The 108,128-nt window shown below is 38.4% G+C and carries 103 protein-coding genes; 38 read left to right on the top strand and 65 right to left on the bottom strand.

The annotated features are described in order from the left end of the window. Window positions 1–51 precede the first annotated feature (51 nt). Window positions 52–351 carry an MscL family protein gene (locus tag V4596_08735; protein ID MES2769218.1) on the bottom strand — a complete coding sequence of 100 codons (300 nt, stop codon included), beginning with the start codon at window positions 349–351 and terminating at the stop codon, window positions 52–54. Window positions 352–372: 21 nt separating this feature from the next. Beyond that, the gene (locus V4596_08730) at window positions 373–1,275 is read right to left on the bottom strand and encodes a DUF6607 family protein (GenBank protein ID MES2769217.1); all 903 of its coding nucleotides are present in this window, start codon (window positions 1,273–1,275) and stop codon (window positions 373–375) included. A 203-nt stretch (window positions 1,276–1,478) separates the two neighbouring features. On the opposite strand from V4596_08730, the gene V4596_08725 reads away from it, so the two are divergent. After that, window positions 1,479–2,225, top strand: a complete 747-nt coding sequence (locus tag V4596_08725) for a DUF481 domain-containing protein (GenBank protein MES2769216.1) — start codon at window positions 1,479–1,481, stop codon at window positions 2,223–2,225. A gap of 10 nt (window positions 2,226–2,235) precedes the next feature. On the opposite strand, the gene V4596_08720 is transcribed toward V4596_08725, so the two are convergent. Next, a complete protein-coding gene (locus V4596_08720; protein MES2769215.1) occupies window positions 2,236–3,399 on the bottom strand; it encodes an RsmD family RNA methyltransferase in 1,164 nt (387 codons plus the stop codon). 25 nt (window positions 3,400–3,424) lie between these two features. On the opposite strand from V4596_08720, the gene cobB reads away from it, so the two are divergent. Then, a complete protein-coding gene (gene cobB / locus V4596_08715; GenBank protein MES2769214.1) occupies window positions 3,425–4,129 on the top strand; it encodes a Sir2 family NAD+-dependent deacetylase in 705 nt (234 codons plus the stop codon). 5 nt (window positions 4,130–4,134) lie between these two features. Here the strand turns inward: cobB and V4596_08710 are convergent, their stop codons facing one another. The 6 genes from V4596_08710 to V4596_08685 all read right to left on the bottom strand — a co-directional run bounded on the left by V4596_08710 (window position 4,135) and on the right by V4596_08685 (window position 10,496). Then, window positions 4,135–4,710, bottom strand: coding sequence for a hypothetical protein (locus V4596_08710; GenBank protein MES2769213.1), 576 nt, complete (start codon window positions 4,708–4,710; stop codon window positions 4,135–4,137). Between the two features lie 8 nt (window positions 4,711–4,718). Continuing rightward, window positions 4,719–5,981: a hypothetical protein gene (locus V4596_08705; GenBank protein MES2769212.1), complete on the bottom strand. Its 1,263-nt coding sequence runs from the start codon at window positions 5,979–5,981 to the stop codon at window positions 4,719–4,721. Between the two features lie 68 nt (window positions 5,982–6,049). Next, complete coding sequence (locus V4596_08700) at window positions 6,050–6,592, bottom strand: hypothetical protein (GenBank protein ID MES2769211.1); 543 nt, start codon at window positions 6,590–6,592, stop codon at window positions 6,050–6,052. Window positions 6,593–6,603: 11 nt separating this feature from the next. Next, entirely contained in the window at window positions 6,604–7,872 is a 1,269-nt protein-coding gene (locus V4596_08695) for a hypothetical protein (protein ID MES2769210.1), read from the bottom strand. Window positions 7,873–7,933: 61 nt separating this feature from the next. After that, complete coding sequence (locus V4596_08690) at window positions 7,934–9,961, bottom strand: M3 family metallopeptidase (GenBank protein MES2769209.1); 2,028 nt, start codon at window positions 9,959–9,961, stop codon at window positions 7,934–7,936. Between the two features lies 1 nt (window position 9,962). Beyond that, the gene (locus V4596_08685; GenBank protein MES2769208.1) at window positions 9,963–10,496 is read right to left on the bottom strand and encodes a peroxiredoxin; all 534 of its coding nucleotides are present in this window, start codon (window positions 10,494–10,496) and stop codon (window positions 9,963–9,965) included. A 69-nt stretch (window positions 10,497–10,565) separates the two neighbouring features. Between V4596_08685 and V4596_08680 the strand changes: the two genes are divergently transcribed. Next, the gene (locus V4596_08680) at window positions 10,566–10,907 is read left to right on the top strand and encodes a DMT family protein (protein ID MES2769207.1); all 342 of its coding nucleotides are present in this window, start codon (window positions 10,566–10,568) and stop codon (window positions 10,905–10,907) included. Between the two features lie 3 nt (window positions 10,908–10,910). Here the strand turns inward: V4596_08680 and V4596_08675 are convergent, their stop codons facing one another. From V4596_08675 to V4596_08655, 5 genes are all read right to left on the bottom strand, one after another. Beyond that, window positions 10,911–12,782, bottom strand: a complete 1,872-nt coding sequence (locus tag V4596_08675) for an ABC transporter ATP-binding protein (GenBank protein MES2769206.1) — start codon at window positions 12,780–12,782, stop codon at window positions 10,911–10,913. A gap of 18 nt (window positions 12,783–12,800) precedes the next feature. Beyond that, a complete protein-coding gene (locus tag V4596_08670) occupies window positions 12,801–13,394 on the bottom strand; it encodes a thioredoxin family protein (GenBank protein ID MES2769205.1) in 594 nt (197 codons plus the stop codon). Window positions 13,395–13,461: 67 nt separating this feature from the next. After that, complete coding sequence (locus V4596_08665; GenBank protein ID MES2769204.1) at window positions 13,462–15,321, bottom strand: thioredoxin family protein; 1,860 nt, start codon at window positions 15,319–15,321, stop codon at window positions 13,462–13,464. Between the two features lie 31 nt (window positions 15,322–15,352). After that, on the bottom strand, window positions 15,353–17,008 hold the full coding sequence (locus tag V4596_08660) for an AMP-binding protein (GenBank protein ID MES2769203.1): 1,656 nt from the start codon (window positions 17,006–17,008) through the stop codon (window positions 15,353–15,355). Between the two features lie 132 nt (window positions 17,009–17,140). Further along, window positions 17,141–17,335, bottom strand: coding sequence for a hypothetical protein (locus tag V4596_08655; protein ID MES2769202.1), 195 nt, complete (start codon window positions 17,333–17,335; stop codon window positions 17,141–17,143). A gap of 181 nt (window positions 17,336–17,516) precedes the next feature. Here V4596_08655 and V4596_08650 point away from each other — a divergent pair, with 181 nt between their 5' ends. Next, window positions 17,517–18,626, top strand: coding sequence for a DUF2914 domain-containing protein (locus V4596_08650; protein ID MES2769201.1), 1,110 nt, complete (start codon window positions 17,517–17,519; stop codon window positions 18,624–18,626). Further along, window positions 18,592–19,725, top strand: a complete 1,134-nt coding sequence (locus tag V4596_08645; GenBank protein MES2769200.1) for an ATP-grasp domain-containing protein — start codon at window positions 18,592–18,594, stop codon at window positions 19,723–19,725. Before V4596_08650 ends, V4596_08645 begins: the two co-directional genes overlap by 35 nt. A gap of 7 nt (window positions 19,726–19,732) precedes the next feature. On the opposite strand, the gene V4596_08640 is transcribed toward V4596_08645, so the two are convergent. Further along, a complete protein-coding gene (locus tag V4596_08640) occupies window positions 19,733–20,593 on the bottom strand; it encodes a LysR family transcriptional regulator (GenBank protein MES2769199.1) in 861 nt (286 codons plus the stop codon). A 212-nt stretch (window positions 20,594–20,805) separates the two neighbouring features. Between V4596_08640 and V4596_08635 the strand changes: the two genes are divergently transcribed. The 5 genes from V4596_08635 to V4596_08615 all read left to right on the top strand — a co-directional run bounded on the left by V4596_08635 (window position 20,806) and on the right by V4596_08615 (window position 26,946). Beyond that, complete coding sequence (locus V4596_08635) at window positions 20,806–21,483, top strand: hypothetical protein (protein ID MES2769198.1); 678 nt, start codon at window positions 20,806–20,808, stop codon at window positions 21,481–21,483. Window positions 21,484–21,546: 63 nt separating this feature from the next. Then, window positions 21,547–22,128 carry a hypothetical protein gene (locus V4596_08630; GenBank protein MES2769197.1) on the top strand — a complete coding sequence of 194 codons (582 nt, stop codon included), beginning with the start codon at window positions 21,547–21,549 and terminating at the stop codon, window positions 22,126–22,128. 171 nt (window positions 22,129–22,299) lie between these two features. Beyond that, window positions 22,300–23,820 carry a microtubule-binding protein gene (locus V4596_08625; protein MES2769196.1) on the top strand — a complete coding sequence of 507 codons (1,521 nt, stop codon included), beginning with the start codon at window positions 22,300–22,302 and terminating at the stop codon, window positions 23,818–23,820. Window positions 23,821–23,880: 60 nt separating this feature from the next. Continuing rightward, window positions 23,881–24,810 (top strand): hypothetical protein, encoded by a 930-nt coding sequence (locus tag V4596_08620; protein ID MES2769195.1) that lies wholly within the window; start codon window positions 23,881–23,883, stop codon window positions 24,808–24,810. A 12-nt stretch (window positions 24,811–24,822) separates the two neighbouring features. Next, window positions 24,823–26,946, top strand: a complete 2,124-nt coding sequence (locus V4596_08615) for an FHA domain-containing protein (protein MES2769194.1) — start codon at window positions 24,823–24,825, stop codon at window positions 26,944–26,946. Window positions 26,947–27,281: 335 nt separating this feature from the next. Here V4596_08615 and V4596_08610 read toward each other — a convergent pair whose 3' ends face one another. Next, window positions 27,282–28,061 carry a hypothetical protein gene (locus V4596_08610; GenBank protein ID MES2769193.1) on the bottom strand — a complete coding sequence of 260 codons (780 nt, stop codon included), beginning with the start codon at window positions 28,059–28,061 and terminating at the stop codon, window positions 27,282–27,284. 104 nt (window positions 28,062–28,165) lie between these two features. On the opposite strand from V4596_08610, the gene V4596_08605 reads away from it, so the two are divergent. Then, window positions 28,166–28,597: a PPC domain-containing DNA-binding protein gene (locus V4596_08605; protein ID MES2769192.1), complete on the top strand. Its 432-nt coding sequence runs from the start codon at window positions 28,166–28,168 to the stop codon at window positions 28,595–28,597. Between the two features lie 4 nt (window positions 28,598–28,601). Next, window positions 28,602–29,888, top strand: a complete 1,287-nt coding sequence (locus V4596_08600) for a flavohemoglobin expression-modulating QEGLA motif protein (protein MES2769191.1) — start codon at window positions 28,602–28,604, stop codon at window positions 29,886–29,888. Between the two features lies 1 nt (window position 29,889). Here the strand turns inward: V4596_08600 and V4596_08595 are convergent, their stop codons facing one another. The 5 genes from V4596_08595 to V4596_08575 form a co-directional block, all read right to left on the bottom strand. Beyond that, complete coding sequence (locus V4596_08595) at window positions 29,890–30,834, bottom strand: DMT family transporter (GenBank protein MES2769190.1); 945 nt, start codon at window positions 30,832–30,834, stop codon at window positions 29,890–29,892. A gap of 87 nt (window positions 30,835–30,921) precedes the next feature. Beyond that, window positions 30,922–31,599: a hypothetical protein gene (locus V4596_08590; protein ID MES2769189.1), complete on the bottom strand. Its 678-nt coding sequence runs from the start codon at window positions 31,597–31,599 to the stop codon at window positions 30,922–30,924. Between the two features lie 322 nt (window positions 31,600–31,921). After that, window positions 31,922–32,209 carry a hypothetical protein gene (locus V4596_08585; GenBank protein MES2769188.1) on the bottom strand — a complete coding sequence of 96 codons (288 nt, stop codon included), beginning with the start codon at window positions 32,207–32,209 and terminating at the stop codon, window positions 31,922–31,924. A gap of 19 nt (window positions 32,210–32,228) precedes the next feature. Continuing rightward, window positions 32,229–32,489 carry a type II toxin-antitoxin system RelE/ParE family toxin gene (locus V4596_08580; GenBank protein ID MES2769187.1) on the bottom strand — a complete coding sequence of 87 codons (261 nt, stop codon included), beginning with the start codon at window positions 32,487–32,489 and terminating at the stop codon, window positions 32,229–32,231. Further along, on the bottom strand, window positions 32,476–32,700 hold the full coding sequence (locus V4596_08575; GenBank protein MES2769186.1) for a hypothetical protein: 225 nt from the start codon (window positions 32,698–32,700) through the stop codon (window positions 32,476–32,478). Before V4596_08575 ends, V4596_08580 begins: the two co-directional genes overlap by 14 nt. Window positions 32,701–32,827: 127 nt before the next feature. On the opposite strand from V4596_08575, the gene ettA reads away from it, so the two are divergent. Both ettA and V4596_08565 read left to right on the top strand, forming a co-directional pair. Then, window positions 32,828–34,498: an energy-dependent translational throttle protein EttA gene (gene ettA, locus V4596_08570; GenBank protein ID MES2769185.1), complete on the top strand. Its 1,671-nt coding sequence runs from the start codon at window positions 32,828–32,830 to the stop codon at window positions 34,496–34,498. 108 nt (window positions 34,499–34,606) lie between these two features. Next, window positions 34,607–35,350, top strand: coding sequence for a tyrosine-protein phosphatase (locus tag V4596_08565; GenBank protein ID MES2769184.1), 744 nt, complete (start codon window positions 34,607–34,609; stop codon window positions 35,348–35,350). A gap of 79 nt (window positions 35,351–35,429) precedes the next feature. Here the strand turns inward: V4596_08565 and V4596_08560 are convergent, their stop codons facing one another. The 13 genes from V4596_08560 to V4596_08500 form a co-directional block, all read right to left on the bottom strand. After that, window positions 35,430–36,560: a hypothetical protein gene (locus V4596_08560; protein ID MES2769183.1), complete on the bottom strand. Its 1,131-nt coding sequence runs from the start codon at window positions 36,558–36,560 to the stop codon at window positions 35,430–35,432. 311 nt (window positions 36,561–36,871) lie between these two features. Further along, window positions 36,872–38,206 (bottom strand): M14 family zinc carboxypeptidase, encoded by a 1,335-nt coding sequence (locus V4596_08555; GenBank protein MES2769182.1) that lies wholly within the window; start codon window positions 38,204–38,206, stop codon window positions 36,872–36,874. A gap of 43 nt (window positions 38,207–38,249) precedes the next feature. Next, window positions 38,250–39,446 (bottom strand): DUF1343 domain-containing protein, encoded by a 1,197-nt coding sequence (locus V4596_08550; protein ID MES2769181.1) that lies wholly within the window; start codon window positions 39,444–39,446, stop codon window positions 38,250–38,252. Continuing rightward, window positions 39,431–39,967 (bottom strand): hypothetical protein, encoded by a 537-nt coding sequence (locus V4596_08545; GenBank protein ID MES2769180.1) that lies wholly within the window; start codon window positions 39,965–39,967, stop codon window positions 39,431–39,433. The genes V4596_08550 and V4596_08545 overlap by 16 nt, the downstream gene beginning before the upstream one ends. Before the next feature lie 7 nt (window positions 39,968–39,974). Further along, the gene (locus V4596_08540) at window positions 39,975–40,370 is read right to left on the bottom strand and encodes a TM2 domain-containing protein (protein ID MES2769179.1); all 396 of its coding nucleotides are present in this window, start codon (window positions 40,368–40,370) and stop codon (window positions 39,975–39,977) included. Between the two features lie 11 nt (window positions 40,371–40,381). Beyond that, window positions 40,382–42,013, bottom strand: a complete 1,632-nt coding sequence (locus tag V4596_08535) for a M64 family metallopeptidase (protein MES2769178.1) — start codon at window positions 42,011–42,013, stop codon at window positions 40,382–40,384. A gap of 46 nt (window positions 42,014–42,059) precedes the next feature. Beyond that, window positions 42,060–42,848: a DUF1295 domain-containing protein gene (locus tag V4596_08530; protein ID MES2769177.1), complete on the bottom strand. Its 789-nt coding sequence runs from the start codon at window positions 42,846–42,848 to the stop codon at window positions 42,060–42,062. A 2-nt stretch (window positions 42,849–42,850) separates the two neighbouring features. Next, the gene (locus V4596_08525; protein ID MES2769176.1) at window positions 42,851–43,276 is read right to left on the bottom strand and encodes a nuclear transport factor 2 family protein; all 426 of its coding nucleotides are present in this window, start codon (window positions 43,274–43,276) and stop codon (window positions 42,851–42,853) included. A gap of 235 nt (window positions 43,277–43,511) precedes the next feature. Beyond that, window positions 43,512–44,249 (bottom strand): hypothetical protein, encoded by a 738-nt coding sequence (locus V4596_08520; protein ID MES2769175.1) that lies wholly within the window; start codon window positions 44,247–44,249, stop codon window positions 43,512–43,514. 104 nt (window positions 44,250–44,353) lie between these two features. Beyond that, on the bottom strand, window positions 44,354–46,225 hold the full coding sequence (gene typA / locus V4596_08515) for a translational GTPase TypA (GenBank protein MES2769174.1): 1,872 nt from the start codon (window positions 46,223–46,225) through the stop codon (window positions 44,354–44,356). A 52-nt stretch (window positions 46,226–46,277) separates the two neighbouring features. Further along, window positions 46,278–47,351 (bottom strand): mechanosensitive ion channel family protein, encoded by a 1,074-nt coding sequence (locus V4596_08510; protein MES2769173.1) that lies wholly within the window; start codon window positions 47,349–47,351, stop codon window positions 46,278–46,280. A 94-nt stretch (window positions 47,352–47,445) separates the two neighbouring features. Beyond that, entirely contained in the window at window positions 47,446–47,859 is a 414-nt protein-coding gene (locus tag V4596_08505; GenBank protein MES2769172.1) for a hypothetical protein, read from the bottom strand. Between the two features lie 106 nt (window positions 47,860–47,965). Then, window positions 47,966–48,961, bottom strand: coding sequence for a deoxyhypusine synthase family protein (locus V4596_08500; protein ID MES2769171.1), 996 nt, complete (start codon window positions 48,959–48,961; stop codon window positions 47,966–47,968). A 258-nt stretch (window positions 48,962–49,219) separates the two neighbouring features. On the opposite strand from V4596_08500, the gene V4596_08495 reads away from it, so the two are divergent. The 6 genes from V4596_08495 (at window position 49,220) to V4596_08470 (ending at window position 56,074) form a co-directional block, all read left to right on the top strand. Then, window positions 49,220–50,911 (top strand): S41 family peptidase, encoded by a 1,692-nt coding sequence (locus tag V4596_08495; protein ID MES2769170.1) that lies wholly within the window; start codon window positions 49,220–49,222, stop codon window positions 50,909–50,911. Between the two features lie 185 nt (window positions 50,912–51,096). Next, a complete protein-coding gene (locus V4596_08490; protein ID MES2769169.1) occupies window positions 51,097–52,866 on the top strand; it encodes a S41 family peptidase in 1,770 nt (589 codons plus the stop codon). Between the two features lie 85 nt (window positions 52,867–52,951). Beyond that, entirely contained in the window at window positions 52,952–53,779 is an 828-nt protein-coding gene (locus tag V4596_08485) for a GNAT family N-acyltransferase (GenBank protein ID MES2769168.1), read from the top strand. Next, complete coding sequence (locus V4596_08480) at window positions 53,779–54,558, top strand: 1-acyl-sn-glycerol-3-phosphate acyltransferase (protein MES2769167.1); 780 nt, start codon at window positions 53,779–53,781, stop codon at window positions 54,556–54,558. The genes V4596_08485 and V4596_08480 overlap by 1 nt, the downstream gene beginning before the upstream one ends. Before the next feature lie 33 nt (window positions 54,559–54,591). Then, window positions 54,592–55,584 (top strand): nitronate monooxygenase, encoded by a 993-nt coding sequence (locus V4596_08475; protein MES2769166.1) that lies wholly within the window; start codon window positions 54,592–54,594, stop codon window positions 55,582–55,584. Next, the gene (locus tag V4596_08470) at window positions 55,574–56,074 is read left to right on the top strand and encodes a DUF4442 domain-containing protein (protein ID MES2769165.1); all 501 of its coding nucleotides are present in this window, start codon (window positions 55,574–55,576) and stop codon (window positions 56,072–56,074) included. The genes V4596_08475 and V4596_08470 overlap by 11 nt, the downstream gene beginning before the upstream one ends. Here the strand turns inward: V4596_08470 and V4596_08465 are convergent. From V4596_08465 to V4596_08450, 4 genes are read right to left on the bottom strand one after another with little or no spacing between them, the layout of a single operon-like run. Next, window positions 56,071–56,733 carry a hypothetical protein gene (locus V4596_08465; GenBank protein MES2769164.1) on the bottom strand — a complete coding sequence of 221 codons (663 nt, stop codon included), beginning with the start codon at window positions 56,731–56,733 and terminating at the stop codon, window positions 56,071–56,073. The genes V4596_08470 and V4596_08465 overlap by 4 nt on opposite strands. Next, window positions 56,733–57,476 carry an alpha/beta hydrolase gene (locus V4596_08460; protein ID MES2769163.1) on the bottom strand — a complete coding sequence of 248 codons (744 nt, stop codon included), beginning with the start codon at window positions 57,474–57,476 and terminating at the stop codon, window positions 56,733–56,735. The genes V4596_08465 and V4596_08460 overlap by 1 nt, the downstream gene beginning before the upstream one ends. A 24-nt stretch (window positions 57,477–57,500) precedes the next feature. Next, a complete protein-coding gene (locus V4596_08455; protein ID MES2769162.1) occupies window positions 57,501–58,454 on the bottom strand; it encodes a DUF2817 domain-containing protein in 954 nt (317 codons plus the stop codon). A 45-nt stretch (window positions 58,455–58,499) separates the two neighbouring features. After that, window positions 58,500–59,870 carry a TIGR01777 family oxidoreductase gene (locus V4596_08450; protein MES2769161.1) on the bottom strand — a complete coding sequence of 457 codons (1,371 nt, stop codon included), beginning with the start codon at window positions 59,868–59,870 and terminating at the stop codon, window positions 58,500–58,502. Between the two features lie 68 nt (window positions 59,871–59,938). On the opposite strand from V4596_08450, the gene V4596_08445 reads away from it, so the two are divergent. Beyond that, window positions 59,939–61,264, top strand: coding sequence for an AarF/ABC1/UbiB kinase family protein (locus tag V4596_08445; GenBank protein ID MES2769160.1), 1,326 nt, complete (start codon window positions 59,939–59,941; stop codon window positions 61,262–61,264). Here the strand turns inward: V4596_08445 and V4596_08440 are convergent. Then, window positions 61,236–61,943 (bottom strand): hypothetical protein, encoded by a 708-nt coding sequence (locus V4596_08440; protein ID MES2769159.1) that lies wholly within the window; start codon window positions 61,941–61,943, stop codon window positions 61,236–61,238. The genes V4596_08445 and V4596_08440 overlap by 29 nt on opposite strands. A 166-nt stretch (window positions 61,944–62,109) precedes the next feature. On the opposite strand from V4596_08440, the gene bcp reads away from it, so the two are divergent. Then, window positions 62,110–62,580: a thioredoxin-dependent thiol peroxidase gene (gene bcp / locus V4596_08435; GenBank protein ID MES2769158.1), complete on the top strand. Its 471-nt coding sequence runs from the start codon at window positions 62,110–62,112 to the stop codon at window positions 62,578–62,580. Next, window positions 62,580–63,497: a hypothetical protein gene (locus V4596_08430; GenBank protein MES2769157.1), complete on the top strand. Its 918-nt coding sequence runs from the start codon at window positions 62,580–62,582 to the stop codon at window positions 63,495–63,497. Before bcp ends, V4596_08430 begins: the two co-directional genes overlap by 1 nt. Here V4596_08430 and V4596_08425 read toward each other — a convergent pair. Continuing rightward, entirely contained in the window at window positions 63,487–63,960 is a 474-nt protein-coding gene (locus tag V4596_08425; protein MES2769156.1) for a histidine phosphatase family protein, read from the bottom strand. The two genes, V4596_08430 and V4596_08425, sit on opposite strands and share 11 nt — an antisense overlap. Beyond that, window positions 63,957–66,071 (bottom strand): polyphosphate kinase 1, encoded by a 2,115-nt coding sequence (ppk1, locus tag V4596_08420; protein ID MES2769155.1) that lies wholly within the window; start codon window positions 66,069–66,071, stop codon window positions 63,957–63,959. Before ppk1 ends, V4596_08425 begins: the two co-directional genes overlap by 4 nt. 209 nt (window positions 66,072–66,280) lie before the next feature. Here ppk1 and V4596_08415 point away from each other — a divergent pair, with 209 nt between their 5' ends. From V4596_08415 to hemG, 7 genes are read left to right on the top strand one after another with little or no spacing between them, the layout of a single operon-like run. After that, window positions 66,281–67,477, top strand: coding sequence for a hypothetical protein (locus tag V4596_08415; protein ID MES2769154.1), 1,197 nt, complete (start codon window positions 66,281–66,283; stop codon window positions 67,475–67,477). Then, window positions 67,440–69,038 (top strand): hydroxymethylbilane synthase, encoded by a 1,599-nt coding sequence (hemC, locus tag V4596_08410; protein ID MES2769153.1) that lies wholly within the window; start codon window positions 67,440–67,442, stop codon window positions 69,036–69,038. Before V4596_08415 ends, hemC begins: the two co-directional genes overlap by 38 nt. Window positions 69,039–69,074: 36 nt before the next feature. After that, entirely contained in the window at window positions 69,075–70,352 is a 1,278-nt protein-coding gene (gene hemL / locus V4596_08405) for a glutamate-1-semialdehyde 2,1-aminomutase (GenBank protein MES2769152.1), read from the top strand. Window position 70,353: 1 nt separating this feature from the next. Continuing rightward, entirely contained in the window at window positions 70,354–71,274 is a 921-nt protein-coding gene (locus V4596_08400) for a HAMP domain-containing sensor histidine kinase (protein MES2769151.1), read from the top strand. A 10-nt stretch (window positions 71,275–71,284) separates the two neighbouring features. Beyond that, window positions 71,285–71,983 carry a response regulator transcription factor gene (locus tag V4596_08395; GenBank protein MES2769150.1) on the top strand — a complete coding sequence of 233 codons (699 nt, stop codon included), beginning with the start codon at window positions 71,285–71,287 and terminating at the stop codon, window positions 71,981–71,983. Beyond that, window positions 71,976–73,013, top strand: coding sequence for a uroporphyrinogen decarboxylase (gene hemE / locus V4596_08390; GenBank protein ID MES2769149.1), 1,038 nt, complete (start codon window positions 71,976–71,978; stop codon window positions 73,011–73,013). Before V4596_08395 ends, hemE begins: the two co-directional genes overlap by 8 nt. Before the next feature lie 10 nt (window positions 73,014–73,023). Then, on the top strand, window positions 73,024–74,358 hold the full coding sequence (gene hemG / locus V4596_08385) for a protoporphyrinogen oxidase (protein MES2769148.1): 1,335 nt from the start codon (window positions 73,024–73,026) through the stop codon (window positions 74,356–74,358). 152 nt (window positions 74,359–74,510) lie between these two features. On the opposite strand, the gene V4596_08380 is transcribed toward hemG, so the two are convergent. Together V4596_08380 and V4596_08375 are read right to left on the bottom strand one after the other, a co-directional pair. Further along, the gene (locus V4596_08380; GenBank protein MES2769147.1) at window positions 74,511–75,419 is read right to left on the bottom strand and encodes a hypothetical protein; all 909 of its coding nucleotides are present in this window, start codon (window positions 75,417–75,419) and stop codon (window positions 74,511–74,513) included. Window positions 75,420–75,433: 14 nt separating this feature from the next. Next, entirely contained in the window at window positions 75,434–76,222 is a 789-nt protein-coding gene (locus V4596_08375) for a TIGR02147 family protein (protein ID MES2769146.1), read from the bottom strand. Between the two features lie 472 nt (window positions 76,223–76,694). Between V4596_08375 and V4596_08370 the strand changes: the two genes are divergently transcribed. Continuing rightward, complete coding sequence (locus tag V4596_08370) at window positions 76,695–78,128, top strand: DUF349 domain-containing protein (protein MES2769145.1); 1,434 nt, start codon at window positions 76,695–76,697, stop codon at window positions 78,126–78,128. A 77-nt stretch (window positions 78,129–78,205) separates the two neighbouring features. Continuing rightward, window positions 78,206–78,640, top strand: coding sequence for a hypothetical protein (locus V4596_08365; GenBank protein ID MES2769144.1), 435 nt, complete (start codon window positions 78,206–78,208; stop codon window positions 78,638–78,640). A gap of 8 nt (window positions 78,641–78,648) precedes the next feature. On the opposite strand, the gene V4596_08360 is transcribed toward V4596_08365, so the two are convergent. The 6 genes from V4596_08360 to V4596_08335 form a co-directional block, all read right to left on the bottom strand. After that, a complete protein-coding gene (locus V4596_08360) occupies window positions 78,649–80,169 on the bottom strand; it encodes a leucyl aminopeptidase family protein (protein MES2769143.1) in 1,521 nt (506 codons plus the stop codon). Window positions 80,170–80,211: 42 nt separating this feature from the next. Beyond that, entirely contained in the window at window positions 80,212–80,685 is a 474-nt protein-coding gene (locus V4596_08355; protein MES2769142.1) for a hypothetical protein, read from the bottom strand. Next, a complete protein-coding gene (locus tag V4596_08350) occupies window positions 80,682–81,290 on the bottom strand; it encodes a hypothetical protein (GenBank protein ID MES2769141.1) in 609 nt (202 codons plus the stop codon). The genes V4596_08355 and V4596_08350 overlap by 4 nt, the downstream gene beginning before the upstream one ends. A gap of 58 nt (window positions 81,291–81,348) precedes the next feature. Continuing rightward, the gene (gene secA, locus V4596_08345) at window positions 81,349–84,066 is read right to left on the bottom strand and encodes a preprotein translocase subunit SecA (GenBank protein ID MES2769140.1); all 2,718 of its coding nucleotides are present in this window, start codon (window positions 84,064–84,066) and stop codon (window positions 81,349–81,351) included. Between the two features lie 80 nt (window positions 84,067–84,146). After that, window positions 84,147–84,599 (bottom strand): tRNA (cytidine(34)-2'-O)-methyltransferase, encoded by a 453-nt coding sequence (locus V4596_08340; protein ID MES2769139.1) that lies wholly within the window; start codon window positions 84,597–84,599, stop codon window positions 84,147–84,149. 10 nt (window positions 84,600–84,609) lie between these two features. Then, window positions 84,610–85,236 (bottom strand): gamma-glutamylcyclotransferase family protein, encoded by a 627-nt coding sequence (locus V4596_08335; protein MES2769138.1) that lies wholly within the window; start codon window positions 85,234–85,236, stop codon window positions 84,610–84,612. A gap of 181 nt (window positions 85,237–85,417) precedes the next feature. Here V4596_08335 and V4596_08330 point away from each other — a divergent pair, with 181 nt between their 5' ends. Further along, window positions 85,418–85,774 carry a glycine cleavage system protein H gene (locus V4596_08330; GenBank protein ID MES2769137.1) on the top strand — a complete coding sequence of 119 codons (357 nt, stop codon included), beginning with the start codon at window positions 85,418–85,420 and terminating at the stop codon, window positions 85,772–85,774. Window positions 85,775–85,863: 89 nt separating this feature from the next. On the opposite strand, the gene V4596_08325 is transcribed toward V4596_08330, so the two are convergent. The 11 genes from V4596_08325 to V4596_08275 form a co-directional block, all read right to left on the bottom strand. Further along, a complete protein-coding gene (locus V4596_08325; protein ID MES2769136.1) occupies window positions 85,864–86,166 on the bottom strand; it encodes a nucleoside triphosphate pyrophosphohydrolase in 303 nt (100 codons plus the stop codon). A 55-nt stretch (window positions 86,167–86,221) separates the two neighbouring features. Beyond that, entirely contained in the window at window positions 86,222–87,106 is an 885-nt protein-coding gene (locus V4596_08320; protein MES2769135.1) for a hypothetical protein, read from the bottom strand. Then, the gene (locus V4596_08315) at window positions 87,107–88,261 is read right to left on the bottom strand and encodes an aminotransferase class V-fold PLP-dependent enzyme (protein MES2769134.1); all 1,155 of its coding nucleotides are present in this window, start codon (window positions 88,259–88,261) and stop codon (window positions 87,107–87,109) included. It lies immediately after the preceding gene. Beyond that, on the bottom strand, window positions 88,258–88,857 hold the full coding sequence (locus tag V4596_08310; protein MES2769133.1) for an HIT domain-containing protein: 600 nt from the start codon (window positions 88,855–88,857) through the stop codon (window positions 88,258–88,260). The genes V4596_08315 and V4596_08310 overlap by 4 nt, the downstream gene beginning before the upstream one ends. A 189-nt stretch (window positions 88,858–89,046) precedes the next feature. Then, window positions 89,047–90,231, bottom strand: a complete 1,185-nt coding sequence (locus V4596_08305) for a hypothetical protein (protein MES2769132.1) — start codon at window positions 90,229–90,231, stop codon at window positions 89,047–89,049. 2 nt (window positions 90,232–90,233) lie between these two features. Further along, window positions 90,234–91,745: a SpoVR family protein gene (locus V4596_08300; protein MES2769131.1), complete on the bottom strand. Its 1,512-nt coding sequence runs from the start codon at window positions 91,743–91,745 to the stop codon at window positions 90,234–90,236. Further along, window positions 91,746–92,852: a DUF444 family protein gene (locus V4596_08295; GenBank protein ID MES2769130.1), complete on the bottom strand. Its 1,107-nt coding sequence runs from the start codon at window positions 92,850–92,852 to the stop codon at window positions 91,746–91,748. Between the two features lie 43 nt (window positions 92,853–92,895). Beyond that, window positions 92,896–94,962, bottom strand: a complete 2,067-nt coding sequence (locus tag V4596_08290; protein MES2769129.1) for a serine protein kinase — start codon at window positions 94,960–94,962, stop codon at window positions 92,896–92,898. A 124-nt stretch (window positions 94,963–95,086) separates the two neighbouring features. Beyond that, on the bottom strand, window positions 95,087–95,614 hold the full coding sequence (locus V4596_08285) for a DUF4292 domain-containing protein (GenBank protein MES2769128.1): 528 nt from the start codon (window positions 95,612–95,614) through the stop codon (window positions 95,087–95,089). Between the two features lie 40 nt (window positions 95,615–95,654). Then, the gene (locus tag V4596_08280; protein MES2769127.1) at window positions 95,655–97,505 is read right to left on the bottom strand and encodes a tetratricopeptide repeat protein; all 1,851 of its coding nucleotides are present in this window, start codon (window positions 97,503–97,505) and stop codon (window positions 95,655–95,657) included. A gap of 155 nt (window positions 97,506–97,660) precedes the next feature. Further along, complete coding sequence (locus V4596_08275; protein MES2769126.1) at window positions 97,661–97,927, bottom strand: hypothetical protein; 267 nt, start codon at window positions 97,925–97,927, stop codon at window positions 97,661–97,663. A 530-nt stretch (window positions 97,928–98,457) separates the two neighbouring features. Here V4596_08275 and V4596_08270 point away from each other — a divergent pair. From V4596_08270 to V4596_08250, 5 genes are all read left to right on the top strand, one after another. Continuing rightward, window positions 98,458–98,982 carry a polyhydroxyalkanoate synthesis regulator DNA-binding domain-containing protein gene (locus V4596_08270; protein MES2769125.1) on the top strand — a complete coding sequence of 175 codons (525 nt, stop codon included), beginning with the start codon at window positions 98,458–98,460 and terminating at the stop codon, window positions 98,980–98,982. A 135-nt stretch (window positions 98,983–99,117) separates the two neighbouring features. Then, complete coding sequence (locus V4596_08265; GenBank protein MES2769124.1) at window positions 99,118–99,654, top strand: outer membrane beta-barrel protein; 537 nt, start codon at window positions 99,118–99,120, stop codon at window positions 99,652–99,654. Window positions 99,655–99,991: 337 nt separating this feature from the next. Continuing rightward, window positions 99,992–101,920: a hypothetical protein gene (locus V4596_08260; GenBank protein MES2769123.1), complete on the top strand. Its 1,929-nt coding sequence runs from the start codon at window positions 99,992–99,994 to the stop codon at window positions 101,918–101,920. A gap of 14 nt (window positions 101,921–101,934) precedes the next feature. Beyond that, window positions 101,935–102,729 carry a TIGR02757 family protein gene (locus V4596_08255; GenBank protein ID MES2769122.1) on the top strand — a complete coding sequence of 265 codons (795 nt, stop codon included), beginning with the start codon at window positions 101,935–101,937 and terminating at the stop codon, window positions 102,727–102,729. Between the two features lie 72 nt (window positions 102,730–102,801). Then, window positions 102,802–103,848 (top strand): hemolysin family protein, encoded by a 1,047-nt coding sequence (locus V4596_08250; GenBank protein ID MES2769121.1) that lies wholly within the window; start codon window positions 102,802–102,804, stop codon window positions 103,846–103,848. 65 nt (window positions 103,849–103,913) lie between these two features. Here V4596_08250 and V4596_08245 read toward each other — a convergent pair whose 3' ends face one another. The 5 genes from V4596_08245 to V4596_08225 form a co-directional block, all read right to left on the bottom strand. Beyond that, entirely contained in the window at window positions 103,914–104,798 is an 885-nt protein-coding gene (locus V4596_08245) for a COX15/CtaA family protein (protein ID MES2769120.1), read from the bottom strand. Further along, window positions 104,799–105,698 carry a heme o synthase gene (gene cyoE, locus V4596_08240; GenBank protein ID MES2769119.1) on the bottom strand — a complete coding sequence of 300 codons (900 nt, stop codon included), beginning with the start codon at window positions 105,696–105,698 and terminating at the stop codon, window positions 104,799–104,801. A gap of 6 nt (window positions 105,699–105,704) precedes the next feature. Then, on the bottom strand, window positions 105,705–106,133 hold the full coding sequence (locus tag V4596_08235) for a cytochrome C oxidase subunit IV family protein (protein ID MES2769118.1): 429 nt from the start codon (window positions 106,131–106,133) through the stop codon (window positions 105,705–105,707). A 12-nt stretch (window positions 106,134–106,145) separates the two neighbouring features. Further along, the gene (locus tag V4596_08230; protein MES2769117.1) at window positions 106,146–106,805 is read right to left on the bottom strand and encodes a cytochrome c oxidase subunit 3 family protein; all 660 of its coding nucleotides are present in this window, start codon (window positions 106,803–106,805) and stop codon (window positions 106,146–106,148) included. Continuing rightward, window positions 106,792–108,128 (bottom strand): cbb3-type cytochrome c oxidase subunit I (locus tag V4596_08225; GenBank protein MES2769116.1); only part of this gene is annotated, 1,337 nt, incomplete at its 5' end. The genes V4596_08230 and V4596_08225, both read right to left, overlap by 14 nt.

The following is a 108,128-nucleotide window of genomic DNA, read 5'->3' as shown; positions in this document are numbered from 1 at the left end:
TGACGCAAATCTTTGGAAAAGGTGCGGCTCACCATTATTTTTAGCTCACCATTATTTTTTTACTACTTTTTCTTCTTTGAATAAGTACTTTGCGATCAAGAAAACCACCAGGGCAACGATGCCGAAATCGAGCAAGGCTCCTAGGAATTTTCCGTATAAAATGCCGTTGTAGTTGAGGAGTCTGATGTTATCTACGTTTGCGGCTCTTAGTGCAGGAGCAAAAATTAATGGCATTAAAAGATCATTCACAAATGATCCTACTAATTCATTTAATTTTCCGCCAATAATCACAGCGATTGCAAGTCCGATAATTCCGTAGGTTTTTAGAAATTCAATAAATTCTTTAGCCATTTTTTACTCCTATTTTCTTATTTAATTTTTATGACCATCCATAAAATTATGGATCACATCGTGCGCTTCTTTTTGAAGTACTTTTGAGTCATATTCTGTTTTTTTAGCATATGCATCTGCCAATTCAAAGAGGTGCATCCAAAGAACTTTGCCATCAATTTGTGATTTGAGTTTTAAATCTGGATGATGAGTGTATATATCTTTCCAAGTAGCTTGGATATCATGCCAAATTTGCTTGTTCTCTTTCCAGTATGTCTTTGCAGCGGCACATTCACTGTCGTCGATTTTTTCGTACTTATTTGCGCCTTTTTCTTTTGCAATAATTTCTGTTTTCTCTGGAGTCGTTAAAACTTTGTCGTTCTTTTGGTGGTGCACCCAACCTTTTGTATTAAGAACTACAAGATTTCCTCGGTCCAAAATATTATAATCATTTCTTTGTGAAAACTCTCTACGTGGAAGCGGGCTCCACGCCTTGCAATACCATGAAGAATTCTCTGCAGAGATATTCCAAGGAGCAGCGCACTCGTATCTTGGAGAATCATCCACTTGATAAACTTTTTGAAGCCACAGATTTTCAATCGGCTTTGAGATTGGACCCGTCGTCCAAGTGTTGTTCCCAGCAAATGACATCATTTGCGTTGGATTTCGCTGCCACTCTTGTCTCCAATGCTTCAATGGTCCTTGCGGCGTTACGAGGATGTGCTGAAGATGAACTTCGTTTTCAGAAAAATAATCTAATTCTACCCACTCAATTCCCCACTCATGATAGGGCTTTGATGAAATCGGATAATTTGGATCGGTTTTTTCAGTTTCTTCAAAATTGAAATCTACTTTGTAGCAACCGGATTGTGCTTTGATGGCATCGGTCTCTGGACTTGCGTGAACATTTAGAACCAGCAACAACGCTGTAATGAATGAAATCATATTTTTCTCCCGGAAATGCACTGCTTTTGCAATGTGATTATTTGGTGTTGTATTGGTTATGTTTCTATCAATTAAGAGGGAAATCAATACATAAAAAGACCTTCTAATAAACGCGGCTCAGCGTTAATTTTTTCTAGGTAAAATTGACTTTATTCTGGCTTTTAAGCTTAATACTTTCCATTCACACATATAGGAGCATTACTATGAAAAACATTATTCTCATCGCGCTTTCACTTTTCATTTTTTCGGTTGGAGCTTACGCGCAAGACGCAGCAGCACCCGTGGACGAAAAACCTTGGAAGGCTGAAGCTGAAGCCGGTATCGTTTCATCCAACGGCAACACAAGATCGTCCTCTTACCTAATTAAAAATATCACTTCATACAAATTCGATGCTTACTTAGCAAAATTAAATGGTTCGTATCTCAGTAACGAATCTAGAGACAATGCTACCAACACTACAACTTCCTATGAAAAATGGGATGTAGGCTTAAGAATTGAAAGAGACCTCTCCGAAAAACTTGGAATCTTCCTTGGTCAAAATATTGAAAGTGACAAGAAAGCCGGAATCGATAGAAGATTCAATTCCGATCTAGGTGCGAAATATTATGTTGCGAAAAAAGAAGACTATTACACATTCACGGAACTCGGCTATAGATATACTACAGAAGAATATATCACTGGAGTTGATAAAAATTTTGATTTTATCAGAGCGTATATCGAATCCGAGAAAAAATGGACTCCCACATTTAGCTCTAAACTCTGGGTAGAGTATCTTCCCAACTTGGATGAAACAGATGACTACAATGTGAACGGTGAAGCTTCCATCAACGCCTCTCTAGATAGTACTTTTTCAATTAAGACAGCTTATCTTGTGAAGTACGACAATATGCCTGCGGCGGCACACAAGACAGATTCGTTATTCTCAACGGCGTTGATAGCAAAATTTTAATCTTCTAATTTTAAAGCGAAATCCTAGTGAGGTAACTTAGGATCTCAATATGTGGAGTTTGTGGAAATTGGTCGAGAGGCTGGATTTCTACAAGCTCAAACATCTGCCCTCTTAATTTCTTCACATCATTTGCATAAGTACTTAGATCACAAGACACATAAATAATATGCTCGATGGATTTGAATTCTTTTAAGAAAGAATGAATCTCTGAAAATCCTTCTCTTGGCGGATCTAAGAATAGAATTTTGGGCTCTGGCATCATTTTCTTAAGTCTCTTCCATGACTGGGGCTTGTAGAGATCTTCTTTGATTGCTTCGACGTTTGCTAAATTTTTAGATTTTAATTCTTGGATAGAATCTTCGCTCATTTCCGTGGCCAAGATTTTTTTAAATCCGCTTTGCGATAATGCTTCGGTGAAATTTCCAGAACCACAAAAGAGTTCCAATACGTTTTGGCTTTTATCCAAATTTTTTAAAATATTTCTGAACCAAATCTTCATATTTTCATTTTGTTCATCGTTGGCTTGCTTGAAAGGTTTTCTTTTGTTTAAAATAGCTTCTTCGGAAGACTCATTCACATCTATGAAATTCCAATTCCATTTTTTGTCTGGAATCCATTCTTTATTGGGAAGTTTTGCGCGAATGTTTTTCAATGAAGCTCGGTTCTTATCAGATAAGACTAAACAATCTTCGATGGGAGCAAGTTCGCTTGTTTGTGATGATACATATCCGACAACATTTCCATCTGTTTTAAACTGCGCACGATTTCGATATGAAAATTCTTTTGGTGAACCTATAATTGGTTTTATTTTTGTTTTGTCTGTAAGAACCGAAGCTCTTTCCAGGAGATATTCTACCAAATGATCTTTTTCTTTGAGCTGCGCTGGATACGTGGCAATCATCCAAGGACATCCTCCGCACTTGCCCGCTTCGAAACCCAGATGTGGACACGGTACTTCTCTTCTGTGTTCTGATTTCTTAGTGAGCTCTACGATCTTTGCATATCCGTAGGTTTTTTCCAGAGACTCGACTTCAAATAATCCTTCATCGCCTGGCCAAGCACCGCGCACAAAGAACACTTGTCCATTAGGGTGGGAAACAACTCCTAAACCCTTGAATGTCAGTCCTTTCACGAAGGATTCAAATCTCTCAGCCATATTTTTTTGTTTTAACATAAATAGAAAATGTTAGAATGATTTTATGAAGAACATTGTAGTCCTTACAGGCGCGGGGATATCAGCAGAGAGCGGGATCAAAACCTTTAGAGATAGTAATGGCTTATGGGAAAACCATCGGATTGAAGACGTGGCCTCCTCAGAGGGCTTTTATCGAAACCCAAAGCTTGTTTACGAATTTTATAATTTGAGACGCCGGCAACTTAAAGAGCCTCAACTCAAACCCAATAGCGCCCATGAAGCTTTAAAAAAATTAGAAGATCACTTTGGTGCAAATTTTCTATTGGTTACTCAGAACGTTGATAATCTTCACGACCGCATAGGACATAAAAATCTTATTCATATGCATGGAGAACTTCAGAAAGTCAGTTGTCAGAAAGATCAAAGCGTTTACGAATGGCCGGAGGATCTTGATAGCGAATCTCTATGTCCCGACTGTAAAGAGCCCAACCTCTTGCGACCTCACATCGTTTGGTTTGGTGAGATGCCGCTTTACATGGAGCAGATCTACGAAGCCTTATCTTTGTGTGATATCTTTATATCCATAGGAACTTCGGGTCACGTTTACCCAGCAGCGGGCTTTGTTGCACAGACACCATCAAACTGTCTAAGAATTGAAATCAATAATCAAGGAACAAATATTTCACAGGAATTTGATAAACACTTTATTGGGCCCGCAAGTACCGAGGTCCCAAAGGTTGTGGATTTGATTTTGAGTGGGGAGCTTTAGAAAGATTATTTTTTGGGTACATCTTTTTGGTAAGTTGCGGAGCATTTTAAAACTTCTGGTTCTGTATCATTTAAAATACTGCTTACTGTATAAGAAATTTTATCTTTCTCCAAAACAAGCGTAGTTGTAACTACTGTTTTTTCTTTCGCACAAACTTCTTCACTGACTTCCTCGATAATATTTCCCGTGTATTTACTTCTAAACGTTCTTTTACAATCCGAGTATTTTTCTTCGACTTTATCTTTTCCAATTCCGACAATAATTGAGCTGCCCGCGTAGAACAAATCCAAATCATCTCCGTAATCAATTATTTTAAGATTGCCCGAATCGCATTCATCTGAATTCGCATCAGCAGTGTATTCTCCTGTTACGATTCCAGTGGCTTCGACAAATTGTTTTTGCAACTTCGAAGGTTTTAATACTTCTTTGCGTACAGTATCCACTTGTCTAGTTTCATTATTAGATACAGGCATCGCTACCTTGGCTTTAACTGCCGGCTTAGCCATAGGTTTTTTCTTAGTTTCCTGAGCGTGAACCGATAAACTCAACATCAATGTAAACAAAATAAATACGTTTTTCATAGTTACTCCTAACGACACCCTGGAAATTGACTTATATATTTTGAAATTCTTCCACCTTCTCCGCCAAGGCCTCTTAACTTTTGCCAATATTGGTTGGCACTGCCCCAAAGCGGTCGGCCTTCATCATATCTCGTATCCTGAATTATAGAGGCTGCACACCTAAATTGGAAGCGTGGAGTATAAAGTGATTCCTTTGCTTTCGGCTGGCACTCATGCCCACGACCCCTTCTTCTTCTACTTGATTCTTCTAATTGAAGTATTCCTACTGCGTATTCTTGATGGCCTCTCACTTTCGTACCCTTGACTCGAACTTGCACTCTGCAGGTCGATTCTGGATAAGCCATTGATGCCAATGTCCAAGCCCAAAAGTATTCTTTTTGTGTTTGAGAGAAATTTTTGAACTTTGGGCAAATATCTTTAACATCGATACTCTTCTCACCAAAGAAACACTCATTGCATACTTTTTTAAATTCTTCAACGCCCGCTTTTCCCCACGCGCCAAGATTGCCCTCTTTATTAATAAATCCTTCGCAAACTTTTCCATAAGGTTGTCTATTAAATGCCTGTCCAATTTTCTCGCGATCAAATGAATAGTCTATGACTTCTGGCTCAGGAGTCGCTTCAGGCGTTGGTACATTTTTAAATCCATCTGTCATACAGATTAAATTATCCAGCTCACTCATGCCTTCACATTTATTTGTCTCTGTCGGACAATCTACGCCGGGTGCGCACACTCCAGCGTTCATGCCCTGAGGATCTTGTGCCGTTCCGGGTGTTGGTTGTGCCGCTGGTTCAAAAGTTTTTTGTTTCCATCTTCCCCACGAACGCTTAACCAATAAAACTTCTTTATCTGGCAGCGTTCCGCTGAATCCACCGTTAGCATCAATTATCCCGGTAACCATCATAAAATTCTTTTTAGAAACATCTTCAATAGTACCATCTGCTTTTTTAATATTTTTAAGATTACAGATCTGAACTTGAGTCCCTAGAATCCCACCACTTTGATAACTGTAAGAACAGCCCACTTCCGAGCCTGTCGGTAAACACATTGTTCCCGAACATGTTTGCTTGGTATTGTAACCGTAAGATTTTCTATAGTAATCTTTTGGAGCTTGAAGAGTAATAGTTGCTGGCTCTGGATAAGAAGGGGTTGCCTTGGGCGGTGCCGCAACTTCTACACTCGGACTACCTTCAACAGAAGCCTCTTGAGCCATAACATTTGACGAAACTACTAGACCTAAAATGATGATGTACAACTGTTTGAATTTCACGATAAATTTATCGGTTTATGGGCTGGATTAATGACTAGACCAATGGAGAGGAAATGGATAATTCTGGTCTAGAAATTTTGTTGTTCTGCGGGCACGTCTAATCTTAGATCACACTCGAATTCATTAGTGATTTTGCCATTTTTTTTGATGATCGTAGAGTATGATAGCTTATCGCCAGAAAACTTGACGTTGGTCTTTAATACCATCTTCTCTTTTTTGCAAATTTTTTCTCTAGTTTCATTGATCTCTGTCTCAGTATAAGTCGTATCAAACGTCATTGTGCAATCACGCTCTTTTTCTTCGTATTTCTTTTTCCCAAGAGATTGAGCTATCGGTTTTGACCCTAACATAAGCGTTACTCTGTCTGTAAGATCAATCACCGCCAATTCACCTTGAAGGCAACTTGGGTCCGAATTTTCAATTTGTACATATTTACCCAACTTAATGCCGGTGGTCTTTAAGAAATCTTTTTTTACTTTAGAAGGTTCCGCCGGGTCTGGAGAAAGCTCAGAGTCTGTGTTTGGAGTTTGATAAAACTCAAACTTCATTTCTTCTTTGGCAAAAAGATTTTGTGCGTTCAAAAATAAAGATAAGATTAAAATGTATTTCATAAAATTTTCTCTCATTTAGCCTTCGGCTTTGGTTTAGCTAGCACTGGTGTTTTAGGAGCTGATTTTGGTTTCGTAGCTCCACATCCAGGGAAGTCCATTATATGCCAAGATATCTCTGGCACAACTGTATGTTTTTTTCCAGTTTTTTTTCGTGTCCATGTCCACACATTTGTTCCTCGTAATTTATCCCAATATCCACTTCTATATGTCAAACCTCTGTTCTGCTTTGCATTGATATCTTTTAATATAGAAGCTGTGCATTCCATTTGAAAAGTAATGTCTTTTGAATCAATACCTGTATGCGGGCAAAATTTAGGATTTCTACCTGCAGCTTTTCTTTGCTGAGCACTGAACTCCATCTGGAATAAACCATCTGCGATATCATTGGCACCTTTTGCGCTTTCATTCGGATTACACGAAGACTCTTCTTGTGCCATGGAAGCTCCGAACCAAGCTTGCAAATATTCTTTTTTTGCATTGCTAAAATTTTTATAGTTAGGGCACACCGAAGAATAATCTATCGATAAAGGGCCCCCATCAAAATATTGCCAACCCACCTTCTTCATCGCTTGAATGAATTTCTTCCCGAGAGGTCCTAATTCACCATTTTTTTGAATGAAGGCAGAGCACATAGCATTGAATCCACCTTTGTACTGGAGTTTCGCTGCCATTCTATCACCAATCTGTTTTTTTTCAGCTGCGGACAATTCCGGTCCCTGAGGTATCCTTATGGAAGGTTTTTGCAATAATCTATCTGCTATCTCTCTCACAATATTTATGCCCGAAAGCACACCATCTGCTTTAGGCTCGGGTTTCAGCACCGGCCCACAATTGTCAGCACATTCGCTGGGTATCGGAATTTTTTTTCTAAAAACTCTATTGCTTGGGAGTCCCGGTATATATCTCTTAAATTTCCCATTTTCATCCAGTTCAATATATCCCGTAGCAACTAGCAAATTGTTACCAGCTTTTCGCGCTTTGCCGCTGGGTTCTTCAATCCTATTTATGTGACAAAATTGAATTTTTCCACTCGAGCCATAATCTATGTATGAATATTTAGAACAAGTGATCTTTGTTTGAGGCTTTAAACATCTAGGCCCCTTACACTCTTGTTCAGTGTTAAAACCATACTCACCAATATAGTAGTCTTTAGCTCTTTTATATATCCATTCTTTGTCAGGGCTAAGCTCATAACGTGCATAATCACTAGGCGGCGCACCCCAAGAATTGAGGCTGAAAAAAGACAATAACAATACGAGCTGTAACTTGTTGAATTCCACAAATTTAATTGTAGTGAAATCTCAAAGTTTTGTCACTGGACCAACGATCTAAATTTCGAATTTAAATCAGTCCATCTCTGCGTAATAATGCCTTTGGATCAGGCTCTCTTCCGCGGAATTTTTTGTACAGCTCCATCGGGTGCTCAGTCCCACCTCGAGATAAAATATTTTCCTTAAAAGCTCGCGAAACGTCTGGGTTAAAAAGGCCTTTTTCTTTGAAAAACTCAAAGGCATCTGCATCCAAAACTTCCGCCCATTTGTAAGAGTAATAACCTGCAGAATATCCGCCCGCAAAAATATGCGAAAAACTGCAAGAAAAATTTATTCCCGGCGTGGAATCAAAGAGTCTTGTTTCCGCTGTTGCTTCGTTTTCAAACTTTATAACATCAAGTCCATCTGTATTCTCAAGCGTATACCAGTTCATATCTAAGAGCGCAAAATTCAATTGTCTTAAACAGAAATAACCTGCCTGGAACTTCGAAGTTTTTTTAAGTTTTTCAATAAGATCCACAGGAATCTTTTCACCTGTTTTATAGTGAACAGCAAAAAGATCTAACACTTCTTTTTCTAAAAGGAAATTTTCCATAAATTGAGAAGGCAATTCTACAAAATCCCAATACACGTTTGTTCCAGAAAGAGACTTGTATGTGCACTTCGACAATAGCGCGTGCAAGGCATGACCAAATTCATGGAACAGAGTCGCTACTTCATCAAAAGTTAAAAGTGATGGCTCATCCTTTGAAGGTTTTGTAAAATTACAAACGATGCTCACATGCGGAACATCCATTTTGCCTTGAGGATTTAAACCTTGTTTCTTATAGTCTGTCATCCAGGCACCAGATTTTTTTGTTGGTCGCGGAAAGAAGTCGCAATAGAAAAGACCAATATAATCATTGGTCCTTGAATCATGAACTTCATAAACCTTCACATCGGGATGATAAACAGAAACATTTGTATTTGGTGTAAACTTCAATTGATAGAGTTTTGAAGCTACATCAAATACACCTTGAATGGTTTTATCAATAGAAAAAAATGGTTTTAATAATTGCTCATCAAAATCATATTTTTCTTTTTGCAATTGCTCCGAGTAATAAGAAAAATCCCAAGGCTTTAGGTCGTTAAGTTTATCCTTGGTAGCAGCAAATTCTTTTACTTCATCAAGATCTCTTAAGGCTGCGGGCTTTGAAGCCAACAGGAGATCCTCGAGGAATTGAATCACTTTTTTAGGTTTTTGTGCCATTCTTTCTTCAAGAACGTAATCCGCATAAGTATTAAAACCCAAAAGCTTTGATCTTTTCATTTTAAGTTCAAGTGTACTCTTGATCACTTCTTTATTGCTGTATTGATCCTCTACGCAGCGAGAACCGTAGGCTTTCCACATCAACTCTCTTCCCGCTCTGTCTTTTGCATATTTCATGTAAGGAATAAAGCTAGGAGCATCCAGCGTAAATAGCCAAGTGTTAGATAATTTTTTTTCTTCCGCTGCTTCTTTGGCAGCGGTTCTTACTGGAGCCGGCAAACCTTCTAGTTTTGATTCATCAGTAATTTGGAACTGGAAACTATTCGTTGATTTTAAAACATTGTCCGAAAATTTTGGACTGAGCTGTGATAGCTCCTCGTCTATTTTCCTTAAAGTTTCCTTCTGAGATTGATCCAATAGCGCACCGTTACGCACAAAAGATTTGTATGTGTTTTCTAAAAGTTTCTTTTGTTCGGCATCTAGATTTTCTTTTGATTCGTAAACGACTTTTACTTGCTTGAAGAGATCTGGATCCAAAAATATATCACTGCTAAAATTCGAACATAATGCCGAAACTTCAGGAGCCAGATCAGCAAGTTCGGTTTTTGCCTCGGAGCCATGAAGATTAAAGTATACCGTAGAAACCGTGTCCAATAACTCCGAAACATTTTCTAAGGCAAAAATGGTGTTTTGGAAATTAGGTTTTTTTTCTTCTTTAATTTTTTTAAGATTTATATGACCCTCTTCGATTCCTTTCTTTAGAGCAGGAATAAAGTGTTCGATTTGAATTTTATCAAATGGGATTGAGTTGAAAGGACCGACTTCTCTATTGATGAATGGATTTGACATATTATTTCTCGCTCTCACCTGATTCATTTTTCAGGAATTTTAAAATATCATCTGCTTGTTCCTTAGTGGATGCATTCTTATCTAACCAAGCCACTTTGCCTTCTTTGATGAGGAAAGCCTGTCTCTTGGCAAATCCCATCGTCGTTGGCACACCAAAAGCGTTGATGACTGTTTTTTTGTCATCGGCAATCAAATCAAAGGGCAGCTTGTATTTCTTTTGGAAATCTTTTTGAATTGCCACTTCATCCGCACTGACCCCAAAAATTGCCATTCCTTTTTTATCATGAAGTGCTTCGTAAGCATCTCTTAGTGAATTGGCCTGAGCCGTACATCCTGGTGTATCTGCCTTTGGGTAGAAGTATACGAGAACATACTTGTTGGTTTTATAGGCTTTGGCAAAATCAACAGATTTCCCATCTTGATTGATTCCCATAACGATGGGGGCTGGAGCTCCAACTTTTAATTCTTCAGCCTGAACGTCGAAAGAAAATAGCGAGAGCGAGAGCGAGAAAGTGATGTATTTTAAGAATTTCATTTTGATTTTCCTTATTTATTCTTTACGATTGAGTAATCATTCACTTCGTGAAAAGGACAATGTTATTTTATGATAAAGACCATAGGTTTACTACTGATTTCAAACTTGTTTATGACCTTTGCTTGGTATGGTCATTTAAAGAATTTAAAAGAAAAGCCACTCTATATTGCAATCCTTGTGAGCTGGTTAATTGCATTTGCTGAATACGTCTTTCAAGTCCCGGCCAATAGAACAGGTATAAACTACTTCACTTTACCTCAACTTAAAGTAATTCAAGAAATCATCACAATGATTGTGTTTGCAGGCTTTGCGGTACTTTATATGAAAACGCCTATATCAAAGAATTTTATGTATGCTTCACTGTGTTTGGCAGGTGCAGCGTATTTTATCTTTAAAGACACCGCTGCATAGCATCTAACCCATCAGCGGCGCTTCTTCCTTATCATCAGATTCTTTTTCTTCATCAAAACTGGACGGCAAGAAGCCCCCCGCTTGCATATTCCACATCTTCGAGTAGTGACCACCGAGTGCAATGAGCTCATCATGATTTCCATCTTCAATGATTTTACCTTCGTGAAAAACAATAATTCTATCAAGTTGCGAAATTGTCGAGAGCCTATGTGCAATCACAAGTACCGTTCGATTTTTCATTAATTTTTTTAAACTCACTTGAATTAATTTTTCAGTAAAGGAATCCAGTGATGATGTTGCCTCATCCATTAAAAGTATAGGAGCATTCTTTAAAAATGCTCTAGCAATCGCGATTCTTTGTCTTTGTCCGCCAGAGAGCTTAATCCCTCTCTCACCAACTAGAGATTTATATTGTAGGGGCTTTTCTACAATAAAATCATGAGCGTGAGCATCTTTTGAAGCCTTGATCACTTCTTCGTCGGTAGCTTTGATTCTACCATAACGAATATTCTCCATCAGTGATCTGTGAAATAACATTGGTTCCTGCGGAATCACGCTCACATCTGCTCTCAAAGAATCCTGAGTCACCTTGCTGATATTCTGATTATCAATAAGGATTTCACCTTTATTGATTTCATAAAATCTTAAAATTAAATTTAAAAAAGTAGACTTTCCGGATCCTGAAAATCCGACTAAGCCCACTTTCTGTCCCGCGGGAATTTTTACGCTGAGATCTTCAAATACTTTTTTCCCTTCAGAATATTCAAAACCTACGTTTTTGAATTCGATTTGACCATCTGGCACCTTAATTACTGTCGCATTGTCGCTGTCCACAATATCATGTGAAACAATCATAATTCTCACGCCGTCTGTGACGTTCCCAATGTATTCAAAAAATTCCAGGAATCTACGGCTTAATCCTCTAGCATCGTTAATGATCAAAAGTGAGAGCGAGGCAATCATCGAAAACTCACCTACCGTGATTTCACTTTTTTGCCATACTGTTAGACTGTAAAGGATCATTGCAACTTGTAGAACAAGCGTTGAGACAAACTGAAACCATCTCATCTTTTCCATAAACCAAAAAGTTTTTCTTGCTAGGTCGACTTCGTTGTTTAAATGATTTCCAAGATGATTTCTTTCAAAATCAAGTTGCGTAAAGAGCTTCGTGTTCATGATGTTGGTGACAGCATCCACAATCTTTCCACTGACTGTACTGCGAGCTTCTGCATAGTTCTTGGCGTACTCACGGCATTTACGAGCCAAGAAATACGACACCGTGATGTAGAATAAAATCCATCCACCCAAAAACATTCCCAATCCCACGTGCGCATTCAACAATAAGTAAAGCGAGAAGGAGAAGGTAACGATGATTGGCCAGAAATCAAAAAGAATTGTCCATGTCGAGTGATTCACACTCATCGATACTTCGTTGATACGATTTGATAGTGACCCCGAAAAATGCGAAGAGAAAAATCTTTGAGAATGATATTGAAGATAGTGATAAAGATTCACTTTTACACGCCTTCTCAGGGTAGGCCCAATTATCACCAGCATTGCGCCGCTGGCTCTGCTGAAAATTAAAATTCCTAAACTTAAACAAACAAAAAGAATCAGAGGATCTTTGTACTGAACAAAGATTGACCCATTGGGATCTAAATTTTGAAGTGTATGCACATCGATTAGTTTTTTGATGGCGTAAGGAATCATGATTTGGCAAGCAGCTTGTCCCATTTCTAACAAGAACATGAGAGCGAGACTCCATTTATAAAAACTAAGAAAATGAAGAACGAATTTTACAGGTTTATTGGGTAACGCCGGCGCGTCTTTAGAATTTTGCAATACGTCCGGCGTATTAGAAGCTCCAGATTTCATAAGCTACGATAATATAACTTAAAACTTAACTCCACAACCATAAGGCTTAGAAGTTGAAACTTTAACAGGTTTTCCTGCAAGAGATTCTTTAAGGGCTAGATCTACATAGTTTGTAGATTTAGGAATATCCGCAGCGTCTGAAGAATCATTGTCATCAATAGCTCCGTTGTAAACCAGAACACCCTCTGGATTGATAACGAACATGTGCGGAGTAACTTTTGCTCCGTAAGCCTTGCCCATTTTAGCGCCCTCATCCAGTAGAATTGCAGTTGGAGCCATATTCCACTCTTTTGCTTTCGTTTGAGCTTGCTCTGGAGTCCAGTGACCTTGTTTGCCTTTTTGTGAAGAAGCAACTGTCAGCCACGCAACATTTTTGCCAGTGTATTCTTTCTGAAGCTTTTGCATATTGTTTGATTCATAATGTTTTTTAACAAAAGGACAGCCTTCGTTCATCCACTCAAGAACTACGAATTTTCCTTTGAAATCTGCCAACTGAACAGTCTTACCGTTCATATCTGAAACTTTAAAGTCTGGAGCCTTTTCTCCAACCTTTGCTGCAAACGATACAGTAGCCATAAATAGCGATAATAGCAGTGCGCTTAATTTGATCATAATAATGTCTCCTTCTATTTGTGTAAAATTCTAGAGTTGCTTATGGTAAAGATCAATCCCAGATTTGTTAAAGTTTCTTGAGACTATTTAGCACAATATCATCTGTAAGAATCTCGGGCAGGACAAGGGGCTTATCATCCTTGTTTTTTGTATATAAAATGTAAAGAGGAACACTGTTTCTATCAAATGCTGCCAAAGCCTTTGTGATTACAGGATCTTGATTGGTCCAGTCCGCTTTCATAAGCACAACGCCTGCCTCTTTGAAAGCCAATTGAATTTTGTCAGTATTAAGAACAACTTTCTTGTTCACCTGGCAAGTTATGCACCACGCCGCAGTGAAATCCACAAATACAGGAGCCCCTTCATCCCGTAACTTTTGAAGTTCAGTTTCAGAATAAGAAATCCAGGCTCCTTCATTTTTTATGTTTTCCGGGCTCTGAAGTTGCAGTGACAGCACCCACCCCAGCCACACCACCGTCAATAACATTGGTATTGCTAAGATTTTTTTGAATGTGATCATCCACGGACCTGGCTTAGGAAGTTTTCGAATCCAAGAAGGAAAGTAACTCAATATTAAATATGGGACCGCCATTCCAAATCCCAACATCAAAAAAATAAATACGGATTGAATTGGCGGAAGTGTAATTGCAAATCCAAGTGCCGAACCCATAAAAGGAGCCGTACACGGAGTTGCAACAAGTGTCGCAAGAATTCCTGTAAAGAAGGAACCTCCATAGCCTTTTTGTCTGGAAACTTTGTTCCCAACGCCCGCTAGGTTTTCCCCAATTTCAAACACTCCCCAGAGATTAAGAGCAATAAGAAAAAATAAAACCATCATGAAAATTACAAAATATGGCGATTGCAATTGGAATCCCCAGCCTAGACTTTGTCCGAGTGATCTTAAAATTAAAAGAGCACCACTCAAAATCAAAAACGAAAGCAGAACTCCTGCAGTATAAGCCCACCCGTGATTAGAAATTTCTGTATTCGTTTTTTGACTTGAATCTACAAAACCTAAAATTTTAATAGAGATCACCGGAAATACACACGGCATAAGGTTTAAAATCAATCCTCCTAAGAAGGCAAATGCCAGAGCCATCCAAAGAGAGAGACCTGCTCCTTTAGCTTCACTAGAAACTTCAAAAGATAGTCTTGGTTCACCTTTTTTCTCTAATGCTAAAACTCCATCAATGAATTCAGGATTTTCTGTCAGTGAATCACTCTTTTTGATAGTGAGCTCAATGTGGTTTTTATCAGTGGACATTTCCTGTGGAGCTGCGTGGGCAATGTATGTCCCATCATTAGGAAAAAAATAAGCTTTTTCGAAAGACTTTAAATCCATGTCTTCAGAGGAGAATTTTAATTTGAATGTCGAGGCATCTTGATCAAGCGAAAGCTTGATGTCATTGGTAGCGATGGCTTTTAACGAAAGATATTTTTCGATTTCTTTTGAGTCAGAAAAAGATATCTCCTCTTCGCCCACTGGAATTGTGAGTTTCAGCTGTGCTTTTCCGGGAATGCATTCAATCTTACAAACCAACCACGAAGCCTCACCTGCAAGTTGAAAATTATTTCCAGAAAACTTAACCTCCATTGGAAAAATAACTTCTTTTTCATAACCGTAGTTTGCCAGAGGCTCGATGTGAAATATATGTGGGGTCGGCCAGCTGAAGCTGGAAATTTGGACTTTAGATTGTTCCCATTTAATTTTGGGGGCTGTACCTGAGTCCCCAGGATTTTTCCAATAAATGTGCCAGCCCTTTTCGATAATGAATTTTAAGCCAACTTTAAAGTCTTGATTGGAAGAAATTTGATCGTGATCAGCAATCAAAGACACGATCACATGATCGCGTCTTTGCATCTCAGACTCTGCAGCAAAGAGATTCATAGTACAAAACAGAATGAGTACAATAACTGAGAGCTTCATGAAATCCTGTTCGATTAAGAAAGAGGCAAGATTATCCTCTAAGTTCTCTTCTTAAAATCTTACCTACATTTGTTTTTGGCAATTCTTTGCGCCATTCAATAGATTTTGGACGCTTGTAATTTGTAAGCTTATCTTTACAGAAATCCAAAACATCTTGTTCTTTTAGATTTGGATCTTTCTTCACGATAAAAAGTTTTACGGCTTCACCAGAATGTTCATCTGGAATTCCAACAGCCGCGACCTCCAGAACTCCTGGATGACTTGCCACTACATCTTCGATCTCATTTGGATAAACATTAAATCCAGAAACAAGAATCATATCTTTTTTGCGATCTACAATTTTAAAGAACCCGGAAGAATCAGAAACTGCAATATCGCCCGTGTGCAACCAGCCATTTTTGATCACTTTATCAGTTTCATCCGGACGATTCCAATAACCTTGCATCACTTGCGGACCTTTTACACAAAGCTCTCCTGGCTCGCCCTCTTTAACTTCTTTCCCGTCATCATCCAAAAGCTTTACTTCCGTTGATGGGACTGGCATTCCGATGGTTCCTATTTGGTCGCCACCTCCAACAGGGTTGCAACACACAATTGGAGATGCCTCAGTTAATCCATAACCTTCTATAACAGTAGTTCCGGTTTTTTGTTTCCATTTTTCTGCAACTGCTTTTTGCAGAGCCGTAGCTCCCGCCACAGAGAGCTTTACACTCTTAAAATTAATTTCAGAAAACTTAGGATTATTCATCAGAGCATTGAAGAGCGTATTCACACCTGTCATGACTGTGAACTTGTGCTTTTTTAATTCTTTAATGAATCCAGGAATATCTTTTGGATTTGTAATAAGAACATTCTCTCCGCCCTTAGACATCATAATTAAGCAATTCACTGTAAGAGAAAAAATATGATAAAGCGGAAGCGCCGTAATGATCACCTCTTCGCCGTCTCTTAAAAGTGGAGACATCCATTCTTTTGCCTGGAGCATATTCGCAATAATATTTTTATTTGTAAGGATTGCGCCTTTAGAGACTCCGGTAGTTCCTCCCGTGTATTGAAGGAAAGCCACTTCATCAGATTTGATATCTACTTTTTGATATTTCTTTTTTGCACCAATAGACAGTGTTTCAGCAAAGCTATATGCACCCGGAAGACTGTAAGCAGGAACCATTTTCTTTACGTTTTTTACAACTGAGTTCACTAGTAGTTTTTTAACAGGCTTAAACATATCTCCAAGTTCTGTCACAACGATATTGATGTGAGGGAAATTGGGGAGAATTTTTTCTAGGTTCACGGCAAAATTCGCAAAGATCACGATGGCCTTAATGCCGGAATCTTTAAATTGATGATCCATTTCTTTTACTGTGTAGAGAGGATTTGTGTTCACTACGATCAGTCCTGCCTTCAATGCGCCAAAGAGAGCGATGGGATATTGAAGACAGTTCGGCATTTGAATCGCTATACGATCACCTTTTTTTAGTTTCAGCTCGTGTTGAAGAAACGATGCGAAATCATCACTGAGCTTATTGACTCGGTCAAAAGTTAGACTTTCGCCCATATTTGTGAAGCTTTTAAGGTTACTAAATTTTTTGCAGGATTCTTCTATAACTTGAACGATGGATGAGTACTGATTGACGTCGATTTGCTCTGGAATACCTTTTGGATAGTTTTTATGCCAGTAAAAGCTCATTAATCCCCCGATTAAGTTTGTAGTTAGTGATATGCAATACTACAAAAGCTAGCACAAAAAAAAACGCAAGTCTCAGGATTTCCCCATGGCTTGCGTTTTTTAGATCTATCTCTAGTCTATGACTAAATAAAATTAGTTAGATTGAGTTGTTCCAGCATCAGCAGGAGGCGCTTCTGTTGGTTGACCTTCTGTTGGAGCAGTTTGCTCTACAGCAGTTTCTTCAGTTGTTGTTTCAGCAGTTTTATCTTTTAAACATGCAGTCATTGAAGTTGCTAATACAGCTACTAGAGCAAAAACACCTAACGATTTTTTTACGTAAAGTTTCATGATAGTGATTCCTTTCAGTTTGTTAAACAGTTCAACTGAATATAGTTTTATTGAGGGGCAGAATTCAACTAATGCGCGTTGCATTAAGCATATTGATTTTACTAAACTATATGAAAAAAAATTCATTTATACATCATACTCAACAATTGCCCTACACCTACAAAAATGGAACCCTCTACATATGGAAAATTATTATAAACCTGCGCACTTAAAATCTAAATTTTCTGAATTATACAACAAGCATGAAGCTCATTTGATGATTGCATTTTTCGTGGGCGGATTTTTATTTGATCTCGTCACACTTTCTGACCCCGATGATCTTTTTGCAATCTTTCAACAGGTTGCCTATCTGACAATCATTGGAATGATTCTTTATTATGATGTTCTAAATTCATTTCAGAAAATTCAAATTCCTGCGAAGCTTACCAAAATTTGGGAGTACCGTCAGCTCGTTGTACACTTTTTGTTTGGTTCACTCTTAAGTCTGTATTCTATTTTTTATTTTAAAAGCTCATCACTGCTGAGTTCTTTTGTTTTTATTATTATCATTGGCGCAATTCTCATAGCCAACGAAATGTCGAGGGTTCAGAGTGCTGGTCACTGGCTAAAGTTTGGGATGTTCATTCTTTGTTTGAATGCTTTCTTCTCTATGCTCTATCCAACAATTTTGGGTTTCATTGGGCTGATTCCTTTTGCGCTTGCTGTGTTATCAACAATTGGCTGTGCGTACTTTTTATTTAAAAAAATTCTTCCCAGAGATATTGAAAAAGTATTCATTCAAAAGCAGCTGTTCATGCCAATGGTAGTGGTCCAATCTGCTTTTATATTATTTTATTTTGCCGGATGGATTCCGCCCGTTCCGCTCTCCGCTAAATACATGGGAATTTATCACAACGTAGAAAAAAAAGATGGGAAGTATCTTTTGTACCACCAAAAGCCTATCTGGAAATTCTGGCAAAACGGTGATCAAGCTTTTGAGGCCCAATTCGGTGATAACATTTACTTCTTCACAAATATTTATTCGCCAGCAAGATTTTCTGATCAAGTGAATATTCGATGGATGCATGATGATCCAATTCAAGGCTGGACAACATGGGATTTGATTCCAATGACGATCTCTGGCGGCAGAGAGGATGGCTTTCGAGGGTTTACGTACAAGTCCAAATACCAGCCCGGAGACTGGCGTGTACAAATAGAGACGACAGATGGCCGCGAAATCGGTAGAATTTATTTTTCTGTGTACACCGAAGAACAAAGTGAACAGCGAGAATTTAATATTGAAGAGCGGTAAATCGATTTTATTTGTTGGAAAGAGGCTCGACCCTATTCAAAAAGCAGTTGAATTGGGATTTGAAACTTATGTTCTAAATTTAAAAAAACCAAAATTCTCGACTAAATCATTTGGGTCAAAAAAATATTCAGAAATGGTTTTTAATGGAAACTATGACATGTTTAAAAACATGTCCTTCGATGCCATTATACCTCTCACAGAAAAATCAATTCCTATTGCTCAACAAATTCTTAAAAAATCCCTTTCAAAAAAAGCTGATCTAGAAAAATTCAATCTTTGCCACGACAAATTTGAAATGAAAAATCATGCCAGAAAGCATCATATCCCGATTACAGATTTTATTTTGATTGATGAAGCCACAACTCCTGAAGAGTTAGCACAGAAATTTGGATTTCCTATTGTTCTAAAAGAGCGAGACAGCTCGGGCAGTCGCGGTCTTGTGATCGCCAATAGCATTGATGGCCTTTCTGAAATGAAACCCAATATGCTAGCCGAAAAATACATTAAAGGAAAAGAGTACAGCGTTGAAAGTTTTGTTTGCAATGGCGAGATTATTTTTTCAAATACAACAGACTATCATACTCACCACGTATGCAATATTGTTCCTGCAAAACTCGATGAAATTTCTAAAGATAAACTTTCAAAATTCAACTCGCAAATTATCAAAACCTTTGGAATCAAAAATGGTATTGCTCACGTTGAGTACTACTTGACTGAAAAAAATATTCTCTTTGGAGAAATCGCCATTAGACCTCCGGGTGGATACATTATGAAGTTGATCGAACTCTGCTATGGATTTTCACCATGGAAAACTCTCATCGACATCGAATGTGGCAAGGCACCTTCGGTAAAAGCCAAATCAAATTGCCACGCCGCTGTTTGGATTCTACATCCTGGAGAGGGTGTTGTCGAAAGAGAACCGGATTATGCTTCTCTTTTACAAGATCCAAATCTGGTGGATATACAATCTGGTTTAAAATCAGGAATGACAGTAAAAAAACGAGAGGGCTCTGGTGAAGATTTTGGAAGAATTCTTATGCAATCCCAAGACTACAATTCACTTCTCGAAACAATCAAAAGCATAGAAGAGCTCGTTTGAATTTAATTTATGGACAGACTTCTTCGATCCAAGATGAAATTTTACTGGATTGTCGTTTTAAACCATCGCGATTTCTAAGCCACCAAACGCAAACTTTTCTGTCTTGAGTTGGTATTTCATAAGGGATTTCGATCAATTCATTATTTTTCAAATGACGATCAACCAAGATTTTAGGAACTAAGCTCCACCCTAAATTCGCGCAGACAGCCGATCGAATACCGATAAGATTATTAATGCTGATGTCTGATTTTTTGATTGCAGCACCAGATAAAAATAAATCCACATTGATATCACGGTGACTAATAAAAGGTTTGTCTTTTAGAAACTCTAAAATATTTTCGCTTTTTGATTTTATGTTTTTTTTCCAAGATACCGGCGCTATCAGTATCCATTTTTCTTCCGTTATTTGTTTGTGAGCAATCTCTGGATTTTCTGGGGGGTGGCAGGCAACAACAAAATCAACATTTCCACTGACCAGCGACAACTCGAATCCCTCATCGGGGACAGATAGGGATACAGATATATCTTCATTAAAAAAATCTTTGAGTTTTGATAAATTAGGAATAAGAACTTCTTCACCAAACCACATTGTACTTGCAATGCGGAGACTATCGTTTGAAGAAAATATTTTTTTCTGACTCAAAATACTCGATTCCGTCCAAGCGACCAAATCCATACCTCGTGAGGTAATTTGCCAACGATTATTCACCTTCTGAACAAATCCATGCTTACTAGAAATATGCTGCACACGCCTAGCCAATCCCGCAGGGTCACAACCCAGAAGCTGAGCCGCCTCACGCAAAGATTTGGAATCCTTAAGAGCTTTGAGAATCAAACAATCATCAGACGATACGACAAATTTATCCATGTTGATAATATACGATGATGGGCTAGATATTTGTCAACACTAGCCAAGCACCTATCAAGAAATTTAAAAGTGTAAGCATATTGTACAGATTATATAAAAAATACTCTATTGCTCGCGCCTCTAGAGTTTCAACATGAAGCTCTGTTAACCGCCTAAAATATATGCTATTATGCCCATTCTCAATATACGCGTAAGCATAAAGGAAAATGGCTATGTTAAAACTTTTTATATTCGTTTCTCTAATGAGCAGTGTTTTTACATATCATAATGTCGCTAATGCTGCGAGCTATTGTGCGACTTTGTTTAGGTTAGATTCCAATTCTGTAACTTACCAGATTGAAAAAGAAAGAACCAACCAAGTACAAATCGCAAGAAATGCGATTTCTTTTGTCTCTATGGAACCGCTAAATAAGCTTGCAAAGCGCCTTGGAATAGACGAGTTTTCTCAGCAAAAAGCTTTAGATAGCGGAAAGATTGTATATGTTATGGAAGTCAGCAGTGAAAAAGAGCTTAGACCCTTCTTAAAAACTATCCAACAAATGCAAAGAAACGGTGAAATCGAACATTCTTCTTATGGATTGAGAAAAGTAGAAGAGGGAATTCCTGCAGAGAGCCTATCGTTTTTTACCGGTTTGATTACAATCCGTTTTAATGAACCATTAAACTCTAAGCAAATTACAAGCATAGCAAATAATCTTGGCATATCTTTAGTGAAAGTGAAGCAAAATAAGAATAAGCTTATAAAGCCGCAGTATATTTTTGAGGTGGCGGATAGCAATTTTAAATCTACTGGACAATCTTTAGACATTTTAAACATCATAAACGAGATGCCTAATGTAGAAGCGGCTTTCCCTGATTTTCACTCTAAATTCACTAGACAACACCGCTAAAAGAACTCAAGATTTTCTCAATGTAAGCCGATCTATTGGCATACAAATACATTGGAGTTGATGATGGGTTCAATACGAAATAAATTTTCATATAAATCAGTAAGTATTTTTTTAACTGTAGGTATGTTGGCCCTCACTAGCTTGCTATTTGTTAACTGTTCAGGTGGAGGATCCGGTGGAAATGGTAACAACGGTGGAAATAACGGGGCCGGCGCACTACAAAGTCTTACGCCACTCCATGGACTGTGGATACAAGGCAACTGCGTTCAATTGAGTTCCACTTCATCTACAAAAAATTTCTATCAAATCGCGAATGTCAATAGTACAACCGTATCGCAAAATTCCGGAAACATGACTTACTCAGGAACTGCCTGCGTAGGCACAGGAACCATAATATCTAACACGTATATTGGACAGGCTGTTTTTAATGGTACTGATGATTACGTGGATGCTACTCACGGAGCTAGAAAATTCTTTCACGGAACTGTCACCATGGTGAGCGGCCTTGTTCAGGATCAAATTTGGGCTTTAAAAACAAACACCTTGTTGTGTATATTTCCCGATGATCCTACTTTTATTAACGCGGAACAAATCAATACCTACGTGAACACAATTTCTAATAACGATTGTCATACTAAAAATTAACTGCATTTAGCAGCTGCGAAACACAAGTAGGCTGGCACCTTTCCGCACCTTTGTCTTGTGTTCCCTTTAAATTTTTAGAAATTCACTCAACGTAAGTCCAATAGAATTCTTCAAGTATTTAAATCCCCTTTATATCCGTCGATAAGCAATTTGACGTGTAAAGGGTTAAATATGGCATTTAATTACGAAAAAAATAAAAACTCCGAAGGCAATGATAGTTTTTGGACATCGTACTCAGATTTATTTTTGGGTTTGAGTACAATTTTTTTATTGCTGTACGTGATGGCAAGTTTACGCACTGGAACAGATGCAATCAAAAGCCAATCTGACAATCAAAAACTTTCTACTCGCGTTGAGGAATTAGAAAATCAATTGAAGATGTACGAGTCTGTGAAGAAAAACTACATGGACACCGCCGCCAAAGACGAACAGCAAGAATATCAAGATCTTATGGACAAGTTGACTCTTCTCCAAGAAGAAGCCAAATCAGAAAAAGATCGCTTGGCTAACGAAGCTACTGAGAATGGAAAGAAAGCTCAAGCTCTGAATAAATATCAACAGATGGTTCGTAATATTTTGAATGCTAACAAAGTAGCAAAATCTAGAATCGTGACAAGAAACGAAATCATTACAGATCAAGATACACAAATTGACGAACAACAAAAAGATATCGGTACATTGAAATCTGACATTTCTCAAAAGACTCAATTGATAGAAGAAGGAAATCGTCAAATCGCTGCCAACAAGGCTGCCCTTGAAAAGAAAATGAAAGAGCTTCAATTTGCTTATAAGAAAAATAAAATGACGAAGACTGCCTACAATAAACAAGTTCAGACTATTAAAGCGCAGAATGAACAACGTTTAGCAGCTCTTCAATCTACAAATCAACAGTACAATCAACAATTGGCTCAGGCGAACCAAGAGTTGAATCAGTTGAATTCTGCTCTTGCCGGAACGCAGGCGGAGCTTTCACAAACCAAAGAAGAAGCCGCTGCTAGAGCCGCAAAAGAAGCTCAGTTCCGTGCGGAAGCTGGCAAGAAAGCAGCAGAACTCCAAGGAAAAGTTGCCGGTCTAAAAGGTCAGTTGAAATCTACGGAAGGCGATCTCGCAAAAGCCAAAGAAGAAATTGATACTAGAAAAGCCGTAGCTAAAGAAATCAAAGCTGGATTTGCGAAAGCTGGAATCAAAGCCGACGTGGATATGGGAACTGGCGACGTGGTTTTGGATTTTGGTGATGCTTACTTTGATAGTAACTCAGCAAATCTAAAACCTGAAATGAAGAACGTGATTGAAAGAGCAATGCCAATTTATTCTAAGTCTTTATTTGGCAATCCTAAAGTGGCAAGTAAAATTTCAAATGTAGAAATTATTGGGTTTGCTTCGCCAACCTATCAAGGTCGATTCATCGATCCCAAGAGCACAAAGCCTGAAGACAAGGCTGCTCTTAAATACAATATGGATTTGAGTTACAAACGCGCGAACGCAATCTTCCAACATATCGTAGACGGAAAAGCTTCTGGTTTTACAAATCAGCAAGAGTTGATGTCTCTTATGAAGGTGTCTGGAAGAAGCTTCCTCGACGTTTTAAAAGTTAAAGATAGAAATATTGCATCTGCAGCGGAATTCTGTCGCGTGAATGATTGCCGCAAGGCTCAACGCGTGATCGTACGCTTCAGTGTGGATGGTAAGTAAATTTTAGCACGCGTTTAGATATCTAAAGCGCGCTACCAAAGGTTAAGAGGAGAAGGCCCTATGACAACTAAACTCTTTGCAGAATATTTTATTCTCGGCTTGCCCTATGCAATGGCCGTTGTATTTGTATTCGGCGTAATGTTCAGAACATTAGTTTGGTACACCGTAAAAAGACACGAGTGGTTTTCAAGAGAATTTGAAAAACGTGTGAATAAATTTATCGATGCAGAAGTTCCCGGTGCCGTAAAAAATGTCTCTTTCTACGCTCTCTCTAAAAAACTGCTAGAAAAAAGCTTTTATGAAGCCTTTGCCGTGCGTGATAGAACGAATCGTCGCAAAAATGATGGCGTAATGAAAACAAGCGACCGTATATTTCTGGTAAAACAAGGCTGTGCATGGCTAGTGAGAGATATTTTAAAGCAATTGAAATTTTTAAAATGGAATGAAAGCAATCCAAAATTATTAAACATCACAAAGGCTACGTTCCACCATAATCCATGCTTCAATAGAGTGTTTGGCATCATTCCCATCACAGGATTGAACGACCTTATTAATATCCTGCCAGGTCTTTTTGTCATCGGTGGTATTTTGGGTACATTCATTGGTATTGCTGGGGGCCTTGAGGGCTTAGGAGGAATGAACTTACAAGATATCGACGCTACAAAAAACATTATGGATCGCTTCCTATATGAAATTTCATTTGCGATGAAGACCTCTATCGCAGGAATTGTATTCTCGTTGATGGCTCACGTAGTGAATGTTCTATTTTCTCCGGAGAGAGCTTATGTTTCGATGGTAGATCGCTTTGAGAGTTCATTAGATCTTTTATGGTACAGAAGCGACAACAACAATTTCCCATTAATGGATGCGGCGTTTGATGAAAATCGTGATCCATTAGAAGCCTTAGCAGAAGATTCTATCAATACAGAATTGGGCACTCAAACTAGAGGCCGTGAACTGACGAAAACTCGTCCATTCAAGGTTTCATAAGAAGGAATTAAAGTGGGAGACACAAAGCCATCCATTCAAGTGACCATCACGATTGATGGAACTACGACTCATAAAAAAGTCAAGATGGAGAGCTTCGTCATCGGACGTCACGCGAACAGTGATGTCAACGTCCTTCACCCTCAGGTGAGTCGTCACCATTTAAAAATAACTACTGAAAATCATAAACTATTTTTTGAAGATATTGGATCTTCTAATGGAACTTATAAGCAAGGCAAAAGACTTCCAGTAAAAACAATTTTTCCATTTGAGTCGGAAGATGTTATTCAGTTGGGTGAAGACGGGCCAACAATCCGAGTAAGTATTGAAGAGAAAAAGCTTACAATGCCCACTTCCCTTCCACAATTACCAGAATCTCCAAAAACCCCTATGGCGAAAACCTTAGTCGCCGATCCACTGTCTCAACCTCTGGCTGCGCAATTTGTCCCACCGAGTTTGCAAAAGGAATCAGATAAATCTCTGATTGAAGCCAACAAGCAAGCTCTTCAAATTTTACACAAAGCGGAACTTCAAGCTGAATCGAAAGCACAAAGTGCCTACAAACATGCTATAGAAACTGAGCAAAATGCAGAAAAGCATTTTCAAGAACGTCTAAAAGCTGCAAATGTAGAAGCTCAAAAAATATTTGAAGAAGCGAGAGAAGAAAGTTTAAAACTTCTGCAAGAAACTCGCGCACAAACCCAAACCCTAAGAGACCAAGCTGAAAAAGATGCTAGAGAACTTCGTAAATCCACTGAAGAAAAATGTATTGAAATTCTAAAAGACTCTGAAGCTCAAGGGCAGATGATTAAAACAAAAAGATTATCTGAAGCTGATGAAATTATCGAAAAGAAGGGCCAAGAACTTTTGAAGGCTACATATGAAAAAATTGAAAAAGAAAAGACCGCTGCCTTAACGCAATTGGATTCATTAAAAGCAAAAACCTCTAGAGTTCGTGAAGACATCCAAGCAGCTGAGGAAGAAAAGCTTAAAGCTGACAAAAATCTTGCTGAATTAAAAAGAGAGATCAAATCCCAACAAGATGACCACGAGGCTAGAAAATCGAATTACGAAAAAATCAAATCTGATGAAAAAAATATGCTATCTCACATAGAACTTATGAAAAAAGAGTTGGCAGAGCAGGAAAAGACTTTGTCTAAGAACAAGAATGACTCTGAGAAGCTGACTCTGGCATTAAGCGCGATGAAACAAGAAAAAGAAGACAAAGAAAAAGAGATGAGCTCGCAACTTCAAGCTTTGAAAGCAAAGATAGAAGAAGAAAAAGCACAAATCACCCAAAAAGAAACAGACCGAACAAATCAACTGAAGCTCCAAACAGCTGAAGCCATCAAAAAATTCGAAAAAGAATTGATTGATGAGATAATGAGTAAAAAAACTCAAATGGCCAAAGAAATTCTTCTGCAAGTAGAGTCCCTATGCCCTACTGTGGCTATGAATGATGATTGGAAATCCAAACGTTCAGAGTTGGATCAAGTCTTTCAAGAAGTTATTGGAAATTCCGGGCAAGCCTCTGCAAATAAAGTGATTGATGGCAAAGCGAAAGGTAGAATCTCTACGAGAACAAGAGAGAGAACAACATCTTTGATGCTTGGATTAGCCTTGGGAATATTTGCAGCCATTGGTGGAGAAAAAGCTCTCGAGCATATGGATGGTAATTCACCTATCGAAAGAATGGTTGCAAACGCCATTAATAATACAAAGGTAGAATTAGAAAAGAGAAAGTTTAATCCTCCACAGGAAACAGAACTCAAAAGTAATTATGTAGATGCTGTGATTTACACAAAAGACTTCACAACCTTATATACTGATGCAACTTACCAAGAAGCTTGGTCAAAAGCCGCCACATTGTATTTGCTTAAAACATGGCGATTGGACGAAGATAGATCCACAAAGGCTCTCGCCGTTTCTGCCGCTCTTGTTAAGGACCTTGCAGAAAAGAAAGAAAACATTCATCCCGATTTCGTTAAAAGCGGATTAGAAAAAATGCGTGCCACAGAAAAAGAAACGATGGCCCGTCTCAAAGAAGAATTGGGCGGCGAGGTTCGCTTAGAATCTTTCAAAAAATTCGAAAAACGCTTTTTTGAGAATTACGACAGAACCCCAGCAAGCTCCCCATAGAAGCAACCTTGTCCGGATTTTAATTCCGTCCATGACCCAGAACACTTAAAGATACTATCTTGAGCTGCTAAAACTGATTTAAAATTTGCAACAAAAGCCACAAAATTCTTAAAACGATTAAAGTAACACTCAAAATCTGACGAATAGTCCTATGGTTGATAGGTTCCATTCGCGACCTCCTAGGTTTAGACCAAGGAGTCCATCCAAAAGGGATCTTGCTAAGGCAAGACTCTCTTTTGCGTTTTTAGATCCCAGTTATTTTTTAATTATTTTGAGTTTGAGGCTATAAATGAATTCGGATTCTGAATTTAATTCAGTTTTCGGATTATATCGAATTAGAAAAATATCTTTAGACCACCAAAGATACCGTCGCGTTCGATTTCTTTTGTAACTGGTATTACGATGTTGGTGTAATCTTCTTTTTCTTGAAAATAAGTTCCATAAACACGTACAAATCTAAAGTCGATAAAGAACGTTCCTTCCATGCGTTCACTTTCTAGTTCACTCCCGATATCCGATTTATCTTTTTCGTACTTTTTATAAGTGCCAATGATACCAAAAAATTTAGTAAGATTGAGCGTAAGGCTGCCGCCATAGAAATTCTGTTGAAATTTTTCTTCACTAGTTGTTAGGGCTTCGTCTTTTTTATAACGAATACCGTAAAATCCTGTGAGGTTTGTTCCTTGGCTGTTGCGTCCCAAGAGTCTTAGATGAATCGATCCTTCTCCACTGGTGTATTCTTCGCCAGAATCTGCGTACTCACCTTCCAAACCAATGATCGAAGCATAGGCTCCCACTTGCGCGCGATTCATGCGGTATTCTTTCTCTGCACCAACAACGCCATTCTCTTTGACGATGGCATCATAAGTTGTTGTCTGTGCCCCAAGATAGAATTCAAAAGGGTTTGAAGATGAGTTCATTGCTAGCCACTGATCCATCAATCTGTGTTTTCTTTGAGTTTCAAAATAATCAGAGAGCGACCAAACATCGCGATAGTTATTATCTTGTTTTTGTCTAAGTGAAGCCGGTCCTTGTCTTGATGACCAAGATGAAAACTGCGCCATTGATGACACAGAAATGAGATTGAACAAGAGTAAATACACCAAGAACTTCATATATATAGATCGGCATTTTTCCTAGACCAATGTAGTGGTTTGTGTCACATTATGAGACGAGATCGTCATTTAATTTCTCACCATGAATAGGAATTACACAATATATGGAACATCGTAAGACTGAATACGGATATTACCTAAAATTCGACAAAGATGAAAAGCTCCATGCACTTTTAGAAAAATTTATGGTTGATCAAAAAATCGGTGGGGCCTTTTATCACGGACTAGGTGCTCTTAAGAATTCTCACCTAGGATTCTATCATCTCGATAAAAAAGAGTATCATCGTGAGACATTCGAACGCGAAGTAGAACTCTTAAACCTCACTGGAAGCCTCACATGGTTTGAAGGCAAACCTGTAGTTCACTCGCATGTTACGCTTGGTGATACGGACTTTAACGCTTTTGGTGGGCATCTCTTTGAGGCCGACGTGGCCGTAACCGTAGAACTTTCAATGACAGTTTTTAAGGATAAAATAGAGAGAGAATTTGTACCGGATATTGGTCTTAATCTCATTACGTTTTGTCCGATAAAGTAATAGGATGTCCGACAAAAAACTTTTTACAGCAGTCGAAGAATTTTCGAAAGCCTTGGTTGAAGCACAAAGGCCTATCCAAATTCTTGATTCCATAAAATGGAAAGACGATATCTTTGAAAAATTCAAAAAATCAAATTACAAAGAACTTCCAAAAATTGGAAAGAACTATTACGACAATATTCCTCTCAAATTTGATGCCGAAGCCAAGATCAAAGAATTTCAAGAGATCAGAAGTAGAATTGAAAAAACTCTTGGAAAAAATGAACCTATCGCAAAAATGTTGATTCGCAATTGCCAGCAGTACGAAGACGTCGTCCGCATGCTAATGAGTCGCGCCACTCATGATTTTTATAAATACTCTAAAGCTCTTTTTGGAAGTGCCAACGATCTATTGATCGATAACAAAACCTCATTGATCGAGGCCGGCGTGATGCTCAATCAGATTTTAATCTCAATTGAAAATTCAGATCTTGGCGTTTGCTACATAAAAAATATTCCATCCGAAGATGTTGTTGAAACTCTCAACGAAAAATTAAAAAAATACTTTGGTGATACCGAGGTTACCGTAAAATTAGATGATGGTATTTTATCAGATGCTGCCGCAGGATCAAATTACATCAAGATAAAACGTGGGTTAAAATTTTCTCAAAGAGATATGGATATTTTCGAAGTTCATGAAGGATGGGTCCATGTGGGAACAACTCTCAATGGAATGAATCAACCTTATGCAAAATGGTTATCAAAAGGTCCTCCGTGTACAACGGCCGTGCAAGAAGGCTTGGCTTTCTTAATGGAAGTTTTCACTTTTGTTTGCACTCCCGATAGACTTCGAAAAATCAATAATCGCTTGATGGCTTGTGAAATGGCTGAGAGTGGCGCAAGCTTTCTTCATATTTATGATTATTTTAGAAACCTCAATCAAACAGAAATCGAAGCTTTTAAAAACGCTCATAGATTATTCCGTGGTGGAGTAATTGAAGGCGGAGCTCCCTTCACCAAAGACATTTCTTACTCAAAAGGTTTTATTGGAACATACAATTTTATTCGAAGTGCCATACGGATTGGAAAACCAGAAATGATTCCATTCTTATTTGCCGGCAAAGTCACTCTGGAAGATGTTCCCGTTCTCTACGAATATTCAAAAATGGGATTAATCGAAAAACCCACTTACATGCCACCACAATTCAGCGACCTCAACGGCATCGCCGTATGGATGAGCTTCTCCAATTTCTTAAATAAGATGAACATGGGAACCATTTCCGACATCATGAAACAGGGCATGGTGAAGTAAGCTACTTAGAAGTGAGATTTTCTAAAGCGATCGCTTCCATTTTGGTTTTATTATTTTTAGATTTCAAATTCCCCAGAATTAACCCTGCCAATAAAACAAATCCGCCAAAAATCATCAGCGTATTTAAAGATTCATTAAAGAAATACCAGCCAAACAATGCTGCCGAAATTACATGAATACCTTCAAACAAAGCCAGCTTGTGTCCATCGACATAATTGAGTAACCAATAAAGAATTGCATAACAGAGCACACAGGCGACTACAGATACAAAGATTGCCGCCCACCATCCATTGGACGATAGATTGCTGATTTGAGAGGTTTGCTGAAAAAATCCAAGCTGCAAAATCCACATGAAGAGAGCTGCCGCCAGCTGAGAGATCGCCAAGTATTGAAAAGAGGTAAAGTGCACCTTTAGCTTTTTAGAAAATACAAATACGGTAGCCTCAAGTACCGCCGCACCTATAATCAATATGGAACTAGAGAATGCCACCGACCAAGATGAGATTTCATGCTTACCAACAACAAGCATAATGAGACCCAAAATACACAGAGGTAATGCAAAGTAAAAAAGCTTTCCCGGCTTTTCTCTTAAAAATAGAATGGCCGTGACTGAAGTTATAATGGGATTTAAAGCTCCCATGAGGGCAAAGTTAGTCACTCCACCAATCTTTAATCCATACAATGTTCCGAAAGAAGCAAGCGCGTAACCCAAGATACCGAGAAACATTACCACAAATGTTTTTTTATCCATTTTTGGAAACCACTTTGAAGTGAAAAACAAAAACCCTAAAAACAATAAGCTAGATATTGTCCAACGAATAGCAATGTAAAGTTCCACCGGAATTTCAGAAATGACCACGTTAGAAGCGCTCGGAACCAAACCCCAAACAATCTGCAAAACTACAGCTATCAAAAATAATTTTGAAAAAGAATACCGAGAACTCATTTTTCTCCAAGCTCAAAAGAGCACTTCTATTAATCAAAAATATACACTAGTTTTTTCATCAAGCAAATGCATTGAAGATTCGTTTGATCACACTAATAAAAACGTATCCTTCACTTCCGACGACGTGATAGAAGCTTTGCGTTGAAAAGAAGGATCTTTCTTCTTAATTACCATATCGCACATAAGCTCTAATAATTTATTTAAATCTCCGTCTGGGTTTTGATGAGAAAGTAAGTTCATAACATGATCTATCTTCTCTTTAAGATCATTTTTTATGGTCAACTTAAGCTCCGTATATTCAGCGGTTAATACTCTTTCTTTAGATCTAGTAATAATAGGCTCTGGAGAAATCTTTATTAGCTCTAAATCACATTCTCTCGCTGATTTATTTTCAATTTTTGCAATCAATTCTTTCTTCTCAAAAGAATTTAAAGGTTTTTCAGTTTTCTTAGCTTGTTTAATGAATGTTTGAATCTTTGCTGCATTTGAAAGACTCAGAGAGCCTTCTTTGATTTTATTTTCCACTTCAGGAAAATCTCTAATTAACCTCATCGCAGAAATTCTTCTGTATGCTTGAGATTCGGAGTACTTTAGCTCTCTTAAGCAATACTCAAAAAGACTAGAAAAACCCATTTCTAAATGGAGCTTCCTAATCTCGATTTCTCTTAAGTGGTGAAGAACTTCTGTCGTTATTTTTCTTTCTTCAGCAGAAAGTTTTTTAACGTTTTCCAGTAAGCCTTGATTTGAAAAGTGTTTTAAGTTCATATGTATCTCCTTTGAATAAGCAGAACATACCACGATATTTAAAACTTAAAGATTTGAGAGATTTAAAAACTGAAAAGCACATTTATAAAACGATATTTAGACGTACATAAAGGCTTTCTATTAACAGCAAAAAAGATAAAATTAAAAACAAAAGAGATTCTTAAAATAATAAAACATAATTCGTTTAATCCATCAAAAAGCTAGTCAACTTTATTCGAAAAATATTCTAAATTGACGCGACGACAGTACGGAAAACCAGGGGGTACCTTTTATATAATAAATAACGCAATTGCGACACACAAAGGTGCAGGGCACCTTTTTATTAATCTTCACCAAGTTCGTAAGAACCATCAGACATCGCCATGATGCCGAACTTTTCAAGGCCATGCTGAACCTTTTCAAAGTCTTCATCAGGGATTTCAAAGTATACAATTTTAAGATCCAGTCTTCCTGCCATTGCTCGTGGAGCTTGTGTAGCCTGGGCATTAAACTCTGCCATCTGCTGCTCTTCTGCTTCCTTATCAATCAAGATCTCAAATGAAACCTTTTTTGACTCAAAAAGTTCTTTTACAGATTCAACCTCAGAAATACTAAAAGGCCCTAATTCCATTTTTATCCTCCAAATTCAATTATCTATATATTTCTTTTCTGTGTCCAATTTTTAAAATAAGAATCAAAAGTTTATTCTTTCTAATCTCATATATAATCCGGTAATTCCCCTGCCTGATCCTGAATGTTTCCTCTTCTCCAGAAAGTTTTTTGCAACCCGAAGGAAAAGGATTGATCGCAAGTGTTTGTATGAGACTTACAATTCTAACTAGGTCTTTTTTAGGAATTTTTTTTAAAGCCTTCTCTGCTGTAGAGGAAATTTCAATTTTAAATTTTTCCACTGGCTTTGAGCTCCGAAAGAACTTTTTCAAATGATCGATAAGATTCGGCTCTCAACTTTCGCAAATCGCCGACATCTTCGTATTCTTCTAACTTGTCCAAAATTGCATCTTCGATAAAGCGATTGATTTTAAGACCTTTTTCTTCACAAAGTGAATCCAAAGCTTCTTTGATTCTTTCATCTATTTTTGTAGCCAATTGTTTTGCTGCCATAATATCTCCCAATAAATAGATTATACTATTAAAAACTATCTTTTTCTATACAAAAGCAATGTACTTCATAGCCATTGACCCACTAAATGCTTGATTTTAGCCTTTAGGATCAATATAACTACACCCTATGGCACAAATTATTTATACAATGAAGGGCTTAACAAAGTCCTACAATCAAAAAGTTATTCTAAAAGACATCTACCTTTCATTTTTCGACGGCGCAAAAATCGGGATTCTAGGTCTCAATGGATCGGGGAAATCGACGCTGTTAAAAATCATGGCGGGTCTCGATAAAGACTACAACGGCGAGGCTTTCGTTAGAGAAGGAACAAAAGTTGGATATCTGGCTCAAGAACCACAATTGGATGATACCAAAACCGTAAAAGAAAACGTACTCGAAGGCGTGAAGGAAATTGCCGATCTCTTGACTGAATTTGAATCCATCGGGGCAAAGTTTGCAGAAGAGATGACTCCAGAAGAAATGGATAAACTCTTAAACAGGCAATCTGCACTTCAAGATAAAATCGATGCCACAAATGCTTGGGATTTAGAAAGAACATTGGCCATCGCCATGGACGCTCTCAGATGCCCACCTCCTGATTCTCCAGTAAAACATCTTTCGGGTGGAGAAAGAAGACGCGTGGCTCTTTGTAAATTGCTACTCAGTAAACCTGATATCTTATTGCTCGATGAACCAACCAACCACTTGGATGCGGAATCCGTAGCATGGTTAGAAAGATTCTTACATGAATACCCGGGGACCGTCGTGGCCATCACCCATGATCGTTACTTCTTAGATAACGTTGCGGGGTGGATATTAGAGCTTGATCGCAGCAAAGGCATTCCATGGGAAGGAAACTATTCTTCATGGCTAGAACAAAAACAAAAACGCTTAGAAGGCGAAGAAAAAACTGAAGGCAAACGCCAAAAACAACTTCAAAGAGAGTTGGAATGGGTTCGCCAAAATCCGAAAGCTCGTCAGACAAAATCCAAAGCACGTATTACGGCTTATGAAGAACTCCTCAATCAAGATATTCAGTCAGGAATCAACGATCTTGAAATCTACATTCCACCGGGACCACGACTTGGGGAAGTTGTTATCAAGGCCAATAAAGTTGCCAAAGCGTTTGATGAAAAATTATTATTTGAAAATCTCGAATTCAATCTTCCACGCGGTGGTATTGTAGGTGTGATCGGACCAAACGGTGCGGGTAAAACTACACTTTTCAATTTGATCACAGGAAAAGACAAACCCGATTCAGGAACATTCCAAGTGGGAGAAACCGTACAGCTTGCTTACGTGGATCAATCTCGTGATTCTTTGGCCGCAGATAAAACTATTTTCCAAGAAATTTGTGACAATAGCGAAATCATTATGGTGGGAAATAAAGAGATTAACGGAAGGCAGTATGTTTCGAAATTCAACTTCTCTGGTGCAGACCAACAGAAGAAAGTTGGCGTACTCTCTGGTGGAGAAAGAAACCGCGTGCATCTTGCAAAAATGCTTAAGAGCGGCGGAAACGTTATCTTACTCGATGAACCAACAAATGATTTGGATGTGAACACTTTAAGAGCGCTCGAAGAAGCACTTTTAAATTTTGGTGGCTGTGCGGTAGTTATTTCCCATGATCGCTGGTTCCTAGATAGAATCGCAACTCACATCTTGGCGTTTGAAGGAAACTCGCAGGTCGTATGGTTTGAAGGTAACTTCAAAGATTACGAAGCCGACAAAAAACGACGCCTCGGTGTAGAAGCCGATACACCGACTCGTATCAAGTACAGAAAGCTGACTCACTGATCTTTGTAAGCCTTCTTGCGTAAGGCTTACATTCTTTTCGACTAGAGCTTTTTACATTTGTAGAAAGCTCATTTGTTTCTCATCGCAAATCAAAATACTAATCCCGTCATGATTATATATTTATTTCTCCAACTAGCGACGGCCTTTGCACTTGTGTCCCCATTTCCTTCGGAAGTGGAAAATCTTAATATTCCAAACTCACATATCATTGAGGATAAAAGTGGAACTCTAATTCGCGGAATGCGACCTAGAACCTATCAAGATATCAGCGAACTTCTAAATATCGGCATTACCGATGTGATTGTTTTCAAAGACAGCAAACTAGAAGACAAAACTACTGAACAAGAAATCACGATGCTTGAGAAAGCCGGAATGAAAAGAAAAAACATCACAGTTATTCCATTCAGATGGAAAGAAGCGGAAAGTTTTGAGACAGCTTGTTTACAAACAATGGAAGCTTTAACTCTAATGAGAGAAGTTGCTCAATCAAACGATAGAAATCTATTCTTTCATTGCACTGTTGGCGAAGATCGCACTGGATACCTATCTGCAATGTACAGAATCCTCTACCAAGGAATCGACCCTGTCGACGCTTGGAAGAATGAAATGTGTGAGAATGGTTATGCTGAAGGAAATCCGCAAAAGCCTGCTGAAGTCGTTGCAGAGGTCCATAAGAACGTATCTGTAATCTATCAGAAAATGCTTCATAAAGTCAGATTTGGATATATCAGCGGAAAAAACTTAGATAAAACTGAGTGTTCATTCGATCCAGAGAGAAGCAGCAAGTTCAAACTCTCTAAAAAATTCTCTAAGTGCAAAGAATCCTCTAAATACGATCCCACAATTGAGTAGATTTTCTTAACGCCAAACCACGAAAACCAATCATGGTTTTCGCGGTGGCTCGCTTGAGGGCTTAAGGAGAGAGGTAAACTTATCTCAATAATAAAGTAATTGGTGCGCTGAGCGTTTTTCCGTAACTGTCAGAGATAGAAACACCTTGAAATAAGTATTGTCTACCCGGCTTCAATGCCATCACAACCACTTCATGTTCTGTTCTTAATTCGTTATCAGCGTCAGTCAATTCTTCTGTACCTGTCGTCATATCCACATATCTCAATTGAGATGTAGCAGGAATATCTGTTGTCCATCTCGCAATCACCACTCCATCAAAGTTGTCTTCCATAGTGAAATTAGAAATCACTGGAGCAACACCTGGTTCACACGGATTGAAGATCGTGCTGACTGGTAAAGAGTAGTTGTCCATATCTAGTGGCTTCCAACCACGCGACAATAAATCATTGTATGCCGCTTGCGGAGCCGAAGTGTTTTCATTAAAGAATAAATTGTTACCGCTTTGACCGCAGCGTGGTTCCGCAGCTTGGCCAGCAACTTTCTTTCTCCACATTGGAATCACTGAAATGTGGTAGCGAGGACCTTGGTAATAATCAAATTGCATAAGCTTTTGAGTTTCACGAGTCATTGTGATCGTGCTACCACAACCCATTTTAGTTGGGTGGTCACCGTCGTTATCCACTACGGTTTGATACTGACCATCTGAACCTCTTAGTCTCATGATCGCGCCGTCATCAGAAAGAATTGCTAATTCATAATCACCCGGTTCATCATCTGGGCCTAAATGAATTACTGAAGATAATCTCAATGCGAAATATTCTTGAAGGACTTGACCATCATCTCTTTTTACTAAAGATCCCGATTCTGTTGGAAAACCAATATTGAACATACGAGTAGGTACATTCAATTGAGTAAAGAATAAGAACTGATCAGCACGCATACCACTATTGATATAGTCAGCAACGTGTTGATATCTAGGTTGATCGTCTCTAAGGTAATAGAGGTTAGCTTTTAACCCACGTCCATAATTAGGATCTGTAGGATTGCTTGGACCACCATCAAATGGATCACACACCAATTTATTGAGTGAATACATATTCACATCAAATTTAGATAGCTCTTTTGAAGCTGTCTCTTCAATGACCTTGCTGCAAGCAGTGGTCATTATAGATAACACTAGGACCAGCACAAGACTATATACGTTCCTCATAAATTCCCCCAGTCTCTTTCCATTTAATTATAGCAATGTTTGTAGTTTTATTCATGATTTCAACAATTTTAATCAAAATAGAACTACAAACTTTAGACAGTTTTTTGATCATTCCAATATCGATACAAGAGATGAAAAAAAGTTCGACGGTATTTTTAAAATTTATCGATCATAATGAGATTGGATATTTTTGATACGTTTTTCAGAGGAGAAATACGCCAGATAAAAATAAACCCAATCCTAGGTGGATTGGGTTTTTGTTGTTATAAGAAGAATTTAGTAGATTAAATCCTCTATCTAACCATTAAAGACTATTCTGATAAAATCACATAGTTTGGAGTAATGGACTTGTTGTCTTGCTTTTCAACTGCAACTTGAATGCTTTTAGTACCTTTCAATTGCTGGCTGTTGATTGCAAACGTATATTCACCTTTTGGTAATACTTTGTAGAATTCAGAATTTCTAAAATTGTAAATACCAAGATTTCTCAAAGCATTTCCTTCAATTTTCGAAATTTGAACTTTTCCATCAATTCCAGATTGATCAAATTTAAATCCAGCACCTTGATGAATATAACCAATTTGAGAAATCAATGCCTCTTGGTTTTGCTCAATGTAGTATGGAATTTTGCTGTATGATGGCCATTTTGAGGTTGAAAGCTCAACCGTGAACTGAAGATCGTTGTACCAATGGTAACTCCAGTCTTGCATTCCACCATTCACTTCATACCAAGCGTAACCATTCGTGATTCCATTCTCAAATTCACCGTTATTTTTGATGTAGGTTGCTTTATTTGCGTAATCCAAGGCAATTTCAATAAGTAGATCATTGAACGGATGCTTGTCTGGAATTGTATCCCAAGCATAGTTCATTACTTCTGCACCACCGTGAAAGTTTGTAGAAAGAGCAAACTGTCTTGATTTTTGAAACTTCATAATATGTTGAGTTTCGATTTCACGACCTGCCGGAGTGTCTTGATTATCGCTGGTAGAAAAATCAGGGAAATCTCTATTTAAGTCTGCGTAGTTTGCATTTCCTCTTTGTCTTCTATAAGAACCATCTGGATTCATCGAAGCCATGATGTAGATTTCTGTAGAATCAACTAATTGCTTGATAGCTGGATTTACTGAATATTCTTTTAAGATCTTTTGCGCAAGAGCCACCATCACTTCACGGCCTGTGATCTCATCACCGTGCATAGAAGAAATATATTTAAACTCTGGCTCAGTCTCATCGATAGCCGCGTTGTCAGAAATTTTTAAAACTAAAAGTGGACGTCCATCATTGGTACGACCGATTTCAATCAATTGAGTCAATTGCGGATAGGCCGCATTTAGATCTTTAAGTTGTGCTTCGATTTGCTCTGGAGATGGATAATCAAGAACATCCTCTGTCATTAACTGCAAGCTGTTCAACTCAACAAATTGAACTCCAGAATTTCTTAAAAATTGATAAAGACCCTTTGGACCATAAACTTCAAATCCATTGATGCTTGGATGGTCAAAAGTTAAATCCTTATTTACCGCCATAGATCTCAAAATAGATTTATCTTGATCAAGAACAAAAGCACCCTCTTGAACGTTAGCTGCAAAAGATGCAGATGTTAAAAGAACAGCAACAGCTGCCACAAAAATATTACGAATCATAGAATCCCCCCGTTAAAGTACCTTTTATGAGATCATAAGAGATTTATTTGTACAAATAAAACTTGCGAGATTCTTTTGCCCAGCGTTTTTCATCTTTTTGGAGGATTTTATCTAAGTCCGCAGGCTTAGCAGATCTATTCTCGATCCACTCACGCAACTTAGGGCCGCCATTGATGACGTCAAAGGCCAATTTGTCGGTTACATATTCGTAAGGGAAGTCTCTGAAAATTTCATAGTTAGGATGTACTTCTTTGATGGCTTTCAGCATCAAGCTTACAATTCTGTAAGGTTTGAATTGAGTGGAGTTATAGAAAGCATCATCCGTATGAATTTGAATTCCCGAGCAAAGTTTTTTCTCATGCTTATGAAATGTAGGCTCAAAATTACAAAGGCGAAGGACACAGCCCCTCAACCAACTTTTCCCCATCGTCTCCATAGTTTTTAACACTTGAGGAAAATCAATGTCCGAAGCACCAATAATTTCTAGGGCTCTTGTAGTCCCTCTTCCTTCAGAAAGATGAGTACCTTCAATCATCACTGTACCCGTATAAGCTCTTGCCATCGTGAGTGTCTGCGCGTTTGGACTCGGATTTACCCAGGCCAAATCTTGTGGCCAACCATAACCTGGTTTTTTTGTTGGCGAATAGCCTTTCATTTTAACAACTTTTAAATTTACATTCATTTTAAAGTGATCTTTAAACCACATCGCCAACTCACCTACAGTCAGCCCGTATCTCATCGGAATCGGACCTGCACCAACAAAACTTTCATAACCTTCTTCCAAGATCATACCTTCAATTCCTCGTCCGATGGGATTGGGACGATCTAGAATGATAATTTCTTTTTGAAATTTTTCACACTCTTGCATGATATAAAATAGCGTTGTGATAAAAGTATAAATCCTACAGCCAAGATCCTGAAGGTCATAGAGAACCACATCAAACGTATCCATCATCTTAAGGGTTGGTCTTCTCACCTCACCATAAAGACTGAAAATTGGAATTTTGTAATGCGGATGAATTTCATCGGCAGTTTCAATCATGTTGTCTTGCTTGTCGCCCTTAGCACCGTGCTGAGGACCAAACGCCGAGGTTAACTTCACTTTGCCCTGCAAGAGATCCAAACTGTGATTGAGCTTATGATCCACAGATGCCGGATGGCAAACAAGAGAGACGCGTTTTGTTTTTAAATATTTTAATAATTTCTTATCTTGAAGAAGAACTTCTATACCAAGTTGCATACGAATGAATCTCTCTGATGAAAATCGGGTTTAGCGCCCACATGCTTGATCGCAAAGTAAGCTTTTTCTTTATTCTTAAATTCTATCACCGAGTTCAGACTAATTTCTAGTTTGCCTTGCAGATTAAGACTTTGAATGGGGATCATTACTTCCAACCTGGTGATGGCATTACCTTCTTGGACTTTATTGAACCCGATCTTGGTCACCTTTGACTCTTCTCTAGGCTCTAAAGGGTTTCTGTAAGCATCAAAACTATAGAAATTCCAACTTCCACCTATCGATAGGTTGAGTTCCCAGTAAGCATCTTTCCCCTCAATACCAAAGAAAGTTTCAAAACACGTGGCTTTCCAAAGCTCATGCCTACGAGAAGGAACTTTTTGGCTATCTTCCCAATAAACTAGATCACTCTGATCTTCGATAATGAAGCAGATCCGAAGCTCTTCATTTGTTTTAAAAGCTTCAGCATAAATTTTTATTTTGCTCGTTTGCGAGCTTGGTTTAAAAGAAACCAGTTCGTACATGATTTAATTATGATACACGAGTTTGATTTTGGGCACTGATTTGTTCGTTCAGAGTGCAATAATCATAAAGATAACCAACCATAAAAAGTCCGCCCGTTAAAAGATAGAGAATTCCAGTAATCCATTTTCCCATATAGAACCGATGAACACCGAAAATTCCTAAAAACGTGAGGAGAATCCAAGCAACTGTATAGTTCACTTCGCCTTCTTTATAAGAAAAGCTCGCTTCACGATCCATGGCTGGAATAAGAAACACATCGACAATCCAGCCTACAAATAATAATCCCAATGTGCAGAAGTACAAAATGCCAGTTTTGGTTTTACCGTAATAAAATCTATGGGCGCCCATAAAACCAAAAACCCAAAGTAAATATCCAACTCCGAGACTGTGTGTATTCGGCATTTTCACTCCTCTCAGTTGCTAAAATTGAACGACTCTTTAATCTCACCATCGCCACCAGTCACCTCTGGATGCGCAAACACGGCATCTAATTTGTACTGACCTTTTCCTGGTAAAACAATCTTCTCACTGCCCGTACTTGTATGGACCACAACCCAACCCATGGTCGTATTTCTAGAAATCGTAACCGCAAGATGAGAAAGCGGCGGAGTAACTAAATTAAGTACATCAGAATTATTCGTACTCTCAACTTTATAACTATCCACTAAGTTTACAGTTCCTAAAAATTTTCTCCACATATTTTCTTTGTCTACAGAGCAGAAATCCACAGATCTCATGTCTCTCATCAAACAAGAATCATACGTAGGACGAAAGCCCGAGGGCTGACCTGGTCCATAAAAAGTATTGAAGGCACCGACAAAGTGCTTTTCTTTGTTGAGGTTTGCTGGATGTGCGTAAATATTTGCAAAAGCTAGAACGTTATCGCCATCTTTAATTTTTTCGCGAATTTCGATTGTGTGCACACCAGCAGATAATGTTTCAGGATTCGCAAATTTAAAGAAACTTCTGTCCTCCGTCCAAACACCTTCAAGTTCTTTCACTTGTCCATCCAAAAGCACCTCTACATCTTGCGGAGTCTTCCAACCCACCGAGCTGATATCAATATCATAAAGATATTGTGGCCCAGGAAAATTGAAAGTTACTTTAAAGCTTCCCTCTTTTAGATTTTTCCAGAGGTAGTTTCCAGATAAAAACTTACTCTCATAAACTTCAAGCTTTCCATTCTTCAACCAATTTTTCCAAGGAACATTACTTGATCTTGAACTGTTCGCCCCACTATAAACTTGCCCACCATCGTACTCTTCGCCCACTTCGCCAAAGTTGTGACCCAGTTCATGACGCAGAACCACTGTTCCCGTCTGCACTGATCTTGTAGAGATTGCATATCTTCCGCCGAGACCACCGTAATAATTGTCATTAGCAATTAAGATTGGATAATCCGCATCTGGTGAGAGAGCAATTGCTCTTTCTATCGCCGAAGTATTCCCTGGCATGATTGCTCTTTTTGAACCTTTAGGATTTCTATAAAGTCCAAGGGCCGTTCTTTTTGTAACGAAATCTGACAATCCCGATTCTTCCGAAGGGACAAATACAGCATGAACGTTAAAGAGCGGCAAATATGTCGCAAACGTCTGGCCCTTGAACATATCGTCAGTCATTCTAGCAACGTCATCGAAGAATTTATCTTTTTCTTCAGCCGTATAACCATCACCCACGATTGTAAGATCAATTCTATTTGCCGTAGGACCTTGATTCACAATTGTTCTGACTTCAGATCCCGGCCAGCCGATAGAAACTTTGCGAATTTTCAATTGAGGTAAATCAGAAAAGTTTTTTTCAAAATATTCATCTGAAACTACAAGCTCCTGATAAAATCTATTCGATTTTTTTATGACTGAAGTTTCTGCTATCTGCTCGTGAATATGTCTTTTTATTAACGTATCTCCAGAAATTTTAATTTCCGTTGGCTTGGCACTTTCAACTTCAATCACTTTGCCTTTTCCATCAACGATTCTTTGAATCATCCATTCTGCATGAGCAGGCATTGCCATTATAAGAAGAGTTAAAGCTATTAGAATTTTCATACGCATCCCCCAAAGAGTTTAAGACAAGATGCACACAATTAAATCACTAAAATTTCTTAGGAGGCAAAGGAATAAATGCGCTAACTCTTTCTTGATAGTTTTTGTACAATTGGCCCTTGGTGCGCACCGCCTGCTCTTCTGTAGCGGGAATGCCTGTGAATTTAAGCAGCGTATAAAGAATTGAAGCAGGAGCTACGATTCCCAGGAATCCATAGGGTTCGCCGACTCCCATCAAAAAGAATCCCACCCAAATCAAGAATTCAAAGAAATAATTTGGATGTCTCGAGTAGCCCCAAAGCCCCACATCGCAAACTTTTCCTTTATTCTCAGGATTTTTCTTAAACTGTTTCAATTGATAGTCTGCTGTGGTCTCACCAAAAATTGCCAGGTAAGAAAGTGCAAACGCCATTAAATCCAAAAACTTCACCTGTCTTGATGGATTCAAAGCAATGATTAGAAATGGTGTACACAGTACAAAATTAAATAATCCCTGTGCTTGGAAAAAAAAGAAAAACTTTTTAGAAATATCAGTTTTAAAATATTCTCTGAGTTTTTTGTAACGCCCTTCTTCTTCCTTACCACCCTTAATTCTATCATTGTAAAGATGATAGGACAGTCTTCCTGACCAAATCAATACGGTCATTAACGCCAAAAATTCTTTTGCTTGAAGCCCATCAGTTCCAAAAAAATAAAAGCAACAATAAATTAAAACACTAATTCCCCAACCTACATCCACAATCGCGGCATTTTTTATCTTGAGTGAAATCCACCAAAGCATGCTCATCAACACTACTGAAGCCAAAATTCCCAAGGAAATGATTTTAAATGCAATCACTCTTATTCCTTTAATTTATTTTTAATAAACTTGATGATGTTTTTTAGAATAGGAATTCTTTCATATATAAACTCACCCATATCAAAGTAATCCCTATGGTAAATAACTTTGCCATCCTTATCGAATTTAATGAACGAGTTTCCGATAACCGCGATGGGCTCGCCGCCATTTAAATTTTTAGCCTTGAGATGCATAGTCCACATAGACACGCATTGATTAGAATCGCAAACATGATTAGAGAAATCAAATTTTATAGACTCTACATTCTTGTAAAGATTTTCGTAATATTTTCTCACAGCATCAATGCCTTTATGAGTTCCCACGGGGTCCTCGAACAATACAAATTGATCATAGAATGTGTATAGCAACTCCATGTTTTCTGAGTTGAGCTCATTGAATACTTTTTCTATTTTTTGTTGTTTAGTCATACCTTTCCATTTCGCTATAGTCGCAACAATATCAGAAGCTGTATCTAGTTCCGAATTTGTAGCAAAAGATTGCGTACAAAAAATAACGCTAATTGAACAAATAACCAATAATACATTTTTACACATACGGTATTTTGATACGAATTCAGAGAAAAAGTCATGAAGACAAAAAAATGGCTAGGTCAAAGCCTAGCCATTTCTACGAAAATCAATCGGTATAAAAACTAATCAGTAATTAAAGCTCTCTCACTGTAAGTGGACCATCGCCTCTGACATAGTAGTTTATAGCATTTTGAGATTTAACAAGAACCGTGCTAACTCTCCAAACCATATTCAATTCCATGGCAGCAATTGGCGCATCAGCTCTACCAACGTTTTGAACTCTTACAACTTCAGATTCACCTTCTAATTTATAAAGCGGTGCAACCCAATATTCATTGACCAAGAAACCAACATCAGAAAGATATTTTCCCTTACCTTTGTGAGTGCCGTTATATGTGTAAGTCATAAGAACACTGAATCTTACAACTTCAGAATTGAAAGCGTTTTTATAAGAAACTGAATATTGCCTAGCTTGAACATCGCTCCAATCAGCCATGTCTCTCCAGTCCGTAGCTTCTCTTGGAATTGCGTTAGCTCTTTTCGTACTGAGGTTTACAACCGGTGTAGATGCCTCGAAAATTTTCCAGATCTTCGCACCCATATTGATGATCACATCAAGAGTTGCGTCTACTTCTTTAACTGGATTTAAGATGTCGCCAAGAACATCATCAAGACCATCTTTTTCGCCCTGAGCTCTACGAATTTTTAGAAGCTCCTGATTGCTTCTTAAATTTTTCATTGTAGATGCATCCACAGGAACTTCTGTGATTGAATGCGACTTAATTTGAAAATACGGTGAATTTAAATCTTCTGCGTGAACGGTGTTGCTGAAAGTGAATGCAAGTAAAGCGATCGATAATACCTTTAACATAGACCCCCCTTTGGTTTGTGCAACTTCTACACTGAACCATGGAAGGTTTTCACTATTAAAATGATGAATCTTGATTAATTATAAGACTCTACGCGTTATACAGCTTATCCTCTACGAATACTACGCATGTTCTGAGCTAGAATCTTCTTTCTGAGGCGAATTTCCTTCGGAGTGATTTCAATCCACTCGTCTTCATCAATCCACTCTAAGCATTTTTCTAAGCTCATCTCACGTACACCCTTAAGGGCCACGAGGATTTCTGCTCCCGATGCTCTTACGTTTGTGAGTTTCTTTTCTCTCACTGCATTTACGTTAAGATCGTTATCTTTGTTGAATTCCCCGATGATCATACCTTCGTAAACATCCACTCCTGGCTTTACGAACATCATCCCACGATCCTCCAGTCCTTGAAGAGCATATTCCGTCACAGTTCCCGTACGATCAGAAATCATCGCACCAGCAGTTCTATGAACCATATCACCTTTCCAAGGAGTCATCCCGATAACGATTGAGCTCATGATACCTTCACCGCGAGTTGCAGTTAAATATTTAGATCTCATTCCAAGTAATCCACGAGTAGGAACATCAAATTCCAAACGAACACGTTGTTTCACACCAGTTGAAGAAGAATAGCTACCGGCATTTTCGTAAGAAACTAAAACGCCTTTTCTTTCTTGGAACATTCTTGTTACATCAGATGCGTAATCTTCAGGTAAATCTAAATTTAGTCTTTCTAACGGCTCATGTTTTACGCCGTCTATCATTTCAGTTAACACGATAGGTTTACCTACCATGATTTCAACGCCTTCTCTTCTCATTTGCTCAATAAGAATAGAGAACTGAAGTTCACCGCGACCAAAAATTCTAAATTGATCTGGAACTTCTGTCTCGCCGAATTTAATCGCAACGTTGTGACGAACTTCTCTTAATAATCTTTCTCTTAATTTTCTAGATTGTACAGCTTCACCATCTCGACCAGAGAATGGAGAAGTGTTCACTGAGAACACCATAGCAAGTGTTGGGGCTGTAACATGAATTCTCTCTAGTGGTTTTGTATTTGGATCTTGAGTTAATGTATCCCCGATTTGGAATTCATCGCTACCCGCAACAGCAACGATGTCACCGCCTTGAACAACTTCTGCATCAACTTGTTTTAATCCATTGTAAGTGAAAATCTTTAAAGCCTTGAATTTTTCATCTAAAGGTTCACCTTTTGAGTTAATACCTTTTCTGTACATTTGATCTGTAGCTTTAATTTGACCAGCCGTGATTCTCCCGATCGCTAGACGACCAACAAAATCATTCCATCCAATGTTTGAAATCAACATTTGGAATGGAGCTTTAAGATCAACTTTAGCTGGAGCAATTTCAGAAAGAATTGCTTTGAAAAGTGGTTCTAGTGAACCTTTTTTTCTGCCTTCGATTAAGTCTTCCACTTCATCAAAGTTCTCTGTTGCCCAACCGTAACGAGCGCATGCGTATAAAATTTTGAATTCTGCTTGAGCATCAGTTGCACCTAAATCGATGAATAGATCGAAAGTTTGATCCACGATCTCTTGAACTCTAGTAGTACCACGACATTCTGGACGATCCACTTTGTTTACAACGAGAATTACTTTTTGGCCTCTCTGAAGAGCTTTTTGCAATACGAAACGAGTTTGTGGAAGCGGGCCTTCAGCTCCGTCTACCAAAAGACAAGCGCCGTCTACCATTCCTAAAATTCTTTCCACTTCTCCACCGAAGTCAGCATGTCCGGGAGTATCAACGATATTGATTTTTGTATCGCCTTTTTTGATCGCCGCATTCTTTGCAGAAATCGTGATCCCTCTTTCTCTTTCAAGATCCATAGAATCCATTACTCTATCATCGAGTTGTTCGCGTGCGCCGAACGTATCTGACTGTTTTAACAAATGGTCAACAAGTGTAGTTTTCCCGTGATCGACGTGAGCAATGATACAAATATTTCTTAAATCCATGGTGGACTGTTCCTTTTATGCCTTACTAATTATTTAGTTAAGATCGTGATTTTTAAAGACTCTTTGTATAAACCGTGCGCGTCGGATAGGCAAAGGAAATCCCTTCCTTTTCAAAAAGACGGACTATTTCTAGATTAATTTCGTGCTCAATTTCTGGCCACGCCTGTTCTTCGGTAATGCGGATGTAATACCAAACCTCAAAATTAATGCTGGATTCGGCAAATTCTTTAAGAGTGATATGGTCTACACTCGTGTTTTTTCTAGAGAAAATTGCTTCGCGGACAACTTCCGGGACTTTTTTCAAGATCTCAAAAGGAGTTTCATAAGTGACCCCCAACAGCATACTGACACGTCTTTCCTGCAGGTCACCATAGTTTTGAATTGTGGATTTAAGTATCTCATTGTTAGAAAACACGAGCTGCTCGCCTCTCTGCGAACGAATTCTAGTTGTCTTAAGCCCTACTTTTTCCACTCTGCCTATAAAGGTTCCGATCTGAATTACGTCGCCAACTTTAAAGGGCTTATCAAAAATAATGGCGAGTGAACCAAAGACATCGCCCAACACGTTTTGAAGAGCAAAGGCCACCGCAATACCACCGACCCCAAGACCCGCAATCAAGGCATTGATATTGAATCCCAGTTGATCAAGCATAACCAAGAGTATGATCGTATAGGCAGCAATCTTCCACATGAGTGAGAACACATTCATTGCTGTCGCTGAATCAGGATGCTGTTGAAGATATTTTTTTCCGTAAAGCTCTAGCGTATTGCTTGCCCAAATTAAAATCTGCCCGAAAGCCGCAATTATAAATAAGTATTTAGCAATACGGTCCACTCTTGGTGGCATAACTAAACTTATGATTGCAGGATAGAGAGCAATGAAAATCGCAACTAGAAAATTGAGTTTTGCAATATTTGAAAATAAAAATGATCTGAATGTAATCTCATCGTCTTTTTCTGAAAAATGTTTTTTATAGATCGTTTTTGCAATGAATTTAATAGCTCCACTGGCCAGAATAACGACTGCAAATATTATGGCAGCCCTCACCCAATCCACAAAAGGATTACCCCAAATAAGATCCCCGGTTGTGACTTGTGTGATTGTATTTACAACTTCGTTTTCCAAATTAATCTCCAAATGTAGAAATAAAAAAAGCCCTTAGACAATCTAAGAGCTTTTTTAATAATTTTCAAGACCAGCTAAATTGATGAAGAAAAAATTATTTTATGTAAACTTCGTACTTAAAGCTTCCGTCTGCGTCCCAGCAATTGTCTTGAGCTTTAACTACTTCATGATCCACGGTAGACAATACAGCTTTGATCAATTTTACATTGAAATCACAAGATTCATTGCCCTTAAGAACAACAGCTTTTCCGCCTTGTAGGTCATGAGAAAAATTAGCATCCACAGACACTGGCCATAATTGATCGTTATCAATTCCACCTGAACAATCTGTTGAAACTTCAGTTGCTCCGATAGCTGTTAAAACCTTAGCCATTTGAGCTTCGGCATAACTGCAAGAGTAGTAAGCTTTAGTGTTGTTATAATCAAAAGAAACTGATTTTTGTTCTGAGGCATTTGCACTGTTTGCGATGACTAAAGCCATAGCAAATAAAAATGATACGTAGTTCATAGATCCCCCTTAAAAGTGGTTTATTTTTCGGTCGGTTTATGTTTCGTTGAAAATTAAATTATCAAAACCAGCTCGTGTCAATAACGCGCTGGTTTGTGACAGGAATTTATTGATTTAGAACGTAAGCAAATACCAATGGAGCCACGATCGAAGCATCCGATTCGATAATGAACTTCGGAGTTTCCTTAGAAAGCTTGCCCCAAGTGATTTTCTCGTTCGGCACCGCACCTGAGTACGAACCATAACTCGTCGTAGAATCACTGATTTGACAGAAGTAACCCCAACGTCTCACATCTTTTTCCAGATCTTGTTGGATCATTGGAACAACACAAATTGGGAAGTCACCCGCAATACCGCCACCGATTTGGAAGAATCCGATAGAGTGTTTTTTCTCAACTTCTTGGTACCACTTTGAAAGGTAAATCATGTAATCGATTCCCGTTTTCATAACTGTGCGATCTACTTTTCCTTCGATGATACGACCCGCAAAGATATTTCCGATCGTAGAATCTTCCCAGCCCGGAACGATGATTGGCAGATTTTTTTCTGCCGCCGCAAGCAACCAAGAATTTTTAGGATCAATTTGGTAAAATTCTTTTAGCGAACCTTCGAGAAGAATTTGGTAAAAGAATTCATGCGGTAGGAATGATTTTTTTTCTTTGGAGTATTCTGCCCATTTTGCCAGAATCACTTTTTCGACTCTACGAATAGCTTCGCCTTCAGGAATACAAGTGTCTGTCACACGATTCAAATGTCTTTCTAAAAGCGCTTCTTCATCTGCTGCCGTCAATTCTCTATAATTGGGAACTCTCACGTAATGTTCATGCGCAACTAAGTTAAAAACATCTTCTTCAAGGTTTGCACCGGTGCAAGAAATTGCGTGAACTTTGTCCTGTCTAATCATTTCAGCAAGTGACAATCCAAGTTCTGCCGTACTCATTGCACCCGCAAGAGTCACAAACATTTTTCCGCCGCTGTTAAGGTGATCTTTGTAACCGTTCGCTGCATCTTTTAAGGCCGCAGCATTAAAGTGTCTGTAATGGTGGTCGATAAATTGGCTAATTGGGCCGACGTTTGTGTGTGCTTTTGTTTGAGTTGGCATTGTGAGGCTCTCCTAATATTTTCAGCTATTTATATGTAAAATTGTCTCTTTTGCAAAAGAAATTCACCCTAACCAAATAAAAAGTTATGGGTGGTATTTGAGAATGTAATTAAGTGCCTGAAACAACATATCTTTTTTTCCATTTGAGGAGCAATTATTGAGTAAAAACACACATCTCCTGTATGTTCTATCTCGGGTAATGAGAGTGCAAGTGGGTACTGACTCTCGGTTCTGAATAACAATCGTGGGGTACGATTTATGAGATGGGGTCTAGAATCTCTGGGTATAATGCTAATTCGAATAGTCATCGCACTGGGAGCAATTTCGATTGCTGCGCCTGAGATGGCATTTGCTAGTGATTGGGATTCTACGAATCTCAGTACGAGCTCCCTTGAAGAGTACGTTAACACCGAAAGATGCTACAAGAATCCTGATGAGTTTCTAGGTTGTATCGCAGCGATGAACTCTCTTCTGAGAGAGAAGAACAAAGTCCTTTCCAACAATCAAATCAAAAACCTAGCTTCGATGAAGCAGACCGTGCTCCAAATAGGACCAATTTTAATAAAAAATTATGAAGCCCCCCTTGTGGACTTCAAAAGCGCTGATTCTTGGGAAAAATTTAAAGTAACAAATATTCAAATCAATAATTCATGGAAGCAATTCTATTTTTCTACAATACATTATCGCCTTAATATCGATCAACTCCTCAAGGAAACAATCGCCCTCTCGCAAATCAATAATAATAAAGCTAAAATTGGAAAGGCTATAAATGCTTTCTACAGCGCATCTTTAGACCCGCACACGTATATTCTGCCAAAAGTAACTTGGGATGCAACTTACGCCAAAAGCGAAGAAAAACTAATTGGTGCCGGAGTTTATGTTAAAAAATTAAATGAACAATACATTTTACAACCGATGGAAGATGGCTCTGCAGAAAGAAGCGGGATTAAAAATTTAGATGCTCTTTTGAAAGTTGACGGAAGAGATGTGTCTAATCTCGGCCAAGAAGAAGTTGTTGCTCTTATCAGAGGCGTTGAGAATACAACCGTTACACTCACTGTAGAAAGAAAAAAGCAACCCGTTGATATCCAAGTTGTAAGAACAGCCTATCAACTTAAAAATATTCATTCAAAAATTTTATCTGATCCTCTTATGCCTCATAAAAAAATTGGTTACATTAAAATTGCAAGATTTAACGTTACGGGAGTGTGCACGCAGTTCATTAACGCTGCTACAAATCTTAGACGTCAAGGGGCAGAAGTCCTTATTTTAGACCTAAGAAGTAATGGGGGAGGATCTGTCAGTGAGGCCGTATGCATTGCAGAAATGTATATAGATAAGAATAAAATAATTGTTACGAAGAGAGATCCTGCTACTGGAGAAGTGATTAAAGAGGCTGGCCTTCATAAGTCAACGAAGGATGCGCCACTTTTTAATTTGTACGGAAAAAAACCTCTCTATATACTTCAAAATGCGGATTCCGCTTCAGCGTCGGAACTTCTTGCCGGTTCGCTTGTGACTTACGGAAGAGCTATCGTGATTGGGGAGAGAAGTTTTGGAAAAGGTACATTACAGCGTTCTCAAAATTCTTTTGTCACCCGCATATTTACAGGAATGATGATGATGAAAACTGTAGCTAGATTCCATTTTGCTAATGGAACTTCAAATCAGCTTCACGGCATTCAGCCAGACATTTTAGTACACTCAAAGCCAGATGCAAAAAGCGCTGATTACTTTGCTTTAAGAGAAGCCGATCTTTATCCTAATGTGATTGTCGCGGCGAAAGCACCCGTAACGTTTCCTAAATTTGCCATAGACAAAATCAATTTGTGCATTAAAACAAGAAATATGCTTTCCACTGAATATTCAAATCCTTCTTCAGAAGTAGCACTAGATTACCAACTTCTTGTGGCACGCGAAGCGGCTAGCTGCTCTTTCGGTAGAGAGTAAATAAAAATACTTTATAAGCCGCATTCACATCCGTTATTTAATATACGAAAAAGCGTATCATTTTTTCTAACACTCAATCGGGTATTGTGGAAATGTTCATAACTTCGTAAGTTCGCAAAAGATAAATAGAAAAAAAGTTTTCGTGGGGAAAGCTTTATATTTATAAGGTGCGTGGGGTACTGGGAATGAACTTAGGGGTAATAGATACTATTCAAATATTCGTAATAAGATTAATGATCACCTTGGCTGCAATGACAGTGGCCTCTTCAGAAATGGCCTTTGCCGAGGAAGAAGCTCCAGATTATTTCGCGACTCACTCCCAGCTGAATGATCAGAATGTAAGAAATCTTTTGTCTCAAGAAAGATGTTACGCAAACGAGCAGGCATTCTTAGGGTGTATCCTAGCGGTAAATACTCTTTTAAATAATGCAGATGTTCCCATGATTTTTACAAATTATAGAACTCAAAAACTACCGGAAATAGGAGAGGTTGTAAAAGCAGTAGAAAATATTCAGCTTCAAAAAATCAACACCCTATTCAAACCTGATTCAAATAAAACTCCTGTTCAACTCGCCAAAGAAAACGATCTCGCCACCAAACAAAGTCATCAAGCATGGAGAGCTCTTTTTGCCGAAACTCAAAACGATCCGGTTTCTTTTGCCGCATTATTGAACGAAGCTTTAGCTCAAAAAATTTCTAAGTATCGTGGTCAAGTTTTGGCCATGGCCATCAATTCATATCTCAATAGCGCAGTTGATCCCCACACCAATCTCTGGTCCATAAAAGAAACCGAAGAAATGATGAACACAAAAGAAGAAACCTTCACAGGGATTGGCTCGCAACTTTCATTTAATCGTGAATTGAAGATTGAACTTTATCCTATGGAAGAAAGCCCATCTCTTGCGGCAGGGGTAAGAAAAAAAGATATTCTCACGCACATCAACGGGAGGGCTGTTCAACCTAAAGACCGTGAAGAATTTAATAACATAATTGATTTATTATTAGGAGAAGAGAACACCTCCGTTTCCATTACTGTTTTAAGAGCCGGTAAAAGAATTGAGCTCACCATCACTCGTCGTCCCATATCTATAAAAATTCTTGATGGAAAAATAATTACTAACTCTAGGACCAAGCAAAAGATTGGCCACATTCGTCTTCATTCCTTTATGCAAAAAGATCTCTGCAAAGACTTTGTAACCTTAGCAAAAGATTTACATTCGCAAGGGGCGGAATCTTTAATTTTAGATGTTCGCGGTAATGCAGGCGGGGATCTCAGAGAAGTTCTATGTATGGTTTCAAGTTTTGTAGAAGTTAATCAAAATCTTTTATTGTTTCAAGATCCCCAAACCAATTTATTGATAAATTCTGTTAAAAATAACAGTATGGCCATTGCAACCAGACAAATGTTGTACGCTCCACAAGCCGAGGAGCTGTACAATCTATTCAACAAAAAACCTCTTGTTGTTTTACAAGATGCACGTTCTGGTTCAGCTTCGGAATTATTGCCTGGAGCTCTTCAATCTTACGGTAGAGTTGTCACCGTTGGCGTAAGATCTTACGGCAAGGGAACCATGCAACAGGGACCTACAGACCCTAGAACTGTGGGGCTTGATGAAATCGAAGGAACTCAACTCTTGAGTACAGCGGCGAGATTTCACTTTGCTGATGGCAGCACAAATCAAATCACCGGTATCTTGCCAGACTTTGAAGTCTACGCAAATCCAAATCCTACAGAAGAAGATCTGTATGCGAGAAGAGAAGCTGATCTTTATACCAATGCTGTTCACGCAGGAATTAAAAAACCAAAAGGTATTTCTACTGAGACTAAAGCCCGCATCACTAACTGTATGAATATCAATACCAATATTGCAGGTGAATACACAAAGGATGAGCAATCCGCACTGGGAGCAGACTACCAACTTCTGACAGCGAAAGCTGTCGCAAGCTGCCTCTAACGGAAGCGTAACTTAGCCCTAACATAAGACTAACACCTCCTCATAAAAATTTCCGATTAGTATAATAGGAAAAGAGGGGGTTTTTATGAAAGCTACAGCTCTGAACGTCATTCAAAAGACCAAGGACATCGTCGACTTCCGCAGCCAATTACTGAATCTCAAGCTCAAATCCTTCCAACCAAAAATCAACTTCAAATTAGAACTGGGCGACTACATTGTTAAGACCGCCGAAACAAAACAAGAACTCGAACAAATTCTAAAACTCCGATACCAAGTCTTTATCAAAGAAGGTCTGGGTAAAAGAAAATTTATGGGAGTTGATTTTGATCGTTATGATCTTATTGCTGATCATATTGTTGTTAAAAATAAAATCACCAACGAAGTCATCGGTACCTACCGTCTTCTTTGCTCAACATTCACTGATGACTTCTATTCTCAAAATGAATTCACGCTTCAAAAATTTTTAAGTTCTCCGGGAATTAAATTAGAACTCGGAAGAGCCTGCACACATAGATTTTTCAGAAATGGAATCACTCTCAATCTCATTTGGAAAGGAATAGGAGAATATGCAAAAAAAACAAATGCAGATTATCTATTCGGGTGTGCTAGTGTTAAAACTATTGATCCTGGCCTTTCTATGGTTATCTTCCAGTCTTTAAAAGAGCATCACTCCTTTGACTACGAGATTCATCCCACATCTGACTTTCAATTTGAAAAATTTGATTTTAAGCCTGGTTATTTTAAATCTGAATTGGTCGAAGAAAAAATTCCTTCACTCCTAAAGTCTTATATCAAAGCCGGAGCAAAGATTCATGGCTATCCTGCTGTAGATTATGACTTTGATTGTATAGATTTTTTAACGGTGCTTGATTTAAGAACCATCAACGAAAGATTTAAGGCTAGATACTTTTAATGAAGAAGATAGTTCAAGGCCTAAAATTCATTTCGTTTTTGAGTTTAATGGTTATCTACATTGTCCACAGCTTTATCCTCTCTATGATATACAGAGACATTTGGATTTTCAGATCCAAAATCATTTATGTCATGAGCTGGTACAGCTCTCTCGCTTTGCGATTAGCCGGAGTTCGAGTCAAAAAATATGGAATGACCAACGATATGAAATTTCTAGTTTCAAATCACCTCTCTTACTTAGACATTTTAATTTTATGTTCTCAGTTTCCATCCACTTTTGTGACTTCCGTTGAAATTAGAGAAATTCCAGTTCTAGGTCTGATCACAAAACTCGGTGGCTGTCTTTATGTTGAACGAAGAAATAAAAGCAATCTTTCAAATGAAATCAAAGAACTCACTACTGCTTTACAAAAAAATATTCCTGTTGCTATCTTTCCCGAAGCTACAAGCACCAATGCAGAATCTGTTTTGAGATTTAAGAAACCACTCTTCCAGGCCTCACTAGATTCTCATGTTCCCGTCTCTCCTGTTTGCATCAATTATCTCAAAATCGACGGAAAACTCTTTGATACTGGCAATAGAGATTTCGTTTGCTGGTATGGAGATATGGACTTTCTCGCACACTTATGGGAATTGATGGGCAAGAGAAACGTTTTGGTGGAGTTGAGATTATTAAATGAAATCCAAGCTGCAGAGCCTATTTTGCTAGCAGAAGAATCTCATCGCAGAATCCAACAGAACTTTATCGGGCTAAATCCCACCGTCACGACTGCTCATTGACTTGGTTGTCTTAGTTCTCTTATTCTAAAAGCTATGAAGCCAATTGAAACCTCATTTACAAAGTTGTTAAATATTAAATATCCGATCATTGGCGCGCCAATGTTTTTGGTCTCCAACGAAGACATGGTCGTGAACACTTCAGAAGCTGGAGCCATCGGCGCCTTTCCTGCTTTGAATTATCGTCCAATTGAAAATTATAAAAAAGCTTTAGAAAATATTAAGTCACGTACTAAAAAATCCATTTGCGTCAATGTGATTGTGAATAAAAGCAATACGAGGCAAGGCGAAGATTTGAAAATTGCTTTGGATCTTGGAGTAGAAATGTTCATTACATCTCTCGGCACTCCAAAAGATGTCATCAAGGATGCTCACAAAAACGGTGCAAAAGTATTCAGTGATGTAACAAATCTCGAACACGCTTTGAAAGTTCAAGATCTGGGCGCTGACGGTGTGATCGCCGTCGGAAGTGGAGCTGGCGGACATGCAGGACCGATTTCTCCAGTGGTCTTAATTCCTTGGCTAAAAGAAAAATTAAAAATTCCAATAATTGCCGCTGGAGGAGTTGCTACAGGATCCGGAATGGCCGCGATGTTGGCGTTGGGTGCTGATGGCGTAAGCGTGGGAACAAAGTTTATCACTTCAAAAGAAGCAAAGGTTGATCAGAATTACAAAAAAGCAATTCTAGACAGTACACCAGAAGACATTGTTCTCAATTCTAGAATTTCTGGAACTCCCGCAAATGTTATCAATACCGATTACGTAAAAAAAATGGGAGCAGAGCTGCCTTTCCTTGTTGAAATACTAAAGAAACATCCACTGACAAAAAAATTCGTTGTTCCATTAGTTCATCTTGCGGGGATGAAAACTCTTGAGAATGCAGCCAATAAACCCACATGGAAAACAGTTTGGGGAGCAGGTCAAGGTGTGGGACTTATTCATGAAATTCTATCCTGCGAAGAAATTGTTCACCAACTTGTAAATGAATACTACGAATCACTGAAAGGAATGCCAGGTTATGGGTCTTAAAATTGATCTTTTTAAAATTACAAAGAAAGTCAAAAACAAAAAATTAGCGAATCTTTTCTTGGATAATGCTTTAAAACTCGTAATTCCATTCAATATGGGAATGGGTATGAAAATCAAATCTGTAAAGCCAGATGAAACACAAATTCAATCTCTTCCCGTGTATCGCAGAAAAAATCACGTTGGAACGGCCCACGCAATTTCTCAGGCCTTGTTGATTGAATATACCGCAGGTCTTTTGATTGCGACGAAGTACAGTTTCGAAAATTATAGACTTATACTCACCAATCTTGCCATTACTTATCACAAACCGGGCAAAGGAATCTTAACCGGTACATGCCATGTGCCGGACACATGGCCGGACCTAAAAGAAGGTGAGATGTTTATCGATATGACGACAAAAGTTCATAACGAAAAAAATGAACTCGTATCCGAAGGCAAAACAACTTGGCAGTTAAAGTCTTGGAAAAATACCAAGACTAAAAAAAATTAATCTACGCTGACTTTTGCAGTACCGCCACATTCAGGATCACTCTTAAGCTCATTATCACTAGAGAGACCTTCCACTAAAGTGAATTGGACGCTGAGTTTTCCAACTGGAGGCATCAGCATAACTGCCTTTGGTTTTATTTTTGACTTTGAAATCGCTGCAGGAGTGAATTTTTCGTATCTCTTTACTAGCGTAGTTATTATTTCTTTTTTTTGAGCGTCCGTCACCGCACCTTCAAACTCTCTTTTGATCATAGTCACTTTCCATTTTTGCTTTGATGGAGGCCCCATCAACATGATCACCACATTGGTCTTGTTGCCATTTTCTGTAATGAATTTTCCGCCCACAGCATCTATCTGACATGAGGCTTTTACATTTTGTAAAAATTTAAGCCCTTCATTATCAAATTTTCCAGAAAGATACGGCGCCGCCTTTAAAAGGTCTTCATCCGATCCTCGGTACTTCTTTTTTACTTTTTTTAAAGCTCTCTGCCCCTCGTCTCTAATTTTAGCCGGCTCCCACTTGACCTTTTGCAACGCTACCAAATCATCACCAAGACAGACATCACTCATACAAGGATATCCATTCTTTTCATAGTTTTCCGCGTACGCAGAAGAAAAGGCGAAAGCACTACCAACAAGTAATATAAAAACGATTTTCATTAAATTCTCCAATCTTTAATTTGTTCTACAATCCATTTTGAATCATCTATTGCAATATCATGTCCCGCTGAAGGATGAATTTTTATAGGCGCTTTGAATTTTTCGGCTATTTGTACCGAGCATTCATAGTTCACCATTCGATCTGCTCTAGAAGTTAAAACCAGCATAGGAATCTTAATTCTTGAAGGCAATTCGAACAGCGACGCCGCCGTAATTTGGTTCACTGCTGTGAGTTTTGAAAAATTATTTTTCTGAGCAATTTTTATCCAACTGTCGATGACTTTTAAATCATTTTTTCTTAAATTTAAAACCATATCAATGATTTTCTTTTCTCTTTTGACCAGGTCTTTTTCTAAAAAACATTCTGCGACCACGGCAAGAGAAGGAAGGGTTAGTCTCTTCCAGAGTGGAGCACTTCTCGCACTACTGTTCATAACTACTATTTTTTTAAAATCATTGGGATAATCGTGAGCCCATTGCATCGCAATCATTCCGCCCAAAGAAATCCCCAAGATTCCCCACTCCTCATCGCCTTTGTCTTGCAAGTGAATCGCAAGACGAGATCTAAGATCTTCAACGGCTTGCTTAATACTTGGAATGAAAATCCTAGAACTCTCTGTTCCCACTCCCGGAAGATCCAAACAAAGTACGCGATCAACACCTTCTTGTGCTTCAAGATCCTTGGGAAAATCTCCCCAGTGATCTGCTTCTCTCATTAACCCGCGAAGTAATAACCAATTCATATTTTATCCATTTTTGATCTTATCTTAAGACCAATTTTTATAGTTAGCCGTTGATCTTAGAAAGAAATCCAATAGTACATAATGCCTTCTCATAATTCTTTTATAACGATGAGGCAAAATAGGATTGAAAGCCCCCAACATAGAAAACAACTGTCGAGGATTTTTCTTGATCCACATCCAAGATCCCATCTCTAAGCACCAAGGAATGTACGTCTTTTTATTCTGATTCTTGCTGTAATGTTCGTCAAAGAGATAATCCCAAAGATCTCCATGAGTCGTGTAACTCAAAGCTTGCGGCTCAATAAGATAAATATGATTGGGAAAAGCACTTTCAAATAATTTCTGAAACTTTTTAGTTTCACCAACCAAAGGAAAGTCTTTGGTTGTTTTCGCATAAGGATACCAAAGTCGATCTTTTGTTCCAAATCCTGAATGAATATCCAAAGACAAACTGAAATTCGACTCAAACATTTCATTTCTAACAAACTCAATAAGAGTTTTGCTTTCGAGCTCTAGATTCCCAGACTCACCTCTAAACCACGGAAGCTTATTAGAATACCTTTGTCCACCAACTAAAAATGGAGGTTTGCTTTCTGCCTCAACGGGTGCATTTCTCATCAGATCTACACCGTTGGAATTGCTTCTTCTAAAATGGTGAATTCCCCAGGGATTGATCATAGGAATCGAAACCAGTCTACAATTCGAAAATCTCTTTTGGAGTTCAGAGTCCCACTCGAGTTGATTCACGAGAGACTCCAAATGATGAAGCGCCACATGAGTGCCAACTTTTTCTAATCCATGCACTCCGCCAAATATACCAAAGGTCGGCGCAGTTTTATCTTGAGAGCCAATAACAAAGCCATGAATAGGATATGTCTCTCCTTTGACTTTTACTTCAGAAAGTATTTCGGATCTAATCAGTGACGATTGGATTTTCGAAAGATCTGTTATCCGTTGAAGCTCAGGAAACTTGAACATAGAGATATTATGTGACAAATCCTTCAGGATGAAAAGTCATGACGCTTAGGACAGGCCTTTAATAACATCAAGAATTTTTTCTGATCGATATTTGAATATTTTTTTAACATCATTATCGACTTTCGGCCCAGCAAAGGTTTTGCCCAGCCCGCTCATTGGAACTTTATAACGAATAGTATCCTTGACCAATGTGCCTTCCCCTAAGGCAATGAAGTCATGCGTGTGATGCCATTTTGAATATGGACCTTTCACCTGGTTATCGATGAATGATTTGTTTTTTTGCATATCGAGTATTTCAGTTTGCCATCCAAACGGAATTCCATAGAGCTTAAGCTGATAATTAACGATCGTACCTTTCTGGATTTGGTCCGTGCTTTTGTTTAAAACTTTAAAATTAAGCCACGGTGGAGTCAGTTCTTCTAAATTCTTTTCATCTTGAAAATACGGAAAAAGCCTTTCTTTCGAAATCGGCAACCACTGCTCAAAGATCACCTTCTTTTCAAAGGCATCTAAAGATTCCACCGTAGATTTTAGCGCTTCGGACACTGTTGAATACTTGTAAGTAAAACCCTGCTCGGATGCTTTTTCGCTTTGCACTTTTTGACTAGCGAATACGACCTGCGACATTTCACCAAAGAGAACTTTAACCGCAAGCTTTGGTACTGGTAAAAATAACTTTTTATTAAATCTTGCCGCTAATTTTTCTGAAAACTCTTTGTTTGTTACGGGATTTGGAGAAACTGCATTATAGACACCTTTGACAGAATCATTTTCAATGGCCCAGCCAATCATGTTCACAAGATCTTCAACATGAATCCAACTGACCCACATTTTTCCATCACCAATCATTCCACCAACGCCAGCTTGAAAAGGTGGAACCATCTGTGCCAGCGCTCCTTCACCTTCGCCCAAGACCATTCCCAGTCTTAGTATTACGCATTTTGTTTTTGGAGATTCTTCTTTTATTTTTAGAGCAGCTCTTTCCCACTCAACACAGACTCGAGTGAGAAATCCAGAACCAGATTCAGACTCCTCGGTTAGCTTTTCGTCATCCCGATCGCCGTAGTATCCAATAGCCGATGATGAAATAAATGATTTTAGATCTGAGTTTTTAAAAATTTTCACTAATCTATTTGTGGTATCAACCCTGGAATTCAAAATTTCTCTTTTTATTTTGTCATTCCATCTTTGAGCTACGGGTTCGCCAGCTAAATTGACCACCGAATGAATTTCAATTTTTTTATTATTAATAATATCTGAGAGGTCATTCCAATCCAAAAAGGTGCACGGATAAGGCAGTATTGGTTTTTTCTTTTTATCTCGAACAAGAGTAAATACCTTGTATCCATTTTTAACGAGATTGAATCCTAACTTCTTTCCAACAAATCCCGTTCCACCCGTAACTAATATGTTCATAATGTATTTATCCTTTTGTTGAACTATATATAAACTATCTATATAATTCAATCCTCATCGAGGATCATGTGAAGAAAGAAACAAAAAATCCATTACAGAAAATTAAAAGTGGCAGACTCACTCGCACACTTGATTTTGTTAGTATGATTGCATCATCTGGTCAGAAAGCACTGAGTTACAAGATCCAATCAAAAATGACTAATATTTCTAAAGAAACTCTCGCCATTGAACTCTTAAAAAAACAAATCTACATCATTACAGAAAAATTTGGAAACCTCAAAGGTGGCTTAATGAAGGTAGGCCAAATGCTCTCTGTTTATGGAGAATATTTTTTGCCGGCCGACGTGAATGTTATTCTCAAAAATCTCCAAGCACAATCCACTCCATTTGAGTGGGCCATTCTCAAAAAAGTTTTGTCAGATAGAATTGGTGTCTCTGCCCTAGAGGAACTGGAGATTGATCCCGTGGCAACTGCCAGCGCTTCTCTAGGACAAGTTCACAAGGCAAAAATTAAAAGCACAGGTGAAGTGATTGCTCTCAAAATCCAATACCCCGATGTGGATAAAGCTGTAAAAAACGACCTTAAAGCACTGAAAAGTATTTTAAAAGTTGCCGACTTATTTCCACAGATATCACATCTGGATTTGCTGTTTGATGAGGTTCAAAGCATGCTCTATCAAGAGCTTGATTACCTTAATGAAATGAAATGGACCAATCAATTCAGACAGGCTTTGCAAGGCGATTCCAGATATATAGTTCCCAAAACTTACCCTGATTATACCAACACCAAGGTCATTGCCACTTCGTTTGAAACAGGAGTGAATGTAGACTCACCCGAGGTTCTCGGTCTTTCTCAAGAACGTAGGAATCAGATAGCCCTTGCGGCTCTGGATTTGTATTTTAAAGAGTTATTTCAACTAGGTTTTGTGCAGACAGATCCTCATATTGGAAATTACAAAATTCAATTGAATGCCCAGCAAGATAAAATCATTCTCTTTGATTTCGGAGCTGTTAGAGAGTTTTCGGATGATTTTTTAACGAATTATCGAGGTCTAATAAAATCTGCTCTTAATAAAGACTACAAAGGCTTAGAGGAGTTTTCTTTAAAACTCAAGTTCACAGAAAAAAATGACCCACAAAAACTCAAAGACTCTTTTTATCAATTTTGCAATCTAATGGTCGAACCTTTCACTCAAGATGTATATGATTGGGGAAACACAGATTTACCTAAGAGACTCACAAAAATGGTTGCCGAGGTGATCATGGAGTTCAAAGTTCGTACTCCGCCTAGAGAGGTTGTCTTTTTAGATAGAAAGACAACTGGCGTATTCATATTCTTGTCTATTCTGAAAGCAAAAATCTCTGCTAGAGATTTGCTAGAAAAATATCTTTAGTAAGATTCGAGTACCTAGAGTCAAAGTAATAAAAATCAATATTTTGTTTTTTTAGATCTTCCAATATTGCTTCTTGTTTTCTCTCACAAGAGAGCCTGGTTTTCCAAGAAGACAGCTGCTCTTTTCGATGGAGATCGCTATTTGCAATCTTAGCTAGTTTTTCTTTTACAACTGAAGGAAAAAGATGCTGACCACTTGCTACTTCCCAGAGGTCAATTTTAGATTTTAGCTCTTCCTTACGATCCCACAAATGATATGTCTGTTTTTCGATCTGCTGTGTGAACACAGGATGGGCCGCCACCGAAACGGCTCCTTGATTTCTAGCTTCACTTAAAACTTGATCAATTTCTAAATCCGCGGGAATAAATTTACTAATGCCCAAAATTAGAATGTGAGCAGATCTATGGTTGAGTAATGAATTTTTAGTGATTTCAACTCCTGGAATAACAATCATATTGTACAACTTTTTGGCTCTTTCCGCCTCTTCATGAATCAACTCAAGGTAGTAATCAAAATTTGCTTCCTTGAGAGTCTTATCGAGATATTTTGCGGCTTTTCCCAGAAAGGTTTTTTGCTCGCAAAGATGATCCGTGATTGCAATGGCGCCAAATCCTAACCTTCCATACATGTCGACAAGTTGTCTCATCGAGAGTGACCCGTCGCTTAGATTTGTGTGCATGTGAAAATCTGCCAGCATATATACATTATCGAGCAAAACTCTCTTCCTAGGGGTTATAGCTTGGTTAAATTTGTGTCAGAAATTTGTGTGTAATTTGACCGAAAGTAGGTTGACTGAACAACCCCTTCGGAGGAATTATTAACGGCGTATCAACAAAGGAGCATCTATGGCAAAATCATTAGAAGAGGGAGACAAAGCCCCAGCCTTTAAGCTCAAAGATCAAGACGGAAATACCGTTTCTCTTTCAGACTTCAAAGGTCAAAATGTTGTTCTATATTTTTATCCAAAGGATCTCACGCCTGGATGTACTCAAGAAGCTTGTGACTTTAGAGATAACTTTGCTCGCCTTAAAAAAGGCAAGACCGCAGTACTCGGTGTGAGTAAAGATTCTGAAGCTCTCCATCAAAAATTTATAAAAAAGCACGACCTCAACTTTCCGCTACTTGCCGATGTGGATGGGAAAGCTTGCGAAGCCTACGGTGTCTGGAAAGAAAAATCCATGTACGGGAAAAAGTATATGGGAATCGAGAGAACTACTTTCATAATTGGATCTGATCAAAAAATCAAAAAAATCTATCCAAAAGTAAAGGTCAATGGCCACGTTGATCAAATTTTAGAAGATCTTAAAGGAATTTAATGGGAATCAGACTTGCGGCAATTGATGTTGGATCCAATGCAGTTCGATTTGAACTGGGCGAACTTGTTGATAAGAAACAAATTCAAGTGATTCACAACTACCGCGTCCCTATTCGCCTGGGTGACGATAGTTTTTCTAAAGGAAAAATTGGAGATAAAACTATAAAAGCTGTTCTCAAAGCCTTCATCGAATTCCAACAACTCATGATCAAATATGATGTGAAATACTACAAGGCTGTGGCAACAAGCGCACTGAGAGATGCAAAGAATAGTGAAGAGCTGGTCGATCTTATTTTTTCTACATCTCATATTCAACTCGATATCATTGATGGAAAAGAAGAAGCAAGGCTTGTTCACTTGAGTGTTTCTCACGTGGAAAATATCTCAAAGAAAAATGCATTACTCATTGATATCGGTGGCGGCAGCGTTGAGTTCATTATTTCTATTAATGGACAGCTGAAGAAATTCTACAGTCTAAATATGGGAACAATTCGCCTCCTCAATCGAGCCAAGAAAGCCAAAGCTAAAGATCTTAAAAAATATCTAGAAAAAGAAGTTAGAAAACACTTAGAACCTATACTTAAACACAAAAAATACTTCAATTGTCCTTATGACAAGAAGATTTTTATTGGTACCGGTGGAAACGTAAAATCATTGGGCAAACTGGGTGAAATGTTTAAAGGAAACAGCAAGAATGAGATTTCTGCATTTGAAATCGAAATTTTGGAAAAATTAATTTCAAGTTATTCCGTTCAAGAAAGAATTCAAAAATTGGGCCTAAAGCCAGACAGAGCTGACGTTATCCTACCTGCCACGATTATCATTCAAGAAATAATGAAAGCCATGGACTTTAAAAAAATTAGAGCGCCGAACGTGGGTGTTAAAGATGGTATTCTAATTCAGTTGGCTAAGTTTTAAGAATACTTTTTGGAGAATGAAGAGTGATGATTTTTGGAATTCTACTGAGCTCCAGGAGGCAGGCCCCACCCTTCTTCAGCTCAACAATGGATTTCTTCTGACCAACTATAGCTTGACCAATGAATCTACTCAAAGAAGGTTCATGTCCTATGATAGCTACAAAATTCTTCTTAGAATTTTTTAATTTTTTCAGTAGAGCCAAAGAATTACTCTCAGGTCTTAGCTCTTCAATGATTTTATAGTTTTTCTTAAATTTCTTTTTTAGAATATCTGCCGTTTCCGTCGCCCTAAGGAGTGAGCTAGAATAAAACTCTTGGACATCCGGATAAAGCTTCTTGTAGGACCTGCTCACTTTTTCGAATTCTTTTTTTCCCTTGCTCGTCAGAGGCCTTAAGTCATCATCGAAGGATTTAAAATCTTCTCGGTCTTGCGCGACAGCATGCCTAATAACAAGTACTTTCATAGCGATGTCCCGATTCTATTTTGCACATACGACTGATACTTCAGCAGTGCTTGTTTCATTAATAATTCTTGGGAACCTTCTAGCAAATCATTCTTGTCGCTGCGAAGATTATAATTCCCAGAAGAATCCATATCCCAAACCGAAACCTGATCTTGAAGATAGACTTCTAAAAGCTCATGGAGTTTGATTTTAGCATTGCGGTCATCGATGGGAGTTACAACTTCCACTCTATTGTTGAGGTTTCTCGACATCCAATCCGCAGAACCAATAAAGTATTTTCCTTGAACCTGATCTTCTTCACCATTTCTAAAATAGAAAATGCGAGAATGCTCCAAGAATCTTCCCAAAATAGAAGTCACATAAATATTCTTACTCAAATCTTTCTGTTGCGGCCTTAAGCAAGAAAAACCTCGAACTATCAATTGAATTTTCACACCTTCTTGAGAAGCATCATAAAGGGCTTTAATAATATCTTTATCTTCTAAGCTATTCATTTTTGCTATAATTTCAGCCGGTTTACCAGATTTTTGATTCTCAACTTCCGCTGCAATCATTTGTAAGAAAGAGTCTTTGAGCGTTACCGGCGCAACCAAGATTTTATTGTACTGAGTTTTAAGTGAACGGCCTGTCAAATAATGAAAAAGATCTGTTAAGTCTTTCGTAATATCAGTATTGCAAGTGAGTAAACCTACATCAGTGTAAAGCCTTGCCGTCACGGGATTGTAGTTTCCGGTTCCAATGTGTGCATAAACCTTAAAGTCCTCTTGTTCTTTTCTTACAATCAGAACAATCTTCGCATGAGTCTTAAGACCAGCGATTCCATAAACAACATGCACTCCGGCTTCTTCGAGAGTCTGTGCAAGATAGATATTTCTTTCTTCGTCCATTCTGGCTTGGAGCTCGATAAGGCACACCACTTGCTTGCCAGTTTCCGCGGCTTTGATCAAAGCTTCTACCAGAGCGCTATCTTCTGCGGTTCGATACAGTGTCATTTTAATAGCCATCACATTCGGATCGTTCGCTGCGGTTACAACAAGTCTCTCTACACTATTTGTGAATGATTCATAAGGATGATGGAGTAAAATATCGTTTTGCTTAATGGCATTAAAAATATTTTGGCCATTGTCTGCAAGCTGGGTCGGAGCTACTGGACTCCAAAGAGGATATTTGAGTTCTTGAATATTTTGTTTATATATGTTTTTTAAATCTTTAAATTCAAGACGCCCTGGATAAGGATAAACATCTTCCTCTTTCAATTCCAATTCTTCGAGGAGAAACTTTAAGAGCCAAGGATCCGGGTTGTTTCCATGTTCAAGCCTTACAATCTCTGTGTATTTTCTTTGACGAACTTCCTCTACGATTAGCTCCAAAAGATCTTCGGCGTCCTCGTCCCTATAGTCTTTGATGTCGATACTTCTCGTTACTCGAAAGGTCATCATGTTTTTGATTTCCATATTAGGAAAAAGCTCTTCCAAATGCTGAATAATAATATCAATCATACTGATAAATCTAAAATCTCTTTCGTTTTGACGAGGCTCGAGCCTGACCCACATTGGAAAAATTGGAGGAATCTTAATTCTTGTAAATAAAAGTTCTTCTTCTTGCGGATGCTTTAAAGAAACTGCAATCGAGGTCGAAAGATTAGAAATATGCGGAAACGGATGCGCTTGATCAACGGCCATTGGAGTTAGTACCGGAAAAATTTTATTTTTAAAAAGATCTGTCACCCAAGCTTTTTCTTTTGCATTTAAATTTCTCCAACGCAAGAGATGTACCCCATTGGCCTCAAGATCATTTTTTAAATCTTTATCTACAAAGGCATTTACCTGCTTGTTGAGTTCTAAAATTTTTACGCGGATTTGATCTATCTGTTCTTTGGGGGTTAAACCGTCTAGAGAGTAAGATTGCAGCCTGGCCTCGTGTAGTTTTTTTAAACCGGCGAGTCTTTTCATAAAAAACTCATCCATATTGGAGTGAAAGATATTAATGAAATTCACTTTTTCTAAAAGCGGAGTTCTTTTATTTAAGGCTTGATAGAGCACTCTTTCGTTAAACTTCAAGAGCCCCATTTCTCTATTCAGATATGGATTTACAGATTGAGGATGCGACATCTGCTGATATTAAAGGACCTGAGGTCTTTTTGCATCAAGGTTCTGGCACTCAAAGTCATCTCTAACTATTTTATAATGCTAGGTTTATATAAATTATTCGATGCGTTATAAAAAGCTTAAGGACCTAGACCGGATTGTTACAAAATAATGACAATAAATGAAAGCTATTTGATAACTTGGACCTATCAACAACATTAGGAAACAACCATTTGAACTTGCTACTTTGGTCTTTTCATATTCGCAACGTTGGGGTCGACGGTCTAAAAGAGATCTCGAAATCACCAGAGGCAGCGCCAGCTTTTATAAAGCAGCTCTTAAGAGATTTAAATGCGCAAGAATGTTTTTATTTAGCAACCTGCAACCGTGTTGAGTTTTTAATTCTGTCAGAAGAAAATCTTTCTAAAAAACGTCCTCGCTTTACACAATTAAAGCCTAAAGCCTTCACAAGACTCGATGACATCACATCTCATCTTTTGGAAGTCGCTTGCTCTATGGATTCAGTAGTTTTTGGCGAAAACCAAATTTTAGGACAAATCAAAAATGCTTTCACAGAACAACAAAAACAAAAATTAATCGGTCCAGGATTATCTAAGGTTTTAAATTTAGTCTTAAGAGAAGCAAAAAAAATCAGAACCGAGACTCAGCTCTCTAGACTTCAAACTTCCGTTTCATCAGTAGCTGGAAAAATCATTCACCAAAAATCGAAAGAAAACAGAACTGAAAATAAGGCCTCTGTACTTTTGGTTGGATACGGTGAAACACATAAACTTTTACATAAATATTTAGAAAAAAAGAATTTCAAGAACATCACCATCACAAATAGAACAGCGTCAAAGATTTCTTCTAATGATCTTAAATCAAATACTCTTTCTTGGAATGAGTTCTTGACAGGCAATCTTGAAAAATACGATGTCATTAGCTTTGCAACTTCTTCTGAGCAAAAAATCCTGACTAAAGAAATGCTCACTTCTTCTAAACCAGAAATGATCGTGGATCTCTGTATCCCACCAAATGCAGATTCAAAATTATCAGCTTCGAATAATGCGGAATATTTAGGTCTTGATCAAATCCAAAAGATTTTATCTAAAGATAAAAAAGAAGCTGCTCAACTAAAAAGACAATTAAAAACTCATATTTCTCAATCTGTTTTGAATATTCTTTCTGATCTATCGATCCAATCGATTCAATCTTTGATTACAAACAATATTCAAAAAAGCATTCAGATTCACGAAGAGTCTCTTGCGAATGGATTAGAGAATTTCTTTGGCCCACTTACCTTTGAACAAAAAAATGGACTTGCTCAGTGGTCAGAAAAATTAATTAAAAAAATTAACCACGTACATTTAAAAACATATAAAGAAGTTGTCAATGCAGTCCAAACTCAGAGTCGGAACACGCAAAAGTGATCTTGCGCTTACACAGACTAATCTAGTTAAAAACACCCTAGAATCTAAAGGCTATGCTCCAGAGATTCAGCATATCATTACTGTGGGCGATAAAGATTTGCGTCCGTTTCAACACATGACTGGCGATGGATTTTTTACAAAGGAAATCGAAAAAAATTTACTCGCGGAAAACATCAACCTCGCCGTCCACTCATCCAAGGATCTACCAAGTCAGATTCACAAAAGCCTTCCTTGGGTTGCCTACAGTGAGCGCGAAGAGACTGCGGACATCATCATCGTTAAAAAAGAATTTGTTCTTTCAGAAAACCCTTTAAAGCTTAAAAATGGAATTCTTATCGGCACCTCATCTCCAAGAAGAACAGCACAGCTAAAAAAAGCATTTCCTACAGCAAGAATAGAATCCATACGTGGAAATGTTCCCACTAGAATTGAAAAAGTACTTAGCGGAGAATTCGAAGCAACAGTATTAGCAAAGGCTGGAGTGAACAGACTCAACTTACAACAATCCATTTTAGAAAAGGGACTTATGATCATTGAGCTGGGTTTTGTTACAGCGCCCTGCCAAGGAATTCTTGGTGTGCAAGGCCATGAGAAACACAAAAGAGTTTTAGATCAAATTAAAAACAAAGACCTCACTGATATCGCAATGGCAGAAAAAAGTGTTCTTGCTATGCTTGGCGGTGGTTGCCAGCTGGCTGTCGGTTGCAAAATTACAAAAGACAAAAGCTACTACATGGATTTCTTTTTTAGTGAAGATGGTAAAAATACTGAACTGAAATTAAAAGCACATAGCCTAGAGGGATTATTGAGAGATCTTTTCGCAAAAATTTCCGAATCAAGAGACTCTGGCCAACGAGTCATTTCAACTCAACCACTTCAACATCAACTGAGAACAGCAAAAAAATTAGCAAAAAATAATTTTTATCCCATACCTTGGGTTATGAGAGAAGTTCTTCCCACTTTCAGTCATGAAGACTTTAAGAATATTCATGATGGTTTTGCTAGCTTTGATGCTTTGGTTTTCACGAGTCAGTTCTCTGTCCGTATTTTTATGAACGAATTTATATCCCAATATCCTGAGCATCTAGATGCTGTAAAAAAATTAAAGCTTTACGCTGTAGGTGATGCCACGAAATCTGAGCTTTTGGCTTATGAAATGACAAACATTATAGTTCCAGAAGACTCTCACGGAGAGGCTCTTCTAGAGATCTTAGACGCCCAAAATCCACTCCTCATGGGCTCTACAGACTCACTTCTTATGAAGGTAGCCGAGAAACAAGGTAGAAATTACAAGTTTTTAAAACTCTATGGAAGTTTTGTCTGCCAAAACCCTCTCTCTCGTTTACCAGCTTTAAAAGATAATGATAAGTTGGTCCTCACAAATCCACTCTGTGCGAAGGACTTTGTAGAGCTACATAAAGGCAACCCAACTCAGTTTCAACATATTAAGATTTACGCCTTTGGCCCATCGACGAGTAAGATTTTATTAGAAAATAATATTGAACACACCGTGAACAAAAAATCAGGTTCATGGGATGAAATGATAAATACATTACGATAGAAATATTTTAGGAAAACTACAAAACAGGAAATGAAAATGAGCTTAGAAAAATCTCAGGCCCTTTACAATGACTCTCAAAAACTTGCGCCTGCTGGCGTGCACTCTCCGGTAAGAGCTTTCAAATCTGTTGGTGGAACACCGATCTTCTTCAAAAAAGGAAACGGACCAAAGCTTACAGATGTAGATGGGAATACGTATGTGGATTTCTGTATGAGCTGGGGAGCATTACTACTCGGCCACGCAAATCCAAATGTTGTGCGCGGCCTTCAAGACCAAGTTCAAAATGGAACACACTTTGGAACTCCAACGGCTCTGGATGTTGAACTTTCGACATATATTCTTTCAAAACTTCCTTTCTTTGATAAAATCAGATTTGTAAACTCTGGAACAGAAGCTGTAATGACTGCAATTCGCCTAGCAAGAGGCGCAACTGGCAGAGACAAGATCGTAAAAATTGATGGCGCTTATCACGGACATGCTGACAGTTTACTCGTAAATGCTGGATCGGGACTTATGACTCAAGGAGTGGCAAGCTCTGCCGGAGTTCCTGAAGGTTGCATCAAAGACACGATTACAATTCCCAGCAATGACATTAACGCCATCAAAGAAGTTTTTAACTCTTACAAAGACCAAATCGCAGCAATTATTGTTGAGCCTGTGATGGCAAATAGCGGATTGTTTGTTCCAACAAAAGAATGGATGCAAGCTTGTCGTGACCTCACAAAACAAAATGGAGCGCTTTTAATTTTTGACGAAGTGATCACTGGCTTTAGAATTCATCCCCAAGGTGCTGTTGGATATTTTGGCATAGAACCAGATATCGGTACTTACGGAAAAATCATTGGCGGCGGTCTTCCTGTCGGAGCAATCTGCGCAAAAGATGCGATCATGAATCACGTCGCTCCTCTCGGAAGCGTTTACCAAGCGGGAACGCTGAGTGGAAATCCCCTTTGCATGATTGCAGGACTCAAAACAATGCAAACTGCTTTTGATAATGATGTTTACTCTTACATTGAAGATGACTTAGGAAAATATTTGGATGAAAAAATCTCAGCCTTTAAAAGAGATTCTAAAATACCTCTTCATTACAAACGTATCGGAAGTATTTTCTGGCTGGCCCCAGGCCTTGACAAAGAACCAACGAGCTACAAGGACATCACCAAAGAAACCGTGCAAGCCTTCAAAGAAATTTACCATATATTACTAAGCAAAGGAATTTATCTATCACCTTCAGTTTATGAAGTAGGATTCCTATCACTTTCTCATAAAAAAGAAGACGTTGATGCATTAGTGGACGCACTCAGAGGAGTTTAATTTGTATAGACGTACGAAGATCACATTCTCACTTCTCGCTTTTCTTGCCATGGCGCAAGTGGTGTGGTGGGCCTATCTTCTGATCGATCAACAGAGTTTGATCGCATCTCTCAATCCTGATTTCCAAGAAAAAACCTATCATTTTCAAAGAATGATTATTTTTGAAAGTGCCTTCTTTATTTTTTTCTGGGGATTGAGCCTTTGGTACACTTACAAAACTTATAAAGAACAAATCCAATTGAAGCGCGCACATACCACATTTCTTGGCGCGATTTCGCACGAGCTAAAAACACCAATTGCGAACATTAGACTGTGTCTTGATACATTGGAAAGACCAAATATCGAAAAATCAAAACAGGAAACTTATATCGCTCGCGCCAACGAAGCTTTAAACACGCTGTTTGAACAGGTGGAAAATATTCTGACGCTGACGTCTGTAGACACTCTCAAGCAAGAGAAATCTCAGATCAAACTTAAGAGTTTGATCGAAGAACAGCTTCAGTCTTATCTACAGCACAATAAAATTTCTGAACAAAATCTTAAAATTAAAATTTCTGATGACTTGCAGGTTTTCTCATCACAGCTTTCTTCCCAACTTGTAATTAAAAACATTTTAGACAATGCTATAAAGTATTCTCAAAAAGCAGAGGATAAGACGATCCAAATCGAAGGATCTAAGAAAGACAATAAAATTATCCTCTCCATTTCTGACAAAGGAATTGGAATGACTGAGAACGAAATCCAAGCTTCGATGAAACCTTTTTGGCGAAGTGATCGAGTCATCAAAGAAGCTTTCCCAGGAACTGGAATGGGTCTTACCCTTGCGCAAGAGATTGCCAACAAGGCCAATATACATATTCAATTTGAAAGTAATGGAATCAATCAAGGCGTAAAAACCCAAATTACATGGGAAAATGGTTGAGGCAAAGTTTATGATTGGACACATTCTTTTAATTGAAGACAATGATCTCTTGGGTGCAAGTCTGATCGACAATCTCCAGATGGAAAATTTTACGGTGGACTGGGTTCAAGATGGAGAAACTGGATTGAAAGCCGCAATGAAAGGCGTCCATGACCTTATCATTCTAGATCTCACGCTTCCAAAGCTTGATGGATTCGAAATTCTCTCGACGGTTAGGCAGTCTCATACGACGCCGGTTTTAATTTTATCGGCCAAAGGGACCGTTCAAGATAAAATTCAAGGATTAGAGCTCAAGGCCGATGATTATTTGACAAAACCATTTCACTTTAAAGAATTGCTTTTGAGAATCCAGGCGGTTTTAAGAAGATCTCAGCCTAAACAAAAAGAAATCAAAAAAATCACCATCGGAAACGCTACTTTTGATTTTGACGCTCAACAAGTCAGCGCACAAGGTCAGTTAGAAAGATTAACAGACAAAGAAACTCGTATTTTAAAATTACTTCTCACTTACACCAACCAAGTGGTAGCTAGAGAAAAGATTTTGGATTTGGTTTGGGGTTACAACAATTACCCCTCAACTAGAACCATTGACAATATGATTGTGAAATTTAGAAAATGGATCGAAGTCGATCCAACGAATCCAGTTATTATTACTTCTCACCGAGGAATTGGTTATTCCCTAATGATGAAAGAGGAAACAAATGTCTAATTATTCAAGCGATAGTTTTTTGAACGCGTTAAACGGAAAAAATAAATCTCAAATTCCAGTTTGGTTTATGAGACAGGCCGGACGATATCTTCCTGAATATATGGCTGTAAAAAAACAATCCAACTTCCGTACCATGAGTCACACACCAGAGTTGATGAAAGAAATCACTTTGCAGCCGATGAGAAAATATCCTTTGGATGCTTCAATTATGTTCTCCGACATTCTCACTTGCTTGGAATACATGGGATCTACTTTTGAATTTACAGATCATGGGCCGAAGTTAGCAAATGCAGGAATTGAAACTGTAAAAAACCTTGGCAACCTCGACCCAAGAAAAGACATGATGTTCATTAGAGATGGGATTCACCTGATCAAAAAAGAGCTGAAAGATCGCCCATTAATTGGATTTGTTGGCGCACCATTCACTTTAATTTCTTATTTAGCCGAAGGCGGAACATCAAAAGAATTTATCATTACAAAAAGATTCTTGTTCGAAGATCCAAAGGGTTTTAACTCTGCGATGGCTCATATTGCTACTCAGATTGCTAATTACCTTAAGTTTCAAATTGAATCCGGCGTTCAAGCAGTGCAAATTTTTGATTCTTGGGTTGGTGTTCTTTCTCAAAAAGAATATGAGAGCTTTATCTTACCTCACATGAAATACATTGTGAGTGAAGTGAAAAAAACTTACCCAAACACTCCCGTAATACTTTATTCTCAACCAACAGCACACTTAGTAGAGCTTATGTCACAGACTGGAGCCAATGCAATCAGTGTAGACTGGAGAACTCCGCTTTCTCAAATTGCAAAGCGAGTTCCGCAGAATATTACTTTACAGGGCAATATTGATCCCATCGTTATGACTTTGGATTGGGAAAAGGCTAAACCCTATGTTGAAAACATATTAAGTGACGCTAAAAGAGCAGAAATTTTAGATCGCTTTGTCTTCAACGTCGGCCATGGCGTCACTCCGTTCACTAATACGGCCACTGTCGCTCAAACTATTGATTATGTTCACAACTACAGATAACCTAGGTTAAATGAAAAATATCGCAATTCTAGGTGCCGGCATCTCAGGTTTGACAACAGCTTTTTTACTTAAGAAAAAAGGCTACAAGGTTTCTATTTTCGAAAAGTCACATCGAGCTGGTGGATACATCGGCACCCAGTACAAAGATAAATATGTCGTAGAAATTGGCGCTAATGGATTTTTAAACAATGAGCCTACAACTCTGGATTTAGTGAATCAACTAGGTCTTCACAATGATCTTATTCCTTCCAGAGAAGACTCTAAGATCCGCTACCTTATGTTTAACGGTGTGCTGAAAGAAGTTCCTACGAGACCCCAAGACATTATAAAATCCAATTTACTTTCTTTTGGCGCAAGAATGAAAATTTTTAAAGAGATGTCTTTTCCACCGAAGCCTTTTGATGATGTTTCCAAAAAATCCGTCTATGAATTTATCCAAAATCATTTCGGTGATGAAGTAGCAGAAAATATAGTGAGATCAGGCTTAATCGGAATTTATGCTGGCGATGCAAAATTACTTTCTGTTGAGAAAACATTGAACAAGCTAGTTCTGCTCGAAAAAGAGCACAAAAGTTTGATCAAAGGATTTAAGGCCTCCATCAAAAAAAATGGAAAAGCCAATCTCATGAGTTTCAAGAGAGGTATGCAGACCCTTATTGATAAACTCACATCTGAACTCGGCTCAGACGTTCATCTTTCCCATGAAGTGAGCCGTGTTTACAGAGAAAATAATAAATTTTTGATTGATATCCAATCGGAAGAAGGAAATCAAACCTTCAGAAGATTCGATGAGGTGATCATCACTTTGCCCGCCAATGAAATTCCTGGCGTGGCCATTGAGTTTCTTGATCCCTCACTCCTTGCTCAATTTAAGAAGTATCCTATTGCTCCAGTGAGAACTGTGACTTTTGCTTTTAAAGAAAAAATAAATTTTAAAGGCTTTGGTACCCTTATTTCTCCTAATGAGAATTTAAATATTCTCGGTTTCTTACATCCTAAAGATATTTTCGAGGGTCGTTGCCCTGAGGATAAAGATCTAATTACCGTTATGATGGGTGGAGTTTTTAAACCCGAAGTGATGAAAATGTCGACCCAAGCTTCCTTTGATATTGCTCTAAAAGATCTAGAAAAAATATTAGGAAAGCTTCCTGCCGTAGATCAATTCTGGATCTGGAATCATGCTCCTGGAATTTCCCAATACAATGTGGATCAAGTCGATTTTATGAATGAGCTTTCACAGAAAATGTCTCAAGTTCCAGGCGTCCACTTGAACTCTCAGATGCTGGGCGGAGTTTCCATCAACGACTGCATTCGAAAATCCTTCGAGTTGGTTGCTAAAATTTAAGATGAGAGTACGACAGGCTATCAATAAAAAACGGGATTTTACTCCCGTTTTTAAGTCAGTTTGTTTGGTGACTCACTTCAGTCATAATTGAAGTGACTTAGAATCAGTCTATCTTGGAGCCAGCGGTAGTGCTCTAGTCAAAACTTGCCTTCTTAGAATCCAGCTTTTCGGCAAGAGCCTTTCTGTAAAATATAAAGATAGCTCTGAGTTTCATATTTCGGGACTTCAATCGTTCCCGTGTTTATGGCCTGACTTCGTACCTCACCGCTCACAAATTTCATAGACAAAATCGATTTTAAATCCTTGCTTAGAAGAAACTCGATTTGCATTTTCCCATTTTGTCCACTGTACTCTTGAAAACTACGGTGTGCATTAATGCGAGGTCGCTTTTTATCTTTAACTAATTGAATGGTTGTAGATTTATTGGCCAAAATTTTATCGAAAGCACGATAACCCTCATTTATTGAGTCTCCATAGTGATTGAAACAATAGTAGAGTCCAGAAGCGGCAAATGCATGCCTCGTGGAGCTGCGTAACGTATCATCGTCCTCACTTGAAACGGCGGGAGTAACAGCAAGTCTTTTCACAACAGTATCGACTAAGAAACGAGATAACTGATTTGAGATTTCATAATTGCTATCGGCACCGTCCGGGTTTTCGATTTTAGCAAGGCCTGCAGGCTCGTGATGAACAAGTCGATAGAACTCTTCTTCACTCGTTACTGAAATTTTCGCGAAGTCACAAGTGATCAACATCTCATTAGAATCAAAGCGACAAACTTTCGAGCGCCCCAATACTTCAACAGGATAATTTCTGTCACCTTTTGAAACGCACTCGATTTGAGACTTCTCAATTGCACGTTTCATCTCTGAAGAATAACTTACCACTGTAATTCCTGCAGGAAGCCGTAGTGACTGAGGCCCCCCCCTATCGATCCATGCACCTATATCGGCTCGAACAGTTTTAATTCGGTCTTCGCACATATCTCCGCCACCACGATCTTTAGATGCGTGCGCGGCTAGACTTAATAAAAGTGCTGCTATTAGGGTGAAGGTTTTCATCTTATACTCCTTGTTTAGGTTTCTTTTTTAGTTAATGGGAATGCGGAGAATGCAAATTGGAAAACCGAGTCTGGCTTTACTGATTTGCGCTCTATAAATTCAACTAATTCGAAGCGAAATTTTTTAATTCTCTCTTTAACTTCCGGAAGATCAGAGCGTTGCATTGCCACCATGAGAGACGTATGATCGCGCTCAGTGCGCGGAAGCTCTTGAAGGGAAATTAAAGAGAGCTCAAGAACTTTCTGCTGAAGTTTTCTAAGTGCCGCAGACGATAAATCATTATTAAAGTTTGTCGTGTTATTACGAGAAAGATCGGTCCATTTATCGTTTTCGATTTCAAGAAGCTCTAAGCGCACGAGACGATCAACTGCTGCTTGAACCTCGATTCGAGAAAGCCCTAGTGTTTTGGCGATCCATTTAGAGTCTGGCTGAAAGTTTTTAGTGCGAGTTAGCTCTAAAATTGCATCGTGATACCAATCGGCAACAACATGAAATACATCGAGACTTAGAATTTGATGCTCTCTCTGCCGCCGCTCAGTAGAGGCTTTTAATGGAAAATCCTGAGCTTTAATGAATCGCTGAGTTTCCTTAGAAGATAAGTTCAAAGCGGCCGCAAGTTTAACAATAGCTTTTGTAGTCAATGGCCGTTTACCTGAAAGAATCGAAGACAACGTTGCATGGTTCATTCCGAGTGCAAGTGCAAACGCTCTAAGCGAGTAGCTCTTGTTTTTATCGCATCGACGAAATAATTCTTCCTGCAGGAAGCGTCGAAAATCAATGTGTGTTTCCTTATTGAATTGCATGAGGGCGTTATTGCTTAATCGGCCGCGAACTTCAACAGAATTGCACCATAAGTGGTGCAAAAATTTGCACCAGGTAAAACTTTTCGAACTTGGTGCCCGTGCAGTTTCATTATGTTCTTAAGACAATCTTTTACTTCCCAGGCCATATCGTTTAGGCGGACTTCTATGGCAAAAATGGGTCTCAGTTTAGAATCCAGTGCCTTTCGATATATTCGCATTGCCCCACCGGTGACGATCCCACTTTCGCACCAAAGCTGGCCTAAAAATGACAATTTACGTCTCTCGTTTTGCAAGACTTTCATAGCAGTTTCAAATACTTAGAGCTATTTTACCTGGGCTCTACCGTATTTCATTTAAGCCTCATTTTTCATAAATTTTGCGCAGTCAAAATAGGTACTAGTTTTGCTCTAAAGCAAGGTGGGCTAAGGATATAGATCTGAATCACGGGTCTTCGGGACGTAGGCGCTAATAGATGAAAAAGCTGATCATTACATTTCAAATTCTTACTCTCCTATCTCAAAGCGTGCGCGCTGACGATACGAGTGTACGTGTAGCTCAACCTACAGCTGTTCTAGAAGAAACTATTATTCCAAAAATGCCAAAGGATTACACGCTTCCCAACATGCTTTATGTTGGCCCGGAAAAAAAGAAATCTATTTTCAAACAAGTCACTTCATTCTTCTTCAGATTCAAGGATAAAAATGGAAATAGAATTGATGTTCAGGGAGAAGTTGGCAGATTCGGTTCGAATTGGGGCGATGGATTCAAAGAAAAAATTTATCATCTTCAAAGAGAGTCTGGAGAAAAAGTTATTTTTATTCTCACCCTATCTTCGACTCGCAATGCTGCTAAAATTTTAAAACAAAAAATGGCTTTAGAAGGACGTGAAGCTTTAATTATCGATATTCCCGATGAAGCTCAAAAATATATTCTTGAAAAAGCTGAAGCTAAAGCCGCAGGTGGTTTTAAAGAACTCTGGTGGGATACAAAAGATAAGTACGGAAAATTGATAAATATAAAAGAAACGATTTCAAATTCTAAAAAAATATTAAGAAATCAATTTGTAAAGCCAAACGCGGATGATCTAGGGTTAGTTCGTGTTTCATTAGGTGCAACAGCATTTGCAACAGTAGCTATGGTCACATTGGGAAATGTGGATCCAGGTCTTGCGCTGACAATGGCAGCAATGCGCGCACTCATCGGTGGAACATCATTATACTATCATCGTACCATTGCAAATTTATTTAGATTCAATATCTTTGATGAATTCACATTTAAATCTTCAACAAGACAAACCCTCTCAAGGCTAACACTGATGGGATTGGGTATTGGAGAAATTTATTATTTAATGGGGTCTCATCTCGCCGGCCCATCCTACGGCATGACTCAGCGTCAGCTCTTAACCAACACTCTCACGTCAGGATTTGTTGAAACAGCAGGTGCTACAGAAAGAACGAATCGACTAAGTGATGTCGCAAATCGCCGTATGATTATTTATAGTATTTTATTGGGGGCAGGAATTAGTACTGCCTCAATGGTCGGAGCGGTTGGTCCAATATTGGTAGGGCCCGCGGCAGCTAATCCAATATTTTTTGATAACGGAATTATTGAAATCAGCACTCTCCAAGGCACAGCTCTTGTAGTATATACCGGACTTTTATTATCTTATAAATATCTCACTCACCGTGTAGAAAAAATCGCTCAGCATGATTTAATCGAAATTGGAAAGGAAAAATGGCAGAGATTTTTTAGAATTCGAGCTGCCCACTATGCAAGAATTGCTAAAGAAAAACAAGCAGCTCTAGAAGCAAAAAATCGCGTGGAAGAATTAAAAGCTTCTATAAAAAATGATAGAGCACTTCGAGGACATAATCATATAACAATGTGTGCACGCCTATTTCAGTGATGGACAAGCCTATTGACTTCTTTATGCTACTTAAATAACGTTTGTATTGAAGTAATTAAATATACGGGGAATCATTTATGAAACATGTACTTTTCTTTACGTTTTTATTAGTTTGTTTTTCTATATTTTCCTGCTCCCATAATCCTTACCAAGATTTTCAACAAATCAATGTCGGCACAGACAAGGCTCAAGTTCTAGATAAGGTGGGTTCACCGCTGAGATCTAAATTCCAAGATGGAAAAAATATATGGACGTACCGTTTTTACTCAAAATCAGAAGATAAATTGGTTTACAAAGACGTTATTCTTGATAGCGAAAAGGTCATCGAAATTAGAAATGCCAAAGAAGTTGATATCAAAGACATCGAGAAAAAAGAAAAAATGGTAGAACAAAGTTTAAAAGAAACCGTAAAAGCTAGAGATCGTGAAAATCAAAAGCCTGTCATCGATGATTCTATTTTAAATGAAACATCTAAAAAGAAAGATGACAGTACTTTTACGCCAGTGGAATAGTTCTTAGCTTATTTCGAAGCTAAGAACTTCTCTACAACTTCAAGACCCAATCTTACGCCAAATCCTGAAACATCAGAATCAACAATTCCTAGGCCACCCGTATTTTCTTCAGAAGATAAATCCACATGCAGCCAAGGGATACTCTCTTCTACGAACTCAGACAAGAATGTTGCCGCTAAAATATGATCTGGTCCCGGTACGTTTTGACATTGCTTAATGTCTGCAATCTCAGATTTTATCATCTCACGATAGTCGTCACCAATTGGAAATGACCAAACTCTCTCGCCGGTCGTATCTCCAGCTTCTGTTGCTGTTTTTATTAATTTTTTGTTATTAGAAAAAACTGCTGACCTCGCTGTACCAATAGATCTCACTGCTGCTCCCGTTAGAGTTGCATAATCAATGATAACGTCAGGTTTTAATTCTGAAGCATAGCAAAGAGTATCACAGAGAACCATTCTGCCCTCAGCATCGGTATCTACAACCTCGATACTAACCCCGTTCATGGCTTCCACGACATCATTGGGCTTGTATCCCGTTGGTGAAATGTGGTTTTCCGCAATAGCCAACAGTCCATGAATTTCGTAAGGCAATTGCAATTGAATCAAAGCTTCAAATAAAGCCAAGGCTACTGCAGATCCTGTCATATCTCTATGCATCGTGTACATGTAAGTGCCAGTCTTCACATTGTAACCGCCAGTATCAAAACACAAACCTTTACCCACTAAACAGATTTTTCCATGAGATTTATTCTTAGGTTTGTATGTCAGATGCGCAATTCCGCCTTCTGATTTGGGATCTGCGCTCAGTACCGCCAAGAAAGATCCGGCATTCATATTCTGAAGTTTATTAACATCGATAAATCTATAAATGTATTTTCCTTTTTGTGCGCGTTCCTGAAGAATATCTTGATACTTCAAAGGATTTAAAACATTCGACGGCATAGAAGCCAAAGTTCTCACCAGATTATTAGCCTCACCAAGAATTGAACCTTTTGAGGTAATAGATTGAAGATCGCTGTCTTTTATTTGAGATTGAATAAAAGTTTTCTTTTTTGTTTCTTTCTTTTTCTCAGAAGATTGTTCTTTTGCTTTTTTACCGTAAACAGGCGACTTCCATTCTCCAATTTTAGTGAGAGTGGCGTAGAAATCCGCAACTGCCTCTTGATGAGCTTTAGAAATTTCATCAATATTTAAGATCACATTGCCCTTAAGTTCTTTCAGGGTCTCTAAGAGAGATTTTCTTAGCGCCACTTGAATCTCAAAAGACTTAATACTTTTTCTTAAAACCAAAACAATCAGATGGGTTCCCGCTTCTGTCTGAAAATGAAAACTCTTGTAGTATTCATATTTTTTGAATTGCTTAAACTCTTTTACCTTGTCGTTGATGCGCTTTTTTAATTCTTTGGAATAGTCTTTAGCCTCGATGCTCTTTAGTGTTTCTGCGATTGTCTCGTCATAGGAAATATCAACAATCAATTCAATTTTATCTTTAAACTCTTGACCTTTTTTTACGATTTCGAAATCCATGGTGCTCCTCTAAATGATTACAATTTCTTATTTTTTATATTCTTACTGGTTGTATTTTTTCTTTATATTTCCATAAACATCAGACAAAACTTTATTTATTTCATCTTCAAATTCTTTTATAGTTTTTTCATCATATCTCTTGTATCGGTTCTTCTTTTTTTCTGGAACTTCGCTTTCTTTTTTCTTTCCGTGCGCATCTTTTTCTTCTTCTTTCTTGCCTGAACCAGGAGAATCCATTTGTCCTGGGTGCTCATATTCTACGTGATAATATTCTTTATTATACTTTTCTATATTCTCACGACGACTTTTCATAAGTTTTTTAATCTCAGCAACAATCTCATGCTGTTTGGCAGGATCTTGAGATTCATTTTTTTCTTTGATCAGATCTACTATTGATTTTTCGTCTGCGTTCACCTTGCCCTGCAGCTGCAACAAATTTCCATCGTGCTTAGCAAAAGTTCCCGTAGCGAATACCGGAGAGCCCAAAAATGAGAAGACCAAGAGTAATTTCATCATACTTCACTCTCCTCGTTTGTGATTATAGATTTTTGTATCCATTCAACATCCACCGAAAGGTGTTTGATTCTAGAAACAATCACCGACACTTTAATAGGATTTAAATCTTTAAGCTCTAAAATAGGTAATGCGAATTTCAATTTTTTAATATCAATTCCCAACTTACTTTCTTTCAATACTTCTAAAATTTCATCTTTTAATTCTTGTGTGTCTATATTCTTAATCGTGAGATTATAGATTAAAGCACCTTGCTTGAGAGACGAATCGGCAGAACTCGCAAATCGATTGATCTCTTCGATTGATGACAAAACTTGAATCGGACGCGCCTCTTCTTCCAGTTCTGGTTCTGGTTCAGGCTCTTGTCCTTGTTCAGGCTTCATATTGTCTACCAAATTCCAATTGGTATTGAAATCTTGATCACTCACTTCTTCATTCAACTCATGCACCGGAATATCTTGTTCTGCAGCATCAAAGCCCGCAGAAGAATCATCATGAATCTTTAATGTCCCATCAAAGTCTGCAAATAGTATTTTATGGCAGCTTGGACATTCCACCAGACCAAAAGCATCTTGGATCTCGCTGGAACAAACTGGACATTGATTCATTTTTCTTCCTTCAAAAAAGACCAGTAAAAAAATCAGTTTTACATTTGAGACCTAATCTTTAAGTCTCGCTAGCACCGTGACACTTTTTGTACTTCTTCCCGCTACCACAAGGGCAGGGATCATTTCTTCCCACCTTTGGCCCTTGGTTTGTCATAGGTTGAATATTTTTAGGTACATTTGGCCTTGGAGCCGTAGGCTGAGCCTGTCCAATAAATCCTTGAGCACTATCATGTGACATCGACATTCTTTGTGGCTTGCGAGGCGCCAATCCCTGAAGCACTTCTTCGCTAATTTCGCCAACATCGTCCGATTGCTCAGCTTGCTGAACATAATCATGACGAACTTGAATTTTAAATAATTTTTCCAAAGCATCACTCTTGATAGAACGATTTGTTTCTTCAAAAGTCATGAATGCTTCTTTTTTGTATTCAATGAGAGGATCTTTTTGAGCATAAGCTCTTAAGTTAATGCCTTCTCTTAAATGATCGATCCTTTGCAAATGTTCTTTCCACTTTTGATCAATGGCTTGAAGCGCGATCATCTTTTGCGCTTGTTCGAAGAATGGACCTAATTCGTTTTTTTGCTTTTCGTATTGAGAAAGCACTAAGTTCTTTGTTCTCTCTAAAATATCTTCGATTGTTACCGACTCTTTGAATTCCGGACTGACTCCAAACTGCTGCGTAAGAGCTAAATTCAAACCTTCTAGATTCCAGTCTTGGGGCTTCGTTTTTTCATCAACAAAAACGTCCAGGATATCTGACGTCACATCCCCCATCATATCTTTGGTGATTTGCTCTAAGGGCTCTCCACCTTCCAAAACTCTTTTTCTCATTCCGTAGATAGAACTTCTTTGTTGATTCATAACATCGTCGTAATCCAATAGGTGTTTACGGATATCAAAGTTATGACCTTCTACTTTTTTCTGAGCACCCTCAATGGCACGAGTCACCATGGGTGCCGTGATGGGTTCATCTTCCGGTACATTGAGCGTGGTCATGATTTTTTTAATTCTCTCTCCATTGAACACAACCATCAATTGGTCATCCAAAGAAAGATAGAATTGAGAAGCACCCGGATCACCTTGACGACCCGAACGACCTCTTAGCTGATTATCAATACGACGGGATTCGTGTCTTTCAGTACCGATGATGTATAGACCACCGGCTGCAATCACTTCTTCTTTTTCTTTCGACGTTGTTTCTTTATATTTTTTCAGCAGCGTTTCGTAATCAGCAGATTCATCAGTTGCATGATGCGCTTTTGCTAAGAATTCTATGTTACCACCGAGCACGATATCTGTTCCCCGGCCCGCCATATTCGTGGCAATGGTCACGGCACCTTTACGTCCCGCCTGAGCCACGATTTCCGCTTCTCTTTCGTGATGTTTAGCATTGAGCACGTTATGCTTTACGCCTAAGTTTTTTAAAAATTGACTGAGTTTTTCTGATTTATCAATACTCACAGTACCGACTAATACAGGTTGCCCGGATTCATGCCTCTTCTGAATATCAAGCGCAATGGCTTTGAATTTTGCAAGTTCTGTTTTAAAAATAATATCGTCATGGTCTTCTCTTCGAATGCCCTTGTTTGTAGGAATCACAACCACATCAAGATTATAAATCTTTTTGAATTCCACAGCTTCGGTTTCGGCAGTTCCCGTCATACCAGAAAGTTTTTTGTACATTCTGAAATAGTTCTGGAAAGTTACTGTCGCAAGAGTTTGGTTTTCGTTTTTAACTTTTACGCCTTCTTTGGCTTCGATTGCTTGGTGAAGTCCATCACTCCAACGGCGCCCCTCCATCAATCTTCCTGTGAATTCATCCACGATGATCACTTGACCATCTTTGATCATATAGTCCACATCCACTTTATATAGGTGATGCGCTCTCAAGCCTTGGGTTACATGATGAAGAAGTTCGATGTTTTGTGGATCATACAGATTGTCTAAGCCTAAAAGCTCTTCAACTTTATTGTTGCCTTCCTCAGTTAAGATGGAAGTTTTTGACTTTAAATCAATCGTAAAATGAACATCTTTTTTTAAAGAAGGAATGATTTTATTGATGGTCGCATATTTGTCTGTTGAATCTTCTGCCGGACCAGAAATGATCAATGGAGTTCTTGCTTCATCCACCAAAATGGAATCGCATTCGTCGACAATAGCGTAATTGAATGGTCTTTGTACGTAATCCTTAAGATCAAACTTCATGTTGTCTCTAAGATAGTCAAAACCAAATTCGTTATTTGTTCCGTAAGTAATATCAGAATTATAAGAATCGCGTCTTTGTCTATCGCTCAATTCATGCACGATGATACCCACTGAAAGGCCCAACCAATTGTAAAGCTGACCCATCCATGCCGAGTCACGCTTGGCCAAGTAATCGTTCACCGTTACAACGTGAACACCCTCTCCAGAAAGAGCATTCAGATAAACAGGAAGTGTTCCAACAAGAGTCTTGCCCTCACCTGTTCTCATCTCGGCAATCTTGCCCTGATGAAGAACAAGACCACCAATCATCTGAACGTCGTAATGTCTCATTCCAAGGACACGAATCGATGCTTCTCTGCAAACTGCAAAAGCTTCTGGCAAAATATCATCGAGCGTTTCGCCATTTTTTAATCTATTTTTAAACTCTGGAGTTTTTGCTTTTAACTGATCGTCGGTGAGTTTTTTTATCGCCGGTTCAAACGAGTTGATTGTATCAACTAGTGGCTGCAACCTTTTCATTTCACGTTCGTGCTGAGTGCCAAAAATTTTGGCGAGAACTTTTTGTATCATCAAATTTCCACTGTATAGTTTTACTGTATATGTTTTTGCACTGCTACTGTTTACCCTATCAAAAAATTTACTCTCACAAACTAAGACTGTCTATGAGTTATTTGCCGAATTCCTTCGTAAAGACCAATGGATACAGCATTCGAGAGATTCAAACTTCTGATGGGACCATGCATTGGCAAAGTCACAAGTTGATCAGGGAACATTTGTAGGATTTCTGGACTAAGGCCTTTAGTTTCTTTTCCAAAAACCAACCAATCTCCTTTTTTAATCTCTGCATCAAATATGGAGTTGGTGGTCTTAGTTGTAAAGAGGTGCATGCGTGATTTATCTGGAACAATCGCGAGCCAATCTTCGAAAGTTTTATGATGCTGCCAGTTTAGATGGACCCAATAATCTAGTCCTGCGCGCTTTAATTTCTTATCATCAATCTCAAAGCCAAGCTTTCCGACTAAATGAAGCGAACTTGCCGCACCAATGCAGGTGCGGCCGATGTTGCCGGTATTATTGGGTATCTCGGGTTCTATGAGAACCACATTAAAGAGATTATTCGAGGTACCTAAAGACTTCTTGTCCGAGTTTTGAGAGGGCAAGCCTTCTTCCTTTATCTACAATCATTCCCATGTTCATCAATCCTCTGTAGAGATCCAATTGAATGGGAACGATGTCTCTACCAGAAGAATTTCCAAGCTTTCTAATGTATTCTTTCTCACGATCTTTGAGTTTCTCGGTGAGAGGAGGATTCTGCGCAAAGTCCTCCATCCAGTTGCCACTTTCTATAAGTTTCGCTGTTTTCGGAAGTTTTAGCGGATTTATGCTATAAACGTAAGCTTTTTCCGTAAATCCATTATCCAGATAAACATCCGTCTCCATTCTTAGGAAAAGGCTCTTTTCCGGTATTTTGAACGAAAATCCATGAAATTGATCTAGCAAACTCAAAAGCACATCACTTCTATTGCATTTGATTAGATCTCCCGGAACCCGCTGTGATCCTTGCGTAGAAATCACGGAATATCCCACCTCTAAACGATACGCAGAGCCCTTAACAAATACATTTGGAGTGATGTTCTCTTCATTGAAGAACTTAGAGTAATGTATGTTGCCCCGAGCTAACGATCCGTAGACGAAGATATTCATTTCAGATGATTTAACATCTTGTGTATCGACTATCATTATTGTCCCCCTCTAGACTCAAACGAAGCGGCAGGTATAACAAACATAGATTTAAAGCGCAACTCAGGGTGCCTATTTAGATCTCAACCAAAAAATGACTTCACATTTTTTACAGTTAATGCCATATAATTTTTTTCATCTAATAATTAAAGTTAGCTAATGAACTTTTTAGGAGTACTGCATGAAAAACGAACACATCACATACATGGGACATCATTGGATTATGATAGAGGATAATGCCGTACTCGTTGGTATGACTGAGGAAGCTTTAGGTGAAATCGATAAAATTCAAGAAATGAATCTTCCCTCCGAAGGCGAAGAGGTCGAGGCAGACGATGTGTGCGGCGAAATCGAAACTCCAGATGGAACCTACAAACTTTATTCACCTGTCAACGGTAGCGTGATCGAAGTGAATGCCGAAGTGATGGAAGACAATTCTCTGTTGTTTGATGATCCCTATGACAGTTGGTTATATAAAATCGAAGCTACGGATGAGGCCAGCTTGGATGCGCTCTTTGATAAAGAGACAGACGAGTAACTCTGTCCTAATTATAATAAATTTATTGAATCCTCTACGGGGGTTCAAGCCTCTAGAGTTGGATCCAACCCAACTCGGCTGGCATTTCTTTACAAATACAAAACAAATTTCTTTTTAAAAATTCCTCGAGCCTTTGCTTTTTCGAGCCTTGTTTTTTCAAAATCATCCCAATGTATACCATTATGATCTAAAATGGCCCTCACGACCTCAACTAAATCTGCTAATTCTTCTACGGAATTCGATTCTAAATATTCTTTGAGTTCTTCTTCCAGCTTCATTTTTAATAAATCGGGCATCTCCGCATTAGAAGCAATTCTAATTTTATGTTTGCTGGCTTCTCCATCTGTTTTTTTGATCAAATCTGGAATTAGATCTCGAACTAATTTTTGCACTCTACTACTCCTCAAATAATTTTTTCGCACGAATTTATTTAATGTACTTGGCTATTTAAACCAAAGCTTTTAACAATCCCAGTATAGCAATAAGTATCACCGCCAGAATCTCATATTTTCCAGCATGCTCACGTAGAATTAAAGAAGAAAAAACTACGGATATCAGGCCCGTCGCATTCAGTACGGGCCAGGCCAGCACTGGTCTTTCCTGACTCAATGATAAAACTAAAAAGGCCTGAGCTCCAAGAGTTAAAACTGAACGCACCAACATTATAGACAAATACTTTCTAAATTTTTTAGAACAAGTGGGATGCATAGAGAACTCTTTCGAATTATTAATCACGCCCAATAAACTAAAAACAAGACGCCAAAAAATCAACGCGACGGTGTAATGAATCCAAGAATCAGATGAAACTCCCGACATGAACCAAGGAGAAAAAGAACCTTGGATCACCAATACAAAAAGCACCGCCAAAGCAGAAAATAAATGAATATGACCTTTTTTATTTTGAAAAATAAAAATAGGCACACACACTAGAAAAGTACTTACCGAAAATAAAAAGTCGCTCCAATTCCAAATCGAAGAAAATAAAAATATTCCAATAGGAATAAATAAATCTGCCATCTTCGAAAAAATAATTACGGCGGGAATTTTCATATGCTTAAAAGCGTAGGAAAAAGCATGAGCGGCCAATTGCAATATAAAACTAAACAGTATAATTTTAATATTGCCAAGAAAAGGGAGAACCCGATGAACATCTCCAAAAAAAATGCATACGACTAAGGAAATGATAAAAGCCAATACATTATTGTATATGTTCGTGAAAGTTACAGATTGGCGACTGACCCCAAATTGATATCTATCGATGGTGGATATGACTCCCCTGAAACTGGCGGAGATAAAAGCATACAAAAGGGTGATACCGACAGCAATATCCACTTACAGAGTACCGCTTTGATTTTCAGCGACTATGTTTTGGGTCGATTCAATAAAAGTTGCGGCCTCATCCATCGTATTTGCATGTCCCAAACTCAATCGTAGAGCTCCATGAGGTAAACTCGCTATCATCTGATGGGCAATGGGAGCGCAGTGCAGCCCCGCTCTCAACATAATTCCATAAGTTTCATCATAAATCGCAAGGGCTTTCTGGGAGCTCAAACCATTTATATTAAAACTCACAATTGGAATTCTATTTTCCAAAGAGGAACAGCCGTATAACGTAACACCGTTTATCTTTCTAAGTTCTTTCTGAATATAATTTATAATTTCAAGTTCCTTGGGTAAATCTGCATACTCAATATCAAAATCCTCAAGAGAGGCTTTTAAAGCAGCTATGCCTAAATAGTTGGGCGTTCCCGCTTCAAAAATATGCTGGGGATTTTCAGGGTGCCATAAGGATAAAGAATTTCCTCCGGTTCCGCCAACGATCAAAGGACTCAACAAATCAATTCTTCGTGTGTAGATAACACCGATACCGGAGGGGCCACGCAGTGCTTTGTGACCAGTTGCAACCATAAAATCCATGGGCAATTTTTGAAGATCAATTTTTATTTTTCCTGCAGTTTGTGAAGTATCTACTAAAGTGGAAATGCCTTTATCCTTACAAAATCTAAGAATTTTTTCGAGCGGCAGAACTGTGCCCAGCACGTTGGAAGCGTGGTTTAACACCACCAGCTTTGTGTTTGGTCGTGTGGAGCTTATAATATTCTCCGGGTCTACTCTTCCTTCTGAGCTCGCAGGAACAATGGTTATCTCCGCTTGCCGATCATGGGACATTTTTTTGAGGGGTCGCAAAACCGAGTTGTGCTCCAAAGCGGATGTAACAACATGATCACCACGGCCTATTAAACTCTGAATAATGAAATTTAATCCATGAGTCGCATTTGCACAAAAATGAAACTGATCCGTTCTTTCGGCATTGAATAGACCGCGAAGAACTTCCTTCGTTTCCTCTTGGAGCCGACCTGCCATTTGACCGTGACTGTGTCCACCCCTACCAGGGCTGGCAATGATTTGATTTAAATATTGAGATATGGCTTCCGGTATTTTTGGGCTTTTCGGGTGATAAGTAGAAGCATTATCAAAATAGATCACAACCTCTCCCAGTCTGACCTATGAGACAAATTGGCAGAAGCACAGACCAACGTTCTCAATAGATGAGACTCGACATGAAGATGGGCCGGATAAAAGAATCCTTGTCGATTGACATCTTCAAAATACAAATACTCCCCATATCTTTCATAATGATTTTTTATATCATCCAATTGAATTGGTTTTTCCGTGAAATTACCTTTGAGAATATTTCTGATATTCACTTCTAGAGGAAGGTAGTGCAAATGCATGTGGTGACAGGTCACTTCCGAGCCTTTCAATTTTACACAATGCCCGGCCCTCCCGTGTTCATAGCCAATAAAATTAGGAGTTTTAAAGTAACTCACTAATTTTTCTCTCAGTGAATGTATCTGACCAAACAATGAACTCGGCAGTTCACCAACACATCCAAAATGCTCTTTAGATATTATCATCACGTGATTTTCGGAAATAGGAAACTTGTCTTTAATAAGATAAAAGTGCGATGTTTCTTCGACAATCAGACTCTCGTCCAACTCACAAAACATACACCCTTTTGTTTTAACAGGTACCGATTGCGTGAGCATATCTTCGATAGTGACGATGTCCAAATTGACCATGCAGATAACCCTCTCCGACTCTTCAGGTTTAAGTGGGAGGATATTACCAAAACTTTAAATTAATTTCCTTTAATTTTCTTTTTAAGCTCTGAGGCTAAAATAAATTCATACCTTAACCGGATTTCGGAAGATAACTGCCGTTAAAAAGATTAAATTCGTTTTAAATCAACTATAGCACTGCCGGGTATTTCAATGTAACCAGTCAATATTGGACTGGCATTTCTTCACTTCAGCCGAGCAACTGCCATGAACCATAGAGTTTCTGTAAGCACCTTCCGTGCATTTTAGATAATTTTGATTTTTCAAAAAGCAGTTGGGGCTTGTGACCATTCTAAAATGTGCAGGCATTAACAAAGATTTTCTCTGAGGTTTAAGTTTTTTAACGGTGACTAAGTCAAATTCGGTATTTCCATTTTTTAAATAATACAAACTAGGCAATTTAGATTCTTTTTTTTCTTCACTTTCAATACTGAGATTTAATTCTATGTCCTCGTCAGAGTAACCACTGAATTTCATCTGATCAATTTTTGATCTTTGAATTTTACTAGATATTCTAGCCGTATAACCCTTGGGACACTGGCTACCCCCCGAAATTTTCTTTCTATTTTTTACGAAGATATTTTCACAAACTTTCTCACTTTGAGTACAAACACAAGTTTTCGTCGTATGTTCTTCTAAAGGGAGAACAGAATCCAGAGCAGAAACTTCGTCATACATAATTGAATACTCGGGTCCTGTGGCACGACAATCAAACCCTACAACCTCCGGATTCTCTCTAACATAGTTATAGCGATTTTCATTTGGGTCTTTATTGAAACCCGCCTTTGTCTCTGGATACTCATCTTCTAAACCCAACACGTGCAAAACTTCATGGAGTATCGTCTCACAAGGTATGGATTCACTATATTGCTTCACTGAGCTTCGACTCTCTTGAGGCCTGATCTTGATTTGTATAGCTGGAACTTTTTTATCTTCAGTTGCTGCTATTTCCAAACTTTGACCTTCTGGTCCAATCAGAAATGGCTTAAAGCGATCAAAACAAATATTCATTTTCTGAATAAATTCTTTCTGAGTTTCTAACGACCTAGAAGCAAACTGCCAAAGACTTTCTTGTAACTCAGATTTTTTAGCGTAAAAAGTTGGGTTGATTTCTATTTTGATTTTTTTATCCGAAATTTTAGTCAAGCGGTACGCAGTTCCCAAAGAATTTTCTACGTTTTGGGGAACGCCTAAAGCTGATGAGTGACAGAGCACTTCAGCCGCCAACACAGTAAGTTTAGCGGCAGGTCCAATAATAGCAGGACATAAATTTCCTGCCTGAAGGGAAATACTCGCGCTTAAAAATAAAAAGACGGAAAAAATTTTAAATAACATCGTTAGCCCTGACTGGATTTTGGAAGATCCTTTAATGTTATTTCTTTAAATTCACTTCCATCCGAGCGGAATATCTTCTCTTGATTATCCATAATGGTCATCAAATTCACTGGGCGTTTCCATATTTCTTGGACATTTTTCATCGTTTCTTTCATATAGTCTGGCTGCAAATCCACACCTTCATACAAGTGTCTCAATAGAAGCTCACCTTTATTCTCATAATTTCCGTCCATCACTTCAATGATGGGCTGACCAAAATTTGTTAATTGGAATAATAATTTCTTTTTCACTTCTGCAAAATTTCTAGTATCGATTACGTACTCATTTGTTCTTTGATTGTACTTATAAACAAACATTTTATTTTGGATGCAAAAATCTTCGGTTAAAAATTCATCGATAAACATGACATCGTTGTAGTTTCTTCTCACTTCGAAAATCTTTTGACGACCTAATCCTAGTTTCTTATCCCAGTTTTTTCTCTGAGTGTAATCTTCGCACTGTTCCCATTCACGACCAAATTGACCTTTGTTCCATCTTTCTTCGATATTTCTAAACAGTTCGATGCCTATTTTGTAAGGATTAAATCCTGTCGGCGCCATTGCCGTTGTTCCACTATGGTGATCGGCGTAGTCAATTACTTCGCCGTCCGTAAGTAGGCCATTTGTCATCATGGTTGTATGCCAATAAGAAGCCCAACCCTCATTCATGATCTTGGTCATTCCTTGAGGAGCAAAGTAATAGGATTCGACACGAATGATAGACAAAATATCTTGCTGCCAGTCTTCTAGAGGAGAATTTTTGATTAAATAATGGAGAACATCTCTCTCAGTTTGTACTTTTTTTTCTGTCGTTTCCGTTTTTTTAATCTCTTCTCTTTGCTTTTCAAGATATTCTGGCGGATTGATGTATTTATCCATATAACCTGCGCCGGTATTTTTTAGAGGAGTAACTTCTTGCTTTACCGGTTCTTGATTTCTAGAGGAATTTTGATTTGAAGTGCTGCCAGAAAAATAGGGAGAATGGCGATCAATCAAATTTTCTATGGATAAACATTTATCAATAAAATCTTCGACAACATCATAGCCATAACGATCCATATATCTACGAATCCTCGTTCCGTGATTTGCCATCGTGTCCATCATTTTTCTGTCTGTTCTAGAGAACCATTGATTGTTCTTGAAAAAATCGCAGTGACCATAGACGTGGGCCATAACTAATTTTTGATCGACAAACATATTGCCTTCCATTAAGTAGGCATAACAAGGATCCGTGTTGATCACCATTTCATAAATTTTGGATAATCCGTATTCATAACTTTTTGAGAGCTTTTCGTATTCCATCCCGAATCTCCAATGAGGATATCTCGAGGGAAACCCACCTTGCGCTGCAAACTCACTCATTTGATCATAAGTGATCATCTCAAATACCGTTTGGAAAAAATCAAGGCCGTAGCCTCTGGCCATTTTTTCTACTCTTATTTGTTCTGCAACTAGTTCTGGTGGAAGACCTTTCATTTAATTTCCTTTTTGTAGAAATGTTTTAATGGAGTCCACAATTTGATCGCGGTTTGCAATTCGGCTCATTACAAAGTTTTGCTCATCTCCCATGGATTTTTCTAAATCCTTCATGAACTGACCGCTCCCATAGCGGCTTTCTACCTGACCATAACCAAAGAGGTTTACTTTTCCCAACAGATCTTCTCGTAAAAGCTTTATACAATATCTTGTATCTTCAGACGACCAGTTGTCTCCATCACTAAAGTGAAAAACATAGATATTCCATTGATCGATAGGATATTCTTCATCGATGGTTTTTTTGACGAGATTGTAAGCTGAACTGATCAGGGTTCCACCCGACTCACTGGTTCTAAAGAATGTTTCTTCATCCACTTCCTGCGCCGATGCATCGTGAATGATGAATCGAGTTTGTAGTCCTTTGTAGTGCTTTCTAATCCATGTGTGTAACCAGAAACTCTCAAGCCTTACGATTTCTTTTTGCTCTTCGCCCATCGATCCTGAAACATCCATAATATAAAATACAACGGCATTGGAAGTTGGCTGCGGAACAGTTTTGAAAGATCGATAGCGCATGTCTTTTTTAATCGGAACAATGATTGGCTTATCTGGATCGTAGGTTTTAGAAATGATTTGTCTTTTGAGAGCTTCTTTGAATGAGGCTTTAAAATTTCTGAGAGACTCAGGACCAATGGGTCTCAATCCTGTGTACTTTGTTTTCATACTCTCAATGCTCTTATTGCCTTTGGGCTCAATGCGCGGAAGTTCTAACTGGCCTCCTAGAATTTCTGCAAGCTCATCATAGCTCACTTCCACTTCCAATAAGTGTTGCCCTTCGCCCTCGCCTGCCTGACCCTGTCCTGGTTCACCATTTTGCGGATCACCCTGAACTGCATCACCAGGCTTCCCTTGACCTTGCCCCACGCCGCCCTGCTGTTTTGGCCCATATTTGAATGTAGGAATACTAATCCGCGGAATAGGAATTTTCACATACTCCTGTTCTCTTTTTCCGATCATCTCTTCATGGGTAATATATTTCTTAAAATTTTCCTTGATCTTACCCTTAACGATCTCTCTAAATCTTCTTTGATCTTGCTTTACAGACATTCAACTCCCAAAAGGTGAGCCGCACCTTTTCCAAAGGTTTGCGTCATGAATTTTTCGCATCCCCTCTAGCATAAATGCTAGCCACATAGTTCAATACATTGGAAGCACAGATCTCACAATAACCGTGATCTTTAATGAGTCTTGTCTTCACCACATCTATTTTTTCTTGCGTTGTTTTATCTACAACATTGGAAACGATAGTTGTTAGCTTAATGCTATCTTTTTGATCTTCGAAAAGTTTTAGCTCTAAAGCTTTATGAAGTCTTTCGTTTGTTTTGTAATCAAACTTTTTACCTTCTAAAGAAATAGCTCCAATGTAGTTCATGATTTCTCGTCTGAAATCATCTTTTCTAGATTCAGGGATTTCAATTTTTTCTTCGATGGCTCTCATCAATCTTTCATCCGGCTCATCATCGCGACCCGTGAATTGGTTGCGAACTCTTTCTCTTTGTGTATAGGCCTTGATGTTGTCGATGTAGTTTCCACATAGACGTGACATCGCACCCTCATCGGCGCTCACTGCACGTTGAACTTCCGATTTCACAAGATCTTCATATTCTTGTTTTACAACTTGAAGTTGCTCTCTGTACTGCGCTTTCTTTTCTTCGCTAGAGATAAGCGAGTGATGCTTTAGTCCGCTTTCAAGCTCATTCATCACCATGAATGGATTTACGCAACCCACTTCGCCATGTTTATTGCTTACAAATGCGTTTGAAAGTTTATCTTGAATATATCTTGGTGAAATTCCATCAAGACCTTCTCTCACAGCTTCTTTTCTTAATTCCTTTACGTTGTCTTCCGTGTACCCAGCTAAAGATTTCCCGTCGTAAAGCTTTAGTTTTTGAAGTTTAGAGAGGTTTGCCTTCTTCGGAGCCTCAAGTCTTGTCATGATCGCCCACATTGCTGCCATTTGAATTGTGTATGGTGCGATGTGAATTCCGCGAATCTTTTGCGAATTGAAATCTTTTTGATAAATGCGCGTTTCATCTTTAAGCTTTGTGATGTACGGAATATCGATCTTTACCGTTCTATCTCTTAAGGCTTCCATGAATTCGTTGTTCTGAAGTTTTCTATACTCGGGCTCGTTCGTGTGACCCAGAATCACTTCATCAATATGAGTTTGTGCAAATTTCTTTGGCTTAATTCTATGTTCTTGAGAAGCTCCTAAAAGATCGTACAAAAAAGCCACATCTAACTTTAGAACCTCGACAAACTCAATAATACCACGGTTAGCGATATTAAATTCCCCGTCAAAGTTAAAAGCTCTTGGATCCGAATCTGATCCATATTCAGCGATCTTGCGATAGTTGATATCTCCAGTTAATTCCGTTGAGTCTTGGTTCTTTTCATCTTTAGGCTGGAACGTTCCAATACCTACTCTATCTGCTTCCGAAAGAAGTAATCTTTTTACTTTTACAAATTCTAGAACACGGTTGAGGTCACCGTTATATTTTTCCATGAGTTTTTTGAAAATAAATCTACTCGCAGGACACAAGTCGCCTTTCAATTGGATTCTATAGTCTCCATCAAGGCCTTTGTTCAATTCTTGCAAGAACTGCTCTCTCATGGTGTCTGGAATAAGTAGAAGCGGTTCTTCGTGCATTGGTGTTTGATAAGTATCAACTCCCTCGCCCAGCAAACCATGCGGATCCTTTGGATCGTCAATCCACTCAAATGTATAGAATGCTCCGCTGTCAGTTTTTGAATAGTGCTCTAATCCTTTTTTCAAAGATCTCGCAATTGTAGATTTCGCAGAACCCACTGGTCCGTGAAGAAGGATGACTCTCTTCTCTGTCCCATAGCCCATCGCCGCCGATCTAAAGGCACTCACCAATTTCATAAGCGAAACGTCCAACCCAAATACTGCGTCTGCTCCGTTATTCAATTCATCATCAAAGAATTTGTATCTCGTGATTTTCTTTTTCACATCCACATATTCATCAGTTCCGAATCCCATAATCATGTCATAGATTCTTTCATATGCGTTTCTTGTGATCTTTGGATTTTTTTTGACCATTCCTAGATATTCAACAAATGATCCTGACCAGCTGAGTGCTTTTAAATTTTCTTTGGCTTGAAGTTTCTGAATCAGATTTTTGAAATCGGTCATCACTATCCTCCTCCGGACTGGTTGACTTCGCTCATTGCGAACGAAGTCATCTCTATGAATAGTATGCCTTATGAGAGGGAAGTCCTGCTTGCGTTAAGAGAGAAACTAGACCTTCGTCAGACGGTTAGTTTACTCTGCTAAAACCTTCTGGTTGCTTGATTGTAAAAATCTCATCCTTCACCGTACTGGGTACTTTGAAGTTGTGGAATTTTAACTCAATTTGATATTGAGAATGACTTATAACCACTGTTTTTTCTTTCGATTTTCTATTTGTCCAATTGATTTTGAAATTACCCTGAGCACACTCCGAGACAATTTCGCCCTCCTTTTTACAAACCCAACCTTTTTGTTGAACAGGTTGATCAAAAAGTACATTCATGATGAGCTTTGGATCTAGGGCAAAATTCAAGGTTCTAGCAAATGCCTGTGAAGTTGGCTGTCCTTGATAAAACGCTTTTTTCTGAGGAACAACATAAGTCATCGAATTGCCATCCATAGTGATAGATGCGACGTGCACACCGACAGGCGTAGTAATATCCATTCTCATCTTTGATGGTTTCACAGCAATAAAATCTACATTCACTATAAATGTTTTTGCCTGCTTCTTGTCTTTTACAAGCACCCTAGCTTCCCACTCCCCCTGCTCTGCCATATCCTGACGAGGCACCGAGGCACAAGATGCGAATGTCAGGCTACATAGAAGAAGCAGGAACGCGCTTGTAAGTGTCCGTAAGCATTTTTTTGAGTTGATCAATTTTTGTTTCGAGTTTTCTAACGTTGTCTTCATTTTTTTCTACCCTAGCTGCTCGTTCGTACATGTCTTTTGCTTTTGTAAATAACTGATACTGGTAATACGCATCTCCAAGATGCTCTGCAATTACACTCTCTTCTGGATTCATCTGATGAGCATTTTCTAAAGTTAGAACTGCTTCTTTCAGCTTGCCTTGTTTGTACAAGATCCAACCGAGAGTATCTTTAATATAAGCATCATTTGGTTTTAATTTCAATGCCTTACGTGCAAGAGTTTCCGCTTCTGGCAATTCTACTCCTAGTTCTGCGTAAGTGTACGCGAGGTAGTTCATCGCTTGAATATGATCCTGATTCAGCTTTAACACTTTCTTCATATTCGCTACGGTCTCTTGCTTCTTGCCCAATTTATCTTGTGTAGAGCCCAAAAAGAACAGAAGCTGCTCATTTTCCGGAAATAGATCTGTACCTTTTGCTAAAACTTTTTCGGCTTCAACAAATTTCTTTTGTTCATCAAAGAGCGAGGCCTGAAGTGCATAAAATTGAGGATAATCTTTTTTAGCTTCGATTGCCTTCTCAACTAGGCTCATCGCTTTTTTAGCGTCACCTAATTGTCTGTATAAGTATGCCGCATGAACTACAGATTCTGCAAAGAATTGACTGGCCGTAGGAATTTTTTCGAACTGTTCAATCGCATCTTTATTTTGGTTCAACTCTTCGAATACAGCTGCAAGATAGAATCTCACTTTGTCTGAGTCTGGAGCTAAAGCTAAAATTTCTTTTAATCTTCTGATTGCTACTGAATAATCTTTCTTTTCAATATCCAAAAGTGCCAATCTAATTTTGATATTTAAGTTTTCCGGCTCTGCCGCCTGAATGATTTCGTATTGGTTATAAGCCTTTTCATAATTTTCCGCTTCTAAGTAAATTTGAGATAAAGCTTTGGCAATAGTGACATCGGGGCCATACTGCTCTTGATAAGAACTATAAAGTTGCGTAGCATTTGCAGTCTTATTTGTATCTTCAAAAACAGATCCTAGGGCGAGAACTGCATCTGTAAAATCTGGTTTTGCACTGATACTTTTCTTGAAAGATTCTTCTGCAAGTTTATTTTTATTTCCATAAACATGTATTCTTCCTATATAGTAGTAAGCCAAGTGTTTGAATTTTTTATTACCACTGTTTCCTACTTTTTCAAAATAACTGAGGGCTTTCTTTAAATCATTTTTCTCTGCGTAGATGGCACCAAGATAAAGGTTGGCTTCTGCCGCCTGTGTGGCATCGATTCTGATCACTTCATTATACTGAGTAATGGATTTGTCATAAAGCTTCAGTGTTGAATACAAGCCACCTAAAAGAAGTTTCGCTTCTGTGTGCTTTGGGTCTTTCCTAACAACTTCCTCTGCTGCTTTTACCGCTTCAGAAATTAAACCCAGTTTCACATATTCAATTGCAAGTCTAAGTTTTACAATTTGTGAGTTTGGATCGTAGATCAAAGTCGCCTTGAACTCTTCGATGGCTTTTTGAGAAAGTCCTTCAAAGCTATAAGTTTCAGCAAGAGCAAAGTGATAATCCGCTTGAGTTTCCATTGAGAGTTTATCTACAAGGGGTTCATCTTTTTTTGTTTCCATCGCTTTCGTATCAACAAATGCTGGAGCTCTATCCACACCAAACACAGCATTTTCCCCAACAGCGTTTGTTGGCGGATCTTGTTTTTCAAGAATCGAACATGCAACTGTTTGAAAAATTATTAAGATCACAGCTAATTTCAGAACGGTATTTTGTTTTTTAATCACAATGAGCCTCTCTATTAAGAAACTTTTCGGAGGCAAATTGCTTACGCTTAAGACAATCAAAGTCCTGTAACAATTATCCGGACTGGACAGAAGTAGAGAGATAGATCACATCGATTGAGCTGATTTTAAGCAGATTGAATTTTATCACTGAATCTCTATCTAAATGATTTAATGTAGCCAATGTCGTCGCCTTTAAACTGAACATTTTCAATTTTTGCTTGAGAAAATTGCATCGTATCTATCACTTCAGTTTCAAAAGTACTATTTGGCCCACCAGATAAAACAACAACGTAAATTGGAAGACCGTAAGAGTTCTTAATTACACTGTATTTGTATGCAGCTCCCCACGGATCTAATTCTAAATTTAATTCGGAAGCCGGCATTCTCAAGTTCGAATCCATAGAAGAAATTACTGGTTTCATAATGAGTTCTTGAGCAAGATTTTCCACGTAATTTTTAGCGACAAAGGTCTTTTTCTGCTCAATATGACTACTAAATAAGACGCCTCCAATTGAAACAACGAGCATAAAACAAAGAAATATAGATAACACATCAAAAGTGTTAAACTGCTGATTTTCTTTACTATTACTAAGTTCATCAAATGAGCGTTCATTTACCATATATCTAGACTTTCGGACTGTTTCTGTGAAAACTTGAACAATAATTGTTCATATTTCGTAATCTGCTCATTTTTATCAGTTTGCTACGCGTTATTCGTCCTAGATATTCATCAGTTGAATACTTGACAAGCTGTGACGACCAGACCTATTGTCCCCAGGTAATTAACGCCTCAGTGTTCCAATTTGAGAGTGAAATCAAGAGTTGAGAGCGGTGAAGTAAATGGAAACCCCATAATTAACAACAACATAATTAGATTTAGCAGTCTAAATAAAGAGCAGCTAAACTAATTAATTAACGTAACAGGGGAGGCTACTTGGAAACACAAGCCCAAATGACAGACAGACAAGTTAACACAACTACGACACCAAAGATTATCAAACGTTATCAAAACAGAAAGCTGTATGATACACAGCAAAGCTGTTACGTGACACTAGACGACATCGCTAAGATGATTCGTGCTAGCGAAGAAGTAACTGTGATCGACAATAAGACAAAAAGAGACATTACAGCTTCAACATTGTCACAAATCATCTTCGAAGCAGAAAAGAAAGCAGCTGATTACGCTCCTCTTTATGTTCTTAGAGATATCATCCAACACGGAAACGGAAGCATGTCTAGCTACCTAGCTAAACTTGATGTTTTCACTCCGGAAGAGAAAGAAACTCCAGTAAAAGAAATCGTAAAAGATTTCCTTGAAAAAGGACCTAGATCTTTTGATGACATGAAATCAACTCTAGAGAATCGCGTTGCGAAGGCTCAAGAGAACAAGGCTCAGGACAACACAACTTCAAACAGCAATCCAAGCTTTGAACCAACTCCTGAACTTCCAAATTCAAACAGAAACTTCAGCAACTAACTCAAGTTTCGATCTGGGAACGAAGAAACCTCAAGCTAACGCTTGGGGTTTTTTTTTGACATATCGTATTTTCGATGAAGTTTCGGATTTTCCCGCTTAGAATTTTTCCTTTGGGCAATGACCCGGAGGACACACATGAAAAATCTATTTTTATTTACGTTCATTTCTATTCTAGCTTTATCACCTAAAGCTTTTTCTGAAGGCCCAAAAGCCGACACATTTAAACTCGGTGCCGTTGTTGGTAACGTTGGCCTGACTGGCGATCCGGGAGAAGATTCTAATAATTCTTCAAAGAATGCTATCGGTGTTGGTGGTGTATTTGGTTACAGCATTGAAGATGAATTGAGCTTTGAATTGATGTACATGCAAAGTTCACACGATAAATTAGATCACAAAGACTTCAACCTTGGCGTTCAATATTATGTAAACAGTTATGAACCATTCTATTATGGAATCACTGGTGGTGTAGCCTTTGTAACTAATGAAGTTGGAACAATTGATGATACTGCTTTTGGATTATTCATTGGTGCAGGAGCTGACGTATTCACGAAAAGAGCTTTGATCATTGGTCTTCAAGCTCGTTACTACTCAATGTTTGGTTCAGAAGTAAATGGTGTTGAAATCGTTGATGACTACTACACAGTTCTCGCGAGAATCCTTTTTCAATTCTAAAAAATAAATCGTTCTTTCTAAAAGGTGCCCGCGGGCACCTTTGAAAATCTGTAGAATTCTATACTAGGAATCTTTTTTAAGCCCACTTTGACTTACACTGAATTACTTCCAAAATTCCCCACACCCATAAGCAAATTTTATGTGAGAGCAAAAACAAAATTATGTAGTGTACATAAAGCTAACTTAGTGACATTTCTCGTCTCTTTTACCAAAGAAATTCTAATTCTCTGGTAGGAAATTATTTCAAATAACAAATTTCAAACAGATTATTTCCAAGGCTTAATTTATACTTACACTTCGTTCTTAAGACTAATTTAAGAGCTACTTCAGAGGCTATGTGGGTAATTGTTCAGGGTTAAGTAGAAAATTAAATAAATTTTTAAAGCAATGCACAGCTTTGCTATTGATCCTTTCGCTCACAATTCCACAAAATCTTTTTGCTAATAATCCCTCGGACAAAGCACTAGATGACATTCCTGCCGAAAGATTTAATTTTTCAGAAGCGTTATCCCCTGAAGAAATAAACACAATTGGAGTTGACCCAGGTGCTCTGCAATTTATAAACACCACCGGACTGCAAAATGGAAAAACCATTGATCTTGATGTTATTCGTGGTCAATTCAAAGCTGAAGATTCAGAAAAAATTTTAGAAGTTTTAAATCAACTCAAATCAGAAATAGAAGAGGCTTACAGACTCAATCCAAATACAAAATTTGAATTCGTACACATCGCTGATGAAAATGAAAAAAATGTGGACCTTACTGCTACTGAAATTCTGGAGATTCTAAAAGACATCAATAACGAAACAAATACAGTGGATGTAAAAATTGATTCTTCTAAGGCAGCTAAATTTAAGAGTTTCTTTGCTCATCTTTTTGATAAAACAAGCAAGAGTGATATCTATTGGTCTCTCGCACGCGTTGCCGGCAGTGGTACTTCCGCTTATGTTAGCTTTCATTACGGTTCTGGATTTCCAATTCCAGTTTCAATTGCGCTTGCAGGGGTCCTTGGAGCCGGATCTGGTTCGATTGGCTTATTTATCGAAAAATTTACTGGATGGTTAGAACATAACAAAGCTACCCCGGAAAAAGGAGTCAGAAATTACTTAGGCTCAATTGAAACTTATATGCTTTTATCTCCAGCCTTAATCGGACTTCAATCAGATGGCTTGGTTTCAGTAGAAGGGGCAGCATTGCTTGCAGGAACCGCTGGCGCGGGAGTTATTGTACAATCTGCTTATTACATGATTAAAAAAAGATTTCCTGGGGCCGCTATGTGGTACAAATGGTACGCGACGGAGGCTTTATTCTTAACTGTACCTTATCTTGCAATGCCAGCTTGGGATATTTATTCCGGAGATATCAAAGTCGCTATTATCTCTACATTTGTAACGGCACTTGCATCAACAGCCTCGCAAGGCGTTTGGGATGTATTGATCACAAAAAAATTAAGGGGACCTAAGCTTGAAGCCGGAATGAATGCGGATATTGCAGAACTTGCAGGTAAGTTATCTGGAAGACATATTTATTTAAATAATCCAGAAGCGTTAGCAAAGGTTATCCATGAAGACGAACTAAGAACTAGAATGAGATTTGCCGCCATTACTAAAATTGCTTCATATTTACCAGGTGCTACAATTCAGAATTTCGTAGAAAAAGTTAAAGCCAACAGAATTGATGCCGCAGTTCAAAGAGATTTAGCGCAGGAATCTGAAAGACTCTTGGGCATAAATATATTTAATTTATCAAAATCTGATTTAAATAAATTAACGCACGAACAAGAATTTAGAGTCAGAGAAAGATACAAAAAATATTTCTTTATCGCATCTATCATTTCCGTAGCGAGTGCTGTCGCGACAAACACGGGTGTTTATACTGGGATTGATGCGTTAAAGTATGCTGGAATCACAGGTTTAGGTGTGCTGGGGCTTAGCGGAATCTTCACGTGGGTTTACCTGGATAGAAATTTGGGTAAGGCCGTGGCCATCATCGCTGCCGCGAGCACCATAGCTTATGAAGTTGGAAAGAGAACAGGAACAGAGTTTGTAACTATGGCTGGTGAAGCAGGCCTCGCTGCTGCTGCCGCTGGAGCATTAACCTGGGCATTTGTTAAATACAGAGATTGGAAAGCAAAAAAAGCGGTGACTCTGCATGAAAATCTTGCGCCTAATTATTCTGAAAAACCAAAACGCAAGTCTTCAAAATCTGCCTCTTTCAGCGAAGCGGTACTGATGCATACGAATTCCTGCCGATCACTCTTCCATTAGAAATAAAGAATAATATGACACTTCAAAAAATTAAACGACTTAGAATAACTTTAGAGAAAGCTCACGAAGATTTTCTTTTGAATAACGAAATCTCTGCCGATGCATTAGAACCGGCCTTAAAGTTTCAAAATCCCAGAGATAAAGAACTTGTCTCTTTCATCTGCTCTATTCTCGCCTATGGACGCATTGTGCAGGTCAAAAGAAACATCCACGCATTAATTGATCCCATGGGAGACAACCCCGCAGAATGGCTTGTCGAACAGACAGAATCCGATCTTAAAAAGCATGTGAAGAACTGGAAGCACCGATTTAATGATGCTCACGACATCCTCATTATGCTTTTAGTTTTACAAAAAATTTATACAGATCATGGATCTATCGAAAAATTTCTCAATCCTTCTCGATACAAGAATACAGCAGATCTTCTCATTGCCATTCGAAAAAATTTCTATGCTCTCATTCCTAAAAATAAAAAGCCTAAAAAATCTTTTGATTTCTTTATTCCCGATCCAAAACTAGGAAGCGCTTCAAAAAGAATGAATTTGTACTTAAAATGGATGGTTCGAGATACAGAACCTGATTTAGGATTATGGAAAACATTTTCCAAGAAAAACTTGATTGTTCCCCTAGACACTCATGTTTTTAAGCAAGCTAAATCTCTGCAAATCACAGCTAGAAATGTAGCCGATCTTGAAACTGCAATTGAGATCACAGAGTTTTTAAAGAAGCTGGACGTCGACGACCCTACTCGATATGACTTTGCACTTTGTCATCTTTCCATTAACAACACCCTACTCACTTGGGATTGATTTCGCACCTTTAGGATACGCAGATAACAATTGACCACTTAACCCTAGCCTTGAGAATATGAAATCCGTTTTATGGAAGAGATAATCATAGTTTTAGTCTGCTTAGTTTTAAATGCCATCTTTGCTGCATATGAAATGGCGTTCGTCTCCGTTCCAAAATCTTCCCTTAGGAAATTAGCAAGAGAAGGCAATAAGTCTGCAAAACGTCTGGTTGGTCTTAGAGAACATCCAGAAAGAACTCTATCCGTTATCCAAATAGGAATCACCTTAGTTGGTGCCATTGCTGCCGCAATTGGTGGCGTTGGCGCTACAGGCACAATAGTTCCTTACTTTATGCAGACCTGGGGGCTTAGAGAAACTGCTGCAGAAGTGATCGCAGTTGTATTGGTCGTACTTCCAATTACTTATTTGAATGTTGTTGTAGGTGAATTGGTTCCTAAAACTTTAGCTCTCAGAAATCCAACGAAAATTGTTCTTAAAGGGGCTGAAACATTATTCGTGTTTGATAGGCTGTTATCCCCAGTAGTGACAGCACTTGAATGGTCGACAAAAAAAATTCTCAGAATTTTCTTTCATAAATCTCACGCTCCGGAAACAACTTCTCATACTTCAATTGAAATTGATTCTTTCTCCCCTACTCATCAAAAATTTATAATTAACATGGTAGAAATTGAAAAAAAACAAATCAAAGATGTGATGATTCCATGGGAAAAGGTAAATCACATTAGACACACAGACGATATGAACACCGTTCTTCAAGTTGTTCTTAACTCTGGCCATACTCGTCTACCTGTCATCGATAACGATTACGTTCTCGGAATTTTACATACAAAAGAGTTTGTCGCTCTAAAAGAATCCGGAGAATTAAGATGGCAAGGTATTGTTCGTCCAGCTGTGAATGTACACTCTAACGATGCGGTTCTTAGGGTCCTAAGGATGATGCAAGAGAAACGAAATCATATGTTCATTGTAGTTTCATCCATCGCAGAGAGAGTTGGGATTGTAACTCTAGAAGATATCATCGAAGAAATCGTTGGCGATATCTTCGATGAAGACGATGACGGAACAGTCCGAAGAATCTTCGCCTCAAAAGCCCGCCGCAAACTCACCCTAGAATAAAAGGTGAGCCGCACCTTTTCCAAAGATGCGCGTTAAATGACACAAAACTGAGGAAAAGGTGCGGCTCACCTTTTTAGGATTCTTAGCATTAGGCCCATTAGGGTTGTTGCTAGTGCTAGATGTATTACTGTAATGATTGGTGGAATTTGGAAGATGACGTTGGCTGCGCCTACGCCGATTTGAATAATTACCAGTACTGATAACCAAATGCCGTACTTTACATTTTTTGGATCCATCCATTTTTGTTTTCTATTTTTCCAAATTAACTGTGTGAATGAGAAAATTGCAAGAGCGGTGATATATCCCCAAAGTCTATGCTTTACTTGCAATCCTACAAGCCCTGAAAGTGTGGGTATCAACTCACCATTGCAAAGCGGAAACCCTTCGCAAGTAAGACCTGCGTAATTTGTAGAAACCAATCCACCAATAATGATTTGCAAGAATAGCATTCCTGCAACTACCACGAGAACAGCATGAAATGATTTGGGTGTTTTTTCTAGAAGCTGATTAGATTCATCAAACAATTGGAAATAAAGCCATAGTAGCGAACATAGAAATGACATTCCAAAAACCAAGTGAGCTGTAACTACACTAAAGTGTAAAAGCTTAAGTACTGTTAAACCACCAAATACAATTTGGACCAAAAGAATCAAAACACCAAACCAACTGGTCTTAAGGATTTTCTTAGGAAATTTCTTGATATGAAAATACGCCGTTAAACCAAAAGTCAAAAGAGCTACAAAGCCCGCTAGAACTCTGTGAATGAATTCATAGTAAACTTGCACATGAAAATCAGGAATTAGTTTCCCAAAACAAAGCGGCCAATCCGGGCAAGCAAGACCTGCATTCATCGCTCTTACTGCGCCGCCGAGGGAAATTAAAATGAAAGTGAGAATAATTAATGTTCTTAAGAAATTTTTTAGAAGTTTATTTTCAACTAACGCACCCATTTACTGCCTCATGATTCCTTTGAAAAAATAAAAAGCCCAGCGATCTAAAACTGGAGCAGCCAAGAACGCTAACATACTTAAGTTAATCCAAACAAAAAATCGAACCCAGTTTTTTTCACCTCTGGATTCTAAAAATTTATAAAATTCATAAACCGAAATAACAGCAAGAGGCAATACCAAGATGTAATATGCGTAGCCCGTCTCCACAAACCATGGAGACATTACAGCTAACGCAATATATGGAATTAAATAAAGCCCCATATGGTAAAGAGTGCGCTGCTTGCCCAATTTTACTGGCAGAACTGGAAACCCACCCTTTGCATAATCATCCATATACCTAATAGCTAGGGCCCAGAAGTGCGGCATCTGCCATAAAAACATAAGTAGAAAAACATATATGGAATCTGAGCTAAAAATATTTGTATTTATAGCGGAATATCCCATCAAGACTGGCGCAGCTCCAGGTATAGCTCCAGGGACAGCAGCAAAAGGTGATCTTCTTTTTAAAATGACGGTGTAGATAAAATTATAAAAAAATACTGTTAGAAAGCCAATCAGACAAGTCAGTGGTTGAACGTAATAAAGAACAAGAAGTCCGAAAATAATTAAAGACGCAGAGAAACCAAAAGCTTTTTTAGGAGAAACCAACCCACTTGGAATTGGTCGCTCAACGGTGCGGTCCATCTTAATGTCATGTTGCCATTCCTGCGCAGAATTTAAAGCCAGGCTTCCACCGCTAATAGAACCCAAACCAATTAAAAATAAAATGAAATGAAAGTAAGAAAAATTATATTCAAAAGGAAAACCTAACGCATAACCAAGAGCCCCCGTGATGAGAACCATCTTAACGATTCTTGGTTTTGTTATTTCCCAAATTGTTCGGTCAAGTAATTGTTTCAATAATGATTAGTGTGCAGCAGGTCCCTGGCCTGGTTCCTCTGGAGTTTTAATAACTTCTTGAGGAGGTTTTGTTTCTACTGGAGCTGTAGTTTTACCAGTTTCTACTTTTGCTTCTAAAGCCGCAATGCTTGTGTCTTCCATGTTGTATCTAGTGAAAACATCTAAGGCTGAGAATCCGAAGAATACAAATAAGAAGAAAAAGGCAGAGAAGATTGTAACCTTATTTAGCTTCGTATCGTACTTCAAGTGCATGAACCAGAACATAACGATAAGAACTTTAACTGTAGCAATCAACATGGCAAGTGGCGTGTTCAAAACACCGATGTGCCATTGAGTCGCTGTATAAACAGTAAAGACCGTAAGAAAAACTAAAGTTGCATAAACTTTTAAGAAAGTTTTAAGCGGTGTAATATGGTGTTGTCCGTTTTGTGCCATTTTATATCTCCATTAAATCACTAGATAGAGTAAAGGGAATAAATAAATCCAAATCAAATCGACAACGTGCCAGAAAAGTCCAACGCCTTCGAGGGAAGTGTAATATGTCGGGCTGTAATCACCACGTTTAATTTTAAAAAAACACCAAGCAATCAAAGACATCCCCGTTAGAACGTGGATGCCATGAAGACCCGTCATCATGTAGTAAAGACCAAAATAAAGAGCTAAATTTACTGGTTCTCCACCCATTTCTGCGTAGTGAAAGAATTTTCCAGGAACTAACCCTTCGTGAATTTTATGTGAGTACTCAAAATACTTAATCACCATGAAGGCAGCACCACAAAGAAATGTGAATGCCAAATGCCCCATCGCAATTTTTGGTTTTCCTTTTTGAACATAGTGAATGCTCAAAGCCATAGTTAAAGAACTAGAAAGAAGAACGATCGTGTTGAGCGCTCCCATTTTCCAATCTAAAAACTTATGACCCGCGTGGAAAACTTCTGGATAAATATTTTTAAATAATGCGTAAGCTACAAACAAACCACCAAACATCATTAGCTCAGTTACCATGAACAACCAAACTCCGTGTTTGCCTGTAGCATCTTGGTGCTGAGAATCTAAATAGTGTTCTGCGTACTTATTTCCTAAACTGTCCGTTTTAACGATACTCATACGGCCCCTCAGTTACTGTTGGTAAATCTTTAAAGTTAGTTGTGATTGGTGGCGAATCAATCTGCCACTCTAATGTTGTTCCACCCCAAGGATTTTTTGGAGCTGGTGCACCTTTTCTTAAACCTTGAATGACTGTGTAAAGTCCAAACAAGAATCCAAGTAAAATGAACCAAGAACCAAAAGTAGAAAGCTTATTCAGCCAAGCGTATTCGGGAATATAGTCATGGTATCTGCGTGGCATACCTTGAATTCCAAGAATGAATTGCGGGAAGAACGTGATATTGAATCCCAAGAAAATTCCAATGAAAGAAAGTCTAGCCGTAGTTTCGTTGTACATCTTGCCGAACATTTTTGGAAACCAATATAGAATCCCACCCATGATCGACATCAATGTTCCACCCACCATCACATAGTGGAAGTGAGCAACAACAAAGTATGTGTCGTGCAAATGAACATCGATAGCCATAACTGCAAGCATAATTCCTGTCACACCACCGATAGCAAATAGGAACAAAAAACCAATTGCGTAAAGCATCGGAGTATCAAGTTTCACTGAGCCTTTGTACATAGTCGCAACCCAATTGAACATCTTGATCGCTGTCGGAACACCTACAAGCATAGTTAAGAAAGAGAAGATCTTTCCCGCAAACTCGGATTGTCCAGATACAAACAAGTGATGGCCCCAAACAAAGAAGCTCACCGCTGCAATCGCAAGTGATGAATAGGCAATCGCTGTGTAACCGAAAATAACTTTTTTAGAGTAAGTTGCAATAAGCTCTGAGATCACGCCCATCGCTGGCAAAATCATGATGTAGACTGCAGGATGCGAGTAGAACCAGAAGAAGTGCTGGAACAATACTGGATCACCACCAAGTGACGCATCAAAGAATCCAATTCCTAAAGTTCTCTCTGCTACTAACAATAGAAGAGTGATCGCAAGGATCGGAGTTGCAAGAACTTGAATGATCGCAGTTGAATAAAGTGCCCAAACAAAAAGTGGCATTCTATTCATAGTCATTCCAGGAGCTCTTAGTTTATGAACTGTCGCAATGAAGTTTAATCCCGTTAAGATAGAAGAGAAACCCATAACGAAAGCACCGAGCACAACATAAAGAGTTCCTTCACTCGTTTTGATAGAGTATGGAGTGTAGAACGTCCAACCAGTATCAACTCCTCCTGCAAACAAAGCGTAGAATGCAATCAATGCCCCTACGATTAAGCAGTACCAGCTGAGTAAGTTGAGTTTAGGAAAAGCAACGTCTTTTGCACCAATCATAATTGGTAAGAAAAAGTTTCCTAAAAATGCTGGAATACCCGGGATAA

It is taken from the genome of Bdellovibrionota bacterium (assembly GCA_040386775.1).
In the GTDB taxonomy this organism is placed as follows: domain Bacteria; phylum Bdellovibrionota; class Bdellovibrionia; order Bdellovibrionales; family JAEYZS01; genus JAEYZS01.
Note: the sequence above shows the minus strand (reverse complement) of the source record. Positions and strands in the feature narration are given on the sequence as shown.

Bases quoted from the DNA above. Each gene is read 5' to 3' on its own strand.
- V4596_08590 (MES2769189.1), bottom strand. From the start codon at position 31,599: ATGAACTTAAAACACTTTTCAAATCAAGGCTTACTGGAAAACGTTAAA.
- V4596_08265 (MES2769124.1), top strand. From the start codon at position 99,118: ATGAAAAATCTATTTTTATTTACGTTCATTTCTATTCTAGCTTTATCA.
- V4596_08650 (MES2769201.1), top strand. From the start codon at position 17,517: ATGGAAAATTATTATAAACCTGCGCACTTAAAATCTAAATTTTCTGAA.
- V4596_08605 (MES2769192.1), top strand. From the start codon at position 28,166: ATGGAACATCGTAAGACTGAATACGGATATTACCTAAAATTCGACAAA.
- ettA (MES2769185.1), top strand. From the start codon at position 32,828: ATGGCACAAATTATTTATACAATGAAGGGCTTAACAAAGTCCTACAAT.
- hemL (MES2769152.1), top strand. From the start codon at position 69,075: ATGAGCTTAGAAAAATCTCAGGCCCTTTACAATGACTCTCAAAAACTT.
- V4596_08675 (MES2769206.1), bottom strand. From the start codon at position 12,782: ATGAAATCTGGAGCTTCTAATACGCCGGACGTATTGCAAAATTCTAAA.
- V4596_08355 (MES2769142.1), bottom strand. From the start codon at position 80,685: ATGATGAAATTACTCTTGGTCTTCTCATTTTTGGGCTCTCCGGTATTC.
- V4596_08305 (MES2769132.1), bottom strand. From the start codon at position 90,231: ATGTTATTTAAAATTTTTTCCGTCTTTTTATTTTTAAGCGCGAGTATT.
- V4596_08620 (MES2769195.1), top strand. From the start codon at position 23,881: ATGACAACTAAACTCTTTGCAGAATATTTTATTCTCGGCTTGCCCTAT.
- V4596_08640 (MES2769199.1), bottom strand. From the start codon at position 20,593: ATGGATAAATTTGTCGTATCGTCTGATGATTGTTTGATTCTCAAAGCT.
- V4596_08485 (MES2769168.1), top strand. From the start codon at position 52,952: ATGAAAGCTACAGCTCTGAACGTCATTCAAAAGACCAAGGACATCGTC.
- hemG (MES2769148.1), top strand. From the start codon at position 73,024: ATGAAAAATATCGCAATTCTAGGTGCCGGCATCTCAGGTTTGACAACA.
- cobB (MES2769214.1), top strand. From the start codon at position 3,425: ATGAAGAACATTGTAGTCCTTACAGGCGCGGGGATATCAGCAGAGAGC.
- V4596_08380 (MES2769147.1), bottom strand. From the start codon at position 75,419: ATGAAAACCTTCACCCTAATAGCAGCACTTTTATTAAGTCTAGCCGCG.
- V4596_08550 (MES2769181.1), bottom strand. From the start codon at position 39,446: ATGCAACTTGGTATAGAAGTTCTTCTTCAAGATAAGAAATTATTAAAA.
- V4596_08375 (MES2769146.1), bottom strand. From the start codon at position 76,222: ATGCAATTCAATAAGGAAACACACATTGATTTTCGACGCTTCCTGCAG.
- V4596_08440 (MES2769159.1), bottom strand. From the start codon at position 61,943: ATGCACACAAATCTAAGCGACGGGTCACTCTCGATGAGACAACTTGTC.
- V4596_08430 (MES2769157.1), top strand. From the start codon at position 62,580: ATGGGAATCAGACTTGCGGCAATTGATGTTGGATCCAATGCAGTTCGA.
- V4596_08630 (MES2769197.1), top strand. From the start codon at position 21,547: ATGGGTTCAATACGAAATAAATTTTCATATAAATCAGTAAGTATTTTT.
- V4596_08250 (MES2769121.1), top strand. From the start codon at position 102,802: ATGGAAGAGATAATCATAGTTTTAGTCTGCTTAGTTTTAAATGCCATC.
- V4596_08575 (MES2769186.1), bottom strand. From the start codon at position 32,700: ATGGCAGCAAAACAATTGGCTACAAAAATAGATGAAAGAATCAAAGAA.
- V4596_08525 (MES2769176.1), bottom strand. From the start codon at position 43,276: ATGACTAAACAACAAAAAATAGAAAAAGTATTCAATGAGCTCAACTCA.
- secA (MES2769140.1), bottom strand. From the start codon at position 84,066: ATGATACAAAAAGTTCTCGCCAAAATTTTTGGCACTCAGCACGAACGT.
- V4596_08370 (MES2769145.1), top strand. From the start codon at position 76,695: ATGAAAAAGCTGATCATTACATTTCAAATTCTTACTCTCCTATCTCAA.
- V4596_08295 (MES2769130.1), bottom strand. From the start codon at position 92,852: ATGTCTGTAAAGCAAGATCAAAGAAGATTTAGAGAGATCGTTAAGGGT.
- V4596_08585 (MES2769188.1), bottom strand. From the start codon at position 32,209: ATGGAATTAGGGCCTTTTAGTATTTCTGAGGTTGAATCTGTAAAAGAA.
- V4596_08535 (MES2769178.1), bottom strand. From the start codon at position 42,013: ATGAAAATTCTAATAGCTTTAACTCTTCTTATAATGGCAATGCCTGCT.
- V4596_08680 (MES2769207.1), top strand. From the start codon at position 10,566: ATGATAAAGACCATAGGTTTACTACTGATTTCAAACTTGTTTATGACC.
- V4596_08245 (MES2769120.1), bottom strand. From the start codon at position 104,798: ATGGGTGCGTTAGTTGAAAATAAACTTCTAAAAAATTTCTTAAGAACA.
- V4596_08725 (MES2769216.1), top strand. From the start codon at position 1,479: ATGAAAAACATTATTCTCATCGCGCTTTCACTTTTCATTTTTTCGGTT.
- bcp (MES2769158.1), top strand. From the start codon at position 62,110: ATGGCAAAATCATTAGAAGAGGGAGACAAAGCCCCAGCCTTTAAGCTC.
- V4596_08635 (MES2769198.1), top strand. From the start codon at position 20,806: ATGTTAAAACTTTTTATATTCGTTTCTCTAATGAGCAGTGTTTTTACA.
- V4596_08395 (MES2769150.1), top strand. From the start codon at position 71,285: ATGATTGGACACATTCTTTTAATTGAAGACAATGATCTCTTGGGTGCA.
- V4596_08425 (MES2769156.1), bottom strand. From the start codon at position 63,960: ATGAAAGTACTTGTTATTAGGCATGCTGTCGCGCAAGACCGAGAAGAT.
- V4596_08285 (MES2769128.1), bottom strand. From the start codon at position 95,614: ATGGCAGAGCAGGGGGAGTGGGAAGCTAGGGTGCTTGTAAAAGACAAG.
- V4596_08610 (MES2769193.1), bottom strand. From the start codon at position 28,061: ATGAAGTTCTTGGTGTATTTACTCTTGTTCAATCTCATTTCTGTGTCA.
- V4596_08470 (MES2769165.1), top strand. From the start codon at position 55,574: ATGGGTCTTAAAATTGATCTTTTTAAAATTACAAAGAAAGTCAAAAAC.
- V4596_08505 (MES2769172.1), bottom strand. From the start codon at position 47,859: ATGAACTACGTATCATTTTTATTTGCTATGGCTTTAGTCATCGCAAAC.
- V4596_08540 (MES2769179.1), bottom strand. From the start codon at position 40,370: ATGCCGAATACACACAGTCTCGGAGTTGGATATTTACTTTGGGTTTTT.
- V4596_08270 (MES2769125.1), top strand. From the start codon at position 98,458: ATGACAGACAGACAAGTTAACACAACTACGACACCAAAGATTATCAAA.
- V4596_08235 (MES2769118.1), bottom strand. From the start codon at position 106,133: ATGGCACAAAACGGACAACACCATATTACACCGCTTAAAACTTTCTTA.
- V4596_08555 (MES2769182.1), bottom strand. From the start codon at position 38,206: ATGATTCGTAATATTTTTGTGGCAGCTGTTGCTGTTCTTTTAACATCT.
- V4596_08475 (MES2769166.1), top strand. From the start codon at position 54,592: ATGAAGCCAATTGAAACCTCATTTACAAAGTTGTTAAATATTAAATAT.
- V4596_08495 (MES2769170.1), top strand. From the start codon at position 49,220: ATGAGATGGGGTCTAGAATCTCTGGGTATAATGCTAATTCGAATAGTC.
- V4596_08685 (MES2769208.1), bottom strand. From the start codon at position 10,496: ATGAAATTCTTAAAATACATCACTTTCTCGCTCTCGCTCTCGCTATTT.
- hemE (MES2769149.1), top strand. From the start codon at position 71,976: ATGTCTAATTATTCAAGCGATAGTTTTTTGAACGCGTTAAACGGAAAA.
- V4596_08450 (MES2769161.1), bottom strand. From the start codon at position 59,870: ATGAACATATTAGTTACGGGTGGAACGGGATTTGTTGGAAAGAAGTTA.
- V4596_08300 (MES2769131.1), bottom strand. From the start codon at position 91,745: ATGAAAGGTCTTCCACCAGAACTAGTTGCAGAACAAATAAGAGTAGAA.
- V4596_08660 (MES2769203.1), bottom strand. From the start codon at position 17,008: ATGAGCTTTTACTGGCATAAAAACTATCCAAAAGGTATTCCAGAGCAA.
- V4596_08655 (MES2769202.1), bottom strand. From the start codon at position 17,335: ATGAAACTTTACGTAAAAAAATCGTTAGGTGTTTTTGCTCTAGTAGCT.
- V4596_08625 (MES2769196.1), top strand. From the start codon at position 22,300: ATGGCATTTAATTACGAAAAAAATAAAAACTCCGAAGGCAATGATAGT.
- V4596_08720 (MES2769215.1), bottom strand. From the start codon at position 3,399: ATGTTAAAACAAAAAAATATGGCTGAGAGATTTGAATCCTTCGTGAAA.
- V4596_08735 (MES2769218.1), bottom strand. From the start codon at position 351: ATGGCTAAAGAATTTATTGAATTTCTAAAAACCTACGGAATTATCGGA.
- V4596_08290 (MES2769129.1), bottom strand. From the start codon at position 94,962: ATGACCGATTTCAAAAATCTGATTCAGAAACTTCAAGCCAAAGAAAAT.
- V4596_08595 (MES2769190.1), bottom strand. From the start codon at position 30,834: ATGAGTTCTCGGTATTCTTTTTCAAAATTATTTTTGATAGCTGTAGTT.
- V4596_08690 (MES2769209.1), bottom strand. From the start codon at position 9,961: ATGTCAAATCCATTCATCAATAGAGAAGTCGGTCCTTTCAACTCAATC.
- V4596_08545 (MES2769180.1), bottom strand. From the start codon at position 39,967: ATGTACGAACTGGTTTCTTTTAAACCAAGCTCGCAAACGAGCAAAATA.
- V4596_08330 (MES2769137.1), top strand. From the start codon at position 85,418: ATGAAAAACGAACACATCACATACATGGGACATCATTGGATTATGATA.
- V4596_08455 (MES2769162.1), bottom strand. From the start codon at position 58,454: ATGTTCAAGTTTCCTGAGCTTCAACGGATAACAGATCTTTCGAAAATC.
- V4596_08360 (MES2769143.1), bottom strand. From the start codon at position 80,169: ATGGATTTCGAAATCGTAAAAAAAGGTCAAGAGTTTAAAGATAAAATT.
- V4596_08365 (MES2769144.1), top strand. From the start codon at position 78,206: ATGAAACATGTACTTTTCTTTACGTTTTTATTAGTTTGTTTTTCTATA.
- V4596_08335 (MES2769138.1), bottom strand. From the start codon at position 85,236: ATGATAGTCGATACACAAGATGTTAAATCATCTGAAATGAATATCTTC.
- V4596_08275 (MES2769126.1), bottom strand. From the start codon at position 97,927: ATGAAACCAGTAATTTCTTCTATGGATTCGAACTTGAGAATGCCGGCT.
- V4596_08255 (MES2769122.1), top strand. From the start codon at position 101,935: ATGACACTTCAAAAAATTAAACGACTTAGAATAACTTTAGAGAAAGCT.
- V4596_08500 (MES2769171.1), bottom strand. From the start codon at position 48,961: ATGCCAACTCAAACAAAAGCACACACAAACGTCGGCCCAATTAGCCAA.
- hemC (MES2769153.1), top strand. From the start codon at position 67,440: ATGCAGTCCAAACTCAGAGTCGGAACACGCAAAAGTGATCTTGCGCTT.
- V4596_08350 (MES2769141.1), bottom strand. From the start codon at position 81,290: ATGAATCAATGTCCAGTTTGTTCCAGCGAGATCCAAGATGCTTTTGGT.
- V4596_08600 (MES2769191.1), top strand. From the start codon at position 28,602: ATGTCCGACAAAAAACTTTTTACAGCAGTCGAAGAATTTTCGAAAGCC.
- V4596_08565 (MES2769184.1), top strand. From the start codon at position 34,607: ATGATTATATATTTATTTCTCCAACTAGCGACGGCCTTTGCACTTGTG.
- V4596_08665 (MES2769204.1), bottom strand. From the start codon at position 15,321: ATGAAGCTCTCAGTTATTGTACTCATTCTGTTTTGTACTATGAATCTC.
- typA (MES2769174.1), bottom strand. From the start codon at position 46,225: ATGGATTTAAGAAATATTTGTATCATTGCTCACGTCGATCACGGGAAA.
- V4596_08465 (MES2769164.1), bottom strand. From the start codon at position 56,733: ATGAAAATCGTTTTTATATTACTTGTTGGTAGTGCTTTCGCCTTTTCT.
- V4596_08230 (MES2769117.1), bottom strand. From the start codon at position 106,805: ATGAGTATCGTTAAAACGGACAGTTTAGGAAATAAGTACGCAGAACAC.
- V4596_08480 (MES2769167.1), top strand. From the start codon at position 53,779: ATGAAGAAGATAGTTCAAGGCCTAAAATTCATTTCGTTTTTGAGTTTA.
- ppk1 (MES2769155.1), bottom strand. From the start codon at position 66,071: ATGTCGCATCCTCAATCTGTAAATCCATATCTGAATAGAGAAATGGGG.
- V4596_08670 (MES2769205.1), bottom strand. From the start codon at position 13,394: ATGATCAAATTAAGCGCACTGCTATTATCGCTATTTATGGCTACTGTA.
- V4596_08560 (MES2769183.1), bottom strand. From the start codon at position 36,560: ATGAGGAACGTATATAGTCTTGTGCTGGTCCTAGTGTTATCTATAATG.
- V4596_08710 (MES2769213.1), bottom strand. From the start codon at position 4,710: ATGAAAAACGTATTTATTTTGTTTACATTGATGTTGAGTTTATCGGTT.
- V4596_08700 (MES2769211.1), bottom strand. From the start codon at position 6,592: ATGAAATACATTTTAATCTTATCTTTATTTTTGAACGCACAAAATCTT.
- V4596_08730 (MES2769217.1), bottom strand. From the start codon at position 1,275: ATGATTTCATTCATTACAGCGTTGTTGCTGGTTCTAAATGTTCACGCA.
- V4596_08520 (MES2769175.1), bottom strand. From the start codon at position 44,249: ATGTTAAAGGTATTATCGATCGCTTTACTTGCATTCACTTTCAGCAAC.
- V4596_08310 (MES2769133.1), bottom strand. From the start codon at position 88,857: ATGGTCAATTTGGACATCGTCACTATCGAAGATATGCTCACGCAATCG.
- V4596_08460 (MES2769163.1), bottom strand. From the start codon at position 57,476: ATGAATTGGTTATTACTTCGCGGGTTAATGAGAGAAGCAGATCACTGG.
- V4596_08490 (MES2769169.1), top strand. From the start codon at position 51,097: ATGAACTTAGGGGTAATAGATACTATTCAAATATTCGTAATAAGATTA.